100 protein-coding genes (2 of these 100 cut by a window edge) are annotated in these 115343 nt (G+C 34.4%); 37 read left to right on the top strand and 63 right to left on the bottom strand.

The features are described 5' to 3' along the window. Positions 1 to 396, bottom strand: partial view of a tRNA dihydrouridine synthase DusB gene (gene dusB, locus BMW63_RS01925; protein WP_074720677.1) — the 5' end (the start) only. 597 nt of this gene lie to the left of the window's left edge; only the first 396 of its 993 coding nucleotides appear in the window; it begins with the start codon at positions 394 to 396; its stop codon lies beyond the left edge, outside the window. A 361-nt stretch (positions 397 to 757) separates the two neighbouring features. Between dusB and lepA the strand changes: the two genes are divergently transcribed. After that, positions 758 to 2554, top strand: a complete 1797-nt coding sequence (gene lepA, locus BMW63_RS01920) for a translation elongation factor 4 (protein WP_074721142.1) — start codon at positions 758 to 760, stop codon at positions 2552 to 2554. A 116-nt stretch (positions 2555 to 2670) separates the two neighbouring features. Here lepA and BMW63_RS01915 read toward each other — a convergent pair whose 3' ends face one another. Beyond that, positions 2671 to 3603, bottom strand: a complete 933-nt coding sequence (locus BMW63_RS01915) for a 1-phosphofructokinase family hexose kinase (protein WP_074720675.1) — start codon at positions 3601 to 3603, stop codon at positions 2671 to 2673. 171 nt (positions 3604 to 3774) lie between these two features. Here BMW63_RS01915 and thiL point away from each other — a divergent pair, with 171 nt between their 5' ends. Continuing rightward, on the top strand, positions 3775 to 4821 hold the full coding sequence (gene thiL / locus BMW63_RS01910) for a thiamine-phosphate kinase (RefSeq protein ID WP_074720673.1): 1047 nt from the start codon (positions 3775 to 3777) through the stop codon (positions 4819 to 4821). Between the two features lie 58 nt (positions 4822 to 4879). On the opposite strand, the gene BMW63_RS01905 is transcribed toward thiL, so the two are convergent. The 5 genes from BMW63_RS01905 to BMW63_RS01885 all read right to left on the bottom strand — a co-directional run bounded on the left by BMW63_RS01905 (position 4880) and on the right by BMW63_RS01885 (position 10878). After that, positions 4880 to 5572, bottom strand: coding sequence for a response regulator (locus BMW63_RS01905; protein WP_074720671.1), 693 nt, complete (start codon positions 5570 to 5572; stop codon positions 4880 to 4882). Continuing rightward, on the bottom strand, positions 5562 to 7622 hold the full coding sequence (locus BMW63_RS01900; protein ID WP_083380329.1) for a tetratricopeptide repeat-containing sensor histidine kinase: 2061 nt from the start codon (positions 7620 to 7622) through the stop codon (positions 5562 to 5564). The genes BMW63_RS01905 and BMW63_RS01900 overlap by 11 nt, the downstream gene beginning before the upstream one ends. 107 nt (positions 7623 to 7729) lie before the next feature. Further along, a complete protein-coding gene (locus BMW63_RS01895; protein ID WP_074720667.1) occupies positions 7730 to 7999 on the bottom strand; it encodes a 3-oxoacyl-ACP reductase in 270 nt (89 codons plus the stop codon). A gap of 181 nt (positions 8000 to 8180) precedes the next feature. Further along, complete coding sequence (locus BMW63_RS01890) at positions 8181 to 8993, bottom strand: LytR/AlgR family response regulator transcription factor (RefSeq protein ID WP_074720665.1); 813 nt, start codon at positions 8991 to 8993, stop codon at positions 8181 to 8183. Positions 8994 to 9336: 343 nt separating this feature from the next. Then, on the bottom strand, positions 9337 to 10878 hold the full coding sequence (locus BMW63_RS01885) for a glycine--tRNA ligase (protein ID WP_074720663.1): 1542 nt from the start codon (positions 10876 to 10878) through the stop codon (positions 9337 to 9339). Between the two features lie 157 nt (positions 10879 to 11035). Between BMW63_RS01885 and BMW63_RS01880 the strand changes: the two genes are divergently transcribed. Continuing rightward, positions 11036 to 11656 carry a ComF family protein gene (locus BMW63_RS01880; RefSeq protein WP_083380328.1) on the top strand — a complete coding sequence of 207 codons (621 nt, stop codon included), beginning with the start codon at positions 11036 to 11038 and terminating at the stop codon, positions 11654 to 11656. A gap of 306 nt (positions 11657 to 11962) precedes the next feature. Then, positions 11963 to 12571, top strand: coding sequence for a superoxide dismutase (locus BMW63_RS01875; RefSeq protein WP_074720659.1), 609 nt, complete (start codon positions 11963 to 11965; stop codon positions 12569 to 12571). Between the two features lie 873 nt (positions 12572 to 13444). Here the strand turns inward: BMW63_RS01875 and BMW63_RS01870 are convergent. From BMW63_RS01870 to purN, 4 genes are all read right to left on the bottom strand, one after another. Then, entirely contained in the window at positions 13445 to 15343 is a 1899-nt protein-coding gene (locus BMW63_RS01870; RefSeq protein WP_074720657.1) for an amidophosphoribosyltransferase, read from the bottom strand. A gap of 101 nt (positions 15344 to 15444) precedes the next feature. Next, positions 15445 to 16368: a PfkB family carbohydrate kinase gene (locus BMW63_RS01865; RefSeq protein ID WP_074720655.1), complete on the bottom strand. Its 924-nt coding sequence runs from the start codon at positions 16366 to 16368 to the stop codon at positions 15445 to 15447. Between the two features lie 75 nt (positions 16369 to 16443). Next, positions 16444 to 16929, bottom strand: coding sequence for a ribonuclease HI (gene rnhA, locus BMW63_RS01860; protein WP_074720653.1), 486 nt, complete (start codon positions 16927 to 16929; stop codon positions 16444 to 16446). 48 nt (positions 16930 to 16977) lie between these two features. Continuing rightward, complete coding sequence (gene purN / locus BMW63_RS01855) at positions 16978 to 17538, bottom strand: phosphoribosylglycinamide formyltransferase (protein ID WP_074720651.1); 561 nt, start codon at positions 17536 to 17538, stop codon at positions 16978 to 16980. A gap of 176 nt (positions 17539 to 17714) precedes the next feature. On the opposite strand from purN, the gene BMW63_RS01850 reads away from it, so the two are divergent. From BMW63_RS01850 to BMW63_RS01825, 6 genes are all read left to right on the top strand, one after another. Beyond that, entirely contained in the window at positions 17715 to 17951 is a 237-nt protein-coding gene (locus tag BMW63_RS01850; RefSeq protein WP_007137004.1) for an acyl carrier protein, read from the top strand. 187 nt (positions 17952 to 18138) lie between these two features. Next, positions 18139 to 19392, top strand: a complete 1254-nt coding sequence (gene fabF, locus BMW63_RS01845) for a beta-ketoacyl-ACP synthase II (protein ID WP_074720649.1) — start codon at positions 18139 to 18141, stop codon at positions 19390 to 19392. A gap of 5 nt (positions 19393 to 19397) precedes the next feature. Beyond that, entirely contained in the window at positions 19398 to 20138 is a 741-nt protein-coding gene (locus BMW63_RS01840; protein WP_074720647.1) for a ribonuclease III family protein, read from the top strand. Between the two features lie 114 nt (positions 20139 to 20252). After that, entirely contained in the window at positions 20253 to 20741 is a 489-nt protein-coding gene (locus tag BMW63_RS01835; RefSeq protein ID WP_074720645.1) for an IPExxxVDY family protein, read from the top strand. 5 nt (positions 20742 to 20746) lie between these two features. After that, positions 20747 to 22177: a pyruvate kinase gene (gene pyk / locus BMW63_RS01830; RefSeq protein WP_074720643.1), complete on the top strand. Its 1431-nt coding sequence runs from the start codon at positions 20747 to 20749 to the stop codon at positions 22175 to 22177. Between the two features lie 108 nt (positions 22178 to 22285). Continuing rightward, positions 22286 to 23059, top strand: a complete 774-nt coding sequence (locus BMW63_RS01825; protein WP_074720641.1) for a Bax inhibitor-1/YccA family protein — start codon at positions 22286 to 22288, stop codon at positions 23057 to 23059. Between the two features lie 54 nt (positions 23060 to 23113). Here the strand turns inward: BMW63_RS01825 and BMW63_RS01820 are convergent, their stop codons facing one another. Together BMW63_RS01820 and dinB are read right to left on the bottom strand one after the other, a co-directional pair. Beyond that, complete coding sequence (locus tag BMW63_RS01820; RefSeq protein ID WP_074720639.1) at positions 23114 to 23629, bottom strand: PAS domain-containing protein; 516 nt, start codon at positions 23627 to 23629, stop codon at positions 23114 to 23116. Between the two features lie 92 nt (positions 23630 to 23721). After that, positions 23722 to 24804, bottom strand: coding sequence for a DNA polymerase IV (dinB, locus tag BMW63_RS01815; protein WP_074720637.1), 1083 nt, complete (start codon positions 24802 to 24804; stop codon positions 23722 to 23724). Positions 24805 to 25007: 203 nt separating this feature from the next. On the opposite strand from dinB, the gene BMW63_RS01810 reads away from it, so the two are divergent. Continuing rightward, entirely contained in the window at positions 25008 to 25475 is a 468-nt protein-coding gene (locus BMW63_RS01810) for a CYTH domain-containing protein (RefSeq protein WP_074720635.1), read from the top strand. Between the two features lie 3 nt (positions 25476 to 25478). On the opposite strand, the gene BMW63_RS01805 is transcribed toward BMW63_RS01810, so the two are convergent. The 13 genes from BMW63_RS01805 to uvrC all read right to left on the bottom strand — a co-directional run bounded on the left by BMW63_RS01805 (position 25479) and on the right by uvrC (position 46729). Continuing rightward, a complete protein-coding gene (locus BMW63_RS01805; protein ID WP_074720633.1) occupies positions 25479 to 25976 on the bottom strand; it encodes a septal ring lytic transglycosylase RlpA family protein in 498 nt (165 codons plus the stop codon). An 84-nt stretch (positions 25977 to 26060) separates the two neighbouring features. Then, positions 26061 to 26483, bottom strand: a complete 423-nt coding sequence (locus BMW63_RS01800; protein WP_074720631.1) for a hypothetical protein — start codon at positions 26481 to 26483, stop codon at positions 26061 to 26063. 154 nt (positions 26484 to 26637) lie between these two features. Continuing rightward, the gene (locus BMW63_RS01795) at positions 26638 to 27666 is read right to left on the bottom strand and encodes a fasciclin domain-containing protein (protein WP_083380327.1); all 1029 of its coding nucleotides are present in this window, start codon (positions 27664 to 27666) and stop codon (positions 26638 to 26640) included. Positions 27667 to 27718: 52 nt separating this feature from the next. Beyond that, the gene (locus BMW63_RS01790; protein WP_074720629.1) at positions 27719 to 31066 is read right to left on the bottom strand and encodes a TonB-dependent receptor; all 3348 of its coding nucleotides are present in this window, start codon (positions 31064 to 31066) and stop codon (positions 27719 to 27721) included. Positions 31067 to 31556: 490 nt separating this feature from the next. Next, on the bottom strand, positions 31557 to 34121 hold the full coding sequence (locus BMW63_RS01785; RefSeq protein ID WP_317040256.1) for a TonB-dependent receptor: 2565 nt from the start codon (positions 34119 to 34121) through the stop codon (positions 31557 to 31559). Positions 34122 to 34753: 632 nt separating this feature from the next. Beyond that, positions 34754 to 36406, bottom strand: coding sequence for a glucose-6-phosphate isomerase (gene pgi, locus BMW63_RS01775; RefSeq protein WP_074720623.1), 1653 nt, complete (start codon positions 36404 to 36406; stop codon positions 34754 to 34756). A gap of 209 nt (positions 36407 to 36615) precedes the next feature. After that, a complete protein-coding gene (locus tag BMW63_RS01770) occupies positions 36616 to 37848 on the bottom strand; it encodes a peptidoglycan DD-metalloendopeptidase family protein (protein ID WP_074720621.1) in 1233 nt (410 codons plus the stop codon). 25 nt (positions 37849 to 37873) lie between these two features. After that, positions 37874 to 38809 carry a tryptophan 2,3-dioxygenase family protein gene (locus tag BMW63_RS01765; RefSeq protein WP_074720619.1) on the bottom strand — a complete coding sequence of 312 codons (936 nt, stop codon included), beginning with the start codon at positions 38807 to 38809 and terminating at the stop codon, positions 37874 to 37876. After that, positions 38809 to 39579 (bottom strand): DUF3108 domain-containing protein, encoded by a 771-nt coding sequence (locus BMW63_RS01760; RefSeq protein WP_074720617.1) that lies wholly within the window; start codon positions 39577 to 39579, stop codon positions 38809 to 38811. The genes BMW63_RS01765 and BMW63_RS01760 overlap by 1 nt, the downstream gene beginning before the upstream one ends. Positions 39580 to 39869: 290 nt before the next feature. Continuing rightward, positions 39870 to 41030: a 4-hydroxyphenylpyruvate dioxygenase gene (gene hppD, locus BMW63_RS01755; protein WP_074721138.1), complete on the bottom strand. Its 1161-nt coding sequence runs from the start codon at positions 41028 to 41030 to the stop codon at positions 39870 to 39872. 191 nt (positions 41031 to 41221) lie between these two features. Continuing rightward, positions 41222 to 42379, bottom strand: coding sequence for a homogentisate 1,2-dioxygenase (locus tag BMW63_RS01750; RefSeq protein WP_074720615.1), 1158 nt, complete (start codon positions 42377 to 42379; stop codon positions 41222 to 41224). A 290-nt stretch (positions 42380 to 42669) separates the two neighbouring features. Then, complete coding sequence (locus BMW63_RS01745; protein ID WP_074720613.1) at positions 42670 to 44871, bottom strand: patatin-like phospholipase family protein; 2202 nt, start codon at positions 44869 to 44871, stop codon at positions 42670 to 42672. Positions 44872 to 44929: 58 nt separating this feature from the next. Further along, positions 44930 to 46729 (bottom strand): excinuclease ABC subunit UvrC, encoded by a 1800-nt coding sequence (uvrC, locus tag BMW63_RS01740; RefSeq protein WP_074720611.1) that lies wholly within the window; start codon positions 46727 to 46729, stop codon positions 44930 to 44932. A gap of 138 nt (positions 46730 to 46867) precedes the next feature. On the opposite strand from uvrC, the gene BMW63_RS01735 reads away from it, so the two are divergent. Genes BMW63_RS01735 through BMW63_RS01720 form a run of 4 tightly spaced genes read left to right on the top strand, consistent with a single transcriptional unit; the run spans position 46868 to position 49927 of the window. After that, the gene (locus BMW63_RS01735) at positions 46868 to 47836 is read left to right on the top strand and encodes a succinylglutamate desuccinylase/aspartoacylase family protein (protein WP_074720609.1); all 969 of its coding nucleotides are present in this window, start codon (positions 46868 to 46870) and stop codon (positions 47834 to 47836) included. Positions 47837 to 47892: 56 nt separating this feature from the next. Next, positions 47893 to 49155: a pyridoxal phosphate-dependent decarboxylase family protein gene (locus BMW63_RS01730; protein ID WP_074720607.1), complete on the top strand. Its 1263-nt coding sequence runs from the start codon at positions 47893 to 47895 to the stop codon at positions 49153 to 49155. Then, positions 49124 to 49693 (top strand): 5-formyltetrahydrofolate cyclo-ligase, encoded by a 570-nt coding sequence (locus tag BMW63_RS01725; RefSeq protein WP_074720605.1) that lies wholly within the window; start codon positions 49124 to 49126, stop codon positions 49691 to 49693. The genes BMW63_RS01730 and BMW63_RS01725 overlap by 32 nt, the downstream gene beginning before the upstream one ends. A gap of 36 nt (positions 49694 to 49729) precedes the next feature. Continuing rightward, the gene (locus BMW63_RS01720; RefSeq protein WP_074720603.1) at positions 49730 to 49927 is read left to right on the top strand and encodes a hypothetical protein; all 198 of its coding nucleotides are present in this window, start codon (positions 49730 to 49732) and stop codon (positions 49925 to 49927) included. A gap of 53 nt (positions 49928 to 49980) precedes the next feature. Here the strand turns inward: BMW63_RS01720 and BMW63_RS01715 are convergent, their stop codons facing one another. The 10 genes from BMW63_RS01715 to gdhA form a co-directional block, all read right to left on the bottom strand. Then, positions 49981 to 50580, bottom strand: a complete 600-nt coding sequence (locus BMW63_RS01715; protein WP_074720601.1) for a lipoprotein signal peptidase — start codon at positions 50578 to 50580, stop codon at positions 49981 to 49983. Positions 50581 to 50697: 117 nt separating this feature from the next. Beyond that, positions 50698 to 51078 carry a TraR/DksA family transcriptional regulator gene (locus tag BMW63_RS01710; protein ID WP_074720599.1) on the bottom strand — a complete coding sequence of 127 codons (381 nt, stop codon included), beginning with the start codon at positions 51076 to 51078 and terminating at the stop codon, positions 50698 to 50700. 3 nt (positions 51079 to 51081) lie between these two features. After that, positions 51082 to 54543: an isoleucine--tRNA ligase gene (ileS, locus tag BMW63_RS01705; RefSeq protein ID WP_074720597.1), complete on the bottom strand. Its 3462-nt coding sequence runs from the start codon at positions 54541 to 54543 to the stop codon at positions 51082 to 51084. A gap of 138 nt (positions 54544 to 54681) precedes the next feature. Then, entirely contained in the window at positions 54682 to 54885 is a 204-nt protein-coding gene (locus tag BMW63_RS01700) for a helix-turn-helix transcriptional regulator (RefSeq protein ID WP_074720595.1), read from the bottom strand. Continuing rightward, positions 54875 to 55336: a hypothetical protein gene (locus BMW63_RS01695; RefSeq protein ID WP_074720593.1), complete on the bottom strand. Its 462-nt coding sequence runs from the start codon at positions 55334 to 55336 to the stop codon at positions 54875 to 54877. Before BMW63_RS01695 ends, BMW63_RS01700 begins: the two co-directional genes overlap by 11 nt. A 179-nt stretch (positions 55337 to 55515) precedes the next feature. Continuing rightward, positions 55516 to 57411 carry a hypothetical protein gene (locus BMW63_RS01690; protein WP_074721136.1) on the bottom strand — a complete coding sequence of 632 codons (1896 nt, stop codon included), beginning with the start codon at positions 57409 to 57411 and terminating at the stop codon, positions 55516 to 55518. Positions 57412 to 57468: 57 nt separating this feature from the next. Continuing rightward, complete coding sequence (locus BMW63_RS01685) at positions 57469 to 59367, bottom strand: outer membrane protein assembly factor BamB family protein (RefSeq protein ID WP_074720591.1); 1899 nt, start codon at positions 59365 to 59367, stop codon at positions 57469 to 57471. Positions 59368 to 59494: 127 nt separating this feature from the next. Further along, entirely contained in the window at positions 59495 to 60208 is a 714-nt protein-coding gene (gene recO / locus BMW63_RS01680; protein ID WP_074720590.1) for a DNA repair protein RecO, read from the bottom strand. Between the two features lie 13 nt (positions 60209 to 60221). Further along, the gene (porZ, locus tag BMW63_RS01675) at positions 60222 to 62510 is read right to left on the bottom strand and encodes a type IX secretion system anionic LPS delivery protein PorZ (RefSeq protein ID WP_074720588.1); all 2289 of its coding nucleotides are present in this window, start codon (positions 62508 to 62510) and stop codon (positions 60222 to 60224) included. A 136-nt stretch (positions 62511 to 62646) separates the two neighbouring features. Beyond that, complete coding sequence (gene gdhA / locus BMW63_RS01670; protein ID WP_074720585.1) at positions 62647 to 63990, bottom strand: NADP-specific glutamate dehydrogenase; 1344 nt, start codon at positions 63988 to 63990, stop codon at positions 62647 to 62649. Between the two features lie 277 nt (positions 63991 to 64267). Between gdhA and BMW63_RS01665 the strand changes: the two genes are divergently transcribed. Then, the gene (locus BMW63_RS01665) at positions 64268 to 65074 is read left to right on the top strand and encodes a THC0290_0291 family protein (protein WP_074720583.1); all 807 of its coding nucleotides are present in this window, start codon (positions 64268 to 64270) and stop codon (positions 65072 to 65074) included. Positions 65075 to 65163: 89 nt separating this feature from the next. Here the strand turns inward: BMW63_RS01665 and BMW63_RS01660 are convergent, their stop codons facing one another. Beyond that, on the bottom strand, positions 65164 to 66306 hold the full coding sequence (locus BMW63_RS01660) for a cystathionine gamma-synthase (RefSeq protein WP_074720581.1): 1143 nt from the start codon (positions 66304 to 66306) through the stop codon (positions 65164 to 65166). 103 nt (positions 66307 to 66409) lie between these two features. Between BMW63_RS01660 and BMW63_RS01655 the strand changes: the two genes are divergently transcribed. Beyond that, the gene (locus BMW63_RS01655; RefSeq protein WP_074720579.1) at positions 66410 to 67153 is read left to right on the top strand and encodes a DUF3298 and DUF4163 domain-containing protein; all 744 of its coding nucleotides are present in this window, start codon (positions 66410 to 66412) and stop codon (positions 67151 to 67153) included. A 177-nt stretch (positions 67154 to 67330) separates the two neighbouring features. Here BMW63_RS01655 and BMW63_RS01650 read toward each other — a convergent pair whose 3' ends face one another. After that, positions 67331 to 67786 carry a DinB family protein gene (locus BMW63_RS01650; protein WP_074721134.1) on the bottom strand — a complete coding sequence of 152 codons (456 nt, stop codon included), beginning with the start codon at positions 67784 to 67786 and terminating at the stop codon, positions 67331 to 67333. Between the two features lie 77 nt (positions 67787 to 67863). Here BMW63_RS01650 and BMW63_RS01645 point away from each other — a divergent pair, with 77 nt between their 5' ends. From BMW63_RS01645 to nadD, 5 genes are all read left to right on the top strand, one after another. Further along, positions 67864 to 68220 carry an arsenate reductase family protein gene (locus BMW63_RS01645; protein WP_074720577.1) on the top strand — a complete coding sequence of 119 codons (357 nt, stop codon included), beginning with the start codon at positions 67864 to 67866 and terminating at the stop codon, positions 68218 to 68220. Beyond that, positions 68213 to 69130, top strand: a complete 918-nt coding sequence (locus BMW63_RS01640) for a DMT family transporter (protein WP_074720575.1) — start codon at positions 68213 to 68215, stop codon at positions 69128 to 69130. The genes BMW63_RS01645 and BMW63_RS01640 overlap by 8 nt, the downstream gene beginning before the upstream one ends. Before the next feature lie 133 nt (positions 69131 to 69263). Beyond that, positions 69264 to 70124 (top strand): YicC/YloC family endoribonuclease, encoded by an 861-nt coding sequence (locus tag BMW63_RS01635; RefSeq protein WP_074720573.1) that lies wholly within the window; start codon positions 69264 to 69266, stop codon positions 70122 to 70124. Between the two features lie 39 nt (positions 70125 to 70163). Beyond that, positions 70164 to 70736, top strand: coding sequence for a guanylate kinase (gmk, locus tag BMW63_RS01630; protein WP_074720571.1), 573 nt, complete (start codon positions 70164 to 70166; stop codon positions 70734 to 70736). Positions 70737 to 70846: 110 nt separating this feature from the next. Next, complete coding sequence (nadD, locus tag BMW63_RS01625; RefSeq protein WP_074720569.1) at positions 70847 to 71428, top strand: nicotinate (nicotinamide) nucleotide adenylyltransferase; 582 nt, start codon at positions 70847 to 70849, stop codon at positions 71426 to 71428. On the opposite strand, the gene BMW63_RS01620 is transcribed toward nadD, so the two are convergent. After that, positions 71429 to 72325: a LysR family transcriptional regulator gene (locus BMW63_RS01620; RefSeq protein WP_074721132.1), complete on the bottom strand. Its 897-nt coding sequence runs from the start codon at positions 72323 to 72325 to the stop codon at positions 71429 to 71431. 87 nt (positions 72326 to 72412) lie between these two features. On the opposite strand from BMW63_RS01620, the gene BMW63_RS01615 reads away from it, so the two are divergent. The 3 genes from BMW63_RS01615 to BMW63_RS01605 all read left to right on the top strand — a co-directional run bounded on the left by BMW63_RS01615 (position 72413) and on the right by BMW63_RS01605 (position 75721). After that, positions 72413 to 73183 carry a type 1 glutamine amidotransferase domain-containing protein gene (locus BMW63_RS01615; protein ID WP_074720567.1) on the top strand — a complete coding sequence of 257 codons (771 nt, stop codon included), beginning with the start codon at positions 72413 to 72415 and terminating at the stop codon, positions 73181 to 73183. 89 nt (positions 73184 to 73272) lie between these two features. Further along, a complete protein-coding gene (locus BMW63_RS01610) occupies positions 73273 to 74430 on the top strand; it encodes an iron-containing alcohol dehydrogenase (RefSeq protein ID WP_074720565.1) in 1158 nt (385 codons plus the stop codon). 295 nt (positions 74431 to 74725) lie between these two features. After that, a complete protein-coding gene (locus BMW63_RS01605; protein ID WP_074720563.1) occupies positions 74726 to 75721 on the top strand; it encodes an NAD(P)H-dependent glycerol-3-phosphate dehydrogenase in 996 nt (331 codons plus the stop codon). Positions 75722 to 75839: 118 nt separating this feature from the next. On the opposite strand, the gene BMW63_RS01600 is transcribed toward BMW63_RS01605, so the two are convergent. The 3 genes from BMW63_RS01600 to BMW63_RS01590 form a co-directional block, all read right to left on the bottom strand. After that, positions 75840 to 76247: a hypothetical protein gene (locus BMW63_RS01600; protein ID WP_074720561.1), complete on the bottom strand. Its 408-nt coding sequence runs from the start codon at positions 76245 to 76247 to the stop codon at positions 75840 to 75842. Positions 76248 to 76394: 147 nt separating this feature from the next. Continuing rightward, on the bottom strand, positions 76395 to 77414 hold the full coding sequence (gene pheS, locus BMW63_RS01595; RefSeq protein ID WP_074721130.1) for a phenylalanine--tRNA ligase subunit alpha: 1020 nt from the start codon (positions 77412 to 77414) through the stop codon (positions 76395 to 76397). Between the two features lie 113 nt (positions 77415 to 77527). Beyond that, a complete protein-coding gene (locus tag BMW63_RS01590) occupies positions 77528 to 77884 on the bottom strand; it encodes a hypothetical protein (protein WP_074720559.1) in 357 nt (118 codons plus the stop codon). Positions 77885 to 78095: 211 nt separating this feature from the next. On the opposite strand from BMW63_RS01590, the gene BMW63_RS01585 reads away from it, so the two are divergent. Further along, on the top strand, positions 78096 to 78611 hold the full coding sequence (locus BMW63_RS01585) for a CvpA family protein (RefSeq protein ID WP_074720557.1): 516 nt from the start codon (positions 78096 to 78098) through the stop codon (positions 78609 to 78611). Positions 78612 to 78662: 51 nt separating this feature from the next. On the opposite strand, the gene BMW63_RS01580 is transcribed toward BMW63_RS01585, so the two are convergent. The 9 genes from BMW63_RS01580 to BMW63_RS01540 form a co-directional block, all read right to left on the bottom strand. Next, positions 78663 to 79406: a tetratricopeptide repeat protein gene (locus BMW63_RS01580; RefSeq protein WP_074720555.1), complete on the bottom strand. Its 744-nt coding sequence runs from the start codon at positions 79404 to 79406 to the stop codon at positions 78663 to 78665. A 39-nt stretch (positions 79407 to 79445) separates the two neighbouring features. Continuing rightward, positions 79446 to 81194, bottom strand: coding sequence for a BatD family protein (locus tag BMW63_RS01575; protein WP_074720553.1), 1749 nt, complete (start codon positions 81192 to 81194; stop codon positions 79446 to 79448). Positions 81195 to 81282: 88 nt separating this feature from the next. Next, positions 81283 to 82053 (bottom strand): tetratricopeptide repeat protein, encoded by a 771-nt coding sequence (locus BMW63_RS01570; RefSeq protein WP_074721128.1) that lies wholly within the window; start codon positions 82051 to 82053, stop codon positions 81283 to 81285. 53 nt (positions 82054 to 82106) lie between these two features. Next, positions 82107 to 83141, bottom strand: a complete 1035-nt coding sequence (locus tag BMW63_RS01565) for a VWA domain-containing protein (RefSeq protein ID WP_074720551.1) — start codon at positions 83139 to 83141, stop codon at positions 82107 to 82109. A 177-nt stretch (positions 83142 to 83318) separates the two neighbouring features. After that, positions 83319 to 84320: a vWA domain-containing protein gene (locus BMW63_RS01560; RefSeq protein WP_074720549.1), complete on the bottom strand. Its 1002-nt coding sequence runs from the start codon at positions 84318 to 84320 to the stop codon at positions 83319 to 83321. Next, positions 84320 to 85948 carry a BatD family protein gene (locus tag BMW63_RS01555; RefSeq protein ID WP_074720547.1) on the bottom strand — a complete coding sequence of 543 codons (1629 nt, stop codon included), beginning with the start codon at positions 85946 to 85948 and terminating at the stop codon, positions 84320 to 84322. Before BMW63_RS01555 ends, BMW63_RS01560 begins: the two co-directional genes overlap by 1 nt. A gap of 124 nt (positions 85949 to 86072) precedes the next feature. Beyond that, positions 86073 to 86447, bottom strand: a complete 375-nt coding sequence (locus tag BMW63_RS01550; RefSeq protein WP_074720545.1) for a four helix bundle protein — start codon at positions 86445 to 86447, stop codon at positions 86073 to 86075. Positions 86448 to 86505: 58 nt separating this feature from the next. Beyond that, a complete protein-coding gene (locus BMW63_RS01545) occupies positions 86506 to 87369 on the bottom strand; it encodes a DUF58 domain-containing protein (RefSeq protein WP_074720543.1) in 864 nt (287 codons plus the stop codon). Positions 87370 to 87458: 89 nt separating this feature from the next. After that, positions 87459 to 88463 (bottom strand): AAA family ATPase, encoded by a 1005-nt coding sequence (locus tag BMW63_RS01540; protein ID WP_074720541.1) that lies wholly within the window; start codon positions 88461 to 88463, stop codon positions 87459 to 87461. Between the two features lie 212 nt (positions 88464 to 88675). Here BMW63_RS01540 and BMW63_RS01535 point away from each other — a divergent pair, with 212 nt between their 5' ends. The 5 genes from BMW63_RS01535 (at position 88676) to BMW63_RS01515 (ending at position 93730) form a co-directional block, all read left to right on the top strand. After that, the gene (locus BMW63_RS01535) at positions 88676 to 89548 is read left to right on the top strand and encodes an aldo/keto reductase (protein WP_074720539.1); all 873 of its coding nucleotides are present in this window, start codon (positions 88676 to 88678) and stop codon (positions 89546 to 89548) included. Positions 89549 to 89623: 75 nt separating this feature from the next. Then, a complete protein-coding gene (locus BMW63_RS01530) occupies positions 89624 to 90376 on the top strand; it encodes an SDR family NAD(P)-dependent oxidoreductase (protein WP_074720537.1) in 753 nt (250 codons plus the stop codon). Between the two features lie 213 nt (positions 90377 to 90589). Next, positions 90590 to 91729 carry an ATP-binding protein gene (locus BMW63_RS01525; protein ID WP_074720535.1) on the top strand — a complete coding sequence of 380 codons (1140 nt, stop codon included), beginning with the start codon at positions 90590 to 90592 and terminating at the stop codon, positions 91727 to 91729. Positions 91730 to 92459: 730 nt separating this feature from the next. Further along, positions 92460 to 93185, top strand: coding sequence for a metallophosphoesterase (locus BMW63_RS01520; protein WP_074720533.1), 726 nt, complete (start codon positions 92460 to 92462; stop codon positions 93183 to 93185). 47 nt (positions 93186 to 93232) lie between these two features. Further along, a complete protein-coding gene (locus BMW63_RS01515; RefSeq protein ID WP_074720531.1) occupies positions 93233 to 93730 on the top strand; it encodes a DUF6646 family protein in 498 nt (165 codons plus the stop codon). 172 nt (positions 93731 to 93902) lie between these two features. On the opposite strand, the gene BMW63_RS01510 is transcribed toward BMW63_RS01515, so the two are convergent. From BMW63_RS01510 to BMW63_RS01490, 5 genes are all read right to left on the bottom strand, one after another. Continuing rightward, a complete protein-coding gene (locus BMW63_RS01510) occupies positions 93903 to 94556 on the bottom strand; it encodes an HIRAN domain-containing protein (RefSeq protein WP_074720529.1) in 654 nt (217 codons plus the stop codon). Next, the gene (locus tag BMW63_RS01505) at positions 94553 to 95635 is read right to left on the bottom strand and encodes a HipA domain-containing protein (RefSeq protein ID WP_074720527.1); all 1083 of its coding nucleotides are present in this window, start codon (positions 95633 to 95635) and stop codon (positions 94553 to 94555) included. The genes BMW63_RS01510 and BMW63_RS01505 overlap by 4 nt, the downstream gene beginning before the upstream one ends. Positions 95636 to 95714: 79 nt before the next feature. After that, positions 95715 to 97268: an L-piperidine-6-carboxylate dehydrogenase gene (amaB, locus tag BMW63_RS01500; protein WP_074720525.1), complete on the bottom strand. Its 1554-nt coding sequence runs from the start codon at positions 97266 to 97268 to the stop codon at positions 95715 to 95717. Between the two features lie 293 nt (positions 97269 to 97561). Continuing rightward, positions 97562 to 98101, bottom strand: a complete 540-nt coding sequence (locus BMW63_RS01495; RefSeq protein ID WP_074720523.1) for a 3-hydroxyanthranilate 3,4-dioxygenase — start codon at positions 98099 to 98101, stop codon at positions 97562 to 97564. Positions 98102 to 98279: 178 nt separating this feature from the next. Beyond that, on the bottom strand, positions 98280 to 99389 hold the full coding sequence (locus BMW63_RS01490; RefSeq protein ID WP_074720521.1) for an endonuclease/exonuclease/phosphatase family protein: 1110 nt from the start codon (positions 99387 to 99389) through the stop codon (positions 98280 to 98282). Positions 99390 to 99661: 272 nt separating this feature from the next. Between BMW63_RS01490 and BMW63_RS01485 the strand changes: the two genes are divergently transcribed. The 3 genes from BMW63_RS01485 (at position 99662) to BMW63_RS01475 (ending at position 101823) form a co-directional block, all read left to right on the top strand. Beyond that, positions 99662 to 100558 carry a S66 peptidase family protein gene (locus BMW63_RS01485; RefSeq protein WP_083380338.1) on the top strand — a complete coding sequence of 299 codons (897 nt, stop codon included), beginning with the start codon at positions 99662 to 99664 and terminating at the stop codon, positions 100556 to 100558. Between the two features lie 156 nt (positions 100559 to 100714). Continuing rightward, positions 100715 to 101074 (top strand): YraN family protein, encoded by a 360-nt coding sequence (locus tag BMW63_RS01480; protein ID WP_074720517.1) that lies wholly within the window; start codon positions 100715 to 100717, stop codon positions 101072 to 101074. Positions 101075 to 101166: 92 nt separating this feature from the next. Continuing rightward, complete coding sequence (locus BMW63_RS01475) at positions 101167 to 101823, top strand: aspartate kinase (RefSeq protein WP_074720515.1); 657 nt, start codon at positions 101167 to 101169, stop codon at positions 101821 to 101823. A gap of 59 nt (positions 101824 to 101882) precedes the next feature. Here the strand turns inward: BMW63_RS01475 and mfd are convergent, their stop codons facing one another. Next, on the bottom strand, positions 101883 to 105257 hold the full coding sequence (gene mfd, locus BMW63_RS01470; RefSeq protein ID WP_074720513.1) for a transcription-repair coupling factor: 3375 nt from the start codon (positions 105255 to 105257) through the stop codon (positions 101883 to 101885). Next, entirely contained in the window at positions 105250 to 105861 is a 612-nt protein-coding gene (locus BMW63_RS01465) for a DUF3450 domain-containing protein (RefSeq protein WP_074720512.1), read from the bottom strand. Before BMW63_RS01465 ends, mfd begins: the two co-directional genes overlap by 8 nt. Before the next feature lie 225 nt (positions 105862 to 106086). Between BMW63_RS01465 and BMW63_RS01460 the strand changes: the two genes are divergently transcribed. Continuing rightward, positions 106087 to 107025 carry an L-threonine 3-dehydrogenase gene (locus BMW63_RS01460; RefSeq protein WP_074720509.1) on the top strand — a complete coding sequence of 313 codons (939 nt, stop codon included), beginning with the start codon at positions 106087 to 106089 and terminating at the stop codon, positions 107023 to 107025. A gap of 69 nt (positions 107026 to 107094) precedes the next feature. Here BMW63_RS01460 and BMW63_RS18520 read toward each other — a convergent pair whose 3' ends face one another. Further along, positions 107095 to 107223 (bottom strand): hypothetical protein, encoded by a 129-nt coding sequence (locus BMW63_RS18520; RefSeq protein WP_262488705.1) that lies wholly within the window; start codon positions 107221 to 107223, stop codon positions 107095 to 107097. A gap of 168 nt (positions 107224 to 107391) precedes the next feature. On the opposite strand from BMW63_RS18520, the gene BMW63_RS01455 reads away from it, so the two are divergent. After that, positions 107392 to 107769 carry a hypothetical protein gene (locus BMW63_RS01455; protein WP_074720507.1) on the top strand — a complete coding sequence of 126 codons (378 nt, stop codon included), beginning with the start codon at positions 107392 to 107394 and terminating at the stop codon, positions 107767 to 107769. 181 nt (positions 107770 to 107950) lie between these two features. Here BMW63_RS01455 and BMW63_RS01450 read toward each other — a convergent pair whose 3' ends face one another. The 4 genes from BMW63_RS01450 to BMW63_RS01435 all read right to left on the bottom strand — a co-directional run bounded on the left by BMW63_RS01450 (position 107951) and on the right by BMW63_RS01435 (position 113308). Beyond that, on the bottom strand, positions 107951 to 109204 hold the full coding sequence (locus BMW63_RS01450) for an NAD(P)/FAD-dependent oxidoreductase (protein WP_074720505.1): 1254 nt from the start codon (positions 109202 to 109204) through the stop codon (positions 107951 to 107953). A gap of 120 nt (positions 109205 to 109324) precedes the next feature. Continuing rightward, a complete protein-coding gene (locus tag BMW63_RS01445) occupies positions 109325 to 109720 on the bottom strand; it encodes a hypothetical protein (protein WP_074720503.1) in 396 nt (131 codons plus the stop codon). A gap of 29 nt (positions 109721 to 109749) precedes the next feature. Then, the gene (locus BMW63_RS01440; RefSeq protein WP_074720501.1) at positions 109750 to 111621 is read right to left on the bottom strand and encodes a M1 family metallopeptidase; all 1872 of its coding nucleotides are present in this window, start codon (positions 111619 to 111621) and stop codon (positions 109750 to 109752) included. Between the two features lie 61 nt (positions 111622 to 111682). Further along, positions 111683 to 113308, bottom strand: a complete 1626-nt coding sequence (locus tag BMW63_RS01435) for a S8 family peptidase (RefSeq protein WP_074720499.1) — start codon at positions 113306 to 113308, stop codon at positions 111683 to 111685. 358 nt (positions 113309 to 113666) lie between these two features. Here BMW63_RS01435 and BMW63_RS01430 point away from each other — a divergent pair, with 358 nt between their 5' ends. Continuing rightward, positions 113667 to 115343, top strand: partial view of a T9SS type A sorting domain-containing protein gene (locus BMW63_RS01430; RefSeq protein WP_074720497.1) — the 5' portion only. Its footprint extends 318 nt past the window's final position; 1677 of the gene's 1995 nt are visible here — the first part of the coding sequence; the start codon lies at positions 113667 to 113669; the stop codon falls past the right edge of the window.

Raw genomic sequence — 115343 nt, 5'->3', positions numbered from 1 at the left:
ATCGATAACAGCTTGAGTCAATCGAATCATTAAATCGACATCTTTTAATACTCCGGCACCAGCACCTTTGCAAACTACTTTTTTTACAGGACAACCAAAGTTAATATCAATAATATCTGGATTTACCGTAGAAACGATTTTAGAAGACAACGCCATAGCTTCTTCATCACCTCCAAAAATCTGAATACCAACAGGTCTTTCATAATCGAAGATATCTAATTTCATTCGGCTTTTTATAGCGTCACGAATTAGCCCTTCGGAGGAAATAAATTCTGAGTACATCATATCGGCACCGTGCATCTTACACAACCTGCGAAAAGGTGGGTCGCTCACATCCTCCATAGGAGCAAGAAGTAAAGGAAAATCCGGTAATTCTATGTTGCCAATCTTAATCATCTGCTTCAATTTTGTGCAAAATTACGCTTTTTTGATCAAAGCATGAAATAGCAACGATGAAAGACTTATTACTTAACTCATTAGTTTGCGATTTGGGACTTTGAAACTGTTGAATTTAAACTATCTTTGCAGATTAATGGTCGCGGTGTACGAATGCGTGAGATTTGAAATTAAAAGGACGACAGCCAGTGGCTGTCAGGTAAATTACCTCAAAGATGAGTTTGAATGCGGGACTTCAGCGAAAACCCTTGTATTTGTGAGATTGTCACGCAAGATTGTAATAAAAAGTCCGTTCGCCACGGTGAACAAGCCCAGAAATAACTTCAGGGTAAGCCAAAAATAAAATTGACAGATGGATAAGATGAAAAAAATAAGGAATTTCTGCATTATTGCACATATTGACCACGGTAAAAGCACGCTTGCTGACCGTTTACTTGGCGCTACGCAAACTGTTACTGCGCGTCAAGAAAAAGCACAATTGCTTGACAACATGGACTTGGAACGCGAACGTGGGATTACAATTAAGAGTCACGCGATTCAAATGGAATACACCTATAAAGGAGAAGAATATATCCTAAACCTTATTGACACTCCTGGTCACGTGGATTTCTCCTATGAAGTTTCTCGATCTATTGCCGCTTGTGAAGGGGCACTTTTGATTGTAGATGCGGCTCAAAGCATTCAAGCACAAACGATCTCTAACTTGTATTTGGCTTTAGAAAATGACTTGGAAATTATTCCGGTTTTAAATAAAGTGGATTTACCGAGTGCTAATCCTGAGGAAGTAAGTGATGATATTATTGATTTACTGGGATGTAAATTAGAAGATATTATTCATGCTTCAGGTAAAACTGGTTTTGGTGTCGAAAATATTTTGGCTGCAATAATCGAAAAAATACCTCCTCCATCAGGAAATATTGATGAACCATTACAGGCTTTGATTTTTGATTCTCACTATAACCCATTCCGTGGAATTGAAGTTATTTTCCGTGTGAAAAACGGGCAGATAAAAAAAGGGCAGAAGATTAAATTCATGGCTACCGGAAATGAATATTTTGCAGATGAAATTGGTACTTTGAAGTTAAACCAAGTTCCAAAGCAAATGATTTCAGCAGGTGATGTTGGATATCTAATTTCAGGAATTAAAGAAGCTAAAGAAGTAAAAGTAGGTGATACGTTGACCGATGCGAAAACACCAACAACAAATATAATTAAGGGTTTTGAAGATGTAAAACCAATGGTTTTTGCAGGAATCTACCCCGTGGATACGGAAGACTATGAGGAATTGAGAAACTCTATGGAAAAACTGCAATTGAACGATGCTTCACTTGTGTTTTTACCGGAAAGTTCAGCAGCATTAGGTTTTGGTTTCCGTTGTGGATTCCTTGGAATGCTGCACATGGAGATTATTCAAGAGCGCCTGGAAAGAGAGTTTAACATGACGGTTATCACAACTGTCCCTAACGTTTCCTACCACGCCTTCACCAAAAAGGATCCAAACACTATTTTGATTGTAAACAACCCTTCAGACTTACCTGAGCCGTCCCGTTTAGACCATGTTGAAGAGCCATTTATTAAAGCAACTATCATTACCAAGTCTGATTATGTTGGGAATGTAATGAGCTTGTGTATCGAAAAACGTGGATTGATTACTAATCAAACCTATTTGACTACAGAAAGAGTTGAATTGACTTTTGACATGCCTTTGGCTGAGATTGTATTTGACTTTTATGACCGTTTGAAAACCGTTTCTAAAGGTTATGCTTCGTTTGATTATACGCCCATTGGAATGAGAACTTCTAGTTTGGTAAAAGTAGATATTTTATTGAATGCTACTATTGTGGATGCTTTGTCATCATTAATGCATACAGATAACGCCTACTCGATAGGTAAAAAGATGTGTGAGAAGTTGAAGGAATTGATTCCAAGACAACAATTTGATATTCCGGTTCAAGCTGCTATTGGTGTGAAAGTAATCTCTCGTGAAACGATAAAAGCGTTACGTAAAGATGTTACTGCCAAATGTTATGGTGGAGATATTTCTCGTAAACGTAAACTATTAGAAAAACAGAAAAAAGGTAAAAAACGTATGAGATTGGTTGGGAATGTTGAAATTCCTCAAGAAGCTTTTATGGCTGTATTGAAATTGAATGATTAAATCCCTCTAGCTCCGCCGCGGCGGAGAATTACAATATTGAGAAACCTGATGATGTAAAAATTGTCAGGTTTTTTTATACTCCTCAACTTTGTTCCCCCTTCGGGGGTTAGGGACTCTTATTTATCCTTTAACCACTCAAACAACCTTTTAGCATCTTCAAATTTAAATAACTGAGTGCCTTCATTCATTGTAGCAGCACTACCGCAGGCAACTCCCCAACGAATTACTTCTTTCAGCGGTTTGTTTTGAGCTAGCGCCCAAGTCATTCCACCCACCATGCTGTCTCCGGCACCTACGGTACTTTTTTTAGCAACATTTGGAGCAGGAACGTAATCATAAGAATCTTTGGTAACTAATACAGCACCTTGAGGCCCCAGAGAAACAACCACAATTTGAGCTCCACCGCTTGCAATGATTTGTTTTGCAGCTGCATTCACCTCCTCCATTTCTAGTTTTTCTACCCCTATTAGCTTGGCTAACTCCCCTACATTAGGTTTAATTAAATAAACTCCTGTTTCTAGTACTTTTTTTAACGCTTCCCCTGAGGTATCTACTATTAGTTTCGAATTTGATTTCTTTGCAATTTTAGCAATTTTTTGATAAAAATCAGTAGACAAACCTTCATTTAAACTACCGCTTGCCACGATAAACCTAGAGTGGATAGTAGAGATCGTTTCTAACAACTTGCTTTCTTCATTTGTTGAGATTTCCCCTCCAGTAAAACCAAATCGGTATTGCGAGTTCGTATTATCATCAACAGCTACAAAGCTTTCTCTGGTCCATGTTTCTACTTCAATCGCATGATAAGCAATAGATTCTTTTTTTACTAAATCTTCAAGAATTTTTCCGGTAGCTCCTCCCGATGTAAAAACAGCTAATGATTCCCCTCCTAATCTAGCGATTGCCTTAGAAACATTTATTCCCCCTCCACCAGCGTCATAACGAGGAGTTGCGCATCTAATCTTTTGCTCTGCAACTAATCCTTTAAAGTGAGTACTTTTATCTAATGCCGGATTTACCGTTATGGTAACAATATCAAATACTTTCATTTTGTTCAATTTTACTACTCTAAAGATGCGAAAAAATATTCAAATCTCATATGTTGGGATCCTACTACTTCTTTTCAGCTGATTAATCCCGAATTAATTAGACAAAACCTTTGTACCTTTGCAAACTCTGGACTGCTTTAGAATCTCGTACAGAAAAACAAACTTAAAAATATGATTGAAGATAAAACCCCACAACGTACTAGTATTGCTCAATTAGGAGAATTCGCATTGATTGATCACCTAACAAAAAACTTTGAAATCATCCAACCTTCGACTTTAAAGGGAATTGGTGATGACGCTGCAGTGCTAGACTTTAAGGACAAGAAAGTCATTATTTCTACAGATATACTGGTAGAAGGCGTTCATTTTGATTTGGCCTATATGCCTTTGAAACATCTAGGTTATAAAGCGGTAACTACCAATATTTCTGATATTTGTGCGATGAATGCAAAGGCTACGCAAATTACAGTTTCAATTGCCGTTTCAAATCGTTTCCCATTGGAAGCACTAGACGAATTATTTGCTGGAATTACACATGCTTGTAATGAATATAAAGTAGATGTTATTGGTGGAGACACTACTTCATCACAAAAAGGATTAATCATCAGCATAACAGTTATTGGCGAAGCAGATGAAGCCGAGGTTGTCTATAGAAATGGCGCCAAACAAACTGACTTATTAGTGGTTACTGGCGACATTGGTGCAGCTTATATGGGACTACAAGTTTTAGAGCGTGAAAAGCAAGTTTTTCAAGTAAACCCAAATTCGCAACCTGATTTAGATGCTTATACTTATTTAATAGAGCGTCAACTGAAGCCAGAAGCTAGAAAAGACGTTCGTACCTTATTGCATGCTTTGGAAATAAAACCAACAGCAATGATTGACATTTCAGATGGATTGTCATCGGAAATTATGCATTTATGCAAGCAGTCCAATGTAGGTTGTAATTTATACGAAGATAAATTACCACTGGACCCACAGTTGATTAATGTTTGTGAAGAATTCGACATCGATTCTACCACAGTAGCGATAAACGGTGGTGAAGATTATGAATTGCTTTTCACCATTGCGATGGAAGATTTTGATAAAATTAAAGGAAACCCTAACTTCTCTATCATTGGTCACATGACGCAGGAAAGCGAAGGAATACATCTAATCACGAGGGCGAATACTAAAATCCCTCTAAAAGCACGTGGCTGGGATGCTATGACTGAATAAAAAACAAAAACGGCATTTATAAATTTATAAATGCCGTTTTTTACTACTTGTCAGACCGTTAAAATAACAATCCTATGTTTCTTGCTTCGCGAACCAAATCGACATCACTTCCTTCAACTACTTTCAACAATTCTTTCAGATTCAACTTTCGTACTTCGATTGCATTTAAAGATATTGGAATATATTGCGGCATGTCTTTGGCTTTTGTTCCTTTAGACAAATGAAATAAAATTTGTTTGTCAAACAAATCAATTTCGATACTATGCTCTTGTGACTCTAACATTTTAATAACGCTTTGACTGTAATACGTTTCGTTTTTTATCACTTTATCGAAGGCAAATAACAGCTCATCAAATGTTAAGTCATTTTTTATAACTAATCCATGAGGATTAATATTCTTTATGATCGTTTTTATCTTTAAAAACTCAGTAAACATGGTAAGCAAGATAATTTTGCAATTTGGCATGAATTCTAAAATCAATTTTGCCAAATCTTCACCTGAATAAATAGCTTTATCCTCATAAGGTGGCATGCTAATGTCTAAAAAAGCAATATCAAAAACTACACTGTCAGGATTTGTAATTACATTGTAAGCTGATTCGCAGTCTTTGGCTTCAGTTATAAAAAACTCATATTTGTTAGGTTTATATCTTGTAATTGCATTCTTATAACCCTGTATGATAAAAGGGTGATCATCGACAATAAGTATATTACTTTTTACAGTCGTTGTAGCAGCTGATTCAATTGTCATTTTTTGTAGGTTTTAAACTTTGTTCTATTGGAATGATAATGGTAATGATTGTACCTTCATCTTTTTTTGAAGTAATATGAAATTCACCGTTGCACTCATTTATTCGAGTAAGCATATTTTGAATCCCAATTCCCTTCTTTTTTATTTTTGTATTGAATCCGACGCCATTATCACTAATCACAAGAGATAAATTGTCATCCTTCTTCTTCAATTCTATCCTAATAGTATTCGCATTGGCATATTTATTAATATTCTGAAGCGATTCCTGCATGATACGGTATAAATTAATCTTGACAGAATTCTCTATCAATTCCCATTTTATAGTCCTATCAATATTTGAAATTAATTTAGAAGGAAACGTTTTCCTTTGTTCTTCAAAGAGATTGTCGACGATGGCAACGAAGTTATTAATTAATTCTGATTTTTCCTTGTTTAAATCATGTGAAATTTCACGAATATCTTGTTCTATATTCTTTAATTCATTTAAATAACTACTCCGTTGATTGATAGCCATTTCGTCCTGAAATCCATTTAAGCCGTCTAAATTCATACGAATACCAAACATCCTCCCTAAAACACCGTCATGTAATTCTTGAGCTACTCTTTTTTTCTCTTCAACTCTACTGGATTCTATGCTGTTTTGCTGAGATATCATTAAATTATAAATATCCTCATTCGCTTTTTGTTGCTGCTGCTTGTATAAAAGAACTCTGTTTCGAGTTTTTTGGTCTTTGATAATATACAGAAATAGACCTAAGATCGTTACAAAACTAAAAATATACACTAAATTCCTATTTTGAAGTTCTAAACTCGAGTTTTGTCCTTTAATTTCATCCGTTTCATATTCAATGCGAGAGAACTTCTCTCCCATTTTACGCTCTTCTTTTTGTAACTCTTCATTAATACGGATATATTCCTTAGAATAGAAAGATGCTTTTTCAGGTTCTATTATAGATAATTGCTTAAGGGCTACTAAAATATCTCGTGAAATATTAGTACGCCTAGCAAGTAAAAGTGCTTCTTTAGAATACTCTACTGCTTTAACTGTATCACTTTTAGAAACAAAATATTCAGACAAATGAATTTTATTGATAAATATTCCCGAAGTCAATTTCAAACTATCCCTAACTTTTAACGATTGATAAAATAATTTAGGTAACACTTCCGATTCATTCAATTTAAATTTAGAATAAGCCAAGTTATCCAATAGCATGGCATATAATCCAGGTTTTTGAATCAATTTTTTTTGCTCTAATCCTTTTTGAAAATATTTCTTTGCCAACGAATATTTTTGTTTATTGAGATACAGAAACCCAATATTGTTATACGTCATGGCTTTAGACTGAAATTCTTCAGGGATTGATTGATCGCCACTAATTAGCAATGCTTTATTATGATATGAAATTGCATTTTCATATTCACCTAGCTCACCATAAATGATTCCTAAAAGATTGTAAGCATCATATAAAATATTATTTACTTGTTTTTCTCCTTTAATTATTCTTAAAACACTGAAAACAGATTTTTCAGATCCTAAAAAATCTCCTGCTTTATATTGTAATGTTGCTTTATGGATTAGGGATTTACCGATGTTAAAATTATCCCCAAGTTTTACAAAAATCTTTTCAGCTTTATAATAAAATAGAAATGCACTGTCTAAAACTCCTTGAGAATCATAATAATCCCCTAAATAGTTATATGCTTTTGTTATATGTAATGTATCTTTTACGTTTTCTGACTTCTCTAAAACTAAATGAACCGTTTTATTAAAATCCTTCAAATTATTAATGTTATAGTATCGATTGGCAACTTTAAATAAATTTACACGGTTTAATGAGTCATTTTCGTGATTTGCAACTATTTCAAAAGCTTTGTGGTTATTTTCTTGTCTATTTTGCAAAGGCTGACTTAAATCATTTGCTAATGAAAAATAAATAGAGAGACTGTCTTCTGATGAAGTAATAGGGATACTTTTTGCTTTTTTTTGGGAGCAACCAAAAATAACAAACGATAAAAGCAATATTAGGAATATGAAGTATTTACTTTTCAATAGTTACATTTGAATTTTATCAAAAATACTAAAATAAAACTATTGACATAAAAAAAGGCTATCAAATAATTGATAGCCTTAATATTATTTATAAAATTAAATTATAATCAGTCTAATTTCATGTTACCAGACGATGTAGCTGTTCCGCCTATTATATCCAATTTCATATTACCAGATGAAGTAGCTGTTCCTCCAATAATGTCTAGTTTCATATTTCCGGATGATGTAGCCGTCCCTCCAATAATATCTAATTTCATATTTCCAGATGACGTAGCTGTCCCTCCAATAATATTTGTATTATTTGTCTCAGGTGTAGTAAAAGATGTTAAAATCATTACTAAAGAGAATAGTCCGATTGTTAAGATTGATTTTTTCATGATTTGGGGATTTTTTTGTTATTTTTTGTTTTAAAACTCCTGTAATAAATTGATTTGTAAGTTATTACAATGTAAAAGTACACAAGGGCTTTCTATTTTTATTACAAAAAAAAGAGTATATTGTAGAGTACCGTTGTTTGATAGTGAGTGACAACCAAATCGTGGTGAATGGCAGTTTTTTTTAAATTTCTAAATAGTTTCCGCTAGAAATTTCAGAGATTATAAGGTCAATATTGACCCTATACGATTTCGAAAAAGGAATTTTCGTTGTCTTGTTTTTAATATAACAAACTGCATTTCCCGTGTGGATTCTAGAAATGTACCGCGAGTTAACAATATAGCTATTATGAATTCGTGCAAATGGGTAAGACAATATGGCTTCAAAATGTTTTAATGTCTTAAAAGCAGTAATCATTTCGCCTCCAGTCAAGTGGATATCTGTAGAATTATTATCCGCTTGCAAGTAACAAATATCTCTAGAGTCAATATATCTGTGATCACCATACGATTTAATGCACAATACCAGAGGTAATTTATTAACGAGAGCTTCATGCTGCGCTGTAAACATAGCTTTATCATCAAGAGTAGCTGGCTCTGCAAAAAAAAGCGCTCGATCAGCTTTCAATTTATTTAACTTTAATATTGACTTTATAAAATCGATACGAGCCACAGGCTTTAAGATATAACCTATAACATCATATTGGATTGCTTCGTAAGCTAAATCCTTCTTGGAAGTGGTAATAATAATTTTAGGGATTACTTTCAGATACCGGTGCAATTCATCGATAAACATCAACGACAACTTACTTTCTTTATCATAAGGATCAATTTCGAGAAAAATCAATTGGGGAATATGTTCTAATATAAGATTTAGGCCTTCTTCATAACTATTTGCCGAAGCTACGAAGTCAAGCTTCGAAAAACGATCAGCCATGGCTTTTGTTTTCAAAACACTTTCTTGATCATCGTCAATAATAATGTACGAATAGTTCATTTATAGCAGTTCCTAAATTGTTAGGCTTATTAATTAGATGCTTACAGCAGCTACTACGTCAAAAAAAATAAAATCTATGGTAGTTTGGGAAAACTAAGTAAATAAAAATTAATTAATTAGTTCCTGTTATTTAACAAAATAAAAATACATGTTTCAGTACGCATTAGCGCATGATGCTAATAAGCTGTTCGTAACGCTTACAAAACACGACGAAATGCAAATAAATCCGATAAAAAACGTGTTTTCGTGACTCGTAATAAACCTCTTTATTAATGAAATATACATTTAAAAACAAAAGGCTTTCCGAATCGGAAAGCCTTTTTATACACTATAAAGCAGTTTGTTACATTTTCATCAACCAATTTTTCATCGACACTTCATTTTCGATAATCGAATTCAAGTCCGAAATTTTAACTCGATCTTGTTTCATCGTATCGCGATGACGAATCGTTACGGTTTGATCTTCTATCGTTTGATGGTCCACTGTAATACAAAATGGAGTTCCTAAAGCATCTTGTCTTCTATATCGACGACCTACCGCATCTTTCTCATCGTATCCTACATTGAAATCCCATTTTAAGTCTTCAACAATTTTATGCGCTATTTCAGGTAAACCATCTTTTTTAACCAATGGTAAAACTACTGCTTTCGTAGGCGCAAGTACTGACGGTAATTTCAAGACTGTTCGTGTTGAACCATCTTCTAAAGTTTCTTCTTTTAAAGAAGTTGCAAAAACAGCCAAGAACATTCTGTCTAAGCCTACCGATGTTTCCACTACATAAGGAACATAATTCTGATTCAATTCAGCATCAAAATATTGTAATTTTCTACCTGAGAATTTCTCGTGTGCTTTTAAATCGAAATCCGTACGAGAGTGAATTCCTTCCAATTCTTTGAATCCAAAAGGAAAATTAAACTCTATATCAGCCGCTGCATTAGCATAATGAGCTAGTTTTTCGTGGTCATGGAAACGGTAATTTTCTTTCCCTAAACCTAGAGACAAATGCCATTTCAATCGCGCTTCTTTCCAGAATTCATAATGTTTCATTTCATCTCCTGGACGAACAAAAAATTGCATTTCCATTTGTTCAAATTCACGCATACGGAAGATAAACTGTCTCGCTACAATTTCATTTCTAAATGCTTTCCCTGTTTGAGCAATTCCAAAAGGAACTTTCATTCTTCCTGATTTTTGCACATTTAGAAAATTGACAAAAATACCTTGAGCAGTTTCAGGACGCAAATACAAATCCATTGCAGTATCTGCTGATGCACCTAATTTTGTTCCAAACATTAGATTAAACTGTCTTACCTCTGTCCAATTACGAGAACCGGTTTCAGGACAAGCTATTTCTAACTCTTCAATTAATGCTTTTACATCCTCTAAATCTTCATTTCCTAATGAACGCCCTAAACGCTCCAGGATTTCTCTTTCTCTAGCTTTATATTCCATCACCCTAGGATTTGTAGTTACAAATTCCTGTTCATTGAAAGCATCACCAAAACGAGTTTTTGCTTTTTCGACTTCTTTGATTGCTTTAATATTAAGCTTTTCAGCATAATCTTCAATCAGAACATCGGCTCTATATCTTCTTTTAGAATCTTTATTGTCAATTAACGGATCATTAAAGGCATCTACGTGGCCAGAAGCTTTCCAAGTTGTCGGATGCATTAATATTGAGGCATCAAGACCTACAATATTCTCATTCAACTGAACCATTGCTTTCCACCAATATTCGCGGATGTTCTTTTTTAACTCTACTCCGTTTTGCGCATAATCATAAACTGCACTTAAACCATCGTATATTTCGCTTGACGGAAAAATAAATCCGTACTCTTTTGCATGCGAAATTACATTCTTAAATATGTCTTCTTGTTTTGCCATACTGCAAAAATATAAAAAGTGAACTTAAAAAAAGAAAAATAGCTGAAGTTTGAAGCATTCATTTTCATATTTTTATAAATAAATTAGCAATTAAATGTTTAAATATCTTCTAAATCTATTCTTTCCCCCCGTATGCAGTGGATGTAACTCGTTTTTAATGACAAATGAAAAAGTAATATGTACGCTTTGTAGACATCATATTCCTTTAACAAACCATCATTTAACTCCTGAAAATGAAGCTTTCAAAAAATTTTATGGCCGAATTCCATTAGAATATGCCTCTGCCTTTCTTTATTTCCATAAGAAAGGAATCGTACAAGAACTGATTCATAAATTAAAATACAAAGGCCATGAAGAAATAGGAACAGTTTTAGGATACTGGTATGTCGGCGATTTAAAAGAAAGCAGCATCCTAAAAACAGCAGATGTCATCATCCCAGTTCCTTTGCATAAGCGGAAATTTAAAGAAAGAGGTTATAATCAGGTAACCACTTTTGGATTGGCACTTTCAGAGCAACTCAATATACCTTACAATCATGACTTATTGTTTCGAACAGTTTATTCTAAAACACAATCGAAAAAAAATCTGTTGGGTCGAACCGAAGGAATTGATACTGTTTTTGATGTTTCATTCAATGAAAAAGATCACGACAAACACTATCTCCTTATTGACGATGTTATCACCACTGGAGCTACATTAGAGGCGTGTTCCAGATCATTATTGAAAATTCCAGGTGCAAGAATTAGTATTGTATGTATGGCGATGGCACAATCCTAATGTTCTGAATTTAATCGAATGCTTGAATCCGTTACGACAAATTATCATTCACAGATTAATTAAACTAAAAATTAATCTGTTTCCAAACGAAGAAATATACGAGTTATCATTGGACCGAAACAACCTTTCTATACCATTCTCATTTTAACATGGCAGGCATTTCAATCTGCTTAAAGACTGATAATCATCGAAAAAAATGACACTATCAATTAAATAAATGTTATAATAGGTAAATAGAATTTCCAATTACAAAGTTAAATGTTTAAATTTGAATAAAATTTTTATAAATCATTAAACAAATATATCATGGCTTTTGAATTACCTCAATTACCTTATGCGTATGACGCATTAGAACCTTATATCGATGCACGTACAATGGAAATTCATCATTCGAAGCATCATAACGCTTATACTACCAATCTTAATACAGCAATCGCAGGTACAGATATGGAAGGTAAGACTATCGAAAACATCTTGATTAACCTCGATATGAAAAATGCTGCCGTTCGTAACAATGGTGGAGGATTTTACAACCACGATCTTTATTGGAATGTAATGACTCCAAATGGAGGCGGACTTCCAAATGGAGATTTACTTACTGCGATTGAAGCGGCTTTTGGTTCTTTTGAAGAATTTAAAGCAAAATTCAGCAAAGCGGGAGCGACTCAGTTTGGTTCAGGTTGGGCTTGGCTATGTGTTCATAAAGGTGGTAAACTAGATGTTTGTGGAACACCTAATCAAGACAATCCACTAATGCCTGGAGTAGGATGTGGTGGAACTCCAATCTTAGGAATGGACGTGTGGGAACATGCTTATTATTTGCATTACCAAAATAGAAGACCTGATTATATTGAAGCTTTCTTTAATGTAATTAACTGGACAGAAGTATCTCGAAGATTTGCATCTGAAAAATAATAAAAAGGTTAGAAGTTAGGATCTACGAATCGCGTAACTGGCTTTAATTAACTTTAGAAATAAAAAAGTCGTATGAACTATATAGTTGATACGACTTTTTTTATGGCTTTTTTACCGCTGCTCTCTAACTTACTATCTCTTGACTTTATTCCAATAAAAAAGGTGGAATCTCTTCCACCCTTTTTGCCCCAAATCTACCATAAACTTAACCTACTAATTTTATGGTGATATAAATTTAAGTCAAAAAAATACTGTCTGCAACTTTTTAAGATGAACAACATATTAAAACGATAAACTACTGATTAATAAGTTTTTAACTTCAATTTTAAAACGAACAACATCCTAAATAGTTAATATTTTGGAATGCCTAAACCAAAACATATAAATCCTGTTATGTCTATTTTTAAATAAAAAAGGTGGAATTGCTTCCACCTTTTTTGCCCCAAATCTACCACAAACTTAACCTACTAATTTTATGGTGATATAAATTTAAGTCAAAAAAACACTGTCCGCAACTTTTTAAGATGAACAACGCATAAAAACGACAAACCGCTGAACACTAAGTTTTTATCTTCAATTATAAAAAGAACAGCGTCCTAAATAGTTAACATTTTGAAATGTCTAAGCCAAAACATATAAATCCTGTTATACTAAATAAAAAAGCAGTTACTTTCCATTTCTGAAATTAACTGCTTTTTTATCTCAATTCTTCTCCAATAAAAAAGGTGGAATTACTTCCACCTTTTTTGCCCCAAATCTACCATAAACTTAACCTACTAATTTTATGGTGAGCCAAATCTAACCCAAATGAAATATTCTGGCAAAAATTTTAGATGAATAACTGATAAAAACGTTTAACTACACTTAATGAAATTAATACGCTCTAGCATCTTTTCCTTCATAGAAATTCATAAAAGCTTTATTCACTACTCGGTTACCACCTGGAGTAGGGTAATCGCCTGTAAAGTACCAATCTCCAAGGTTTTTTGGACAAGCAATATGTAAATCTTCAACTGTTTGAAATATAATTTTCACTTCAGCCTTGATCTCCGCAGAACTTAACATTTCTGCAATTTTATCTGAAACTTCTTGCGGCTGGAATGGTTCATAAATAGCCGTAACGTAATTTACTACGTCATGGTCTTTAAAATTTTCCTGCGCTTTACATTTTAAATAGACTTCATCTACAATATGATGTAAGTTTCTCTCTTTAAGTAATTCTAAAGCTGCTTTAAAAGCTACTAAACCTTCTAGTTTAGCCATATCGATACCGTAACAATCCGGATATCTTATTTGTGGTGCAGAGGAAACGACAACAATACTTTTTGGATTCAAACGATCCATCATTTTGATGATACTCATTTTTAACGTTGTTCCTCTTACGATACTATCATCAATAATTACTAAATTATCTGTTGGTTTAATAACGCCATAGGTCACATCATAAACATGGGCAACTAGATCATCTCTACTACTGTCTTCAGTAATAAACGTTCGTAATTTAGCGTCTTTAATCGCTACTTTCTCAGTACGAATCTTTACTGAAAGCAGCTCTTCTAAAGAATCCTTAGTTAATTTATCTCTATTTTCAAGAATGTAATTTTTCTTTCTTTGATTTAAAAAATCCTGAGCGGCTTCTACTAAACCATAAAATGACGTTTCCGCCGTATTTGGTATGTAGGAAAAGACAGTATTATCAGTATCTTGATCAATTGCTTCAAGAACTGCAGGTAATATCAACCTTCCTAAAGTTTTTCTTTCTTGATATATTTCGGCATCGCTTCCTCTTGAGAAATAGATTCTTTCAAAAGAACAGGCTTTCTTCACTGTTGGAGGAAGAATTTCTTCCATAGAAACAGTCCCATTTTTTTTGATTATTAATGCTTTTCCAGGATCTATTTCATGTACTGCTTCAAAAGGGACATTAAAAACAGTTTGAATAACTGGTCTTTCTGAAGCGACAACAACTACTTCATCATCCTGATAAAAATACGCTGGACGAATTCCTGCCGGATCTCTAAAAACAAAAGCATCACCATGACCCAAAAGTCCCGCCATAGCATATCCTCCATCTAAATTTTTAGAGGCCCTAGTCAATATTTTAGCAACATCTAATTTTTCTGCAATAACTGGAGACGCCTCTCTTTTTGACAAGCCATTGTTTTTGCACTCTTGATACAAATCAGTAACTTCATCATCCAAAAAATGACCTATTTTCTCCATTACAGTAACCGTATCTGCCATCTCTTTTGGATGTTGACCTAATTCAACCAGACTTTGAAAAAGCTCCTTTACATTAGTCATATTGAAATTCCCGGCTAATATCAGGTTTCTATGCATCCAATTGTTCTGACGCAAGAAAGGATGAACACTCTCGATACTATTTTTCCCAAATGTTCCATAACGAACGTGCCCTAAAAATAATTCGCCTATGTATGGAATATTTGCTTTTTGAAGCGCCACATTATCAGCATATTCAGGATGCGCAGCCATTTCTTCGTTTACTCTATCGTTTATTTGAGCAAAAACATCTTGAATGGGTTGAGCATGATTGGATCGCACTCGGCTAATATATCTTTCTCCTGGTTCCACATCAAGTTTAACACTGGCAAAACCAGCACCATCTTGTCCACGGTTGTGTTGCTTTTCCATTAGGAGATACATTTTCTGTATTCCGTAGAAAGCAGTCCCGTATTTCTCTTTATAAAATTCAAGCGGTTTAAGTAGTCTAACTAAGGCTATCCCACATTCATGTTGTAAAGCATCGCTCATCGTATTGTAGTTTGTTGTGTTGTTGTTTCCTAAAATAAATTCTTACAAATAGCATCTGGGACTATTAATCAAAAAAGCCCCGTTTCCGAGGCTTTATGGCATTATAATTCTATATCAAATTGTGTTAAAGATTTGAATTGTTTCAATCTTGACACTACTTCATTCTTTTCCAAGTCAATCATTCTTTCTGTTCCAAATTTCTCTACACAAAAAGAAGCTAAATTTGAGCCATAAATAATGGCGTTTTTCATGTTTTCGAATGACACGTTTTCACTCTGTGTAATAAATCCTGCAAATCCACCTGCAAAAGTATCTCCCGCTCCTGTTGGATCAAAAACTTCTTCTAATGGTAAAGCTGGTGCAAAGAAAACCTGAAGATCATGAAACAATAACGCACCATGTTCTCCTTTTTTAATTACAACATATTTAGGCCCCATAGACTGAATTTTGGCTGCAGCCTTAACAAGAGAGTATTCTCCCGAAAGTTGTCTTGCCTCCTCATCATTAATCGTAATTACGTCAACACGTTTCATCACCTCAAGCAATTCCGGTAATGCACAATCCATCCAAAAATTCATAGTATCTAAAACTACTAATTTTGGCTTGGTTTCCATTTGGTCTAAAACACTGCTTTGTACTAATGGATGCAAGTTTCCTAGCATTACAACATCAGCATTTTTATAGTTTTCAGGAACTTTAGGTTGAAAATCAGCTAAAACATTTAATTGCGTATCTAAAGTGTCTCTTGAATTTAAATCGTTATGGTAACGACCGCTCCAAAAGAAGGTTTTTCCGCCTTTAACTACTTCAAGACCAGAAATATCAATATTCCTCTCCAATAGTAAATCCAAATATTCTTGTGGAAAATCATCTCCAACTACAGAAACTATAGCCGATTGCAAATTAAAAAAAGAAGCCGAAAGTCCTATATAAGTACCTGCTCCACCTAAAATCTTATCTGTCTTGCCAAAAGGAGTTTCAATTGCGTCGAAAGCAACGGTTCCAACAATCAATAATTTGTTCATTTTTTGAGTTTCGAATTAAGGCGCAAAGATAGTTCATAAGTTACAATATTGCAAAGTTTCAAACTCGCAAAGTTTTCATAAAACTTTTCCCTCTTCCTTCTCATAAAAAGCATCTATTGACAAGGGAGTGCTTTGGGTAGCCATAACAGCAAGGGCGTCACAACGTTCATTCTGCGGATGATTATTATGCCCTTTTATCCACTTAAAATCAACTTGGTGTTTTCGATAAATAATCAACAGCCGTTTCCATAAATCAGAATTTTTCCGATCTAAAAATCTTTTTTTCTCCCAACCAAAAACCCATTTCTTCAATACTGAATCCACAACATACTTTGAGTCAGAAACAACAAGCACTTTTGTATTTGGATTTTTTAATTTTTCAAGACCTACTATCACCGCTAACAGCTCCATTCTATTATTAGTAGTTAGCCTAAACCCTTCAAAAAATTCCTTTCTATAGGTTTTACCGTCTTTCACACTTTCCATAACAACGCCATAGCCTCCTTTTCCAGGATTTCCTTTGGCAGCACCATCTGTATATATATGTACGTCGTAATTCATTATAGTTAAAATAGATTTGTGCAATATTAGAAATGAATCTTCAAATAGTTATCTCAATAAGCCAGCGATGACCTGAGGGAAAAATTCCTGCTCTAATTCATGAATTTTTTCAGCCACGTCTTCTGGCGTTTCATTTCCAGTTAAGAATACCTTTTTTTGAAAAATAATCCCTCCTTCATCATAATGCTCATTCACATAATGAATGGTAATACCGGTTTCTTTTTCCCTATTCTCTACAATTGCTTTATGCACATTCATTCCATACATTCCTTTGCCCCCATATTTGGGCAGTAATGCGGGGTGTATATTTATAATTTTATTGGGATAGGTAGCGATAATATTTTGAGGAAATTTCAACAAAAACCCAGCAAGAACAATCAAATCTGGTTCAATTGCATTTAATATACGTAGTACTTTACTTTCAAACAGTTCTTCTTTCGAAAAAACCTCTGTTGGTATTTGATTATTTTTTGCTCGTTCAATTACCTTGGCACTTGCATTGTTTGTAAAAACTGTAACCACCGTTCCGGTTTCACTAGAAGCAAAATACTTTATAATATTTTCAGCATTAGTACCCGATCCAGAAGCAAAAACAACTATTTTTTTCATAATCAACCTCATTTTAATAACGCAAAAAACGGGATAAAAATTGAAAATAAATAACATTAGGAAGTCTTTGTTAAAATTTATTTTATAATTTAGTTGATACATTTATCAACTTATTCGTTGTTTTAAAATAAAGTTTTTTATTTTTGCCAACAAATTAAATTCTAAAATTAAAGATTATGTCAGACATTGCATCAAGAGTAAAAGCGATTATCGTAGACAAATTAGGTGTTGACGAAAACGAAGTTGTAACAGAAGCAAGCTTCACTAATGATTTAGGGGCTGATTCATTAGACACTGTTGAGCTTATTATGGAATTCGAAAAAGAATTTGACATTCAAATTCCAGATGATCAAGCAGAAAACATTGCTACTGTAGGTCAAGCTATTTCTTATATCGAAGAAGCTAAAAAATAATAATTTAAACACCCGCTTACTTACACGTATGCGGGTGTTATTATTTTTTTTAAATTTAAATTCAAGATTGATTTTCAATATTCAATCAAAAAAATATTTATTGTAATACCCATGGCTCTTTTGTAATATTAATACAATGAAGAAAGCATGGGTTTTATTTGTTTAAAGATAACAAAATATAAAAGTTATGGTATTAAGGCGAGTTGTTGTGACAGGTTTAGGTGCTCTTACTCCTATTGGAAATAATGTTAAAGAATATTGGAATGCTCTTATTAACGGTGTTAGTGGAGCCGCCCCAATAACTTATTTTGATCCTACTAAATTTAGAACACATTTTGCATGCGAACTAAAGAACTTTAATGCTGAAGATTTTTTAGATAGAAAGGAAGCCAGAAAAATGGACCGCTATGCACAATATGCTATGGTTGCTTCAGAAGAAGCAGTAACTGATGCCGGTTTCGATTTTGATAAACTGGATAAAGACAGAGCAGGAGTGATTTGGGGATCAGGTATCGGTGGATTGGAAACTTTCCAAATAGAAATGTTGAACTTTGCTGCTGGTGACGGTACGCCAAAATTCAATCCTTTCTTTATTCCAAAAATGATTTCGGATATTGCTTGTGGTCATATTTCAATAAAATACGGCTTTAGAGGCCCTAATTTCGCAACTGTTTCTGCGTGTGCTTCTTCTACAAATGCAATTATTGACGCCTTCAATTATATTAGATTAGGACATGCAGATGTAATGGTAACTGGAGGTTCTGAAGCTGCAGTAACAATAGCAGGTATGGGTGGATTTAATGCGATGCACGCACTATCTACAAGAAATGATGACCCACAAACTGCTTCCAGACCAATGGACAAGGACAGAGATGGCTTTGTTTTAGGGGAAGGTGCAGGAGCATTAATTCTTGAAGAGTATGAACACGCAATCGCTCGTGGCGCAACTATCTACTGCGAGATTGGTGGTGGTGGTATGTCTGCTGATGCGTATCATATTACAGCACCGCACCCTGATGGTTTAGGAGCTAAAAACGTAATGATAAACTGCCTAAGAGACGCAGGGTTAAAACCAACAGATGTTGATGGTGTTAACATGCACGGTACTTCAACTCCGCTGGGAGATTTAGCGGAATCTAAAGCAATCACACATGTTTTTGGCGAACATGCTTACACAATGAATTTAAATTCAACAAAATCCATGACAGGTCATCTTTTAGGCGCTGCTGGGGCTGTTGAAACTATATCCTCAATTCTTTCTATGAAACACGGAATAGTACCTCCAACAATAAATCATTTTACGGATGATGAAAATATTGACCCTAAACTGAACTTCACTTTTAATGTTGCACAAAAAAGAGAAATGAATGTTGTGATGAGCAATACGTTTGGTTTTGGTGGACACAACGCTTGTGTGTTAGTTAAAAAATTAGACTTCTAATTTAAATGAGTATACTAAAAAAAATATTTACAAAATCCCGTTCTCTAGAAGACGGGATTTTTTTTGGTTCTATACAAGTCATTTTAGGTTTTCCTCCAAAAAATCTAGACAACTATAAAAAGGCGTTCACACATCGTTCTTCAAATAAACTTAATTCAGACGGGGTTCCTGTCAATTACGAGCGCTTAGAATTTCTAGGAGATGCCATGTTAAGCTCCGTAATTGCAGCGCATTTATTTAATAAAGCACCACTTGGAGACGAAGGCTACCTTACTAAAATGCGTTCTAAAATTGTTAGTAGAGAACACTTAAATGAATTAGGAAAAGATTTAAATCTAATTCGGTTTATCGAAAGTAAAGTTCCAGTACATCATTTTGGAGAAAACATCCACGGAAACATCTTTGAATCGTTAGTAGGTGCAATTTACCTAGACAGAGGCTATAGCTACTGTGAAAAATTCATTCAGAAAAGAGTGATCATTCCTTATGTGGACATTTCCAGATTAGAAGGAAAAGTAATTAGCTACAAAAGTCTTGTTATCGAATGGTGTCAAAAAGAGAAAAAAATATTTCATTATGATATCTATGAAGACAACGGAATAGACGGAACACGCTTCTTCGGGGTAAAATTAAGTATAGACGGTAAAGTAATTGCAAAGGCAAGAGCTACTTCAAAAAAGAAAGCAGAAGAAAAAGCATCTCAACGTACCTATTTTGCATTACAGGAAAAAATGGATAAAAAATAAAATCTATTTACATAAAGCTATAACGTTTTCGTTAGTAAATTAACCAAAACATCCTGAATTAGTGCATCATAACTTCTTTGGATACACTATATTTACAACTTATTTTATCATCAAATGGCAATTCATAAACTGGATCTTGGCGAATTTGACGAAATAGATTACCATCTTATTGCGATACATACTTCATTAGAGGATTATCGATTAGCCTATTTCATCAACCAAAAGCTTCCCATAAACTTAGGTAAAAGTAAGGATGAAGTTCAAATCAATATAAAAGAAGGAGAGACAAAATTTTCCAGATTTTATTATTATGATTCCGAAAATGCAATTTCCTGGAATTTGATTCAAAATAAAAATGAGGTTACGCAACAAAAAAAAGACGCTATCCAAAATTTATTTTCAAATACAACCCTGGAAATTTCTACAAAAGTGTACTTGCTTCCAGAATTTAAAAAGGCAGATTATTTTCTAAAAATTGAAAATACTGAAGATACGATGAACCTACCTAAAATAAAAACAATATTAAATACCATTGATAGTATATCAGCAATTTATACTGTTGATACTAACCAAATAAAATCAAAAAACAATTTAATTTTTTAATACAAATGATTCCAAGCAAAAAAACCAAAATTGTAGCCACACTAGGACCTGCATGTAGCACAAGAGAGATTATAAAAGATATGATTGACGCAGGCGTAAATGTGTTTAGAGTTAATTTTTCTCATGCCGATTATGCTGATGTCAAAGAAAAAATGAAAATCATTAGAGATCTTAATGAAGAGTATGGATATACTACAGCAATACTTGGCGACTTACAAGGTCCAAAACTTCGTGTAGGAGTAATGAATGAAGGCGTTGTAGTACATGACGGTGACTTAATTACGTTTACGACTGCAGAAGATATTCTTGGAACAGCTCAAAAAGTGTTCATGAAATATAAAAACTTTCCAAATGATGTCAATCCGGGAGAAAGAATTTTATTGGATGACGGAAAACTAATTTTCGAAATTGTAGAAACAGACAAAAATACAGAGGTAGTTGCTAGAGTAATACAAGGTGGTGAATTGAAGTCTAAAAAAGGAGTTAATCTTCCTAACACAAAAATATCTCTTCCTGCAATGACAGAAAAAGATATTGCTGATGCTATTTTTGCTATTGAACAAAAAGTAGACTGGATTGCACTTTCTTTTGTAAAAACACCTCAAGATTTAAAAGATTTACAAAATCTGATCGCTGAACATTCTGATTATAAAATTCCGATTGTTGCCAAAATAGAAATGCCGGAAGCATTAGAAAACATAGACAAGATTGTTGCTTATTGTGATGCCTTAATGGTAGCGCGTGGTGATCTTGGAGTGGAACTTCCTGCACATGAAGTACCATTAGTTCAAAAAGAATTGATTCGTAAAGCCAAAATGGCACGAATCCCAGTTATTGTAGCTACTCAAATGATGGAGACTATGATTACTAGTTTGACTCCTACAAGAGCTGAAGTAAATGATGTTGCTAACTCTGTAATGGACGGTGCAGATGCGGTAATGCTTTCTGGAGAAACTGCTACAGGAAATTACCCAGTACAAGTAATCGAGAAAATGACACAGATTATTAAAGCTGTTGAAAACTCTCCGTTAATTCATGTGCCACAAAATACACCACAAATTAAAACAAAACGTTTTATCACTAAAACAATTTGTCGTCATGCAGCAATTATGGCCGATGCTATTAAAGCGAAAGCAATTTGTACTTTGACAAATAGTGGTTATACAGCATTTCAAATATCTGCTTGGAGACCATCAGCACATATTTTAGTATTCACATCAAACAAACGGATCGTTACACAATTAAGTTTGTTATGGGGGGTAAAATCATATTACTATGACAAAATTGTAAGTACTGATGATACGGTAACTGATGTTAATGAAATTGCAAGAGAAAAAGGATACGTAACTAAAGGAGATTTCCTGATCAACTTAGCCGCAATGCCTATTAAAGAAAAAGGGATGGTAAACACCATGAGAGTTTCAGAAATAGAGTAATTTAAATACTCTTCAATCAAAAACCGTCTTGTTATAAATTAAACGAGACGGTTTTTTTGTGCTTACATTTTTTTTAATTTACCTTTGAAAAAACAAATTTTATTTAACATGAATTTCAAATCAAAAAACCCTTTTTTAACTAATAAATCTTTTTCGGCTACATCAGCATCAGGAAAAGAACAAGTGCATAGAGCTACTGTTATTGATTACGATCAAGAGATGACGTTATCTGGCACAATGAATAAGACATTACTTTTGTTTCTATTACTTATTGCCTCTGCCATCGTGATTTGGTGGATGGCTTTTAATGGCACAAACCCAATAGTACCTGCTATTGGTGGCGCTATAGCCGGATTAGTCCTAGTTGTAATTGCCGCTTTCAAACCGCAATATTCACCCTATTTAGCTCCTGGATACGCGTTATTTGAGGGTCTGTTTATTGGAGGAATTTCTGCTATTTTCGAAGCTAAATATCCTGGAATTGTGATACAGGCAGTTGGAGCCACATTTGTAACTTTTGCAGTATGCTTAGGCCTTTACAGATTCAAAATTGTAAAAGTAACAGAACAATTTAAATCAGTTGTTGTTGCTGCTACACTTGCCATTGCTACTTACTACATTATCTCATGGATTGTTTCTATGTTTACCAGTTTTACTCCGGTTCACTATGGTAATTCGATGATGAGTATTGGTATCAGTGTGTTTGTAATTATTATCGCTGCTTTAAACTTGTTTTTGGACTTTGACAGAATTGAAAAAGGAGTTCAAGAAAAAATGCCTAAATACATGGAGTGGTTTGGCGCGATGGGCTTGATGATTACTCTTGTATGGTTGTACATTGAGTTTTTAAGATTGCTTTCTAAGCTCTCAAGTAAAGATTAATTCTAGATTCTATAAAACGTAAAAAAGCCCTTTTTTAAATAAAAAGGGCTTTTTTTATGCTGCTTTTTCAAAGGCAATAAAATGAGATAATTCCCCTTTTCTATTAAATACTGGAAATCCCTTAATTAGACAAAGATAAGTATCACCATTCTTTTTATAATTCAAAACTGTTTTTTCGAAAGGCTCTTGCAATTGGATTGCTTTTCTAATTTCATTAGAAGTTAGTGAATTCGTTGCTGACCCATGAAACATTTTTGGAGTCCTACCCATAACTTCTTCTTCTCTATAACCATTCATTTTAGTAAGGTTATGTGAAGCAAAAACAATCTCTAATTTAGCGTCAGTAACAATAATCACCTCCTCTTTTAGCTTATTTTTGAAATCCCAATCATCTACTCCCCATTTACTATTACTTGCAATTAGATTTAATTTAATACAGTCAACATAGATGTTTTTTACTTCATCTAAGTATTCACGGTGAAAATTCCATGCCAAAATAGGAACTAACGTCCGATCAAGAGTATCATAACGCCTCGCAAATGCACTATCGTAGTGTTTAAAATCTAACATGACCTGTATTTTTAATCAAATATAAATAAAAATAAAAAAATAAAATGTTTTTCTAAGGGATTTAACTATTGTTGAAGATGCCTAAGCAGGTCTTAAAAACTAAATTTTAGCTGTACCACAACAGCTTTCTTAACTTCCGTATTTAAATTATTCAAGGATATTCCTAATAACCGAACCGAATTTTTCATGCGTTCCTGATATAAAAGCTCCTTTACCGTTTCTAAAATCAATCCTTTGTCAGCAATAAAATAAGGCAATGTTTTACTTCTGGTTTGCTGAGTAAAATCACTGTACTTGATTTTTAAAGTAACTGTCTTCCCAGAAATATTATGTTTTTTGAGCCTTCTCTCTAATGTATTTGCAATGTTTTCCAGTTGCTCAATCATAAAGATCTCCGATGAAAGATTTATGTCAAAAGTATGTTCTGCAGCAACAGATTTAGTGATTCTATCTGATTTGACCTCGCTGTTATGAATTCCCCGCACGACATTATAATAGAAGCCTCCCGCTTTTCCAAAATGTTTCTCCAGGAATTCTAATGACTTGCTTTTTAATTCAACTCCGGTAAAGATTCCCAACTGATACATCTTTTCGGTAGTAACTTTCCCTACTCCATAAAATTTACGAATGGGTAATTCTTCTAAAAAAGTGATCACCTCCTCTGGATTTACTGTCTTTTGTCCATTGGGTTTGTTGTAATCACTAGCGATTTTTGCAACAAACTTGTTGACTGATATTCCTGCTGATGCGGTTAGTCCCACTTCTTTGAATATTCGTAAGCGGATTTCTTCTGCCAATAGACTAGCACTAGGGTTTCCTTTTTTATTTTGAGTAACGTCTAAATAGGCTTCATCAAGTGAAAGCGGCTCCACTAAATCAGTATACTCTCTAAAAATTTTATGAATCTTAGTCGAAATTTCTTTATATCTATCAAATCGCGGACTAACAAAAATAATGTCAGGACAATTTTTCTTTGCCATTACCCCACTAATAGCACTTCTTACTCCAAATTTTCTCGCCTCATAACTTGCAGCCGCTACAACACCCCGATTTTCAGAACCACCCACAGCAACTGGTTTTCCTCGTAGTGAAGGATTATCCATTTGCTCCACAGAAGCGTAGAAAGCGTCCATGTCGATGTGTATGATTTTTCTATTTGGGCTACTTTCGGACATGATACAAATTTAAATAGCTTTTCTATGAAAACATTCTATTAGAGTATAAATATTTGATACATTTGAATTAGGGATAGCCCAGATGGAAATGGCATCCTTTTTAATTTTTCTAGAAACTGAATTTATTTCCGATTCTAGAAAAAACAAAAAGATATAATAAAAAGCTGGAAGAAGCTCTTATTAAAAACCAAATAGACTTTTAAATGATAGAAATAGAACGAAAATTTTTAGTTACATCAGAGGCTTTTAAAAAAGAGGCTTTTGAACAAAATCGAATTAAACAAGGCTATTTAAGCTCCGTCCCAGAACGAACAGTTCGCATTCGAGTAAAAGCAGACAACGCCTATATCACGATAAAAGGAGTGTCAAATGAGACGGGAATGTCTCGTTTTGAGTGGGAAAAAGAAATTCCCGTAGCCGAAGCCGAAAAATTACTATTACTCTGTGAAAAAGGAGCTATTGACAAAACTCGTTTTGAAATAAAAATAGGAAACCACACCTATGAAGTTGACGAGTTTTATGGCGAAAACAAAGGTTTAATTATTGCCGAAATAGAGCTTCACTCTGAAGGTGAAACTTTTGAAAAACCAAGCTGGCTAGGCAAAGAAGTAACGAATGACAACCGGTATTACAACTCTAATTTAAGTATTAATCCTTTTATGAACTGGTAATAATTATTTTTTAAAAGCTTCAATCGTTACAATCATAACTCCAGCGCCTTTGTTTTTTGCTATTTCCATAAAAGCTATTTTAGAAAGGTCAATATCTCTCGATTTTACAAAAGGCCCTCTGTCAGTAACCTCTACAATAACAGATTGTCCATTGGCTTGATTCGTTATTTTTAGCTTAGTTCCAAATGGGAATTTTTTATGAGCTGCTGTATATTTGTGCATGTCAAATAGTGCACCGCTGGCTGTTCTCCTACCGTGAAACTTATCAGCATAATACGAGGCATGGGCATCTTTCTTGTACATGACTAACTGACCCATCTTATCTTCTACCGAATCTTTTTTAATTTCTTGCTGCAGAACTAAGACCTTGGCCTTTTTGATAGTGTCTTTGGCTACTGAAGTTTTTTGAATTGGAGTTTTTTGATTATTGATAATTAAACTTTGACTACTCACCAATGCAACAATGGTAAATAAAAAAAGAGCTGTGATTGATTTTCTCATTATTAACTTTTTAGTTCGACTCTGTTTAAACAAAAACCATACCTTGATAAAAAAAGCCCTATAAATAGGACTTTTTTTGTTTTTTTATAACCACATTGCCCATGGAATTCTACTCAAAATAAGCAACAATCCCAATCCGTAAAAAATAGAAAAAGTCTTAAATTTTGATTCAGACGTTGTCAATTTTTTATGTTTTGTCCATCCAATCGTGATTAACGTGATAGCAATAATGTTAATTAGAGGATGTTCTAAGGAAGTCAATCGCAATGCTTTATCAGACATTTGTCCCAATGAAGCAAAACCAAGTGGACTAACAAAATACAAAATCAATCCAATTAATAACTGAGTATGTGTTCCTATCAAACCAAAAATAGCTATTTTTCGATCCTTAGTCGTAAATTCTTTTTTGGAAAACACTCCAATAAAAGCATTAACTACTGCAACCACTAATAATACAAGAGCTACATAAGCCCAACCAGAATGAAATTCTTTTAAAAATTCGTACATAGAGTAAATGTTATTTTTTTAAAAACAAATATAGACAAAAAAGGCATAAAAAAACCACTTATTGCTAAAAGCTAAAGTGGCTGTACAATTACTATTATAAAATAAACTGCCTAAAATAAATTTTAGGCAGTTTATATAAATTTAGATTATAGTCTTACAAAAATGGTTGCAATACTTTATCTACTATTTGAATTACTCCATTTGTACCTTGAATGTTAAAAGTTTTTACTGTACCATTAGTAGTCCCTACTACATCCTTAATTTTTACAGTACCAGCCAAAATTGTAAATTTGTTAGGTGTATTTAAAGTTGTAATAGCAAGGTCAGAAGATGAGTATGAAGAAGTTGAACTTGGAGCTCTGTTTCCACTCTCTAAATGATATCTTAAGATATTTATAACTTGCGCATCCGTTTTCCCTACTAAATAACCACCCGTAGCAGTTGCAGTAGTAAAAGCACCATTATCTGGAGCATATACTGTAACTGCAGCTGAACCTGTAGCTCCATTCAACGTAGTTAAAACTGAAGCCTGCGGCGCAGAAGTAACAACCGCTAATAAAGAAGACAAGTTAGGGTTAGATTTTATTTGATCGACGATTGTTGGTAATTTCAAAACTGCATCAATAATATGGATGATTCCGTTATTAGCAATTGCAGCATCAGCAGTAGTAACTTTAGCACCACCGTTAGCTATTCCTCCGTTTAAAATTACATCATTGCCTACCATCCTAACAAATACACTTAAGTTAGCACCTGACGTAGAAGTAGAAGATGTCTTTAAGAACCCAAAAGTTTTAAAATAACCTCCTGCAACTAAATCATTAGCTTTAGTTCCTAAACCAATTACGTGGTTTTGCAATACCAATTTTAAATTTGCGATAGCAACGTTATCAGCTGGAGCAACTAACGCATTAATACTTGCGCTTGTAAAACCTGCTGCAGTGAAAGCAGCGTTTGTTGGAGCAAAGACGGTATAAGATCCAGCATTACCCAAAGTACCATCTAAACCCGTTTTTTTCAATGCATCAACTAAGATACTAAAGTTAGCAGGATCAGCTTTTGCAATATCAATAATAGATTTCAAAGGAGTTACCTCTTTTGGTGAATCACTAGTACAAGAAAAAGTCGTAAGAGCAACAGCTACGATTGCTATGAAAGACAGAATTTGATTTTTTATTTTCATGACGTTTAAATTTATTTTTTGAACTTTTTATTTTTAAAATATGTAATGCTAATTAATTTCCGAAAGTATATCTTAGTGTAAATTGCGCTTGCCAAACATCAAATGTCGAGGCGTTTTTTTGGAAAGTGTCCTTCGCCAAAGTCCTTACTCCTTGATTGTCCGTTTGAAATGCTAACGTGTAACCTGGAATAAAATTATTTGAACTACTTGGTGCTTGAGAGACATTTAAAATACTTGCTGCTGTCGCTCTTTGCGAAACTCCCCAACTACGGTTAAGTAAGTTTGTAAAGTTTAAGATATCAGCTCTAAATTGAAAACTATTCTTTTTTCCACCAATTTTAAGAAAGAAATCTTGTGTTACCGATAAATCAACTCTATGTAACATTGGTAAAAGATTCACGTTTCTATCAACATATTGCCCTCTTTTTGTAGAAAGATATGGGTCTTGGTCAATGAATTTATCAAAAGCTTCTTGTTGTTGCGCTTCGGTATACAATACAATTGATGAACCCCCAAAATTTTGAGATATTGGAACAAATCGAAGATCAGTCGCTTTATTAGGAACAAATAATAAATCATTTCCATTAATACGGTCACCGTTTAAATCTCCTCCATAAGTGTAAGAGAAAGAACTCGATTGCTCACCAATATACCCAAGGTTGATAGACGTTGATGCTCCAGTTTTATCTCCATATTCGATTTTGTAACCAAGAATACCCACCATTCTGTGTGGAGTATTATTATTAGACAAACCTAATTTTTGATCGTTATTTCCATTGATTGAACGCACTCCGTTCCAGCTACCTGAAGCAGTTGATCCTGGAGACAACAAGTCATTAGCTTGTGAATGTGTGTAAGCAAATGAACCCCATAGCCCTTTTTTGTAAGGATACTCTAGCTTGAATGTCGTAGAATAAAAATATCCTTTATCTGTATTACTAAGAACAATCGCATTAATAACATTGTTGTTTATTCTTACACCATTATCATTTCCAGCAAATAATGGTCTGTTATCTGGACCATTAATTGTTCCTACTGGATTTTCAAAATTGGCATTAGAATAAGCAGTTTCATTGATATTCTTACTGTAAATTCCCTCTATTGTACCTGTAAAACCGAAAGGTAGTTTTTGGTCTAAGGCAATAGTTGTTTTCCACGTTTGTGGGAATTTATAATTTTTTTCTGTAAATGCTAAATCTATAGAAGAAGGTAAGGTTGGTGTAGAAGGTGTGAAATATTTATTAGGATCAGCTGTAAAACCATATCCACCTGGACCAACATTAGAATCACTTGCATCAATAAATCCAGTAAGAACTCCGTTATTACCTATTGCATTCGATAAAAATACAAGCGGCGGTCTTCCTGAGAATATACCAGAACCTCCTCTAACAATAGTTTTAGCATCACCAGTAACATCTAAATTGAAACCTGCTCTAGGTTCAAAAAGATATTGAGAATTTGGCATATCACCAGTATTGAATTTTTGGCCATTAGCAAAAGTCAAACCATTCACTACAGCGTTTTCAAGTGCCGTATCTACAAATGATACTCTTGAACCTCTTAAACCAAAAGTAACTTTTAACTGATCGTTAACTTTGAATTCATCTTGAAAATAAAGATCAATTTTATCTGATTTTAAAACCTGTAAAGGCTCAACGGCTCCTGGTAAAGCAGAATATCTAAATTGAGTTCTTACTGGTAAATTATTCACTGAAGGAGCTCCACTTAATGCAATAGACTCATTGGCCGCATTATAAAACTCACCTAAAGAGTTAAATATGAAAACTCCATTAGAACCCGAGAAAAATAAATTACTTGATTCAAAATGCTCATAGTTAGCTCCAAATAATAAAGAGTGTTTCCCTATCGTTTTTGTCACATTATCAGTAAAGTGTAGTGTAGAATAAGTCAATTTATTTCCTTGCGTAAAAGGATCCAAACCAGCTGAAATGAAGGTTAAGTTACCTGTTGTAAATCCAGGACCCGTAGCATTTGGCTGCCCATTTTTAATGTCAATAGTTGGGAATAATCCACCACCTTGTAAACCTCTATCCTCAATTTGTTTATCATAACCTCCAATGAAGTTGTTACTCCAAGATTCAGATAATTTACTGTCTAATTGAACAACGATAGATCTTGTATTGTCAAGAATAGTATAACCACTATTTTTGAAAGACATTGAATTTACATTCGTTCTTCTGTTTCCAAATCCTAATGAATTTGAATTAGACGTTAATTCGTCAGAAGAGGAATCATGATGAACGTAACGAATAGAAAATTTATTATTATCATTAATGTTCCAGTCAATTTTAGCAAGATACTTTTTAGAAAGTTTTTTTGCATCATAATTTTCCCATGGACCAGTAGTATATCCCAACTTATCTTGCAAAAAAGTAGAAAGATCCTGCATTTGTTGAAATGTAGGAGCAGATACCTGACCACTTGGAGCAGGAGAACCTGTGGATGTCCATGTTGTAGCCGGACTTGTATTATCAACTGTTTCAAAGTTTCCAAAGAAAAACAATTTATTTTTAATGATTGGCAAACCAATTCTAGCACCTAATATTTTTTCTTCAAAAGTAGCTGGTGCAATTACAGTTTGACCTGCTTTAGTTCCTATGAATTCTTTTTTATTACTTCTGGTAGAAGCATAAACTGAACCTTCAATTTCGTTAGTACCACTTCTAGTAACACCATTGATTCCAGTACCAGTAAAACCTGATTGACGAACATCGAAAGGCGCGATACTTATTTGCAACTGCTCGATTGCATCTAATGAAATAGCAGTAGAACCTGTTCTTCCTCCCGCTTGCGCGTCAGATCCAAGTCCGAAACCATTATTAAATACAGAACCATCGATAGTAAAGTTATTTAATCTTGAATCTTGTCCTCCAAAAGACCCACCGCCACCAGCATTAGCGTTATACTTCGTGATTGAATTGATCGATCTGGCGCCTGTAATAGGAATGGCAGTCAATTCTCTATTAGAAAATTGTTGCGAAGCCCCAGTTTTTCCCTTATTAAAAGCTCCGTTAGATTTAGTCGAGACAACAACTACTTCTTTTAATGTATTAGTTTCTTCTTTTACTATAACATTAACCGTTAAATTACTTCCTAAGGGAGCATTAATTTCTGTGATTTCAGTTGTTTGGTAACCAATATAAGTCACTTTCACAGTGTAAGGCCCACCTGGTCTAAGTCCTTGAACAGCATAACTTCCGTCAAAATCTGTCGTTGAAAAATATTTTGTTCCAGTAGGTTTGTGAACAACTTCTACCGTCGCTCCAGGCAACAACTCACCTGTCGTCGATTTAACCTTTCCAGACATGGCAGAGCTAGTAACCTGCGCATGACCTACAACGGATAAAAACGTAATCAAAATAAAAATAATTCTTTTCATTTCTGTCTTTAGTTTAGTTTATTAATTTTTGGCAAAAATCTAACATTTTTAGCAAATCAATGTTAATTATTTGTTAATAAAACGACACGGAATAGTGAATTTTAACATAGTTTTCCGTTTTAAGCGTTTTTTAGCCTCTTTTCGAATTTATTTTGAATATTTTTCAACTAAAATGTTAAAAAACAGCGTTTTTATAGACTAAGCGAAAAAAGGACAATTTCAAAAACTCAAGACTACTTATAAAATAAAAAGAGCCTTGATTTAAATTTAAATCAAGGCTCTTAGAGCGCTACTTTCCAACAATAAATCCGACTTTTTATGAATCCTACTTGCTGAAACAAAAAAAAGCAGATGATTACTCATCTGCTTTTTTACTTATTTATACTGGATTAATCTTGTAAATGAATTGCCTTATCTTATACTGAGTTACAAACTCATTAGCCAAGACATAGCACTTAATCCAGGAATTAAATTCTATTTTTATGAACTACTAGAAGTTATAACGAACGCTAAAATTCCAAGTTCGTCCGTATCCGTAAAAACCTCTATTATCAGAGTTAAGTCCCCTAACGGTAGTGTCCCCAGGATTTGCAGTGATAGCTGACGCTAATTCAGAAATATATACTTCATCAAAAACATTATTCACGTTCAATCTTAAAAACACAGAGTTTTGTTTATTACTACCTGTTAAAATTTTATAAGATAACCCAGAATCTACCACGTCATAACTTGGTAACTCTAAATTATTTTTAACAGCTCCAACATTTGAATATAATTTACTGTAATTTCTCCAATCAGCATCAACAGAAAATCTTGGAAGTATCTCATATTTAGCACCCAATCCAAGAGTTGTTTGAGCAGCATCTCCAACTTTTCCACCATCTACATCAACGTTAGCGCTACTTAGTATATTTCTATCTTCATCTCTAACTGTGATTACTGAATTTCCAACAAATTGGTAATCTCCAAATGAAGCAAAACCTGTAATATCAAGATTATTCATAAGCTTAGCAACAAAATCTAATTCAATTCCAGTATGCAATTGCTCAACACCTTCATTAGTTTTGTATTGTAAAACACTATTTACTTCGGATGAAGTTGAAGTAACCCTATCTTTCCAAGAAGTTCTAAAAGCATTGATGCTCCCTGAAAGGAATTTAGAACTATAATTGTAACCTAATTCTAAACCTAATATCTTTTCGTTCTTAGTTAATGGATTAACGTCATTACCAAAATTTAAATAAATATTATCATGGTAAGGTTGTCTTGAATAATATCCTGCATTAGCATAAAAAGAACCTACTTGTTCAATTTTATAACTAGCCCCACCTTTAACATTATAACCTACATTGTTCACGTTCTCTGCATCTTGATTACCTGGAACATAACCATATCTGTCTGTACGAGTATGCGCTTGATTTGAGATAGCACCTTGGAAAAAACTAGAAAAATTATCTTTTGCATATTCTATTTGAGAAAAGAATCCGCCGTAAGTAATTGTTTCACTATAATCCCATTGGTACCTGTTTTTTTCATCTGCATAATTCGTTAATACTGAATAGCGATTATTTGTAAATGTTTCAGAGATTTGATTGTTTGGATTGTTAAGGCTGTACTTATCCAAATAATAATCAGCACCAAGTAAGTTAATAATTTGTCTAAAGTGAATTCCTTTATAAGTTCTTAAATCAAGACCCATATTAAAGTCAATATTTTCAGTTAAAGCGGTTCTGAAATTACTTACCAGACCGTACCACTCATGATTATTAACAGAGTTGCGTAAAGCCATAGTTGAAGCACCAGTAGTACTTGCTTCGTTAGCAGCTACAATCGCATCGTAATCAACATGTCCGTCAGCTGTTCTTTTTGGACTTGCTCCCACAGATCCTACACTACCACCTCTTCCCCATGAAGCGTATAATACCGTTGACAAACTAGATTTATCATTAATGTTAAAATCCCAGTTCAAGTTAGCAACAGGTTTATGATAGTAATTACCGGCTGTAGCTACATATTTTCCATTTAAAACACCTCCATTATCATTGTATTTTCTACCATAAGTTTCGTATACACTTAACTTCTTACCATAATTTTGATCGTGTTCTTGTGGAGCACCTGTCAATAGAAAATTAAAATTATGATTTTCGTTAGCTTTGAATCCAACAGAAATAAAATACACTTCACCTTGTCCAGCAGTTCCATCATTATAACCATCACCTTGCCAGTGAGATAACAAAACGCTTGTTCCCCAGCCACTTTTGCTCATTCCTGTGTTATACGCGGCTGTAGTTTTATAATAGTTGTCATTTGCAACACCTACTGAAGCAAAACCACCTTCTTTTTTATCAGTGGCTTTAGTTACAAAATTAACAGTTCCTCCAACAGAAGAAATTGCTAATTTAGAAGAACCTAAACCTCTTTGAATTTGAACTGCATTGGCAACATCAGACATTCCAGACCAGTTAGACCAGTATACTTTACCATCCTCCATTCCATTTATAGGCTGACCGTTTAATAAGAATGCGGTATTGTCTTGCGCGAATCCACGAACGCTAATTCTAGAATCTCCAAATCCACCTGCTTGACCTGCAACGTATACAGAAGGAGTGTTCACAAGAACTTGTGTAATGTCAGAAGTACCAATTTTAGCTTGAATTTCTTCGGCTCTAATAGTCGAAACAGCAATAGGTGTTTTTCTACCTTGAGCGATATCGATAATACCTTTACCAATAACAACAATCTCACTCAATTCATTAGAATTAGCAGTTAAAACGATAGTTCCTAAATCTTTAGTAACACCAGTTGCCACTGAAAATTTGACTGTTTTAGGTTCGAAACCGATAAAAGAAATAACCAATTCTCCAGCATCAACCGTTGTATTAATTGAGAATTTACCATCAAAATCTGCAGAAACGCCGACTTTACTTCCTTTGATAGCAACATTTGCACCAGGTAATGAGCCTTGTCCATCAGTAATCGTTCCCGTAACTTTCCCTTGAGAAAATGCACTAGTAACCATTAAAAACAGTACTCCAGAGAATAACCAATTTTTCATTGTCTTCATTTTTTGTTATTTATTATTTTGAGCAAAATTATAACAATTTTAACTAAAAGAGTTAAGACAATGTTAAGAAAGTAATTTATTCGAATTAAGCGAATTTATTAAATTAATATTTTTTCCTTAAAAAAAAACAAATTAATACACTTTAACATGATTAATTGTTAATATCTATTATTTAATGCAAAAAAAATACAAATGCTTGAAAAATGCTAAAGGCCGAATTTTTAACTAAAATCACATCTTCTTACTGTACTAAAAAAGGGCTTATTTCTCAAAAAAAGGTGCAAAATAAACATCATTGTACTATTTTAAATAACCTATTCTTAAGAACTGTATTTCAAATCAAATTTCCATGTTCTTCTACAGTAAAAATTAATAACGATGGATTTACCAATTCATTTACCATTGAGCGTCGCTATCCATCTGCATAAAAAAGTCATGTTTTTAATGCTTTACGATTATAGTCAAACAAAACTGCAAGAACACCATCTGATTAACAGCTTGTAACTAGGGCGTTACAAATAAAAAGCCCTTATTTTAAAAAAAACAAGGGCTTTAAATAATATCGGTTTCAATGAAAAACTCACAGAAACAACCCTCAGAATCGTTTCTTTAATCTCTCAATTCTACTTATTCTTCAAGTAATAATCCAATAGGAACGCAGTTGAACAGTCATGCTTTTTAATTTCTTTCGAATTAAGCTCGTCCAGAATGGAATTAGCTAATTGTTTTCCTAGCTCCACTCCCCATTGGTCAAAACTAAAAATATTCCAAATTACTCCTTGCACAAAGATTTTATGTTCGTATAGTGCAATCAACGACCCTAATGATTTAGGAGTTAATTTTTCTATTAAAATCGTATTCGTAGGCTTATTACCTGCAAAAACTTTAAAAGGCAATAAAAACTTTGCTCTCTCAGCATCAAGTCCTTGGACATCAAATTCAGACTGTACCTTTTCTACTGTTTTTCCATGCATTAACGCTTCCGTTTGTGCAAAATAGTTAGACATCAGTTTATCATGATGATCTTGATCGCCATACAACGGCTTTACAAAACCAATAAAATCAGAAGGGATTAACTTCGTTCCCTGATGAATTAGTTGAAAAAAAGCATGTTGTGCATTAGTTCCTGGTTCTCCCCAAATAATAGTTCCTGTCTCATAATTAACGGGATTCCCATCTCTACCCACACTTTTACCATTACTTTCCATGGTACCCTGTTGTAAATAAGGAACTAATTTTTGAAGGTATTGTGTATAAGGAATCAAAGCTTCGCTTTCAGCTCCAAAGAAATTATTATACCAGATGCTCAATAAAGCAAGAACAACTGGCATATTTTGATCAAAGTCGGCACTTTCAAAATGGTCGTCCATTTCATTTGCACCACTTAACAACTCATCAAAATTATCAAAACCTACCGCCAAACTGATGGTTAATCCCACGGCGCTCCATAATGAAAAACGCCCACCAACCCAATCCCACATAGGGAAAACATTGTCTGGATTTATTCCAAAGTCAGTCACTTTTTGAATATTGGTGGAAACAGCCACAAAATGTTTGGCTATATCCTCTTGCGTTGTTCCAAACTCTTGAGATAAAAACCATCTTTTTATCGTTTCAGAATTTGTTAATGTCTCTTGTGTAGTAAATGTTTTAGATACAACAACAAAAAGAGTTGTTTCTGGATTTAGCTTTTTTATAATTTCATTTACATGATCTCCATCTATATTAGAAACAAAATGAACATTCAACTGATTTTTATAAAACTGCAATGCCTCAACTACCATTGCTGGGCCTAAATCAGAACCTCCAATACCAATATTTACAATATCAGTAAAAGGTTTTCCTGTATATCCCGTTCTTTCTCCTGCTATTATTTCATTCGAAAAAGCTTTAATCTTTCTTTTTACATCATAAATTTCGGGAACTACATTTTGTCCATTTACATTTATAACCGCAGATTCTTTTGCTCTTAAGGCAGTATGTAGTACTGCTCTGTTTTCGGTTTGATTAATGATCTCTCCTTCAAAATAATCTAAAATTGCCTTTTTTAAACCTACTTCATTAGCCAATTCCAATAAGAGGTCCATAGTATCTTGATTTATAATGTTTTTCGAGTAATCAAGTAGAAAATCATTCCATTTCAAGTTAAACTTTGCTGTTCGAGTATCGTCCATTTGAAACATCTCCTGCATGGTAGCGTTTTGCATTTCGCCAAAGTGACTTTGCAGTTTTTTCCAAGATTCTGTCTGTGTAGGGTTTATTGTGTCTAAAGCCATTTTTTTTAGTTCAAGTATTAATGCTGTTTTGACAAAAATACTGAAATTAGTTTTAATTGATTAGTGCTTTTAATTTATATCACAATTTAACAAAAATCAGAAAGATATCATTACGCTAACAAGAAGGGAGCACAATTATTTACAGTAAATAATTGTGCTCCCTAATAAATTAACCTTCTATAAACTAAATCAAAAAAAAACCTTTTGACCTATAAATTCCCAATACTGTCTAACTCAAATTTCAATGGTGCAATTATCTTTAAATAACGAGCTTTATTTGCACTATTCATCGGTTCTCCTCCTGGCAGCTTTAACTTTAGAGCATCAACTTGCTTTCCATTTTTCCAAAAACGATAACAAACATGTGGCCCTGTCGCTAAACCTGTACTTCCTACTCGACCAATGACGTCTCCTTGATTTACATGTTGGCCACGTCGAACCAAAATTTTTGACATATGTAAGTATTGAGTAGAATACGTACCATTGTGTTTCACCTTTACATAGTTACCATTTCCTGCAGTATACCCTGTTCTTTCAACCGTCCCTGAGGCAGTAGTCGTAATTGGCGTTCCTGTTGGGGCAGCATAATCGGTTCCTTTATGTGCTTTCCATCTGTGTTGTACCGGATGATATCTATTCATTGAAAACCGTGACGTCAATCTGCTGAATTTAATGGGGGCTTTAAGAAAGAAATTCTTTAAGGTTTTTCCTTCCTCATCATAATATCCTACTTTCCCAGAGGCGCCATTTTGAGCGTAAGGGAATGCATAAATAATTTTGCCTTTGTATTCGAAAAAAGAAGCTTCTAGATTTTCTACACCATTGTAAACAGAATCATTTATAAACCTTTCTGTAAAAGTAAGCGCGAACCGGTCCCCTTTCTTCAATTTAAAAAAGTCAATAGACCATGAATATATTTTTGTGATTCTATTTGCTAGAGCAGCCTCTACTCCAGAATTTCCTAAAGTTTCAGACAATGACCCTTTTAATACTCCTCCTATAGTTCTTCTTCTGATTGTAATGGGTCTCGTTTTCTTGTAAGCCACCACCGTAGTATCCCTAAAATCAAACACATAATAACTCAAAGCATCCGGTTGGTACACAAAAACCTGTAGTTTATTTGTTTTATCTTTTGACCTAAGCATCGTGTAAGCCCGGTTAGGTCTAATATAGCGAACATTAAAAGTATCTCTCACACTGTTTACAATATCAAATACTTTACGGTCACCGATGTTTTGTTTACTTATTATTGTACCAAAATTATCTCCCCTTTTAATAGTATCCTGAACGACATTAAATTCAGAATAATTAAATCCAAAATCAGAATTCTCTGCTAGCGGTTTAACGGTTTTAACTTTAGTCTTTACTTCTAGTTTATTATTGGATTTATTGCAGGATAGTATTGATACTAATACTATAAAAATTATTACTACTTGCTTCAAACCGTCTTTTCTTTTTTAATTCAACTTAAATTTCTACACCCCAGTTCGCCAATTCATCAGCGCTCCATAACTCTGGAAAAAATATCCTCCGCTGGTATTTGGGGTGCATGTATTTTTTCCAATCACTTCCTCCCGTTGCCTCTCCAGTACCTTTCCCGCTTTGGTCAATGTATTTAATGGCCACATTCAAATGCTGCATAACCCAAGTAATATTGACAGTATGGTCAAAATGACGCATTGCTTGTATCAACTCAGGATTTTTCTGGTCACTATCTGGAAGTTGTTTGAACTTCTGCCAGATATTAATGGAGTTATACTCCTCCATGTGGTCCAAGAATGTTTTTTTATATTTTTTTTCAAATTCTTCTAACAAGTAGGACTTCTTACCGGTCGCATAGTCTTTACCCGCTGCTTGCCAATATAAATGTTCAAAAGCATGTTCATAAGGCGTATTTCGATCGATAGAACCTCTGTACCTATTGTCAATAAGATTAATCAAATCTGTAGAAGAAAATTCAATTAATCGATACTGAGCGCTTTGAAAACCACTCGCTGGAGTTAAAGTATTTCTAAACTTCATATATTGTTCTACTTCCATACCATTTTCCATAATACTGAAAGAAGTAGTAAGCATATCAAAATAACGACTGATTCTCATTAATCTTTCTGCGAAAAATTCAGTTTTAATATTTTGACAATAGGAAATTTGATTCATCTCCCAAAGAATCATCTTAAAGATCAATTCATTCACTTGATGATACATGATAAAAACCATTTCATCTGGAAGCGTTGTCCTTTGCGTTTGCATATTTAATAAGGCATCGGTCTGGATATAGTCCCAATAGGTAATGGGTTTAGACCAAAGCAATCCTTCTAAGTGCGTTTCTGTTTTTTGGTCGATGGATGCATATTTTTGCTCAATTTTGTTTAAAATAGCTTCTGCATTCTCACTAATGTTCATTATCTTTTTATTTTAAATGGATTGTTTAGTCCTTTAAATGCGTCTAAGTCTGCTTTTATGGATCCCACGGCTAAGTCTGCTTTTATTCGAATAGGCAATCTATTATTATCGTCTGAAATCCAGACCGTTAGGCTCTCTTGTTCTTTAAAAACACGACCTGATTGCACCATAGGTTTAAAGACCATGGATGACACCACGCCAAATTTAGTTGTAATATCTTCACGACCTGCAAACTTTAACTTAAATTTTGTGGTTTCATCATCAATAAACATATTGATGATAACCGACTCCCCAGGGTTGATTTTATCAATATTAGGGTAATTTCTTAAATAGTAGAACGCCGATAAAATGTCTTGAGTATTTTTTGGAGTAACAAAAGTTTTTTCGTTTCTATTTTTATAATCTTTTACCAAAACATTATTAGCTGATTGATTAAAAAACCCTTCTTGACTTTTAATGTATCCTCCTTCATTAATCTTCCTTACATACTGAAGCGGATTACCGGATTCCTTATCGATATAGCTTTCATACAAGTCGTCCACTTTAAAAAAAAAGCGGGACATCCCTGTTGTATAACCTTTACCAATAACATGGAACGTTTTCTTATTGTTTATCACTGCGTCCTTGACTTCTAGCGTTGCATATCCTGCATTTACAAAACCATAATGGATTCGGAATTTAAACCATTCACCCACATCGTAAGCATCTTCTTGAGGAGAATCGAAACTTACTGTTAATATCAATAATAAGAATAGTATAAATTTTTTCATAACGTACTTTGTCTGTTTATTGACTCCAGTTGCAAATTCTGTTCCAAATATATTAAAACAAAAAAACTCAGTCAAATAATGACTGAGTTTTTATGCTATTAACTAACCAAAAAACTATAAATTATGAAATTTATATCAATACGGAAGGAAACCACCCCTTCCATTTTGCGAGTGCAAAGGTAAGCAACAAAACTACATTTTTTATCAAAAAATAAAGTTTAACATATCATTCACAAAATATCATCTAATTCGATAGTTATTTTTTCACATAATGCAAAAAAAATGTGTTTTTACAACGTTCCTCGCAATGCTTGCTCACGCTCTATAGACTCAAATAAAGCTTTAAAGTTACCCGCTCCAAAACCTTTAGCACCCATTCTTTGAATAATTTCAAAAAACAAAGTAGGTCTGTCTTGTACAGGTTTTGTAAATATTTGTAATAAATACCCTTCTTCATCTGCATCTACCATAATGGCTAGCTTCTCTATTTCATTTAAATCCTCTTTCATCATTTTCATGTGGTCTCCCAATCGTTCTGGAATCGCCTGATAATACGTATGAGGAGGGGCAGATAAAAATTCCACACCTCTAGCCTTTAACTCACTCACCGTTTTAATGATATCATCAGTTGCGATAGCTATGTGCTGTATTCCTGGTCCACCATAAAAATCAAGGTATTCCTCGATTTGTGATTTTTTCTTTCCTTCTGCAGGTTCGTTAATTGGAAACTTAATACGTCCATTTCCATTAGACATTACCTTACTCATCAAGGCTGAGTATTCTGTATTAATTTGTTTGTCATCAAAAGAAAGGAAATTTACAAATCCCATTACCTCTTCGTAGAACTTCACCCAGGTATTCATTTCATTCCAACCAACATTCCCTACCATATGGTCAATGTATTTTAACCCGGTTGGTTCCGGATTATAATCTGATTTCCATTCTTTATATCCAGGTAAGAAAACACCTTTGTAATTTTTACGTTCCACAAAAATATGCACGGTTTCTCCGTAGGTATAAATCCCAGAACGCACCACTTCTCCATGCTCATCTTTTTCAACTGTAGGCTCCATAAAAGAACGAGCACCACGCTTCATTGTTTCTTCGTAAGCACTAGTTGCGTCTTCTACCCAAAGAGCTGCTACTTTCACTCCATCGCCATGTTTTCTCAAATGTTCATGTATAGGAGAATCCTGAGTTAAGGGTGTCGTAAGAACAATACGTATCTTATCTTGTTTCAACACATAAGAGGTTCTGTCTCTCACTCCTGTCTCTAAGCCTGCATAAGCTAATGACTGGTATCCAAAAGCCGTTTTATAATAATGTGCTGATTGTTTTGCGTTTCCTACATAGAATTCTACATAATCGGTCCCTAATAAAGGAAGGAAATCTTGTGCTCCTTCAAATATTTTCTCTAATCCGTATTCTACTGATTTTACTTCTTTTGCCATGATGTTTATTTTTTGTCTTTCGGTTTTTTTATGACCGAAAATGTTGTTTATTGTTCTTAAGCCTAGCCCTGATGGAAGCGACATCCTTTATATTTTTTCTTTAAAAAAATAAAGATATAGCGCACAGCAGGAAATTGCTTCTAATTAAATTTAAAATATAGCAAGTGAGATTGCGTCGTTCCTCGCAATGACTATTCTACCCACGACTTGTAATACTCACCATCATCGATTCCCATTGCTTCTTCTGTTACCATAAGCGTTCTAAAAGTATCCACCATTACAGCCAACTCATGTGTTTCCTTATGACCAATGCTTCTTTCCATTGCTCCAGGTGCCGGGCCGTGTGGAATTCCTTTTGGGTGTAATGTAATATGTCCTTGCTCGATATTATTTCTACTCATAAAATCACCGTCGACGTAATACAATACCTCATCGCTATCCACATTACTGTGATTATAGGGAGCAGGAATTGCTTTTGGATGGTAATCGTACAACCTTGGTACAAATGAACAGATCACAAAAGTGGATGTTTCAAATGTTTGGTGTACCGGTGGCGGTTGATGAACGCGTCCTGTTATTGGTTCGAAATTATGAATGCTGAATCCGTACGGAAAATTGTAGCCATCCCAACCCACTACGTCAAAAGGATGCGTGGCATAAACAACTTCATGCATCGTTCCTTCTTTTTTTATTTTGATAAGAAAGTCTCCTTTTTCATCGTGAGTTTCCAATTCATTTGGCAAAATAAAATCGCGTTCACAAAATGGAGAGTGTTCTAGATGCTGACCTGATTCGTTCTTATAACGTTTTGGCGTATAAATTGGGGCAAAAGATTCGACATACAACAAGCGATTTATTGATGTTTCAAAATCAATTTGATAGATAATCCCTCTGGGAATGATCAGGTAATCTCCGTACTCAAATGGGATATTTCCCATCATGGTGCGCAATTTCCCTTTCCCTTTGTGAATGAAAATCATTTCATCAGCATCGGCATTTTTATAAAAATACTGCCGCAATGATTTCTTGGGTGCTGCTAACCCTATCGTGCAATCTTTATTGACAAGCAACGCTTTACGACTATCTAAAAAATCATCTTCGGCTTTTAGATCAAATCCTTTTAACAATAAAGATTTAATGTTTTTACCAATGGCAATCTTAGGCTCGACAGAATAAGACTTAATAATTTCTTTTACTTGTGTAGGTCGGTGAACGTGATACAACAAGGCAGAATTTCCATGAAAACCCTCTGTTCCAAATAGTTGTTCGTAATAAAAACCGCCTTCAGGTTTTTCAAATTGCGTGTGTCTTTTTTGAGGGAAAGTCCCCAATTTGTGATATAACGGCATGATTAATTAAAATTAGAAGATTAGAAAATGAAATAATTAGAAAACGAAACCTCTTTCCTAACTATAACGATAGTACAGATTTAGACAATGACACATTAAGACCATTTTCTCAATTAATAAAATCCAACGAGACAATTTAAATACATTATCTAATTCCTAATTGACCTCATCATCTAAAGTACTTCTTACTCAGGATTTCTCTTGATGAGGAATTGCAGATAATCTAATAAACCTAGCCATTTTGTTTTCATTGTAACAAATATCGGAATTTTTATTGATATACATTAAATTTAAAATAAAAATCCAATACTAAACCACGTGTATCCTTTTTTGGTTTCTGGAGACCAGCTGTGTTTAATTTCTACAGGACCGATGATGGTTTCCAAACCATATCCGAAAGCATAACCTGAATATTTAGGTAGCGAAACCCATCCAACAGATTCAAACATTCTATCTCCCAAGTTCGCGAAATTTGCAGAAAAATTCAAATGATTTTTTTTATAAAACTCATAGTCGATGGTCGCTGTCGACTTGATATAGCTATTTGCTGCTAAACTTAAAAAATCATAACCATAAAAATGCCTGAAATTATTGACTTGATTGTAGCCGTACCCTCCCAAAACAAAATTGAAAAAGGTAACACTTTCATTTCCAAATGAAAAACCGGCTTCTGTTTGAATTTTAACTGTAGCATTTCTAAAGATTTTTGTAGCAAATCCAAAATCAGTTTTTGCAATTGAAAACTGGTTAAACGTATTTGTATAGTCAGATGAAACTACAAAAGATTGTATATCTCCAGAAAAATACCATCCTTTTTTAGGAAAAAACTTGTTATCAAAAGAATCGTAATTCAAATAACCAAAAAGACTTACATAACTACTTTTATCGATTATAGGATTGCTATTAGCCAATGTCCCAGAATTAATTTTTAGAAATTTATATTCTAAACCTCCTCCAATAAGAAATTTTTGAACAAATAAAGATTGAAAATAAACCTGATTTGTCACATCGGAAAAATCCACATTAATTGAATTGACACCCAAAGTTTCAAAGTCTAAATTACTTATTGCCCTGTTTATATTTTTATTGAATTGATTGAAATAAGATTTAAATCCAAAACTAAGATTGTACCCGTTTTCGATATAATAGCCAAAATTATATCTGAAGTTGTCCCCAAGTGCAATATCTAGCGATGCAACATCATTTTTAAACAATGTTTTTTTACGGGTTAAGTTAACCAAGATAGCACTCTTAAACAAACCGTCATAATGCAAGCCGAATTTTAAATAGGATTTTGTTTTATTTTCTTTCAACATAAGATTCAAATCGTCGTCTTGACGGTTTGGCTCCAGCGTATAATTAATAGCCCTGAAATTTTCTGTCGCATTAATATTATTCATCCCTGCTTCTAACTGCTTGTATGAAATTTTAGTTCTGGGTTTAAATCTTAATTTCCCAATCACATAGTCATTGGTATAATTATCTAATTCATCACAATTTATATTTGCTATTTGCAAACTATCTGTTGAAATTCTTAATTTGGGTTTTTGATACTTATTTAAATCCCCTACTAATGCTTCTATTTTTTCATACACTGCAAATGTGGCTTCCTCTCCTTTTATAATAATCTCTTTCCCTTTATCAAATGATATAACTCCATAATCCGTAATGTCGGGTTTAATATAAATATCCGTTTTAGTTATACTTTCCTTCATTTTTTCTATCGAATGAAGATTTGTAATTTGAACCAAAATTTTAGTAGCGTCTTTGAGTGAATTTCGGTCTCTTAAATCATCTTGCACGTCCACACCGATGATTATATCTGCACCCAATTTCCTTACTTCATCAATAGGGTAATTATTAGTCACTCCTCCATCTACGAGGAGCTTCCCATCTATTTCTACTGGAGAAAATAAGGACGGAAATGCGGAGCTGGCGATCATTGCCTGCGCCAGATTCCCTTTATTTAACAAAACTTCTTTCCCTGTTTCAATATCAGTAGCGATGCATAAAAACGGAATTGGCAAATTATTAAAGTCCCTTACATGCCTTACGTGCCTTGTTATCCTACTTAATAAATTAAAATTATACATTCCTTTCGAAAGTGCCTCTGGTATTCCTATTTTAAATTTATTAAATGGTAGCACAAGTGCGTACAATTCATCGTTTTTTTTCTCGTAAAAGTTTTTAGAAGATCTTGGAATGAAATCATTTATCAATTCATCAAAATTGGTTGCTTGAAATATTGAGTCAATTTGAGCTGCGGTATATCCTGAAGCATAGAGACCGCCAACAACCGAACCCATACTGGTACCGCCAATATAATCGATTTTTAACCCTGCTTCTTCCAGCACTTTCAAAACCCCTATATGCGCAAACCCTTTGGCCCCACCGCCACTTAAAACCAAGCCTACTTTTGGTCTGTTCTGCTCTTGTGAAAACAAGCTCAAACAACTAAATAAAACAAAAAGTAAAAGGAGTTGTTTTTTCATAAAAAGCATGGGTTTTTTAATGGTATTCCTGTTTATTTAATTAATATTTAGCTTAACGTCATTCCGTTACCATCTTGTAAAAGTCGACAATTTTTTTGGCTTTTGAAACACCTATAACGTCAGAAATTTCTTTTTCGGTTGCTAATTTCAATCTCTTAACACTTTTAAAATGCTGTATTAAAGACAACATGGTTTTTTCGCCAATTCCAGGAATGGATTCTATCGAAGAATTTAGTGCCGCTTTACTCCTTTGATCTCTGTGATGGGTAATTCCAAATCGATGCGCTTCATTTCGCAATTGCTGAATTACTTTCAAGGTTTCTGATTTTTTATCTAAATATAAAGGAACTGAATCTCCTGGATAAAATAATTCCTCCAACCTCTTGGCTATACCAATTATTGCTATTTTCCCTCTCAACCCTAAATCATCAATGCTTTTTAGCGCCGCAGATAGTTGTCCTTTTCCCCCATCAATAATAATCAACTGTGGCAAAGACTGGTTTTCATCCAATAGCCTTTTATACCTACGATATACTACTTCGGTCATTGACGCAAAATCATCAGGCCCTACAACAGTTTTTATATTAAAATGACGATAGTCTTTCTTACTTGGTTTACCATCCTTAAAAACTACGCAAGCAGCAACTGGATTAGTCCCTTGAATATTGGAGTTATCAAAACATTCAATGTGTCTTGGTTCAAATGACAGTCGCAAATCTTTTTTCATCTGCGCCATAATTCTATTGGTATGCCTATCTGGATCTACAATTTGCAATTGTTTCAATTGTTCGATTCTGTAAAACTTCGCATTTCGAACAGAAAGATCCAAAATTTGTTTTTTATCTCCTAATTGCGGAACTGTTACTTTTAAATTTTCCCCCAAATCTACCGGAAACGGGACAATAACTTCCCGAGATAATAATTGGAAACGCTCTCGGAGTTCTATTATAGCCAATTCTAATAATTCCGCATCCGTTTCCTCTAGTTTTTTCTTGATTTCCATAGTATGCGAGCGAATGATCGAACCGTGTGAAATTTGTAAAAAATTCACATAACCGGCACTTTCGTCAGAAACGATTGAAAAGACATCAATATTAGTAATCTTTGGATTTACGATAGTGGAGCGAGACTGATAATTCTCAAGCACTTCAATTTTCTCCTTTATCTTCTGCGCTTCTTCAAAATGCATATCTTGGGCTAATTCCATCATGACTCTTTTGAAGTCTTTCATGCTTTCTTTGAAATTTCCTTTCAGTATTTCTCGAATGGCATCCACCTGCTTTTGATAATTTTCTAAAGATTCATATCCCTCGCAAGGCCCTTTACAATTCCCAATATGGTATTCGAGGCAAACCTTAAATTTGCCGCTTTCAATATTTGATTTGCTTAGATCATAGTTACACGTCCGTAGTGGATACAGTTCTTTTATTAACTCCAGGATTGTATTCACCGTCTTAAAACTCGTGTAAGGCCCAAAATATTCCGAACCATCCTTTACCATTCTTCTGGTGGCAAAAATTCGAGCAAAAGGTTCTTTTTTTATACACAACCACGGATAGCTTTTATCATCCCGAAGCAATACATTATATCGCGGTTGCAACGTTTTTATAAGATTATTTTCTAACAGTAGTGCATCTGTTTCTGTAGGAACCACGATGTGTTTTATGGTTACAATCTTTTTTACCAATACATTGGTTTTGGCAGTATCATGAATTTTATTGAAATAGGAAGAAACTCTTTTTTTTAGATTCTTGGCTTTCCCAACATACAAGATTTTTCCATCCTTATCATAATATTGATATACGCCGGGACCATCAGGTAAGGTTTGTATTTGAAGTGCTAGAGTTGGGTTTTGCATTATAATTTTATTTCACAAAGATACATCTTGATTCGGCGAGATGGATCTCATTCTTATTACTTTGGAGTTATTTATCTATTTAAGTCCAAATTTACGAATTACAAATAATAATCTCTAATTTTGATTTTTTAAAACATCATGAAAAACAGCAAACCCATAATCATTTTAGGAGAATCTATTTTGCCAGGCGAAAGCAAAACAATTGACATGGAAATTGCTAAACTGCACAACACCGGAGAACTTAAAATACCAATAATAGTTAGACGTTCTAAAATCGACGGCCCTGTTGTCCTTTTTTCAGCGGGAATTCACGGTGATGAAATTAATGGTGTTGAAATTGTACGTCAACTGATCACTAAGAAGATTAACAAACCAAAAATAGGGACTATTATTTGTATTCCCGTAATTAACATGTTTGGCTTTCTTAACAAAAGCAGAAAATTTCCTGATGGCAGGGACTTAAATCGCGTTTTTCCAGGAAGCAAAAGCGGTTCTCTTGCCAGCCGTTTCGCGTATCACATGCTCACTGAAATTATGCCATTAGTTGATTATGCCGTAGATTTTCATGCAGGAGGTGCCAGCAGATTCAATGCCCCTCAAATTAGAATCGCCCCAAACAATCCTGAATTAAAAACTCTGGCCGATGTCTTCAACGCCCCGTTTACTTTATATTCTAAAAATATTGCTGGTTCTTTCAGAAACGCAGGACATAAATTAAATGTACAAATGCTGCTTTTTGAAGGCGGAAAATCCCTTGACATTGACGAATCTGTCTCAGATGCAGGCGTACAAGGTGTAAAACGGCTTTTGACTCATCTTGATATGTTAGATCCAAAACATAGTATTGAGGAACCCGAATCGCAAACTATTTATATTGAAAAATCGTCTTGGATACGAGCACAATGTTCTGGCTTGTTGCACGACAATGGCTGTATTGGTCGTTATGTCCAAAAAGGGACTCTTCTCGCTATCATTACGGATCCTTTTGGAGAGTTTGAACGAAAAGTGAACGCCCCTAATGATGGCTACATAATCAATGCAAACCTTTCTCCTATTGTTTATCAGGGTGACGCTGTTTACCACATCAGCAAGACTTTGAAAACCTAACAATTATCATGTTTTTATTCATGTTGCCTCAGTAGTTTTGGGAAAAAATTACAAGCATGCAATTCTGGAAAAAATTATCGCAAATAGAAAGACAAGAACGCATTCAAAAAGCGTTAGATGAAAATGTGAATTTTGCAAAGGATACTTCCTTGGGATATCCTGCCTCTAAATTAGACGGAAAAGTATTCTATAGCGATGCGCCTTTCTTGAAGGACGCTCCTACATTACAGACTTATGTGGCTAACCCAAATCATATCGGCTGTCATACGCTTGGCACTTCAGAGAAAGCCTTCAAAGGAACTCAAGAAATGGAACGGGAAGTCCTAAATGTTGTTGCCGTAGATATTTTCAAAGCGCAACCCAATTCTTTTGACGGTTACATTGCACCTGGCGGAACGGAAGCAAACATTCAAGCCATCTGGATCTATCGCAATTTTTTTATGCACAAACAAAACGCAAAACTTTCTGAAATTGCCATCATAGCTTCAGAAGATACGCATTATTCGATTCCTAAAGCGGCCAATCTACTAGTGTTAGATTGGTTGAAAATTCCAGTCGATTTTAAAACACGACTTCTTGATGTTTTTGCATTAGAAACCATCATTATCAATGCGAAAGAAAGAGGGAAGAAATATTTTATTATAGTTTCAAATATGGGAACCACCATGTTTGGCGCAGTTGACAACCCAAACGACTATACCCAAATTCTAGAAAAACATCAGCTAAAGTACAAACTGCATATTGATGCTGCTTACGGCGGATTCGTATATCCATTCAGCAATAAAAACAGCGTTATCAATTTTGATAATCCAAAAATCAGCTCCATTACTATTGATGCCCATAAAATGCTTCAGGCGCCTTATGGTACAGGAGTTTTTATTTGCAAAAAAGGATTGATTGAAAATGTGCTGACCAAAGAAGCCGAATATGTTGAAGGAATGGATCTAACTCTTTGCGGAAGCAGATCGGGAGCCAATGCCGTAGCAGTTTGGATGATATTATTCACCTATGGCCATTTTGGATGGTGCGAAAAAATTAGAATCTTGCAAATGCGAACGGAATGGTTATGCGAAAAACTGGATGAATTACAAGTTTCTTATTTTAGAGAACCGTATATGAATATCGTAACCATCCCTGCTCAATACATCACAAAAGCACTAGAAGAAAAATATGATTTAGTTCCTCAAAAACATGGCGATAATAATCAATGGTATAAAATTGTGATTATGGATCATGTTGAAGTAGATCATTTGAGTACTTTTATAGCAGATTTAAAAGAGACCATCCATGCAAAAAAAGGAATTACGCTCGAAGTATAAAGCCTTAAGAAGCCAACTTTCTGACAATGCGATAGAAACCATGAGTTTGCTTATTGCTAATCAGTTGCTTGCACTGCCTATTTGGGACAAGACCTACTTTCATGTTTTTCTACCCATTACAGAACAAAAAGAAGTAGATACAGAATTAATCCTGCACTTGCTTTCTGGAAAAGACAAAGAAATCATCATCTCTAAAGCTGATTTTAAAACTAGAAAGATGACTCATTTCCTTTTAACAGACAATACAAAAATTAAGAAAAACGAGTATCATATTCCGGAGCCTATTGACGGAATCAAAGTTCCTTCGAATAAAATTGAAGTTGTTTTTATACCGTTATTGGCATACGACAAACAAGGGCATCGCGTGGGTTATGGAAAAGGTTTTTATGATCGGTTTTTAGGGGAGTGCAGTCCAGAAACCATTAAGATTGGACTTTCGTTTTTTGAGGCTGAAGAGTCGATTAAGGACACTCATGAAGACGACATCCGGATGGACTATTGTATCAATCCAAAAAACAGCTATAAGTTTAAATTATAATACCTAATTTCGCAGCCTAAAAAATATTTTAAATCTATGAAAGTTATTAAAGCTTCAAAATTTGCCGTGACCCTTCTGGTTATTCTCTTCACTGTATCATTATCAAGTTGCAGTTTTAGAACAACAACACACCGCTCTAATTACAAAGCAAAAAGGATTCCACCAGGACATGCCAAAAAAATCCATGGTGATAAAAGCGCAAAATATTATGCACCGGGGCACAATAAAAGATAAAAAAAAACCAATTCAGCATTTGAATTGGTTTTTTTTTATCTGAGCTTTTAAATCTAACTCTTATGAAAAGCTTTTTTATTGAAAAATATTAAGATCCCCACACCTGTCGAAATAGCCATATCAGCCACATTGAAGATGGCATTGAAGAAAGTAAAATCTTTCCCGCCCCACAGAGGTAACCAATTAGGCAAGGTTCCATGCCAAAATGGAAAATAAAACATATCGACTACTTTACCGTGAAAATAAGTACCATAAGGCTGTTCTGAAAACAACGTAGCCAATTGAGAATGACTATCGTCAAAAATTACACCATAAAAAACGGAGTCAATTATGTTCCCAAAAGCTCCTGCAAGTATTAGTGCGATAGCTACAACCAAGTAGTTTGAACTGTGTTTCTTTTCAATTGAATCCCACAACCAATACCCTATTCCACCAACAGCAACTAGTCTAAATAATGTTAAAATTAATTTCCCGTAAGCCCCAGGGATTTCAGTACCCCATGCCATTCCTTCATTTTCAATGAATAGAATTTTGAACCATCTAAAAACTTCCACTTCTTCCCCTAATACAAAATTAGTTTTGACATATATTTTCGAAACTTGATCAACGATTAATATAATGAAGATAAGTAGATACGCTTTTCGTAATGACATTTTATAAATTTTAAGTGGCGCAAAAGTAGTTAAATTCTAAAAATTAAATTCCAAATCCCAATAATTTTATAAGTTATTATTGGAATTTGGAATTTTACTATTAAAATTTGGAATTTCTTATCGTTGCAAGTTTTTAGCTTCTATACTCATAGTTGCATGAGGAACAATTTTTAGTCGCTCTTTACTAATTAGCTTACCAGTAACTCTACATATTCCATATGTTTTATTCTCTACACGGAACAATGCGTTTTTTAAATCCCGAATAAACTTCTCCTGACGAATCGCTAATTGCGAATTTGCCTCTTTAGACATTGATTCACTACCTTCCTCAAATGCTTTGAATGTAGGCGACGTATCATCGGTACCGTTATTCAAATCATTCATATAAGCACTCTTGATCAAGTCTAAATCCGATTGCGCTTTTTGTATTTTATTCAGGATTATCTCTTTGAACTCTGCCAAATCAGCGTCAGAGTATCTTGTTGGTGCCTCTACCATAATCTAATTATTTGTAATTACTATTTTTGTTTTTATCTCGTCAAATTCTATTTCAATACCCTCATTTATATTATCTACAAAAACCAATTCTTCCGTTAGTGTTTCTGATTTAATATAATCCACATTTCCTTTTACCGCCTCTTCTAAAATGTCATTTTTTTGTAAATGTACTTTTATCTTATCGGTTACTTCAAATCCTGAATCCTTTCTGATATTTTGAATTCTGTTGACTAATTCCCTTGCAATTCCTTCTTTTTTCAATTCCGGAGAAATAACAATATCAAGTGCGACCGTTATTCCGTTAGAGTTAGCAACCAACCATCCTTCAATATCTTGGGATGAAATCTCTACCTCTTCTATTGTTAAAGTTATGCTTTTTCCTCCAATAACAAGCTCTAAGGCTCCATTACTCTCCAATTGATTGATTTTTTCAGCAGAAAAACCTTGTATCTCTTTAGCAATCAGACCCATGTCTTTTCCAAAACGAGGTCCTAGTGTCTTGAAATTTGGCTTAATTTGCTTCACTAAAACTCCAGAGGCATCATCTAAAAATAAGATTTCTTTCACATTTACCTCCGCTTTTATAAGGTCGGAAACTGCTTCAATTTCAAGCCTTTGCTTCTCGTCAAGCACTGGAATCATTATCTTTTGCAAAGGTTGACGTACTTTAATCATTTCCTTTTTTCGAAGTGATAAAACCAATGACGAGATCGTCTGTGCTTTCTGCATTTTACTCTCTAACAATTTATTAACAAAGTTTTCAACGTGTTTTGGAAACTCTGCCAAATGTACACTGTCAAATTTTTCTGACTGTGTTGCTAAAGTTAAGTCTCTGTAAAGCTTATCCATAAAGAAAGGCGCAATAGGCGCTCCTAATTTACTTATTGTCAATAAACAGGTATATAACGTTTGGTAAGCTGCAATTTTATCCTGTGCATATTCCCCTTTCCAGAAACGTCTTCTACACAAACGAACGTACCAGTTACTTAAATTTTCCTGAACGAAATCAGAAATGGCACGAGCTGCTTTTGTAGGCTCATAATCGGCATAAAAACTATCTACATCTTTTATCAATGTATTCAATTCTGAAATAATCCATTGATCAATTTCAGGTCGTTCCTTTAACGGAATTTCAGCTTCCTCATATTTAAATCCGTCGATGTTAGCATACAAACTAAAGAACGAATACGTATTGTATAAGGTTCCAAAGAATTTTCTGCGAACCTCAGCGATTCCCTCAAGATCAAATTTTAAATTGTCCCAAGGATTTGCATTCGATATCATGTACCATCTTGTGGCATCCGGACCATACTCCGCTAACGTATCAAAAGGATCTGCTGCATTTCCTAAACGTTTAGACATTTTCTGTCCGTTTTTATCTAAGACTAATCCATTTGAAACTACATTTTTATAGGCTACTTTATCAAAAACCAAGGTCGCGATTGCATGTAAAGTATAAAACCATCCACGGGTTTGATCCACACCTTCAGCAATGAAATCAGCCGGGAAATCTTTATTCTCGTCAATTTTATCTTTATTTTCAAAAGGATAATGCCATTGTGCATAAGGCATAGATCCACTATCAAACCAAACGTCAATCAAATCCGCTTCGCGCGTCATTGGTTTTCCCGAAGCAGAAACTAAGGTGATTTCATCGACTACATTTTTATGCAAATCAATTAAATCATAATTGCTCTCATCCATGTTTCCAATTTCGAATCCTTTGAAAGGGTTTTCTTTTTGGAATCCAGCCTGGATTGACTTTTCTATTTCGTTATATAGCTCTCCTACTGAACCTATTAGAATTTCTTCCTGTTTGTCTTCTGTTCTCCAGATTGGCAATGGGATTCCCCAGAACCTAGAACGGGATAAATTCCAGTCATTGGCATTTTTTATCCAGTTTCCAAAACGTCCTTCTCCTGTCGATTTAGGCTTCCAGTTAATCGTTTCGTTCAAGTCAAACATTCTGTCTCTTACCTCAGTGATTTTTATAAACCAAGAGTCAAGCGGATAGTATAAAATTGGTTTGTCCGTTCTCCAACAATGCGGATAACTGTGGACATATTTCTCTACTTTAAATGCTTTATTTTCTTGTTTTAAACGAATTGCAAGCTCGACATCAATAGAACGATCTGGCGCTTCACCATCTTCATAATATTCGTTTTTCACATATTTACCAGCATATTCGCCCATGTGTGAAGTGAATTTTCCTTGTAAATCTACTAATGGCACCGGAGTTCCACTTTCGTCCAAAACCAACAATGGCGGAATTTCTGGCGTTGCTTCTTTCGCTACTTTTGCATCATCTGCACCAAAGGTTGGTGCGGTATGTACAATTCCTGTTCCGTCCTCGATGGTAACAAAATCTCCTGAAATCACTCTAAAAGCATTTTCTGGGTTTTGATATGGCAATGCGAATGGCAACAATTGCTCGTAACGAATTCCAACTAAATCAGCCCCTCTACATTCTGCAAGGATTTGGTATGGAATTTTTTTATCTCCTTCTTTGAAATTTTCAAAATCAGCAAGGTCTTGACTTTCATAAAATCCTTTCCCGAATTGTTTTCCAACTAAATTCTTAGCCAAAACAACATTGGTTAATGAAAACGTATATTGATTGAAGGTTTTTACTAAAACGTACTCAATTTTTGGACCTACAGTCAAAGCTGTATTTGATGGTAAAGTCCATGGTGTTGTTGTCCAAGCCAAGAAATAAACCTCATCAAGATCTAAAACTGATAATTTATAATGTTGTAAATTTTTTGAACTGATGTAATCATAAAACTTAGAACATAATAATTCTCTTGATGATTCCAAAACTTTGAACTGCGCCACAACCGTTGTGTCAGTTACATCACGGTAAGAACCTGGCTGATTTACTTCGTGAGAACTTAATCCTGTTCCTGCTTTTGGAGAATAAGGTTGAATGGTGTAGCCTTTGTACATCAAATCTTTATTATAGATTTGTTTAAGCAACCACCAAACCGTTTCCATGTATTTAGGCTTATAAGTTACATATGGATCTTCCATATCTACCCAATAGCCCATTTTTTCGGTCAAATCATTCCATACATCAGTATAACGCATGACGGTTTTTTTACAAGCCTCGTTATATTCTTCGATAGAAATAGACTTTCCAATATCTTCTTTTGTAATCCCTAATTCTTTCTCGGTACCTAATTCCACTGGTAATCCGTGAGTATCCCAGCCGGCTTTACGCTTTACTTGAAATCCTTTTTGTGTTTTATATCTACAAAAAATATCTTTGATCGCGCGTGCCATTACGTGGTGAATTCCCGGTAATCCATTTGCCGAAGGCGGACCTTCAAAAAATACGAAAGGAGGATTCCCCTCACGTGTAGTTACACTTTTCTCAAATATGTTTTCTTTCTTCCAAAAATCTAGTACTTCTGATGCTACAGTTGGTAAGTCAAGTCCTTTGTATTCAGTAAATTTTGTGCTCATTTTATCCTTTTCTTTAATCGTCGTGCGAAAGTAAGGAATTTTGAATTATTGTACACTAATTTCACTAATTTTCACAAATCTTAGTTTTTAAATTACGAGTAATCTCAGTAATTATCTACAAATTTAAAGCTTGAATCTCTATTTTTCTTCTACTTCTAATTCGAAGAAATCATTGACCGATTTTCCAAATAACTTTGATAGTTTAAGCGCTAATACTGTCGATGGTACAAAACGATTGGTTTCAATTGAATTGATTGTTTGCCTAGACACTCCTATTTTCTGCGCAAGTTCCTCTTGGGTAATATTTAAAATGGCGCGTTCTACTTTTAGTCTATTCTTCATTGTAGGCTTTTTTTAATTTCCTAAAAATAAGAATCTGAATCGATAATAAAACACCTAGAATCGTAAAATCACTAGTCATTTCCATTTTTGGTGCTGACGAAAAAATAAAAACAATGCTGTAATTAATAAAGGGCATTATCATAGCAAATAAAACTCCTACTATAAACGCATAACTATAGGATTGCATACGCAGTTTAATAATTAACTCATCTTCAATTTTTTCTTTGGAAATTGAAATTAAAAGCAAGCCAAAAATCACTCCTGTTTTCGCTATTTTTAAAAGCAAATCTTTAAAACCTATTGTTTCAAAAGAGAAATCTATAATTCCGTTTAAAATTAATGAAATGATAAACAATACCAAACCAACAATTTTAAATTTATTAGGTAATAGATAGTTAGTAGTTTTATCAATCTTTTCCATATCTTCTTGTGCTTGTGATTTGAATTCCATTAAGTTAATTAGTTAAAGTTTACTTTCCTTAAAGAATAGTACACTTGATTAAAAGACAAATATACTTTACTTTATGTACAAAAGCATATCCTTTGAAAAAAAATTTACCCCATCAATGAAAATAACCTTAAATAAAAAAGTCCTAATTGCATTTTTACAATTAAGACTTTCTCATTTACTTATTTAAAACCTCCTGCATAAACTTCCTTCATAAATATTCTATTTGAAAAAACAGGATTTACTTCTACTTTATCTCGATCTTCTTGATAAAAGGTATCTCCATAATAATCTTCAAATTCATAGAGAATTCTATGCGGAATTTTACCATTATTTAAAGCTGTTATTTCTCGATAATCTTGATATACTTTTCTTTCAAATGAATTTCTGTTTCCGTTTTCAAATTCTGTTTTTTCTGATGAAACAATGTTGAATTTCTCTTTATCTATAAAAAAATGATATTCGGTTTTTGGAATTACTCTGTTTTTGGCGTTAACTGTTTTCTCCGTATAGCTCAAATGATAACAGAGTCTTCCGTCGGAAGTTTCATCTGGCAGTAATTCTAACTTATTCCATAAATCAAATCGGAAAGAGGTTAACAAATTAATTGGATCTAGATTATTACTAATTTCCCAGTAATCGGAATTATTTAATTTTACCCATTTTTCTCCCACACTTCTATCTTGATAGCTCCAAGCCTCTGGGCCGTTTATTATTTCGTAATAATTATCAGGCATTTTCTTTCGAAGAAGATAATTTGTTGGTGTTGCCCATTTTTCTTCCGTTTGAGGAACATTGCTTTCTTCAAAATTTAATTTAGAAAGTAAATGAACTTTCTGAATGTTTTTTATAGCTTCATTTCCTCCCAAACCTATAATTATTTTAGCTAATAGCTCTGGATTATTCTGAAAAGCGATTGAATCAAGAATGTTGTTTCTTCGATCGTTAATCAACCCTAAATATTTAGTCCTAGTAATTTTCTCTTGTTCCCAATCGACATCTTGTCTTTCTATTTTTTCAAAGAAAGCTAATCTTGCATCTTCTTTATCTTCTTGAATTTTAAATCCTAATTTCTTCAATTCAGCAAAACGATTGGTATGAGTTCTTACTATATTATCAACAAAATTAGCTTTATTTACACGATCTATAATATCTGTACCTCTCGATGTTTGTTGATCATTTTGAATTAATAAATTAGCATAATAGATCGCCTTCTCTTTGTTTTCTATAAGCAAATAAGCGTACGCCAAATTATTGGTTAAAATAAATCTAATATTTGAATTTGCTTCAGACTGCGGATACTTAACAACTAAGCTTTCAAGATACGCTAAATGAGGCGCTAGTAACTTTGCGTCAAATCCTTTTTCAACTGTTATCTGTTCTAACTGAGTGGTGATTTCATTTTGAAAACTAAGCATTTTTGCATATTCTGAATGTTCTTTTGAGGTCATAAATTCAAATTTCTCCTTCGACTCTGTTGTACTATAACTCAATTTATAGTTCAAAAGATATTGAATACGATACATAGAAGCTTCTAAAACTCTCTCTAAGCCCAAATTTTCATCTACATTGCTTTCCCTAATTGTTCTATCCGTATCTTCAATTGCTTTTGTAAGTTGCGATTTTTGAAGATTACCGCTTACCCTGTCAATTTCAGAATTATCAAAATCCTGCGAAAAAATAATTTGATCAATGCATTTAACTTGTACATTAATATTAACCCGATAATTCGAATAAACACTGTATTTCCATTGCTTATTTTCTTTATCATAGGTACTATCCGCTTGGGTGCGGCTGTACTGTGGAAGCGGAATAGTTACATATATTTTTAACCTTCCTTCAGGTTGTTTTAGATAACCGTCAATATTAAAAAATTTCTTTTTGAATTTTATTTCTTCCCCTTTTAATTCCTTATCCACTTGATAAATGGTAGTTTGTGTCAACACATTATCTAAACATGGATATTGTGAATACGCAATTGCTGGTACATAAAATTTTTTTTTCTTAAAGTTAACTTTTTCTTGTGCATGAGTAATTGAAAGCCCAAAGAAAAGTAAGAATAGTAAAGTTTTCTTCATAATATAAAAAAAAGCCATCAAAAAATGAATTCTGATGGCTTTGTGGGTTATTATTAATTATTTTTTATTGAATATCTGGATAGAGTTATCTAATACATAAAAGATGTTTTGTGTAGCAGGATCTATTTCGTAAATCGGTTTATTATTTTTAAAAATAATTTTATCTACCTCAACACCATCTGATTTTCTGATTTTTACAAGCACTTTTTCACCCGTTTCTGCCTTAGCAAAAATATAAGCGTAATCCCTATTTTGTTTCATTGCATTAAAACGAGAATTAAACTTTTGAGTTACCAGACTCATAGCATTTGCTGCTCCAGCAAGACCTGCAGATGTTGCCATCTTACTTTTATTTTCTTCTCTCAAAACTCCTGTTGACATCTTCCCATTTGAATCTCTATAAGTCATGGTAATTTCACCACCTTGAGCTGCCGAAATGGCCGAAGCTGCTGCGGCAATTTGACTTCCTGCAATAGAAACCCCTTTTAAAAGTCTTCTTCCAGTTTCTCCTGGCTGCTTGTAAAGGTTATGGTATTTTACAGTTCCGTCCAAAGCCACTCCCATAACTTCAACAGGTCCTGAAATTGCAACTCCCCAAGGAAAATTTTCGATACTGTTTAAATCTTGTTCATTTTTGACATTTACCTTTGCAAAAGGCTCCGGTTTGTCATCAATACTTGGGTCAAATTTATAAAGCTCTTCATCGTTGTATACTAAGTAAGAATTAGTAGCTTCATCATATGTAGGTAAAACAGGTCTTTTGTCGTTAAATTTAATATTACGTTTCCATAACTTTACTCCTGTTTTATAATCTACCATGTTACCATAAGTCCCTGTTAGGTACATTACTTTTTCACCTACTCTACCTAGATAAAAAATAGGATCTTCTTTATCATCAGCAATCTCAATGAATTTTTTCCATAGCTTTTGACCATCTTTGTCAATAAGCATCATTTCATTTTCAGCAACATACAAAAAGTCTTGCTCAATAGCAATTACTCTTTTTAAACCATCCCCTCTTGCATCTTTTTTCCAAATTTTATCTCCTGTCTTTAAATCAAAAAAGTTAAAACCACCGTAATGTGCAATCAATAACTTTGTTCCCCAATCTTCTAAATAAACAACTTTTTTTGTTTTTATAGATTCTTCCCAAATACTTTTACCATTTTCAGTGCTTAACACATTTAAATATTCTTTTGAAGACAACATTCCTTTGCTGTTTACAACCACAATGTTTTTATCATTTTGAGTTGGAAAAAACTTAGTATACTCCTCTTCTGCTTTCCAGTTTAAACTTCCAGTTTCTCTATTAAAAGAATATAACTTACCAAATAAAAGATAGTAAATTGTAGATCCATTCACTCTAGCTATATTAGTGTTATTTGCGGTCTTAAAAGAAAGAGAAAAACTAAATAACGATTTTGCCTTATCAACAACCGTATTCCACTTTAATTTTCCAGTTTTCAAATCAACTAAAGCAATAGCCATGTCTCCTCCACTTTTAAGAGTAAGTAAATATTCGTCTGTTTCAGGAAGAAAATCAGATTGTGTTACCCAAAAAGATTCTTTTGAAGAATTGTAAGCAACTTTACCTGTATCTGTATTAATGATCAAAAACTTTGAATTAATATAAGCCTCAACATAAGGACTTCCAGCCACACTTGTTAAATCACTTTTTTCTTTGAATAAACTTCCGAAATCTGGATCTGACAAAATATCTGCCGCTGTAGTTTTTCCAAAATCATCTTTACCCAAGGTCCAGATTATTTTTTTTGTCTCAGGGTCTACTCCTTTAATAGTACCTCCTTCTTTAAAAACAATAACACCCGTTATTTCGTTTTGAACTAAATCTTGTACATTAGATTCTGTGGTGATTATTTCATCATAGTTTCTCTGGGAAAAACCAGAAAAACTAACTAATAAGACCAAAAGGACTGAAAGTGTAATTTTCTTCATAAATAATTTTTTTTGTAATATGGAGTTAGAATAAGTGTACTATTTCTACTTTTTTAATCATTGAGAAAACAATTATTTTTTTAAGAAATAGGATCGCCCAAATATATATATAAAATTTATATTATTATTAAGAAAAAACCTCTTTTAAAACCTCCAGAGATTTTGGTTTCTTGAAGCCATCAAGATGATGCATATAATAATTAATCAGGATTTTCAACACTAACTGTCTTTCAATGACGTGGAAGATTTTTTGCTCGGTATCAAATCGTAAAGCGATGAGTTTTTTAAACAAATTTGTTTCGTGCTCAGTCAAAGAACTAATGGCGTGAAATGGACTAAAAACACCTTCAGTCATTTCGAAAAAAGGCATGTCAATATCAGAGACATCAGGATAAAAACCCAAATATTTTGTAGCTTCTAGCATTAAAATCAAATGAAAATTGGCCATTTCATCGTGGTTATCTAGCCAAAGCAAGGCCGCTTCTAAAAAATCAAAAAGCGACTCGTTTTTTTCTTCTTCATGGATCGAATGGTGCAAAACTTCAGAAATAAACATCACAATGGTACTTTTATAAATATCAGAGTGTATGGTTTGAAAGGGCGTGCTAATTTTTATTTCTTTAAAGGTCTCCAGAGTTCCCTTATTCTTATGTACCGCTTCTATTTCGAGGATAGTTAAAGGTTGGAAATAGGCGATCTTCTGGTTCGATTTTCGCCCCGAAAAAGCATCCCGAACGAAGTAGGACTTTAATCCATGCGATTGAGTAAAGCATTTTACAATCAAGCTTTTTTCCTGGAATTTTATCGACGAAAGAACTATTGCTTTTGTTTTAACCTGCATTGAAATTTGAAATTTAACGAATAATCATTACTTTTTTAACTTTGGTTTCCACGCCGTCTTGCGCCGATATAAAAATCATGTACACCCCAGAAGCCACCTTGTATTTCCCAAAAGCAGTAGTATCCCATTCCATTGTACCACCTTCTGAAATAGCTTCATACACTAAATTACCGGCAATATCTGTGATTTTTATATTCGCTTTATTGATTAACCCAGCAATTTTCACCGTTCCATCATATTCAGGCCGCACTGGATTTGGATATACATAAGCATTATTTAAATCTTCACTGGCTTTTGTTGCAATGCCTTTGAAAGAAATTAACCCTTTGGCTGTCGCTATAAAAACTTCTCCTGTTGCACTGTTTATATCAATATCATTAATAATATTACTAGGCAAAGGAGAATTATTTATCGTAAAATGATATTTCGTTTCCTGACCGTTTGGTGACACCATAAACAAACCGGAATCTGCAGTACCTATCCATTTATTATTTGCACCATCCACTGCAATAGCAGTTATAAATTGCTCATAAAGTAATTCCTGAGCAAGGTTGTCATCTAAAATAATTATAGGATTTGCCGTTAGTTGATCCGCTGTTTGGAAATTCCCCACATTTGACAATACTCGCAGCCCTTTTATAGTCCCTATCCATAGTTGGTTTCTGTTATCTACAGCGACAGCTCTAACATCTGAAGCTGGTAAATTTCCTGTATCAGTACCGATTGTGATTTTTTTGAATGTGTTCGCACTTTCATTAAAACCGACGACACCATCTCTATTTGTTGTCATCCATTTTGTACCGTTTTTATCAATGACCATTCTACCAAAACTATTATCTTCACTAGAATCTAATATATTGTCCATCGAAAAACTCTGCCATTGCCCATTAGTTTTCAAAACTTTTAATCCGTTTTTCACGCGGCTATTCGTCACCCAAAGATCTCCAGATTTATCAAAGGCTGCCCCATTTATTCTAACATCAAAATAATTTAGCCCAGCAAATGTTAATGATTCTAGTCCGCTATTAGTTTGATCATATAAAACAGTAGGTTCGTCCGCTTCTATTTTTAATAATCCCGAAAAGAACGAACTGGCATATACTTCATCCTCTTTATTGGGATTAACAATTATTCTACATATTGATTTAGCTCCTAAAACAGTTTTATACGGGATATTTAGCCATCCTGCCTGGCTAAGCTTACTGATTCCATAACTATCTAAATCATATGGATTATAAGAGACGTCATAATCTCCATAGACTGCCCACAAGGAACTTGAGGTAGTTTGAAAGGCAAATATATTATTTCTGGAAGGCCCCATAGGTGTTGTATTTTCAAAAGAAGCAACCGTGGAGATTGTTGTGGTTAGCAAACCATTTTCTTTTGTTCCAATGTAAATCACATCTTCAATACTTGTGGCACAACTAAAGACAGGATTGTAATCTGGTATTTGATTGTTGTTTATCTGCCGTGTTAAACTCAATTGTTTGTTAAATACATAGACCGAAGTAGCAGTAGTTATAATTAAATACGTATCATTAGCCCTAGTGTCCACCGCAGGCTGTGGTAATACCATTAATCCAATAAAAGAATTTGTACTTGCGTCATATTTATTTACCGCTCCTGAATTGCTAACCGCAATTAGTTCCGTTCCAAAGGCTTCTATACCAGACCAACTTCCGGCTGTAACTAATTCCCATTGCTTATAGTCATTTAAGTTTTTACTTGAAATTGAAGCACGACGAACGCCATTGTTTGTTGCAGCATAAATAAACCCGTTATGAACGGCAGTTTGCTTCACACTTATTTCTGCACCAGCATCACCAATGAAGTAGGTGTCGCCAAAAAGCATACTGTTTAAATTAAATTGCACAATACCAAAATCACAAGAAATATAGACTATCCCCTCAAACTCCATGAAAAGATTCACTTTTTTCATGTTTGCAGGAAGCTGTTTGCTAATAATATCAACTACATTCAGCATTGTACCATCAGCTTCATTAATCACGATCATTAGTCCGTTTTCATAACCAACAAGTGTTTTGTTAAAAACAGTACTGTAATAGATGGAACTTATCGTTTGGCCCGAAAGCCCATCGACTGTATTCGTTGTTTTGATTTGGTTATCAATTGTGTTTTTAGAAAACAAAGCGTTTTCTGAGGCAGCATAAATTGTGGTGGGAGAGACAGAAATATCCTTAATCTCATTGTATGAAAAATAGCCTTGCCACAACAAATTGTTTTGGGAAAAACCTATTTGTGTCAGTAGAAAAATCAGAAAGCTAAAAAATATTTTTTTCATTATAGAGGATACTTATACTTCACAAATATAGCACAAACGAAAGTATTCGGTTTTTGTTTGAATCAAAAAAAATGCCTCCTACCCAATCCCGAAGTATCGAGATGGCAGAAGGCATTTAATTTATTTAAAAAAAGATTTATACCACTCCTTGAGCAAGCATAGCGTCAGCTACTTTTACAAATCCAGCAATGTTAGCTCCTTTTACGTAGTCAACATATCCATCTTTATCAGAACCATATTTCACACATGAAGCGTGAATAGCAAGCATAATTCCTTTTAATTTTTCATCTACTTCCTCAGAAGTCCAACTCAATCTTAACGAGTTTTGAGACATTTCTAAACCTGAAGTAGCAACTCCTCCTGCATTAGATGCTTTTCCTGGAGCAAATAACAATTTAGCCTTTTGAAACACTAAAACAGCCTCTGGTGTTGTAGGCATATTAGCTCCTTCAGCCACACAAATACATCCGTTAGCTACTAAAGATTTAGCCTCCTCTTCGTTCAATTCGTTTTGAGTCGCACAAGGTAATGCAATATCACATTTTACTTCCCAAGGACGTTTCCCTGCGAAATACTTAGCGTTTGGATATTTAGTAACATAATCACTAATTCTTCCTCTCAATTCATTTTTAATCTCCATTACGTGTGCTAGTTTCTCCCCATCGATACCGTCAACATCGTAGATGTATCCAGCCGAATCCGACATAGTTACTACTTTACCACCTAATTGAGTTGCTTTTTCAGTAGCATATTGCGCAACGTTTCCAGAACCAGAAACAACAACTGTTTTACCTGCAAAACTATTTCCTTTAGTTTCTAACATACTTTGTGCAAAATAAACTGCTCCGTATCCTGTAGCTTCAGGTCTGATTAATGAACCTCCGAAAGAAATTCCTTTACCAGTTAAAACCCCTGTAAATTCATTTCTTAGTCTTTTATATTGACCAAACATAAATCCAACTTCTCTTCCTCCAACACCGATATCCCCAGCAGGTACATCTGTGTTTGCTCCAATATGTTTAGACAATTCAGTCATGAAACTTTGGCAAAAACGCATTACTTCATTATCTGATTTTCCTTTTGGATCAAAATCAGCACCACCTTTTCCACCACCCATTGGCAATGTAGTTAAGCTGTTTTTAAAAGTTTGTTCGAAAGCCAAGAACTTCAAGATACTTAAATTCACAGAAGGGTGAAAACGAAGACCTCCCTTATATGGTCCGATAGCAGAGTTCATTTGAATACGATATCCTCTGTTTACTTGAGTAGCTCCTTTATCATCAATCCAAGCTACACGAAACATAATAATTCGGTCAGACTCAACCATTCTTTCCAAAAGCATTTTGTTTTGGTATTTTTTATTTTCTTCAATGAAAGGAATTACTGTTTCAGCAACTTCTAAAACTGCCTGCAAAAATTCTGGCTCGTTTGGGTTTTTTTTAGTAACCTCTTCAATAAAAGTAGTAATACTTTGTGACATGATTCTTAGATTATTAACGTTTAAGAAAACGTTTTCGTTAGTGCGTACAAAGATACGAGTTCTGAGAATATTTCTTAATAATATTTAACTATATCTTGGCGAATTATCTTTTTACCAATCATTCCTTAAAAAATTAGGATTTGACGTTGTGCTTTATTGAAAAACGTTGTGCTTTTCTTAAGCATTTCAGCTTTTAATTATTTATTTTAAAATTTATTTTAAATGGATGAATGATGTTTTTTATATATTTGTCAGTACTTGAAATTTCAACAAAAAAATGCTCAAACACCTCGCTATCTTTTTATTTGTTTTATTTGGCTTGTCATTTAATGCAAATGCACAATCACAATATGGTCTTGCGCATGAAATTGGTATTATAGCTGGTCCAGTTGAGTTACGATCTGACTATGGGGCAAGAAATAGTTCTACAAATAACTTTAATAATTCTGGTTTCGGAATTGGAATTGTCCACTTTTTAAACTTCTCATACAACCAAAGAGCCTTTAGTGAAGACACTTATTTCAAAGAGCATTTCAAAGTGCGAACAGAAATATCTTACAGCAAGTCCAATTTAGAAAATAAAGGAAAATATGTTGAAGGTGACCCAAACTCACTTGCTGTTCAACAACTAAAAGGCATGTATGGTTCTACCCAACTTTTAAACTTTGGAATGCAATTAGAATATAACTTAAAAAACATCCATGCTTTTGAAAGAAGCTACAGTAGCTTTTCTCCATTTGTTAGCTTTGGAGGTCAAATTAGTGGCTATACCACCAAAGCAAATTCAACACTTGGAATATTAGGCACAACAGCAGCGACATTTCCTAAATACTTAACCCCATCTGCTGGCCGGCCTTACGGATTTTCTAGCGAAAAAGGAACTACACTCTCTGTAGTAAGCAGTATTGGAACAAGATACAAACTAAGTCCGCTACAAGATTTAATGATTGATTTACGACTTCAATATTTTGATTCCGATTGGATTGACGGTCTTAACCCTAACAGAAAAATATATACTGAAAATAAAACAAATGATTGGTTGCTCTGGCTTAACGTAGGTTATATCTACTACCTTTCTGACTAATTTCTGATTGAAAATAAAAAAAAAGTCCCAAACAAATTGGGACTTTTTTATGCTCTATAAAACCGCTAAATAAAGAAGTCTATTCCTAATTATGCTAATGCTTGTTTTAAGTCTTCGATTAAATCATCTGCATCTTCAATACCTACGCTTAATCGAACTAAATCATCAGTAATCCCAATTTCCTTTCTTTTATCTTCCGGAATCGATGCGTGGGCCATCATTACGGAGTAATTTGCCAGCGATTCTACTCCTCCTAAAGATTCCGCTAAGGTGAATATTTTTATTTTTTCAAGAAAATCAATTGCATCTTCTTTTTTACCGGATACGAAATTGAAAGACACCATTCCGCCAAAACCACGCATTTGCTTTTTGGCAAGCTCATGAAATGGATTAGTTTTTAATCCTGGATAATAAACGGTTTTAACTTTTGGATGATTGTTCAAAAATTCAGCTATTTTTTCTCCATTTTCACAGTGTCTTTGCATTCTTAAATGCAATGTTTTTATTCCTCTCAGCACTAAAAAACTATCCATTGGCCCCAATATCGCTCCAGTAGCAAATTGTTGAAAATGCATTTGTTTGCCTAGTTGTTCCTCTTTCATAATCAAAGCACCTGCCATAACATCAGAATGTCCTGCAAGGTATTTTGTGGCCGAATGCATCACGATATCTGCACCTAAATCCAATGGATTTTGCAAATACGGTGTTGCAAAAGTATTATCAACAGCAAAAATCACTTTATTTTCTTTTGTAATTTTAGCAATTGCTTCGATATCTACCAGTTTCATCATAGGATTCGTTGGTGTTTCGACCCAAACTAATTTGGTGTTTTCATTAATCAATGACTTGAATTTTTCCATATCATTCATATCTACAAAGTGGAATACTATTCCTGAATCTTTATATATTTTTGTAAACAATCTATATGTTCCTCCATACAAATCATCCATAGCAATCACCTCGTCACCTGCTTTCAATCCTCGCATCAAACAATCTGTTGCCGCTAAGCCAGATGAAAAAGCCAATCCTCTTGCACCATTTTCTAAACTCGCCAAAGCATTTTCTAAAGCCGACCTAGTAGGATTTGCAGTTCTACTGTATTCATAATCCCCAATAGGTTGCCCCGGGCTTGTTTGTGCAAACGTCGTCGTTTGATATACCGGTGGCATTACTGCACCTGTACTTGAATCATGATGTTGCCCGCCGTGTATTGTTTTAGTATTGAATTTCATGTCTTTTAATTTTCAATTTTAAAGGTTTTACAAACTTACCCATTAAATTATTTGGAACAAGGCACTAGTTCCTACCTTTGTATTTAATTAACAATTTTTTGAAATGAAAAACTACATCCTTTTTGCATCCGTATTCTTTCTTTTTGCCCGTTGTGAAAAAGAACTGGTTTTTGAAGATCAGACTTTTGAGAAAAAGACGCGTTTAGCCTGCAAAGATAATTGCCCTCATATCAGTGTGCGAATTCCTATTGCCAAAGACGTCCCAATAGTCGCCGACAGCATCAATAAAAAAGTATTCTCTGTTTTAAAACAGATCGTGTACTTTGGAGAAAAGCCCTATACATCGACAGACTACAAAGGATTAGTCAGTTCGTTTATCGATTCGTACGAGCAACTGCAAAAGGATTTTCCAAAAGACTCCTTTGGTTGGGAGGCGAAGATTGATGGCGAAGTAAAATATGTGTCGGAGAACATCATTAATATCGAAATTAAACACTACACCTATACCGGCGGAGCTCATGGCTATCAGGGAATTCGTTCTTTACTGTTTGACCCTAATACCGGGAAAACAATTTTGCAACATCAATTATTCAAGGATCGAAATGCCTTTAGGGCTTTTGCCGAAAAGGAATTCAGAAACAAATATAAAATCCCCGAAAAAGGATCTATTAATCAAACGGGATTACTATTTGAAGACGATACCTTTCATTTGCCTCAAAACCTGTTTTACACCGATAAAGGATTGCTTTTATTTTACAATCCCTATGAAGTGGCCTCTTATGCTGATGGAACAAAAGAATTATTGTTGACGTATAAGGAAGTCAATGACTATTTGTTGATTAAATAGTTATTAGATTTATAGTGAATTTTAGCCCCGATTGAAGTGGAAACCCTCTTGCACTCCACCCTGTTTTTTTCTGGTAGAAAAGAGCGACCAGCGGAGGCTCCTTTTATAGCGTAGAAAAAAGGGTGGAGCATGAGAGGTTGTAATGGAAAGCGGGAGTAGCTCCTGACCCTAATCCTCTTAAATAAATTTACGGATACTCATTATAATTCCAATGTGCAGCCCTTCGTGAAAATTATTGAAAACCATTGCATCAGAAGCGCTTTTTAGCACATTCCCGGCAGATGTTGGGTATTCCTGATAATTTATAAAGATTTTACTTTCTAAATCGGTTTCCGTTTGATTGATGGTTTCCGTAAGTAATGTTTTGATTTCATCGACCTCGGCTTGAGTTGCAATATGTTCTGGTTTGCTTCCTTTTTTATATTTCTCGACCATTTCGTCTGAAATCATCATAGGTATTCCAGATAGTTTGTAAACCAACATCTGTTGAACGACAACGACATGGGCAATATTCCAAATCAAGTTATTGTTGTATCCTTCTGGTATCTTATTCAATTGTTCCAATGTATACCCCGCCAACATTTGAGATAGTATGTTTCTACTTGTTCTGGTAACGTCTAGTGTTTGTTGCATTTTTCTAAATTTTTGATAAAAATAATCATTTTCCGTCTCAAATGAATTTTCTTTGCACAAAGAAAATGCATCTTATTATGAATAAAATATATTACATCGCTTCCTGCGATACTTGTAGAAAAATTATAAAATCGTTACCAAAAGGAAATGACCTTGTGTTTCGTGACATCAAACAAGACCCATTAACAACAGCCGAACTAGAGGAAATGTACCAACTTTCAGGAAGTTACGAAGCGTTGTTTAGCAAAAAAGCCCAGTTGTATAAGTCGATGAATTTGAAAGACAAATCCTTGACTGAAGAGGATTATAAAAAATACATCTTAGAGCATTATACTTTTTTGAGTAGACCCGTTTTTGTTATTAATAATGCGGTTTACGTGGGTGGAACCCAACAAAACATGCTTCAGGTAATGAAAGCGTTGGCTAATGTCTAAAAGGAATGTTGCGCTGTTTGGCGCTACGATTGTTTCCGTAATTTACGGGGTCACCTTTACCATTGCAAAGGACGTAATGCCACAATACATTGATGCTTATGGCTTTATTTTGTTGCGGGTAAGTGGCGCTATGCTTCTATTCTGGCTGTCCTGGCTTTTTATGCCAAAGGAAAAGATAGCCTTTAACGATTTCCCGCGTATTATTGCTGCAGCATTCTTTGGTGTCGCTTTTAACATGCTTACTTTTTTTAAAGGATTAAGCCTAACTTCTCCTATCTCGGCATCTGTGATTATGGTGACCACCCCAATGATTGTATTAGTTCTTTCGGCCATTATCATGAAAGAGCGTATGCGAAAACGTATGGTGATGGGGATTATTTTAGGATTGATAGGAACGGGATCTCTTATATTATACGGCCGTTCCATTGGTAGCGCTACAAATGCAAGCCTTGGTAATATACTGGTTTTTGTAAATGCCGTTTCTTATGGTTTTTACTTGATAATCGTAAAGAAATTAATGGATAAATACAATGCCTTCACCTTTGTGAAATGGATTTATTTATTTGGCTTTTTGATGGTCTTACCTTTTGGCTGGAGCCAATTTGAAGCAACAGACTGGACAGTAGTACCAAATTTGGTGTATTGGAAAATAGTATTTGTAGTGGTGATCTCCACCTTTATTACCTATTTGTTAAACCTGATTACCATGAAAGAATTAAAACCAACAACCGTTGCTGTTTTTATTTATCTCCAACCACTTTTTGCTACAATATTTGCCATTGGTTTAGGCAAAGACGAATTGAGTCTGGTAAAAATAATTTCGGCGCTATTGATATTTGTGGGCGTGTATATGGTGACATCCTCCCCCCAGTCCCCTCAGAAGAAGGGGGAGACTAAACTCGAAAATTAGAACCGAAAATTGGAATCGGAAACCCGCTTGTGAAAATTGAAACGTGAAAACAGTGAGTGTGACCAAGACTGAATGCTAAAAAACGGACCACTGACCACTTTTTTATTACCTTTGAACTCTTTTATACAACTATATGATACAATCAATGACCGGTTTTGGTAAAGCAACTATTCAATTACCAACCAAAAAAATAACAGTAGAAGTAAAATCTTTAAACAGTAAAGGTTTAGATCTAAACGTGAGAATGCCTTCTCTTTACCGCGAAATGGAATTGGGTTTACGTACTCAAATTGCTTCTACGCTTGAAAGAGGAAAAGTAGATTTTTCTATTTTTATCGAAAGTACCGCTGAACAAACAACTACCAAAGTGAATGTGCCAATCGTAAAAGCATATATCAATCAATTGAAAGCCGTTTATGCAGACGCAGATGAAACGGAATTGATGAAAATGGCAGTGAGAATGCCAGATGCTTTAAAAATTGAGCGTGATGAAATTGATGAAAATGACTGGGCACAAATTAAAATCGTAATCGAAGAAAGTTTGAATAATATTAAGACTTTTAGAAGAGACGAAGGGCTTTCACTAGAAAAAGAATTTCAATTGCGCATCGGGAATATTCGTCAGTACATGACTGAAGCTTTAGCATTAGATCCAGAACGCGTACAAGCTATAAAAGATCGTTTACAAACTGCTATTGATGAGTTGAAAGTAAATGTAGATGAAAATCGTTTTGAACAAGAATTAATCTATTATTTAGAGAAACTAGACATAACCGAAGAAAAAGTACGTTTGACCAATCACCTGGATTATTTCTTGGAGACTATTAACGGAACGGAAGCTAACGGTAGAAAACTAGGTTTCATTACTCAAGAAATGGGTCGTGAAATTAATACGATGGGATCTAAATCCAATCATGCACAAATGCAGAAATTAGTCGTTCAAATGAAAGACGAATTAGAAAAAATCAAGGAACAGGTTTTAAACGTGTTGTAATCCCCCTAACCCCAGAAGGGGAATAAAAAAAAATAAAAAATGAACAAAGGAGGAAAATTAATAGTGTTTTCGGCACCTTCAGGGTCCGGAAAAACGACCATCGTCAGACATTTATTAAACCAAGAAGATCTGAATTTAGAATTCTCAATTTCGGCAGCTTCTCGTGATCCTAGAGGCGAGGAAGTAAGTGGAAAAGATTACTACTTCATGTCTACTAAAGAGTTCAAACAACACATCAAGAATGACGACTTTCTGGAATGGGAAGAAGTATACAGAGACAATTTCTACGGAACTTTAAAAAGTGAAGTAGATCGCATCTGGGCCAAAGGAAAAAATGTGATTTTTGATATTGATGTCGTTGGCGGACTTCGTATTAAACATAAATTTCCAGAGGAAACACTAGCGGTATTCGTCAAACCACCTAGCGTAGATGAATTAAAAAGAAGACTAAAAGAACGCTCCACTGAAAGTGAAGATAAAATCAATATGCGAATTGCTAAAGCTTCGGTTGAGTTAGCCACTGCCCCGCAATTTGACACTATTATAAAAAACTATGATTTGGCTATTGCTCTTGAGGAAGCGCATCAATTGGTGAAGGATTTTGTAAAATAAAAACTATTCCGCAGAGGCTCACAAAGAAAAAAAAGAGATACGCTAAATAGCATCAATTACTTTGTGTGTCTTTGCAAATACTTTGCGATTCTCTGCGAAACAAAACATTTATGAAAATAGGATTGTATTTCGGAACATTCAACCCCATCCATGTTGGGCATCTAATCATCGCCAATCATATGGCCGAGAATTCTAACTTGGATCAAGTTTGGATGGTGGTAACCCCGCATAATCCTTTGAAGAAAAAAAGCACCTTGCTTGATGACTACCATAGATTGCAAATGGTGCATCTTGCTACTGAGGATTTTCCTAAATTGAAACCCTCAGATATTGAATTCAAATTGTCGCAGCCTAATTATACGGTAAACACGTTAGTTCACCTAGAAGAGAAATTTCCCTATCATGAATTTTCATTGATCATGGGAGAGGACAACTTAAAGTCCTTGTATAAGTGGAAAAACTACGAGGTCATATTGAAAAATCATGACATCTATGTCTATCCTCGAATTTCAACTGAACCTGAAAACCTAGAACTGAAAAATCACCCAAAAGTACATTTAATTGATGCTCCCATAGTTGAGATTTCTTCTACTTTTATTCGAAACAACAATAAAGAAGGCAAAAATATTCAACCTCTTTTACCCGCTAAGGTTTGGGAATATATTGATCATAATAATTTTTATAAGAAATAATCACTCCAGTGTCTTTTTCAATTCTGCCTCAATCTCTTGAAAAGGGTTAATAAGATTGTCATTTTTACCCGACAGCAAAAAAACTTCTGTAGTAGGCATTTGCTTGCTATCCCATATTATTTGTAATTTTTTATCCTGAATAAATTGCTTGGCATTACAATTCCAGACTACCGCAACCCCTGTGTTTTTTGAAAGTGAGTCCAGCATTTCATATTCAGACGGTATAATAAAATTAGAAATCATGGATGGCCTCTTTTTATTAAAAACGTGCAGCCAAAATAATTTCACATGCGGAATACCCGAATCATGATTGTACCATTTTTGCTTGTTTAACCAATGCTCCACTTCCAAGAGCTCTTTGGCTTTGATTTTGGATTTTACTTCTGAAGCATCAATATTTGAAGACCCAACGATAATTTGTTTTATGTCGCCCACCTTCTTCTGGATGGTATCAAAAGTATCATACTTTTTAGTGATAACCGCAAAATTTAGTTTTTTGGTGTCAACCAATTCAAAAAGCATTTCGTTTTCATGAAAACTAAAATCGATATAATCGAATTTAGAAATTAAAGAACTGCCTATACTACTGAACAGATGCTTAGAAATTCCTACAGATATTAACTGGTTCGTGTTCACCGCTTTAGATCGAAAACCATTCTCAACATTTTCCAATCGGTCTAACGCTTCAATGATTAAATTATTTAGTAACTTAGCGTATTCTGTTGGCTCCACCCCTTTGGATTTTCTGTTAAACAGTTTATAACCAACATGCGCCTCCAGCATCGACATCTGCTGACTTACAGCCGGTTGACTTATAAAAAGCTCTTTGGCGGCAAGTGAAAAATTACCGTTTTTATAAACGGATTTAAACGTTCGGTACCATTCTAAATTAACCATGATATAAATATATTTATCACAAACATAATTTAAATTATTTTTACTAATAACATATTCGCCGTAAATTTGTACAAACATAATAACAAAATGAAAAAAGTCGCATTATTGGCATTAATAGTATTAACAGTAGGTTGCTTTTCGGGAACCGCACAAAAAACAAAAAAAACAAAGATGAAAAAAGTATTATTCGTTCTAACTAGTCACTCAGAATTAGGGAACACTGGAGAAAAAACAGGATTTTGGGTTGAAGAATTTGCAGCACCATATTATGAGTTAGCAGATAAAGGAGTTTTAATAGATATTGCAACACCACTAGGAGGTCAACCACCAATAGATCCAAAAAGTGCTGACGAATCTTCTGCTACAGAAGACACAAAAAGATTTGACAAAGACACGGAATTACAAGCAAAATTAAGCAAAACACACAAATTAGCTGATGTAAATCAAGCTGATTATGACGCTGTATTTTACCCTGGAGGTCACGGACCATTATGGGATTTAGCAACTGACAAAAATTCAATTGCTTTAATCGAAGCTTTTTATACTAATAAAAAACCGGTAGCATTTGTTTGTCATTCACCTGCAGCACTTAAAAATGTAAAAGTGAACGGTGAATTCTTAGTAAAAGGTAAAAAATTAACTGGTTTTTCAAATACTGAAGAAGCGGCAGTAGGCTTAACAGATGTTGTTCCATTTTTATTAGAAGATGCTTTACAAGCAAACGGAGCTACGTATTCAAAAGTAGCAGATTGGAATCCTTATGCTGTTGAAGACGGTTTGTTAATCACAGGACAAAATCCAGCTTCATCCAAATTAGTTGCTGAGAAATTATTGCAACAATTGAACGCAAAAAAATAATTAACAATTAAATTATAAGGCTCTAATTAACCATGATTCTAATTTAGAACGCTGGTTTTAGGGCCTTTTGATTACTTAAAACAAATAAGATGTTAAACTTTGAATTATATAATCCTACCAATTTAGTTTTTGGAAAAGGACAAATAGAAAAATTAGGAGATCTTGTACCTAAAGGAGCTAAAATATTATTGGCTTACGGAGGTGGAAGCATCTTTAAAAACGGAATCCACGAACAAGTAATCAACAACCTTAAAGGACACGAAATTGTAGAGTTTAGCGGAATTGAAGCTAATCCACATTTTGAAACTTTAATGAAAGCAGTTGCTATTGTTAAAGAACAAAAAATCGATTTCTTACTTGCCGTAGGTGGTGGATCTGTTATTGATGGTGTGAAATTTATTTCTGGAGCCGTTAATTATGATGGAGATCCGATCGAGATTTTACAAAAGCGTATCTTAATTAAAGAAAATGCAGTTCCTTTTGGAACAGTATTAACTTTGCCAGCTACAGGAAGCGAAATGAACTCTGGAGCGGTTGTTACAATCGAGGCTACTAAAGAGAAATTAGCTTTTGGTGGTTCTGCTTTGTTTCCAAAATTTTCTATAACTGACCCAACAGTAATTCAATCTTTACCAAAAAGACAATTACAAAACGGTGTCGTTGATGCCTACACTCACGTGATGGAACAATACTTAACGTACCCTCATGACGGTTATTTACAAGACCGAATTGCAGAAGGAATTCTACAAACTTTAATCGAAGTTGGCCCAAAGGTGGTAGAAAATCCAGAAGATTATGCTTTAGCCTCTAACTTTATGTGGAGTTGTACGATGGCGTTAAACGGATTAATCCAAAAAGGAGTTCCTAGCGACTGGGCAACCCACATGATTGGTCATGAATTGACTGCTATGTACGGAATCGACCATGCACGTACCTTGGCTGTAATCGCACCTAGCTTATACAAGGTTATGTTTGAAACCAAAAAAGGGAAATTGGCACAATACGGAAAACGTATTTTCAATTTAACAGGAACTGACGATGAAATAGCAAAGGAGGCAATCAATAAAACAGTTGAATTTTTCCATACTATGGGAATGGATACAAAATTATCTGATTATACAAAAGACTATGCTAAAACCGCTGATTTTATTGTGAATCGTTTTGACGAAAGAGGTTGGAAAGGTTTAGGAGAAAAGCAAAATATCACATTAGAAAAACTAAAATCTATTGTTGAAATGAGTTACTAGTTGAAAAGGATGAAAATCCTGCTTAAAATAAAAAGGCGTTCTTGAATTAAATTCTAGGACGCCTTTTTGATAAAACTAAAACAAAACTAACTAATTCGAATTTCATACATTTCTAAATAACTTAATAAATAGTAAGTTCGAACGTTAAAAAAACAGCTATATTGTATGAAATCATAAATATTTTAATTTTTTTATAATTTTTGCTTTTCTACCTTAATAAAACTTCAAGTATGAATCCTTATTTTTTGTTTAATTAATCCATTTTTAAGTACTTTTGGTTAAATTTAATAAACAGATGAGCGGGAAAATAAAATTTGCAGTAATTGGTGGTGGGAGTTGGGCAACAGCAATAACAAAAATGTTATGTGTTAATCTTTCTGAGGTTTCATGGTATATGCGAAATGAATCGGCGATTGAACATATAAAAACATACAAACACAATCCAAATTATTTAAGTTCCGTTGAATTTGATACAAAAAAATTAAAGCTAACCAGCGATATTAATGAAGCAGTTACCTATGCCGACTATATTATCTTCGCTATACCCTCTGCCTTTTTAAATGGCGAACTGGAAAAGTTAACTGTTTCCCTTGAGAACAAAGTGATTTTCTCTGCGATTAAAGGAATCGTTCCTGAAACAAGTATGATTGTTGGAGAACATTTTCACTTTAAATATGACATCCCTTACCATAACATTGGTGTAATTACTGGGCCATGCCATGCAGAAGAGGTCGCATTAGAGCGTTTATCCTATTTAACCATTGCTTGCGGTGATGCCGAAAAAGCAAAGGTAGTAGCCCAAAATCTATCAGGAAATTATATCAAAACAAAGATTACTGATGATATCATAGGAACTGAATATGCTGCGATGCTTAAAAATATCTATGCGATAGCAGCAGGAATCGCACACGGTTTGGGTTATGGAGATAATTTCCAATCGGTATTAATGAGTAATGGAATACGAGAGATGAAAAAATTCATCAAGAAGGTCCATAAAATGAAACGCAACATTAATGATTCGGCTTATTTAGGTGACTTATTAGTAACTGGATATTCTATTTTTTCAAGAAATAGGATGTTTGGAAATATGATTGGAAAAGGATACACCGTAAAAAGTGCCATGATGGAAATGAGTATGGTTTCTGAAGGTTATTACGCTACTAAAAGCGCTTACAAACTCAATCAAGGCTATGGTGCAAAAACGCCTATTATAGATGCCGTTTATGAGATCTTATATGAAGGAAAAGACGCTAGAACCGTTTTCAAGAAATTGACCGATCAATTGGATTAAAAATAGGTTTACAGTTCAAATGAGACCAAAAAAATAACCGCAGATTCACAGAGATTAAGTTTTATTAAATCTGTGAATCTTCGGTTTCTTTTATAAGTATAAGAACGTTAGAAAGTCATTATCTCACGATAATACCATCCACGAACAAAAGAGGAACTTCTTCCACATCCTTTTCATTAATAGAATCGGCTTTAAAAATGAATTTTTTATCGTGTAATTTATTTCCAATAAAAAAGGTCACCATGAACTCATTGTTGAGCACTAAAACGCTTTTTTCTAACATTTCGATTTTCACCACCGACACCGGAGGAACTTCAACGAAAGCATGACGCAACAATGATGTTTTTTTCATTTCGCCATCGATAGTTCCAAATGCCTTAGAAACAACCATTACAGTTTCGATAAGAAAGTCACTGTCGTTTACTAAATAAGCATACCATACCTTTTCCATAAAGTCGTCACTCCATTCTTGGACTGCGGCTACGAAAACGTTCTCTACTTCGGGGATAATAATGTCTTTTTTCATCGCTAATTTTTTGCATCGCTCTCGAAGCACTTATATTCTATGATTTAGTATTCCTAGCCCAGATAGAAGTGAAAATCCTTTTCTTGTTTTTCTTTAAAACAAGAAAAGGATTTTCACTTCTATCTGGAAATAGCTTCAAATTATTTTTTAAATACTAGCTTTAAATTGCGCTAAGAAACGAACGTCATTTTCATAAAACATACGAATATCACCAATTTGATAGTTCAACATAGCGATTCTTTCAATTCCCATTCCGAAGGCGAAACCAGTGTATTCTTCTGGATCGATACCACAATTTTTAAGGACATTAGGATCTACCATACCACAACCACCAATTTCCAACCAACCGGTTCCTTTGGTAATTCTATAATCAGTTTCCGTTTTTAAACCCCAGTAAATATCAATTTCGGCACTTGGTTCCGTGAACGGAAAATACGACGGACGCAAGCGTATTTTTGATTTCCCAAACATCTCTTTGGTGAAATGCAATAAAGTTTGCTTCAAGTCGGCAAAAGAAACATCTTTATCAATGTACAAGCCTTCTACTTGATGAAATATACAGTGAGAGCGCGATGAAACGGCCTCGTTACGAAAAACTCTTCCCGGAGAAATCGTTCTAATAGGTGGTTTATTCTCCTCCATGTAACGCACTTGTACCGATGAAGTATGCGTACGCAACAAAATATCCGGATCTGTCTGAATGAAAAAAGTGTCTTGCATGTCCCGTGCTGGATGGTATTCCGGAAGGTTTAATGCGGTAAAATTATGCCAGTCATCTTCAATTTCCGGTCCTTCAGAAACATTGAAACCAATATTAGAAAAAATATCTATAATCTGGTTTTTTACCAATGAAATAGGATGACGAGAACCAATTGTTATCGGTTCAGACGAACGTGTTAAATCACCGTAAAAACCCTTAGTTTCTTCTTTGTTTTCGAATGCTTCCTGAATGCTTTTTACTTTTTCTTCTGCTGAAGTTTTAAGTAAATTGATTACCTGCCCAAATTCCTTCTTTTGGTCATTAGGAACATTCTTGAACTCGGCAAAAAGTTCTTTCAAAAGTCCTTTGCTTCCTAGAAATTTAATTCTAAATATCTCTAATTCTGCTTTATCTTGTGTTGAGAATGCTTGCGCTTCCCCAATATATTCTTTTATCTTGTCTATCATTTTCATCCAATAATTGAGAGTGCAAATTTACAAAAATTTGCTTCAGGTTTAAAGTTTAAATTTCAAAGTTTGGCCAATAGCCTACTTATTCATGCTTGTTTATCCAGAAGGGATTATTCAATCAACTCTCTTTCGATAAAATAATTCACAATAGCTTCTTTCATTAACACCGATTGTTCTCCTGCTTTCAGTGTTGGTAATTCCTCTTTAACACGATAATGCGGCCAACCATCTTCATCAAAAAATTCGAATTCATAGAATCCGTAAGGTTCTAATAATCGGCAAATCGCGATATGCATTAGGTTTAATTTTTCATCTTTTTTATATTCACGGTGTACTTTTCCGAGTTCCTGAACCCCAATCAAATAAATGATAGCATCTAAATCTAGGTCTTCGCCTTGTGAAAATTGATTGGAAAGTATATCTACCAGCTGTTCCCAGCGTTCTTTAAGTTGGTTGTCTCTTGACATTTTTTTGACTTATGAATTATGAGTACTAGACTTTAAAATCAGTACTCATAAAATTATTTTTGCAAAGATAGCAACTTGAAAATTGACATTGTATAAAAACCGTCTCCATTATAGATTTGCTTTCATTTAATTACAAATTTCAGTTTTGTCTTATAGTATCCTCAACTATTCCATTATATTTGTTCATCTATAGTTACTTAAAAAAAATAGTATGAGTTTTTTAGATATTGTTTTGGGTGCATTACTTCTTTATGCTTTATTCAAAGGCATGAAAAATGGTCTTTTTATTGAACTGGCTTCCTTGATTTCACTTATTTTAGGAATCTACGTCGCAATAAAATGCTCTTACATGGTAAGAGCGATGCTTGCCAATCATGTTTCTTGGTCTCCAAAATATATTGAGATCATCGCTTTTGGCCTCACTTTTATCGCTGTGGTTGTTACCGTTCATACCTTGGCAAAAGTCCTCACTGGAATTATGGACTTTGCGTTCTTGGGCATATTCAATAAACTAGCTGGAGGTGCCTTTAGTGTTCTAAAAACCATTTTACTTTTAAGCGTTGTAATTAATCTTTTTCAGAAAGTCAATCTAAACAATATGATTGCAAAAGAAGAGACGCTCAATAAATCACTGTTTTACAATCCCATTCAAGAAGTTTCAAAATACATTTATCCTTCCTTAGAAAAGTGGTATACTGATTTTAAAGAAACGAAGAAATCAGCATAGTGTTCGATTTTTAGAGTATTAAACACTTAAAGTATCGGAATAAAATAAAATCTACTTCACTTCCTTTATTGCAGCATTTTGAATCCAACCTTCAGTACCGTCAGTTAACTGGACTTTTTTCCAACTGTCTACTTTTTCTTCAACATAAACTTTCGTCCCTTCATGAAGCACAAAAATAACTGAACCTCCTTTTTGTGGCTCGCTTCTTACCTCTGCACTTTCGGCAAAAACAATTGCTGGTCTTTCATTATCATAATGACTTTTTTCGAAAACAGCAGCTGCAATGACAATGAACATCAATACAATAAGCACAAACATGACAAAAAATGAAATCCTTTTGACGATCGTAGTTTCTGAAAAATAATACCCTAAAAAAGCCAGTAAAAATGCAATTGCTAATCCTACCGCAATCCAGGCCCAAGTATTGTAATGATAAATTCCAGTAAAATCACGAAGCAACTTGGCAAACCCTACTTTAGGAACCACCTTTACTTCATCAATAGTTCGTTTTTGAGCAAATCTAAGGTTGTTTGCTGCCTCACGATTATTTGCATTCAACACTAAGGCTTTCTCGTAGCTATAAATAGCCGGAGCGACTTTATTCAATTTATAATAGCAATTCCCGAGGTTAAAATACAATTCTGAAGAATGCTGTTTTGTTTTCAACACACTCCCATAAGCATCAATAGCTTGCTCGTATTTTCCTGCTTTGTACAGATTATTCCCCGCTTCAAAGCCATTTTGAGCAAAGAAAACTTGGGTTGTTAGTAATAATATAAAAAAAATATTTTTCATTTTTCGATTGGTCAATTACAAATTATTTGTTGTCAATTTTTATATCTGCTTTTCCAAATCAGAAATTATCGACACTGCTTTATCATAATCTTTTTGGATCGTCGCAGTAGATGAAGGGGCATATCTCGCGATTTCACAGTTCTCAGTCAGCGCAATAAAGTCATCTACTGCCGCAGGATTTGCATTTTTTGTCAACAAAAGCTCTTTGATATTATCCTTCCTCATCTCTGAAGTTTCAATATGTAATTTGGCTTTCAAGAAGTTGTGCATTGCTTTTTCAAGAGCAACATAAAACGGCTCTTTATTCTTAATTTGTTTTTTAGCTTCAGATAGATATTTCTTTGCCAGTTTATTATTTCTTCTTATCCTATTTCCTACTACATCACCGTCAATAGCTTCTTTTTTCTTCTTAAGCACTATAATTATCGGAAGCATTAGAAAAGGAAAAAACAATAATCCATAGAACAATTTAGAACCAAAGAAATCATCTTTAGCAACCGCCACCAGATTTGTCTTTAATTTGATAAATTTGAACTGCTCTGTATGTGAAATTTTGTTTTTTCCATTTCCAGAATTCGAAACAGTCGCGTCAGTCGCAGTAGGCCCATCTAAAATAGTAATCATAATCTCCGGAGAGCTTATAGTTTTGTATTTTCCTGATCCAAGATCAAAATAAGAAAACTGCATTGATTTTACAGGGTAGTTTCCTTTATACTGTGGTATAATCGTATAACTATCAGAGATTTTTCCAGACGTTCCTGCCAGTGTAGTGCTTACGTTTTCACTGTGAACCGCATCATACATTTCTAAAGCATTTGGGACGACCGGCTTTGGTAAACTGAATAATTTCATGTTCCCTTTTCCAGTAACACTTACAATCAAGTCAAGGCTTTCCCCATTTTTTAGACTCGTTTTTGTAGGCGTCACTTTGAAATCAAAATTCCCAACAGCACCTGAAAAATCAATTGGCTTTCCTGCTTCAGGAAGTGCTTTTACATTAATTGTTTTAGCACCTGCAGATACTCTTTTACTATCCTCAGCTATGACAACACGGCCAAAAACGTCCCTACGATTCGTGGGCAGCTGCACATCGATATCTAATGATAGTGGCTCGATGGTCAACTTACCTGATTTTTGTGGGTATAAAACTGCTTTTTTAAGGACGATATATCGATAACGTTCTCCTTTGAACATTCCTTCTTCGACAACAGGCTGTTTAATCTCAATATTTTGACTCCAAAAATCATTGTATTTTGGCTTATTGAGTTCTCTAAAATTGCTTATCCCAATATTATTGCTGAAATACAATTTATAAACGACCGTTATAGGCTCATTTACATAAGGGTTTATCTTAGAAATATCGGCGATTAAATACAAATTGTTATCTGCAGAAATACTGCTGTCATTAGGATCTCTTGGCTGTTCAACCGCAGCGGTAACCGTTATTTTTACCGGACTAGTTTTATACGCCTGCCCATTGTATTCAATAGTAGCCTGCTTGATGGTAAGATTTCCTTTTTGATTGGGTTGAAGATAATAAGAGTATACCTTTTCAAAAGTACTTCTTCCGTTAATCCAAGATTGACTCACTTGTTGACTCGGCCCTGCAATAACCCTGAATCCGTCAAAAGAAGGTTCATTAAAATTATCCCCATCGATGTTCATAGCAAAATCAACACGCAGTCTTTCGTTTAGCCCGAGCGTGGTTTTACTCACTTTAGTCTCAAATTGCACTTGAGCCAAAAGTCCTTGAAAACTGAACAGTATTAAAATTAAATATCTTTTCATCTTTTATTCAACCCTTATCTTCCCTTTCGGATTTATTTTATTCTCTATTTTATAATCATCCCTTAATCCTCCCAAAAACAAACCTCAATTACCAATCTTTTTCCGTTTTTGTTGGTTTTCCTTTTACTTTTTGAGCATTTACTTTATCTTGAATTTTCTTTTCTTCATTGTTTACTGCATCCAAAAGATTTTCTAATCGTTGTTTAGAAATTCCGCCAGGTTGTGGTTTTGGTTTGCCCTGATCTTCGGGTTTATCATCCTTATTTTTCCCGTCCTTTTTATCTTTATCTCCGTCTCCTTTATCGTCCTTCTTATCTTTATCTCCGTCTTTTTTATCTTTGTCTTTCTTGTCCTGATCCTTTTTATCTTTGTCCTTCTTGTCCTTGTCTTTTTTGTCCTTGTTATCCTTAGGCGGATTTTCTTTCAACATCTTTTTTGCCAATGCGTAATTGTATCTTGTTTCATCATCAGAAGGATCGTTACGCAGTGCGTTTTTATAGGCTTCAACTGCTTCCGTATAATTCTTTTCTTTCATAAACACATTTCCTAAGTTGTGAAAGGCTTTGTGTTTATCTACTCTTGATTTAGTACTTTTTATTGCTTTGGCGTAAGCAAATTTAGCTTCAGATGCTTGATTTTGCTTATAAATTGAGTTTCCTAAATTATAAGGTGCAGTAGACCTGTTTGGAAATTTTGAATTTGAAATTCTATAATCCGCTTCAGCATCCACGAATTTATTCTCCGCATATTCCGCATTTGCCTTAGCTAAACTTTTGTCTTTCTCTTGTGCCAATACTCCGCTAAGCCCTAAAAAGAGAAGTGAGAAAGTGGTAAATATGTATTTTTTAAAATTCTTCATTTTTATTAAATTATGCAATTCCATACAAGTTCAATCCCTGAAGGAAAAGACATTTATTTTTCTTCGTTAAATAAATTCAACTTCTTCACCCAACTTGTTTTCTTTTCTAACAAAAAGAGATCCAAAAACAACAACACAAATGCGAATCCAAGAAACCACTGAAACTGCGATTGGAAATCGGCCATTTGCGTGGATTCAAATTCGGTTTTTTGAATTTTATCCAAAGTATTCTTAATGTATGCCACCACTTCTTTGGTATTATTACCATTGATATAACCGCCTTTGGTTGATTTAGCAATCGTTTCCAAACTGGCACGATTTAATTTTGTAATAACAACCTCGTCATTGTTGTCTCTTTGATAACTTTCTACGACGCCATTTTTCTTCAGCGGAATAGTGCTTCCTTTTTCGGTTCCTAGCCCGATTGTAATAATTCTCATTCCTTGCTTATTCGCTTCTTCTGCCGCCGCTTGAGCACCTTCAGAATGATCTTCTCCATCAGAAACTAAAATCAACAACTTCGAGGTTTTGCTCTTGTCATCAAAATAGGTTGAAGACAATTTTATCGCTTCATCTAAGGAAGTTCCTTGAGACGAAACCATTTCAGTATTCATGCTTTGCAGAAACATTTTTGCCACACTATAATCTGTAGTGATAGGCAATACTGGAAAAGCGCTACCTGCGTAAGCCACAATCCCAATTCTGTCATTCCCCAATTGATTGATAATTTGTGAAACAAGCTGCTTGCTTTTTTCTAATCGGCTCGGAGCAACATCTTCAGCAAGCATACTTTTGGATACATCCATCGCAAAAACAATATCAATACCTTCTCGCTTTACTGTTTCCATTTTAGTACCAATTTTTGGATTTACTAATCCAAAAATCAATCCCGCCAAAGCCAAAAGAATCACAACTAGTTTAAAAACAGGTTTAAAAACTGAAGATTCTGGACTTAGTTTTTTTATTATTTCTAAATCTCCAAATTCACGTTGCTTTTTTCTTTTCCAATATAAATTGATAAAGAACAATACCACCACTACCGGTAGTAAAAAAAGTAAGTATAAATATTTTATTTCGTCTAATTCCATATTTAGTATTCAGTGTTCAGTGTTCAGTATTCAGTTTGCAGTTGCCAAACAATGGTCATCATTCACCTTTATCTTCTACGCAAAACGGCAATAGTTACTCTTTAATTAAATTCTAGTTTTCACATCCAATTTTCACATCCAGTCACCCCTTCCTTCGGAGAGGGCTGGGGGAGGATCCTATATAAAGCTCTTGTAAACTGTATTTCTTAATCCGATCTCAGCTAATAATAAAAAACCTGCAAGCCAAACAAAAGGCCTGTATTTCTCATCATAATCATAGAATTTTAATTCTTCAATTTCGGTCGTTTCCAGTTTATTGATTTCGCCATAAATTTCAGCCAACTTGTTGTTACTTGTTGCTCTAAAATAACGTCCATCCGTTTTATTGGCGATACTTTTCATCAATTTTTCATCAATTTCGACTTTCATCATTTTGAATAAAAATTGACCGTTTGGTCCCACCGCGTATGGAAATTCAGCCATACCGTTTGTTCCAATACCTATTGTATATACTTTTATACCATATTGTTTCGCAATATCGGCAGCCGTTTCTGGCTCAATAAAACCTGCATTATTGACACCGTCCGTTAAAAGGATAATCACTTTACTCTTGGCTTTACTGTCTTTTAAACGGTTTACCGCTGTAGCTAATCCCATTCCTATTCCAGTACCATCCTGCAAAACATTATCGTATTTTATACTCTTGATAGCCTCCAGAACAACTGCTTTGTCACTAGTTACCGGCGTTTTTGTATAAGCCTCCGAAGCATAAACCACAAGTCCAATTCTGTCATTGGGTCTTTCATCTGCAAAATCAGCGGCTACTCTTTTTAACGCTTCCATTCTGTTCGGCTTCAAATCTTTGGCAAGCATACTCCCTGATACATCGATTGCCATAACGATATCTATTCCCTTTGTTGTTTTCGTTTTATTACTTACATCAACAGTTCTAGGTCTTGCCATAGCGACAATCAAAGAACTCAATGCAACTAATCTTAATACGCTCAAATAAGGCTTTAGCTTTGCTAATAAAGATTCTGAGGATTTGAATCCCTTAATTGAACTTATTTTTAAAGTGGCTGATTGATCGTTTCTCTTCACGAATAACCAAACTATAGCTATTGGAATCAAAAGAAACAACCAGAAAAACTCAGGATTTAAAAATGTGATATTTCCCATTATTTACTTAGTTGTATTAATTCGACAGAGTTCAAAACTCGGTCTGATATTTCATTTGCATACGAATCTCCTTCTTCATGAAAAATCATGATTTGTTGCAATCCCCCTTCTTGGCTGAACAACAGTATTTCATAATACAGTTTTTCACTACTTTTAGAATCCGCATTAAATCTAGAAAATGTTCCGTATGATTTTAAACCCGTTACTCCTTCTTTAGTGTCAAAATCTTCTTGTTTCACAATCATATTTTGTGCCCCTTGAGATTCTAAGGTTTGTAAAGTGACCTCCATCGATTTTTTTAAATCAATTTCTGCATCCTGCTTGTATTTAATGGTTGAAACCATCAAGTAAAAATTATCAATAAAACTACCATAGGCAAAAGACTGCATTTCTTTAACGAGTTGCAAACCGTTTTTAGGAAGCGATTTTGTCAAATCAATTCTTCTAAGCACTTTTGGCGTTTCGATAGTAACTCCGGGATTTCCGTAGGTACTTTTTATCCATTCTCCTTCAAGTAATTCTTTTGTAGGATGTCCAATAATAGTGTCTTTTACGTAAACAAATCCTTTGGTAACAATAAAATAAGTGGTCGTTGCTAGCAATAAGAAAGCAACAGAAGCCACGGAAATAAGAATACGCTTGCTTCTTTGTTTCTTTAATTGAATTTGGATCTGTTTTTGTTTTTGTGCTTCATTCAATAATGAATCTTCTTCTATTTCGATTTCCACCGGAATAGCACTGTCTAGTGTAAGGATTGCTTTTTGTATTTTATTTCTATCCTCGGTAATTTCGTACTCTACTGGCTTAGATTTTGCAAATTTTACTAAATCGGCTTGTTTTAAAACACGCTCCAAGTTCTCTATCGTCTCTTGTGAAAGCGTCATTTTCTTTTTCACAGAAGCTGCTCTAAGACCAATAATCAACTCAGAAGTTGTGCTTTCCATCGCTGGAATATCTATTGCTTCTTCAATATAATTACGGGCAATATCCGTCAATTCACTGTAGTAAGCCTTCACTTCTCCTTTTTGCCAAAGTTCCTTTTGCTCTAAGGTATTAAGTAAGCTAGTTGCTTTTTCTATTGGTGTTTTATATACCTCTTCTTCGATTTTTTTCTTTTGTTGCTTTTTTACAAACCAATACACTAATGCACCAATACCAAATATCATCGCTAGTATCAAAAGGTATTTCCACCAATCGCCCATCGAACTCTTTACGGGAACAATATCTTTGATGTCATACATCTTTTGTTTTAAGGTATCCACCTGAACATTAGCCACCTCAACCGCAATTGAATCGGTCATGTACGGTTTGCTGTTGATGAGAATCTTTATACTAGGAATCGTATATTTTCCAGAATCAAACTGTGTTAACCCATATTTCTTAATTAATTCATACCGATCGTTATTTTTGATCGTGTCTATGGGGTAAGAACGAATTACTTCGAGAGCACCAATATTTTTAAGTTTTGGAAAATCAACTTTAGACAACGTATCCACTGAGGTTTTTACCGTTAATTTAAACTCGGCGCCAATTTTGTTCTTAGTTGTATCTATACTAGTTACCACTCGTTTTTGCTGGGCAAAAATAGCGGTTGAAAAAAGCAATAATAGTAGGTAAACTTTATTCATTTTTTATTTTCAGTTTGAGGCGAATGATATTTGATTAAAGTAATTGATTTTTGATTGAAGATTAACGATTTTTGATTTCAGAATTGAGCTGCAATTGCAATCAAACATCATTTATTCTATACGTTTAATTCGATTTTCCAGTATCAGAACTTGCCTTTGATGTTTTAATACTTGAAACAAAAATCGATATAAGTTCATTTGCTTCTTTTTTTGCTCTTGTCAAATTTTCCAGATCCGCTGTCAAATTTGCTTTCTCAATAATTTTCAAACAAACGAATGACTCCCTTAATTCTTTCAGACAAATTCCCATTTTATGAATAAAATCTTTTTTACTTTCAGCACTTTGGGCTTCTCCATAATTTAAGGCTGGCGATGTTCCTGAGCGAATTATTTGGCCTGCAAGGTGATTTCCCGCATAATTTTTCTCAAAATTAGTAGCAACGTTAATAATTAAAGCTGCGAAATCTATCAATCGGTCTTCTAAAATCTGTTTGTTCATCTTTTATACATTATACTAAATCTTAGATCAAAAATCGTTAATCTTCAATCGTTAATCATTACCTCGATTTAAAATAGCCTAATAATTTAGTCACATAACTTTCGTCGACTCTAGTGTTTACGACTCCTGCACCTGATTTACTGAATGTTTCCTTGAAATAAACTAATTGATCACTATAATATTTCTCGTAGTTGAATCGAACCGTTTTCGAACTCGTGTCAACTAATTGTGTTTCTCCTGTTTCAGCATCAATCATTGGTACCATTCCAATATTCGGCATTTTTTGTTCTCGAATATCATACACTCGAATTCCTGTGATGTCATGTTTTTTAGCTGCAATTTTTAATGTATGCTCATAATTTTCAGACATGAAATCAGAGATAACAAATACAATCGCTTTCTTTTTCTGAGTGCTGGATAAAAACTTTAAGGCTTGAGCAATATCGGTTTTAAGGCTTTTAGGTTCAAACTCGATCAATTCACGAATGATACGCAAAACGTGCGACCTGCCTTTCTTTGGTGGAATATATAATTCAATTTGGTCTGAAAACAAAATCAATCCAATTTTATCATTATTCTGTGTTGCCGAAAATGCCATGGTTGCGGCAATCTCTGTAACAATATCTTTTTTGAATTGATTTTTAGAACCAAAACTTTCCGAGCCTGAGATATCCACCATCAACATCATCGTCAACTCACGCTCTTCTTCAAAGACTTTTACATGCGCTTCATTGTAACGTGCGGTAACATTCCAGTCAATATTACGAATATCATCCCCGTATTGATACTGACGTACTTCACTAAAAGTCATTCCGCGCCCCTTGAATGAGGTATGGTATTCCCCTGAAAAGATATGATCGCTCAATCTTCGGGTTTTAATCTCTATTTTTCGTACTTTTTTTAAAAGCTCTTTTGTATCCATATTTTTTTCAGTGGTCAGTGATCAATTAGCAGTGTTCAGTCATTTAGCAGTCTAAACTGATGACTTAACACTGAATACTGCAAACTAAATTAAGGTACTTCAACTTCATTTATAATTTTATTGATAATATCAACAGAGGTAATGTTTTCCGCTTCAGCTTCATAGGTAACCCCAATTCTATGACGCAATACATCATGAACAACAGCACGAACATCTTCTGGAATTACATAACCACGACGTTTTATAAAAGCATAACATTTGGCCGCATTGGCTAAATTGATACTTCCACGCGGAGAAGCTCCAAAACTGATTAACGGCTTCAAGTCGGCCAATTTATATTTCTCTGGATAGCGCGTAGCGAAAACAATATCAAGAATATATTTCTCGATTTTTTCATCCATATACACTTCGCGAACCGCTTCCTGTGCACGTAGAATTTGTTCTACCGAAACAACTTGGTTTACTTTCTCATAACTACCTTTTAAGTTTTGACGAACGACCATGCGCTCTTCATCCATTTTAGGGTAATCAATAACCGTTTTCAACATAAAACGATCGACTTGTGCTTCCGGAAGTTGGTACGTTCCTTCTTGTTCAATTGGGTTTTGAGTTGCCAAAACCAAGAAAGGTCTGTCTAGTTTAAAAGTAGTGTCACCAATGGTCACTTGCTTTTCCTGCATGGCTTCTAACAATGCCGATTGCACCTTAGCCGGCGCACGGTTTATCTCATCTGCCAAAACGAAATTGGCAAAAATAGGCCCTTTTTTGATAGAGAACTCATTTTGTTTAATGTTGTAAATCATTGTTCCCACAACATCTGCTGGCAATAAATCTGGTGTAAATTGTATTCTGCTGAACGATCCGTGTACCGCTTGGGAAAGTGTATTTATAGCTAGCGTTTTTGCTAAGCCCGGAACACCTTCCAATAAAATATGCCCTTGTCCAAGAAGTCCAATCAATAATCGCTCAATCATGTGCTTTTGACCCACGATCACTTTATTCATTTCCATTGTCAAGAGGTCGATAAATGCGCTCTCTCTTTCGATTTTTTCATTGATTGCTCTAATGTCTAAAGTCGATGTATTTTCTTCCATATCGTTATATTTAAAACCTTGAATTTAATGCCTTCTGTTTGAGAGTGCAAATTGAATTATTTTTTAGAGGTAAGATGTTAAAAAATGGTTAAAACTTCGAATAAAGACCTAATTTTAAGGACGAATTGTGATACAATTTTTATATTTTTAAGAACTTTGAAAAATATACTTTCAATTAAGAAAATTACGCGTTTCAGTAAAAAATAAAAACCATGAGCAAAACGACATTATCACCTATTATTGCAGGTACTATGAATTGGGGAGTTTGGGATAAAAACCTAACTTCAAAGGAAATGGAAAGTATGATCCATGTCTGTTTAGAAAACAAAATTACCACCTTTGACCATGCCGATATTTATGGTGGTTACACCACTGAAGCTGATTTTGGAAAAGCATTTGCTTCGAGTAAAATAGCCAGAGAAAAAATGCAGCTAATTTCCAAATGTGGGATCCAAATGCTAGCTGAAAATCGTGACACTAAAATCAAACATTACGACTACTCTAAGTCGCACATTATCCGGTCAGTTGAACAATCGTTAAAGAATTTACAAACTGATTATTTAGATGTATTTTTGTTGCACAGACCTAGTCCGTTGATGCAAGCAGATGAAATTGCCGAAGCTGTAGAAAAACTAAAATCAGAGGGAAAAATAGTCGACTTTGGACTTTCTAATTTTACCAGTTCTCAAACCGAATTGATTCGTCAAAAAACAGAAATAAGTTACAATCAGGTCCAGTTTTCGGCAACAAATTTTGAGCCTATGATTGACGGAAGTTTTGACTATATGCAGCTACATAATATTCGTCCGATGTCTTGGAATCCATTAGGATTTATTTTCAGAAATGACATTCCGCAAACCCATCGACTGAAAAGAATATTGGCAACAATGGTTTCAAAATACCATTTAGGCGCTGATACGATTTTACTTTCTTGGGTTTTAAAACATCCAGCCAAAGTGATTCCTATTGCAGGAACAGTAAATGTTGCCAGAATACAATCATTGATGAAAGCCGTCGAACTAGATCTTGAAAAAGAAGATTGGTTTTCAATCTGGGCAGAAAGTATGGGGCAAGATGTTCCTTAAGTTGAATGAAGATTGTCCTTTTAAAAAATTAAAAATGAAATCCAATAGTACTGATTTCGACAGAAATAATAAACCATGAGTAAAACAGCCTTAATAACCGGTGCAACCAGCGGAATCGGAAAAGCAACTGCACAAATTTTAGCAAAAAACAATTATAAAATTATCCTTTGCGGAAGACGCGAAGACCGAATGGCGGAGCTTGAAAAAGAACTTTCTAAACTCACAGCGGTACATACTTTACTTTTTGATGTACGCGATAAAAAAGCCGTATCAGAAAGCATCGCTTCCTTACCTGAAGCCTTTTCTACCATCGATATTCTTATTAACAATGCGGGTAACGCCCATGGCTTAGACCCTATTCAAAATGGAGATTTAGACGATTGGGACACTATGATCGACATCAACGTAAAGGGTTTATTGTATGTTTCTAAAGCCATCATCCCCCAAATGATTGAAAGAAAATCAGGTCATATCATTAATATTGGTTCCACTGCCGCAAAGGAAGTGTACCCAAATGGGAATGTATATTGTGCCACAAAACATGCGGTTGACGCCCTAAATCAAGGCATGCGCATGGATTTAAATCCTTTTGGAATACGAGTGGGTGCTATTCACCCCGGAATGGTTCAAACTGAATTTAGCGAAGTGCGTTTTAAAGGAGATACGGATAGAGCCGAAAAAGTGTACCAAGGCTTCACGCCTTTGCAGCCAGAAGATATTGCCGACATTATTCACTTTGTGGTGTCCAGACCCTACCATGTCAATATTGCCGATTTAGTCGTAATGAGTACCGCTCAGGCTTCTTCTACAATTATAAAAAAAGATTAAAGCTACGCATTTAAGGTAATTAGTTTTTTAAACACATAGAAACATAGTTTAGATTTTGTAGACGTTTCACTTTTTTTGAAGTAAAAAACAGCTTTGTGAATAGAGCCCAAAGCTCCTGCAAACTGCGCAGTCCTTCTTATTTATCTGTTTCTATGTGTTTTAATTTTTAAATATTTCACCCAACGGTTTAATAAGCAACAACAAGTATTCTAGATGATTAACAAACGCCTTTTAATTAAAAACCTGCTCGCGCAAAATGATGAGAGTAGCTTTTATGACAAAAAGCGTCAGTTGAACTTGCATACTCGGGAAGGAAAAGCCAAGTTTTTAAAACATATTTGTGCTTTATCCAATTCCAACCCTGCTAATAATTCTTACATTGTGGTAGGAGTCGAAGATCTAGACAATGAAATCGTGGGTGTCGATTTTTTTGATGATAGCCACATTCAAAATTTAGTGAATGCCTATTTAGAACATCCACCCAAAATTCAATATGAAAATGTCCCTTTCCCAAATTTACCAAAAGACAAAGTGGTTGGATTAGTGACCATTAAACCAAAAAACAACACCTCCTATTTTAAAAAAGGAATTTATACTATTCTAGCCAAAAGTGTCTTTATTAGACATGGTAGTAACACAATGCCAACGGCAGAAAAAATTAAAAAGAATTTTCAAAACTCGGAAACCGTAATTGGGATAGAGAATAATGCTCGAAACAACATCAAATATACCTTGGACGGCGTTTTTGATTTTATGAATTTTCGCCACAAAGACATGGCGCCCAAGTACAAAGTCTTCAAAGAGTTATTTGTTATTTGCTGGGCTGGAACTCCAAAAAAAGTACGAGACAAAACGTTTTTGTCACGCGTTGACATTGAACTGATCAATGAGCAAATCAAATTGTTTTATTCCGATCAAGATGTGGTTACCATTACTTATGATGAGGATACTTTTACCATTACTGAATATCTTTCTTTGGGCCTGAACGATAAAACGAGTTATTATCCCTTGGAGAAACAAACCATCTATTTTTATGAAAATGGGTATTACAAAATAGAAAACGAGATGCTTTTCCAACCACCGGAATTCAGCCGGAAAATGCTTTATCACATTTACAATTCCAATCTTGCTTTGCTGGCAAAACTAAAAAAAGGCTTAACATTAACAGCAAGTGAACACAAAGATTTGGAAAACCTACCCTCGACATTCATGATTTGTTACCTCAACGGATTTGATGAGGCCAAAGAAAAACTGGTGGAAGCCAAGCCCCTCTTAAAGCCTTTTCCTCAAATTTATTTGTCTTTTAAAGAAGCGATGCGGATTTTGAGAAAGATGAAATACGACGTACACTAAAAAATTTAAGTCAGCATAAGTGGACCAATGAAGGATACTTTGACTTAAAAACTTGCGCCCAGAATTGGTGAGTCCTAACGAAGCCCGTCGGAATTTGAAAAAAACATAACAAAAACTATAGGAAAACATCAATACTACCGATGTTCCTTTAAAAAGAAGTTCCTTCTATTGCTGTCTGTTAAAAATGACAGGCGGCAACAAAAAGGTCATTGATGAAGCTGGTAATCATTCGAATAATTAAAAGCGATAAGACGATAAGTGTATTCATTGCTTGAAAATTTGTTTTTTGTAAAATTACCGAAAAAAAACAGAGTAAACAATCACTAAAAGTAGTGATATTTCTGTAGTACAAAATTATCCATTATACTTCAAAATCAACACCTTAAAAAATAAATCGATATCATATTCCGCTCGTGCATTCAATCAAACTCACCTCCGATTTCAGGCAGCCTTTTTTTACAAACTAATCTTCTCCGCTTATTGTTTTCTATACGATTTGCCCACGGGAACGACCGATAGGGTTGCGCCGGTTGTGAGCTATTATACTTCACTAAAACACTACAAACACAATCAAAGCTCTTTTACTTCTTATACTATTTTCCGTTCCAATTAATTTTTAAGGTAAAAAATTAATTAAAAATTCTCACTTCCCAACTCTTTTCCTTATTTTTATGGATTAGAAAAACAACACTGTTGCTGTTTTTTGTAATCCCGATTGACAATACACAAAATGAGAACATTAGTTATAGGTGACATACACGGAGGCTTACGTGCACTACACCAAATCATGGAAAGAGCCAAAGTTACTGCAGAAGATACCCTGATTTTTTTAGGGGATTACGTTGATGGCTGGAGTCAATCTCCACAGGTCCTTGATTACTTAATTGAATTGAATACCACAAACAGCTGCGTCTTTATCCGAGGCAATCACGATGAATTATTATTACACTGGTTAAAAGACAGCAAAGACAATCTTATGTGGTACAAGCATGGTGGCGAAGCAACTGTACTTGCTTATGAAAAAGTAGATGCCGTTACAAAACAATTGCATGTTGACTTTTTACTTTCGTTAAAAGATTACTATTTAGATAAAAAAAGCAGGCTTTTTGTTCATGCCGGATTCACGAATATGAATGGGGTTGCTTATGAATTCTTTCCAAAATTATTTTACTGGGACAGAACCTTGTGGGAAACTGCCCTGTCATTAGACCGAAGTATCAAACCCAACGATTTGCTCTATCCGAAACGATTAACTCTGTATGACGAAATCTATATAGGCCACACCCCTGTGACCCGCATCGGTAAAACTGAACCCGTCCAAATGGCTTGTGTCTGGAATATAGATACCGGAGCCGCTTTTAAAGGACCTTTAACCATACTGGATGTGGACACAAAAGAATTCTGGCAAAGCGAACCATTAAACACTTTGTATTTTGATGAAAAGGGTAGAAATTAAAATTTAATAAACTAATTTTGTCGGAATAGTTTTAAATATCTATAAATATGAAAAAAGTAATTACGTTATTATTACTGTCGTCGGTTTGGCTGACAAATGCACAAGCCTTTAAGGGAAATGGAGATGTGAAAGGTCAAGTAGGTCTAAATCTACAAGATGGAGGTTCAGGAGTTTTTATTTCTTCTGATTTTGGTATTGGCGAAAACATGTCCTTAGGACTGACTGCTAACTATTTATTATCGGTTAACGAGGATGAATTGGGAAATATTCCAGATTTTGGTCAACGAGTAGATTTGAAAGCACGGTTTAACGCTAATTTAGGTAATGTATTGAAAATGGAGCCAAACATGGATATTTATCCTGGTTTGGATTTAGGTTTGCATAACTTTGGTGCACATCTTGGTTTCCGTTATTTCTTTACCGATGGTTTTGGATTATTTGGTGAGGCTGGAGTGCCAATCGCTAAATACGACAAAAACATAACTGGATTTGACCATTTGAACAATCAGTTTGTTTTCAATATTGGAGCATCTTTTAATTTGTAGCACTACAAGTACTACATTTTTACAATAAAAAAAGGCAATTTGAAAATTTCAAATTGCCTTTTTTAGTTTATGTATTTTAAGTACTACAAATCAAATTTGATTCCTTGTGCCAAAGGCAAATTTGTAGTTTATTTAACTGTTCGTTTGTTTTTCTACTATTAAACACGCTGACCTAAAGACTCGCATTAACGAATATTCTTTTTAATACTCCATTCTTCTCAATTCCTTGAACAACTAATTTAAATTTTTTTTGAGTTTTATGAAAAACTTTACAATGAATCAATTTAATATGACCTAAATAAAAATCATCTTTAAATACCTTAACAGCTTTTTTATCAAAAGAGTTTTGAGGTTCTAATTCATAATTTAAAATATCTCCTATTGAAACTTTATCTGAAGCTATTTCAGCTTCAGATAAACCAGTTATTTCAGTCACAAATGACAAATTATCTTCTGGGTTAAAATCGGCCAAAAACTCAAAGCTATCAGTCGGCAACATTCCTTGTGTAAAAGCTAACATGTAATATTTATCTTCCTTCTTCTTTAAATCAACACCCCAAAAATCATAAAACTCTTTTAAGTCAGGTCTCTCACTTCGCATTAGTCGTTGACCAAAAATTTCAATTACATTTTCGGTATAAACTTTAGTCGTGTCTGGAAAACCTTCATAATGAATAAACCCTAATTTTTTCGCCTTAACAACTTCGTCTTGATTATATTGAAAGCGGATTCCCTCCGAAGCACTTTTTTTAATTGTGCCAACAGATATTCTACTACTGCCTTTGCCTGGTCGCCAGATAAGGTGTATGTTTCCTAATGCTTTCATAAAAGTTTAATTAATTTTTCTATGCGCAAAGTTACCAATTTAAACATCAACTGCTTTCTCGATTCCGACAATTTAAATTTAATTAAATCTTTAGGAAGATTAACATCAATATTATCAATTATATTTTTTATTGTTTCTGCGTTATATTTCTCTTCCACTCTAGCTATAAATTTTTGTGTCTCAGTTGGATAATGCTCTAACAACAACTTTACTAGTTCAAAATGTTTTCTTTTTTTTTCATTCCCTTCCCAATGAATTTCGGATTCTCCTTTTTTTATATATGCCTCTATCATCTGAGAGTCATTGAGCATTTTAAGAACTTTTTCATCTAAATGCTCTCTCCCTAGACAACAACCACTATCGTAAATTGGAGCTAATTTATGCTTAACTTCGAATTTTACGACAAGACTAGGGTTTTCTAATATTTGTTCAGATTTGATACTATCATCTGTAAAAAACCTTCTACTTAATCTTCTTATTTTCCTATAAATACTTCGTTCCTCTACTTTAGAAACAATATCTTTTTCAAGTTTTTTTTCATGTATTATTTCATGCTTTGTTATTATACCCCAATTCTCTTGATGCCTATCGGAATTCCCAATAATACTATCGAAGATAATAATTTCGACAATATTTTTGATATAGCAATCTAATGAAAAACTTGTTAAAGCATTACAAATAAACTGAAATGTATAATCCTTTTTATCTATATCAGGATTGTACCGAGCATTAAATCCCGTTAAATAAGTCTTCCCTTCTGTTAATTTATTTTTAGACCCCAAAACCATCGATTTTGAAAGACAGCCAATCTCTTGTTTATGCTTACTGTCATATGCTATGTCGTAGTCCAACATTGGAAAACCCAAAAATTGACCAATTTTTGAGGATATAATTTCAGACCAAAATTCAGTTGGGTATCTAATTTCTCCCTTTGGAGTTTCTTTAGATCCTTTAAAAAAATATTCATCATTTGTCTCTGGTTCCAAAGCAATATACTTACTTCTTGTTCCACCTGTGCTATAATGAACATTTTTATGCCAATCGGAAATATCTGTAAATGTTGCTTCAAATTGGTTCATTTGATTAATTTATTTTAATAAAAAACGCTTAATCTAAAGTAGAAAAAGCGTTTGATATAACCATCTATTTTTGATAGTTTTACAAATCAAATTTAATTCCTTGTGCCAAAGGCAAAGAAGTTCCGTAATTGATTGTGTTAGTTTGACGACGCATATACACTTTCCATGCATCTGAACCTGACTCACGTCCACCACCTGTTTCTTTTTCTCCTCCAAAAGCACCACCGATTTCAGCACCTGAAGTTCCGATATTTACATTGGCAATACCACAATCTGATCCAGCAACAGATAAGAAGTGTTCTGCTTCTCTTAAGTTGTTTGTCATAATCGCAGATGATAATCCTTGAGCTACTCCGTTTTGAACGTCAAGCGCATTTTCTACAGTTCCTGAATATTTCAATAAATACAATACTGGAGCAAAAGTTTCGTGTTGTACGATTTCAAATGAATTATCTGCTTCTGCAATTGCAGGTTTCACATAACATCCACTTTCATACCCTTCTCCTGAAAGAACACCACCTTCTACGAGGATTTTACCACCTTGTTCTACTACTTTAGTCAACGCTCTATTGTACATTTCGACAGCATGCGTATCGATTAGCGGTCCAACGTGATTGTTTTCGTCTAATGGATTTCCTATGCTTAGTTGCTTATAAGCAGCCACAACAGCATCTTTTACTGTATCGTAAATACTTTCATGAATAATTAAACGACGTGTTGAAGTACATCTTTGTCCTGCAGTTCCTACAGCTCCAAAAACAGCCCCGATAACAGTCATTTTTATATCAGCATCTGGGGTAACGATGATTGCATTGTTTCCACCTAATTCCAATAATGATCTTCCTAAACGACCTGCTACAGTTTGCGCAACGATTTTCCCCATACGAGTAGAACCTGTTGCCGAAATTAACGGTACACGTTTGTCATTAGTCATCATTTCTCCTACTTTGTAATCTCCGTTGATTAAACAAGAAATTCCTTCTGGAAGATTATTTTCTTTTATTACCTCAGCAATTATGTTTTGACAAGCAATTCCACAAAGAGGTGTTTTCTCAGATGGTTTCCAAACGCAAACATCACCAGCGATCCAAGCCAAAGCGGTATTCCAAGCCCAAACTGCTACTGGAAAGTTAAACGCTGAGATAATCCCTACCACTCCTAATGGGTGATACTGCTCATACATTCTATGTTGCGGACGTTCAGAGTGCATTGTTAATCCGTGTAATTGACGAGAAAGACCTACTGCAAAATCACAGATATCAATCATTTCCTGAACTTCTCCATATCCTTCTTGTAATGATTTCCCCATTTCGTAAGAAACCAATTTACCTAAAGCGTCTTTATTTTTACGTAATTTTTCTCCAAACTGACGCACGATTTCACCACGTTGCGGTGCTGGCATCAATCTGAATGTTTTAAAAGCTTCAGTAGCAGATTGCATTACTTTTTCGTAATCTGCCGCTGTAGAAGTTTTAACTTTCGCTATCAATTGACCATCTACAGGCGAATAACTTTCAAAGATCTCTCCATTTGAAAAATGATTTAATCCTGTTGAAGTTCCTTCATTTATATCTTTTATGCCCAATTGTGCCAAAGCCTCTTTCATTCCGAATTGATTTGCTATTGTTATCATTGTAACTTTTTTGGTTAAAATTGTTATATTATTTTTTTGTAAAGATATTGTTTAAAGACGTATTATACAAAAATCATCTTATAAAATATCCTTACAAATAGACTGCTTCTTACCAAAGCCCTTTTTTCTTATTGCTTTTTTTCTAGATTGAAAAAAATACAGATTTACGTGTGCAATTTCCTAGCCCCGGTAGTAGCGGCATCCTTTTATGGCCTCGTTTTTTAACGAGGCCATAAAAGATATAGCGGATGACGGGAAATAGCTCCTAACTAATACAGCATCCTTTATAAATTTTACTCTTTAGTCATAAATCGAGGGTCAGATTCCATAACTGTTCCACATTTTTCACAGGTTCTCAATGTTAGTGACTTGTAAAAATCTTCAAAATGAGGTAGGAAATCTTTTTCGATATCGTTTAGCTCAAAATATACTTCGTGTAACTTATGATTGCAGCTTTCACAAAACCACAACAAGCCATCTGTATAGCCTTGCCCTTCTCGTTTGCGCTCAATAACAAGTCCAATTGAATCGGGAGAGCGAACTGGAGAATGTGGAACTTTTGCAGGATGCAGGTACATGTCACCGGCATGAAGCTCTAACACATTGCGCTCGCCATCCTCCTGGGTAATAACTTTTATAGAACCCTCCAATTGATAAAACAGCTCTTCAGTTTCATTATAATGAAAATCTTTCCGAGCATTAGGTCCCGCAACAATCATGACAATATAATCACCAGAATCCCTATATAAATTTTTATTTCCAACAGGTGGTTTCAACAATTGACGGTTTTCATCAATCCATTTAGTAAGATTGAAAGGTTTTGAAATTGCCATTTTATTTGAGTTGTTAAATTAATGTTGCGCTAAGTTACTAAAAAGTCTCAAGCGGTAAAGTTTATAAAATCATAAACTATTACTAAGGGTTAGTTATGCATTAGCTATTGGGAGGCGGAACAAAAATGTATTTCTTTCATTTGAGTCAGATCTGTACTACGACCATTAAATAAAGCTTCTATTTTACCTCTTTGATCAGATAGATATAAACTGGAAAATGATCACTGAAACCGACTTCATTCTCCGAATGTCGTTTAGGATATCCTTTATATTGACCAGAAGTTTGTATCAAAAAAGACTTGTTGTATATCCCTGCTTTCCAATAATTAAAAGAGATAAAATTGTTTTGAATCAGCGATTGAGAAACCATAATTTGATCAAAAATGTCCCAGGAGTCTCTGAAAGCTATAGTACCCAAACCTTTTTTGGCCATATCCTCAAAAGGATTGTATATTCCCAACGGGAGTACATCCGCTTTATTGGCTTTAGCGCCAAGGGCAATTTTCACACTTCTATTGTAAGGCCCGTCATTTAAATCTCCCATCGTCAACACTTTTGCATTTGGGTTTATCCGCTGCAAAGAGTCAATTATATTTCTATTTAATTCCCCCGCTGCTTCTCTAAAAGGACTTGATTTTTTCTCGCCGCCCGAGCGTGAGGGCCAGTGATTGACAATAATGTTAATTTCCTCCCCATCCAAAAAACCAGTTACTAAAAGCTGATCTCGGGTAAAGACACGATTATTTTGAGCGCTTGTTTGTAGGGTATCATCCAATTTTTCATCGGCTTCTACTTTAGACTTCACTATTTTTACTGCTTCTTTTCGATAGACGATTAACGGAATGTTGGTATAAGTTGTAGGTCGGAAATATTTTTTTTGATACAATAAAGCCACGTCGATTCCTCTCTTATCTGGCGAATCAAAATGGATGATTCCATACTCTTTATCCGCTATTTTTGACTCTTTGATCAAGTCTTCAAGAACCCCTCTATTCTCTATTTCAGAACAGCCAATGAATGTTGGTGAATTTGTGTTTTCAGAGGAACCTATTTCAAGTAAAACCCGGGAAAGATTCTGCAGCTTTTGACGGTATTTTTTTGACGTCCAGTGTTGGTCTCCTTTTGGCGTCCATTCATCGTCATTTGTAGCGGGATCATTTATGGTGTCAAAAAGATTTTCAAAATTATAGAATGCAACGGTATGGATCGCATATTTTTTTTGCTGACCAAATCCATTTACTACTGGTAGAATACAAACCAACATTAAAATCACTCGTAAAATTCTCATATTTGAACTGTAAAAAATTAATTATAATCGGCAATACCAGCAACTCTTGAAGTAAAAATACTTTATTTTGAGAACAAAGTTCCAATTATTTTCGAAATTCATTACCTTTGATTTTTAGTCAAATTCGTTGACTCCTATTATTTTAAATATCCTTGAAAAACAAAAACATGCGTATTACCCGATTTTGGTCTACAAATAGTAGTTTTGATTTTTATAAAGCCATACTTTTATTTTTAGTTTTACATTCTTTCAACAGTCAAGCCCATACAACAATGACAACACCACCCATTTTACAAAAAGGAGATACCATCGCAATTTTGGCGACAGCCAGAAAAAATATTGACGATAACCTACAACCTGCCATCGATTTATTACACAGCTGGGGATTAGAAGTTGTTATTGGAAACACCATTGGATTAGACAATAATCAATTAGCAGGTACTGATGCACAAAGAGCATCCGATTTTCAGAAACAATTAGATAACCCAAATATCAAAGCGATTTGGTGTGTAAAAGGCGGTTATGGCACAGTCCGAATTATCGATATGTTGGACTTCACCAAATTTAAACAAAGCCCAAAATGGATTGTTGGTTTTAGCGACATTACCGTTTTACACAATCATTTAAATACAATGGGATATAAAACCATTCATGGAATTATGCCCATTACTTATCCGAGAGCAACTACCGAGGCCGTTGAAAGTTTGAAACTGGCATTATTTGGCAATCCTATCCGCTACGAGATTACTCCCGACCCTATGAATCGCTTCGGAACCGCTTCAGGTGAAATCGTAGGTGGAAATTTATCAATTCTCTATAGTTTATTAGGTTCTAATTCCGCTATTGACTGTAAAGACAAAATCTTATTTATTGAAGATTTAGATGAATACCTTTATCATATCGATCGCATGATGATGAATTTAAAACGCAATGGTTGTCTGGAAAGTATAAAAGGTATTATCGTAGGCTCCATGTCTAAAATGAAAGACAACGACATTCCCTGGGGAAAAAACGCCATTGAAATCATTGAAGATATCACTAAACAATACCGCATTCCGGTGGTCTATAATTTCCCAGCGGGACATATCCGCGACAATAGAGCTTTGGTTTTGGGAAGCGTTGTTCACATTGAAGTTACTGCCGAAAAGAGTATTTTACAATTTGAGTAGAATGATCCTCCCCCCGGCCGCCTCCGAAGGAGTGGAATATTGTACGGAAGTAGATTGCGGATAAACTATATCTATTTTCTGAAGCTTAAGGTCACGAAATGCTAAAATGATTGTGGAAGTCTGGAAACTGAACACTGAATACTGTAAACTAAAGAAATGGCTGAACACAATGAATTAGGGAAGCTGGGAGAAGAAATGGCAGTCGAGTTTCTTAGGAAAGACGGCTATACTATTTTAACTACCAATTGGACTTTTCAAAAGGCAGAAATTGATATCATTGCCAAAAAAAACAACATCCTCGCTATTATTGAAGTAAAAACCCGCTCTTCTCTAGAATTTGGTTTGCCCCAAGATTTTGTTAAACCCAAAAAAATTCAACTTCTTGTAAAAGCAGTTGATGCCTATGTTATTGAAAAAGATCTGGATATTGATGTCCGTTTTGACATCATTGCGATACACAAAGAAGGCAAATCTTTTGTTATTGAACACCTTATCGATGCATTTTATCATTTTTAAGTAAATTTTATTGATGTTGTATTTGTAACAAAATGTTTTTTATTTATATTTGCACCGTGTTTTAACACATAAAATGAAAAATATTTAAAATTATGAAAACCGTTTCTTCAATTGTCGAAAATTACATCAAAACAAAGCCTTTTCTTTTAAACGCATTATCTCTCGGGATTATTAATCTGACTTCATTATCGAGAAATATAATGTCAGAATTAGAAAGTGAGTTTGGCAAAGAAGTAAAACAAGGCGCAGTTGTAATGTCGCTAAAGAGACTAACGGAAGAATTGGATTTTAGATTGAATCATAAAATCAATAAGGTAATAAAAAACATAGGTGAAATAACTGTACGTTCCGCTTTGACTGATTATACATTCGCTGTTTCTGAAACAGTTTTAAACAAACAAGCTGATTTAATATCAGACATCAATGCTTTTCCCGATGTGTTTTACACCTCATCCAGAGGAGTAAATGAAATCAATCTTGTTGTGAGCAACAGTGTGAATTATTTGGTTGACAAACATTTTACCAATGAAAAACTGATACAAAAACTAGATAACCTGGCATCCATAACCGTTAAATTACCAAAAGAGAACATTGTCGTTCCCGGTATTTATTATTTCATCTTTCAGCGTTTAGCTTGGGAAGGAATCATCATTAATGAAGTTATATCGACTTCTAATGAGTTCACGATTTTAGTTAGTGAAGAACAAGTAGATGTTGCTTTTAAAGTAATCAAGGATTTGAAGAATTAAAATAAAAAAATACGATTTATATAGCTGAGCTTCCCTCTTTCAAAAGAAGGAAGCTTTTTTTATGCTTCTTTCCCTCCCAACATCTCCATCAACTCCAAAGCTTTTCTTGTTGATTTTGCATTATCGAAAGTGATTAGCAGGCGCAAGCCATTTGGCGTTTGTTTCTCTTTCATTTTACAAAGGTCAGTGTGCTTTTGAACAAACTTTATAACATTCTTAAAACGTTGTGATTGATAATAATCAGATTGTTGATCTGATACAAAATAACAAATCATCTTGCCTTGTTTCATCACTAGTTTCTCAATTCCTACTTGAGTCGCAATCCACTTGATACGAATGCTATTCATTAAAGCTATTGCTCGTGGCGGCATTGGACCAAAACGGTCAATCAATTTAGTTTGGAAAATTTGTAATTCCTCTTCGTTTTTTACAGCCGCTAATTCACTATATAAACTCAACCGCTCGCTAATGTTATTGATGTATTCATCGGAGAACAACAACTCAAAATCGGTATCGATTTGCAGGTCTTTTACGTACTCCTTCGTTTCTAAATTATTCTCTGTAGGATACAAATCCTTGAACTCATTTTCCTTTAATTCCTCGATGGCTTCATTCATGATTTTCTGATAGGTATCAAAACCTATTTCGTTTATAAAACCAGATTGTTCACCTCCTAGTAAATCTCCAGCACCACGAATCTCCAAATCTTTCATCGCGATATTAAAACCGCTTCCCAGATCACTGAATTGTTCCAAGGCCTGAATTCTCTTTCTAGCGTCATCTGTCATGGCTGAATACGGCGGACAAATAAAATAACAAAATGCTTTTTTATTGCTTCGCCCTACACGTCCACGCATCTGATGCAAATCAGACAAACCAAAATTATTGGCGTTATTGATAAAAATCGTATTGGCGTTAGGAACGTCTAATCCACTTTCGATAATTGTTGTGGCTACCAAAACATCAAATTCTCCGTTCATGAAAGCCAACATCAATTCTTCCAGTTTTTTCCCTTCCATTTGCCCGTGACCAATTCCTACTCTGGCATTCGGTACCAAGCGCTGAATCATTCCGGCGACTTCTTTTATATTTTCAATTCGGTTATTGATAAAAAATACTTGTCCATTGCGTTGAATTTCATACGAAATTGCATCCCGAATCATCTCTTCGCTAAAACCAACAACATTAGTTTCAATAGGATATCGATTGGGTGGCGGAGTCGTAATTACTGATAAATCACGTGCCGCCATCAAGGAGAACTGCAAGGTTCTCGGTATTGGCGTGGCGGTCAATGTGAGTGTATCTACGTTAGCCGCAATAGTTTTTAATTTGTCTTTTACGTTTACCCCAAACTTTTGTTCCTCATCAACAATCAGCAATCCTAAATCTTTAAAAACTACATTTTTATTCACCAATTGATGCGTTCCTATAACGATATCTAGTTTTCCTTCCGCTAAATCTTTTAAAGTTTCTGCTTTTTGTTTAGCAGTTCTAAATCGGTTTAAATACCCAATGGTAACTGGCATGTCTTTTAATCGTTCCGTAAAAGTTCTATAGTGCTGATACGCTAAAATAGTCGTTGGAACCAGAATAGCGACCTGCTTGCTGTTGTCTACGGCCTTGAAAGCGGCGCGAATTGCCACCTCAGTTTTACCAAAACCTACATCACCGCAGACCAATCGATCCATAGGGCGATCACTTTCCATATCGGCTTTTACTTCCTGAGTAGATTTGGTTTGATCCGGAGTATCCTCATAAATAAAGGAACTTTCTAATTCATTTTGCAAATAACTGTCTGGCGCAAACTGGAATCCTTTGTCCAATCGTCTTTTGGCATACAGCTGAATCAAATTAAATGCGATGTGTTTGACTCTTGCCTTGGTTTTTTGTTTTAGAACTTTCCAAGCATTCGATCCCAACTTATAAATTTTGGGCGGTGTCCCGTCTTTACCCGTATATTTTGAGATTTTGTGCAGCGAATGAATACTCACATACACAATATCATTATCAGCATAAACCAGTTTTATAGCTTCCTGTGTTTTGTTCTCGACTTGTATTTTTTGTAAACCTCCAAAACGTCCTATTCCGTGATCGATATGTGTTACATAATCTCCAACGGACAGCGTTGTCAATTCTTTTAAGGTGATGTTTTGTTTTTTCGAATAGCTGCTCTTAATGTTGAATTTATGATAGCGTTCAAAAATCTGGTGGTCCGTATAGCAGGTAATTTGGTTTTCCTCGTCAATAAAACCTTGGTACAAAGGCAAAACAATCGTATTGTATTGTTTTCGGATATTCTCGGCGTTAGATTCGTCTAAACTTGCAAAAATATCATGAAATCGTTTTGCTTGTCCTTCATTCGAACAAAACAAATAATTCTTGTAACCGTTAAACTGGTTTTCACTCAGGTTGTTCAACAACAAATCAAATTGCTTGTTGAATGACGGTTGTGGCTGAATGTGAAATTCGAATTTATTGGCGATTTTAAAAATCGGTTTAGGACTCAATTCCACGATCGAAAAGTCTAAGGCTCTTTTTATAAAAGTCTTTTGGTTTAAAAACAATTGCTCCGGTGCGGCATGTTTGATGTCTTTTGACAATTTTTCAAAAGCTTCTTCTGCTCTTGCAAATTGCTTGTCTAATTGTGAAAAAAGGTCTTCGGTGTTTTGAATAAACAGCACTGTTTTCTCTGAAATATAATCCAAGAAGCTTTCTCTGTTTTCCTGAAAAACCTTGTTCTCTACATTTGGGATTATCGTAATTTTCTTTTGTTTTTCTATTGACAATTGCGTCGCCACATCAAAACTACGGATGCTCTCGACTTCGTCACCAAAAAACTCGACTCGGTACGGATTATCATTCGAAAAAGAAAACACATCGACGATACCTCCACGAACAGAAAACTCTCCCGGTTCTGTAATAAAATCGACTCTTTTAAATTCATATTCGAATAAAACCTCATTGATAAAATCAATTGAAATCTTATCTCCTACGGACACTTTTAAGGTGTTTTTTTCCAAATCTCTACGAGTTACTACTTTTTCAAATAGTGCTTCGGGATAGCTAACAATAACAGCCGGTTTCTTGCGGGAATTAATTCGGTTCAGTACTTCGGCACGAAGCAAAACATTAGCATTATCCGTATCTTCTATTTGATATGGACGGCGATAAGAGCCCGGATAAAACAGTACATCTTGCTCACCAATCATTTGTTCGAGATCATTCAAATAATAGGCCGCTTCCTCTTTATTGTTTAAAACAATCAGGAACGGAGCATCTGCTTTTTTAAATAACGCTCGTATGATAAAAGAGGCAGCTGATCCCAGCAAGCCATCAAGATGTAATTTTGGTTGATTATTTTCCTGCAAACGGGCAACAATTTGTTGAACTTTAGGAGAACTATCATAGATGTTATATAGGGCAGTTTTACTCAACTTTAGGGGTATTTGGATCAATCATTGTCGGACTACTATTTGGAATTGCTCTGGAGGCATCCATCATTTTCTTTAATTCAGACTCCCCTTCTTCAACGGGAATTTTACTTTTTTCAACAATTTTATCCATTTGTCGCTGTAACGAAGCTAACTCGTTGTTGATTTCAGCAATCAAATGAATCACCTTTTTATCTGGAATAGCATCCAAATGAATGTACAAATCCAGTAGTCTCACTTTAGTAATTAAGGTTGATATTCTGCTTTTAATTTGTGGTTTATCAAATTGAATCGGCAAGTTCTCATTCAGTGCCATTGCTTTTTTAGAAATGGCAGTGGCTTTTTGTTGAAAAGCGCCAATTGTCTTTTTCGGTTTTTGCGCCAGTTCAGCTAAAAACAGACGCAGCTCATTCCACGTAGCCACACTTTCTTCGGCAGTAGTATTTATAGGTGAGTCATAAAAAACCCAGCCTTTATTTATATTCGAAAAAATAACTTCCTTTTTTTTGGCGTCTTTTTCGTTTTCTGCGATCCTTTTTTTGTTGTCATCCTTACAGGAAGAAAAGATAATAAAAAAGAAAAGTAAGTATGATAATTTGAATTTCATTGTGTTTTCATTAAAGCACAAAGTTACAAAGTAAATTTATAAATACAGATTTCAAAATGTGAATTACAAATCAGTTCAAAATACTGTGTTTTTAACATTATTAATGCCAAAAAAGCAGACAAAAAATAACGATTTTAAGTTTTTGCTTGTACAATTAGCAAACTCCTTTTGAAGTGTTTTAGATAAATACGAAAACGTTATCTTAGCTGCTTAAAATTCGATAAAATGAGTACGAAAATATTAATTATAGGCGCTTGTGGACAAATAGGTACCGAATTAACCCATTCTCTGAGAAAAATATATGGAACTGATAATGTAATCGCTTCCGATATTCGAAAACTAAATAACGATGTTGTTAATTCAGGGCCATTTGAAGTAATCAATGCTTTAGATTTCAATCAGATTGAGCATCTTGTGGAAGTTCATAAAATCGATGAAATCTATTTGATGGCGGCATTACTATCAGCAACAGCTGAGAAAAACCCTGCTTTTGCCTGGGATTTAAATATGAATTCTTTATTCCACGTTTTGAATTTGGCTAAAGCCAAAAAGATAAAAAAAATATTCTGGCCATCGAGCATTGCTGTTTTTGGCCCAACAACGCCAAAAGAAAATACGCCACAATATACCATCATGGAACCCTCAACGGTTTACGGAATCAGCAAGCAGTCTGGTGAAAGATGGTGTGAATACTACCATAATATCTTTGGTGTGGATGTAAGAAGCATCCGTTACCCGGGATTAATAAGCTATTCTTCTCCTCCTGGTGGTGGAACGACGGATTATGCTGTGGATATTTTTCACAAAGCATTGACCGATAAAAAATACGAGTGCTTTTTATCTTCAGAAACTAAAATGCCCATGATGTATATGGATGATGCTATTGCTGCAACAATCCAGATTATGCAAGCGCCGGCAGAACAGATTAAAATCCGTTCTTCGTACAATTTAGCGGCAATGAGCTTTACGCCAACAGAAATCGCAGCGGAGATCAAAAAACACATTCCTGAATTTACGATTACTTATGAACCAGACTTCCGTCAAAAAATTGCTGATAGCTGGCCCGCGAGTATTGATGATGATTTTGCCAGAAAGGACTGGAATTGGAAACATAAATATGACTTGGAATCCATGACAGTGGATATGCTGGAGCATTTAAAATAGTCCGAAAACATAAGAACCTAAAAAAAGTCTAGTTTTAAGAACTAGACTTTTTTTAGGTTTATAAATTATTTACTTCCCTTCATACGTATTATTAGCCGCTTTTACGTCAGCCATGAATTCGCTCGGATCGATGGTAATTTTCTTAATTGTACTTTTTGCTTTAATAATGGTAAAGTCATGTGTTGCGGAATTATGCATTAATCTCTTTTCAACCAATTGTTTTTCTGTGAATTCATTTAAAATTCAGTTGCTCTTCGATTTTATTGTGCCCCTTATTTTTAAAATTTGCTTTTAAGCCTAAATCATAATCTTAACCCAAAAAATAACATTAGCTGCCTATTAAGGTTATCTTTAAAGAAAAATATTATGTCAGAAAAAAATAAAAAGCAGTTTGGTGTATGGATGGATACTAATCATGCAACCATTGTGGGAAGAGAAAATGTTGACAATGGGGATTTCGTAGTTTTGGGACATGTAGAGACTGAAGATGCAGGGCACAATTCAAGTGAAAAAACAGCTAACAATCAAGAAATTGGCTTAACGCAAAAGTTTTTCAAGGAGATCGCCAGCAAGATGCCAAATGTTGATGAAATTCATCTAACAGGAACTGGCCAGATTCAAGAACAATTTACTAAGTTTCTAGCTGAAACTCCTCAGTATAAAAATGCTGTATCAACTGACAGTACATCCAATAAAATGAGTGATGAGAACCTAGTTACTTTTATTGCGAATTATTTTGAATAGTTAAATCCAGAAATTGAAAATAAAACCCCTCGAATACTTTTGTCTTCGGGGGGTTTTACTTTGAAAATAATGCGAGTTGTGAAATTGGAAAAACTCAAACTGCTACTTGTTTGCAACGAGTATAAGCTTATAATAAAAAAGAAATTCTTGCGCTTTAAATACTGTCCTACTGCTAGAGCATTTAGTTTTTTTGGTGCTCTGAAATTATCAAGTCGGCTACCAAGCGCCCCGATTTCATAGCTGCGTTTATAGAGCCGTTTAACAAATGGTCGCCACAGCAATATAAATTGTCTTTGATTTTCATGTCATCAATTGTCAAATCATCTTTAAGAACTTTGAGATTTGGTAATGCATATTTAACTTTATAAGTCTTCAAGTGTGACCAATCTTCTACTTTTTTTCCAAACCAAGGCTCTAGTTCCTCTTTGATTTTTTCAGCTAATTCCTGTTCGTCCAAATCTAAAATACCATTGCAAGACACCGAAATTAAAACTTTCCCTGCGGGTGCATAAGCTTTACTGACGTTTGTCATTACCGTCAAGTTGTTTACCACTTTTTTATTTTTCGAGGCGTTTAGAATGACAACTGCTTTGTTTGAAGGTGCAATAGTAGCTTGAAAGTACACATTAGTAACAGAATGATGTTGGGTCTCAACATTTTTTTTTAATTTCGAAATAAGATCATTCGCCTCGGTCGCAACTATAATAATATCCGATTTTATTTCAGTACCTGAGCTGGTAAAAATGGTATTTTCACGAATGTCAGTGACTTTTGTATTATACAAAAAAGAATCGAGAGGCAATTGACTTGCTAGTTGCTTTGGAATTTCTTCCATACCTAATGCGGGAACGGCAGCGTCACCCTCGGAAAACATTTTCATTACGAAATCAAACATCCTGTTAGGCGTTGTTAAATTGTTTTCGAGAAAAATTCCTGAAAAAAAAGGTTTAAAAAAACGGTTAATCATTTTAGAACTGAATCCGTAATTTTTCAATTGCTCTAAGCTTGACTTTTGCTCTTGCAAAAAGATCGCTTTGATTGATTTATTGATTAATTTTTGCTTCAATAAAAAAGTATTGAATTTATCTTTCAAGGATCCAACCGGTGCAAACGCAGTAGCTAGCAAAGCGGAAGGCCTTCTAAACGGATCAGCGATTTCAAATTGACCACCATCATAAAGTACAGTTGCTCCTGGCAAAAATATTTTTAGTTGTAATGCCTCATAATCCAATAGCATTTTCGCTTCTGGATAGGAAGTAAGCAAAACCTGAAAACCGCGATCAAGCTTAAATCCATCGATACTATCTGTCTTTATTCTCCCGCCTGCCCTATCACTAGCTTCTATAATTTTTACAGAAAAACCTTGACGATGCAAGTGCAATCCTGCTGAAAGCCCCGAAATTCCTGCGCCAATAATTGTTATAGTTGGATTCATATCTTATTTATAAAATCGTTTGTTACAAATTTAGTGTTTCCTTTTGTCGAACACAATACTCTCTTTTTCCTAAACATAAAAAAGGCCGCAAAATATATATTTTGCGACCTTTTGCTTTTACTATAGAATTCTGTTTTTTGTAAACATCGTGCGCAATTTGGTAAATTCTGATTCTGATTTTACTTCTAATAAATCACGGGTTTTTCCGTTCTTTAATTCTATAAAATATTTTTTTCTTCCTAAAAAAATCCGCTGATTCAATCCTTTTATTTGATCGATAGGTATTTTTTCTCTTGTTGATTTTTTAAAAATAGAATTATAAAGTATCACAATTGAAACAACTCCTAATACCAACCATATTATTTTCATGAAACCAAAGCTTGCTTTAATATCTGATAAATTTAGAATCGCATTCAGTAGATTTAAAACCATCAGAAAGTTAAGTAAGAAGACATAGTTTTTAAGTCCGTCCTTAATCTCGATGGATTTATTAGATTCGTTATAGTTAATATTCATGAACCACTACTTAAATTCAGTACTACTATTTATTGTTTGAAAACGTTATTTTCTTGTTTCACATCAGCCATTAATCCACTCGGATCGATAGTGATTTTCTTTACCGTACTTTTTGCTTTATCAATAGTAAAATCGTAATTAGATGCTGCCCAAGTCCAGTCGTTCAATACCGTTCTTTTTACTGCAGGATTTGGATTTTCTTTCTCGAAACTCATCAAACGTAAAGGAACATAAAAACTTTCAGTAGTTCCATCAGTATACTCTACTAATAAGTCGATTGGCATTGGCATTCTACCAATTCTTTCTAAACTAACTGTAGTTTTGTCGCCGTTATCCGTTACCGCTTTGATACCATAATCAATCGTGTTCAACGTTTGTGTCCAGTCTAGTAAATACCAATCTAAATTAGCGCCTGAAACACGTTCAGCAGTTCTTTTGATATCATTAGGTGTAGGATGTTTGAATTTAAAATCATGAAAATACCTTTTGATGGTTTCTGCTAATTTATCTTTTCCAATCACATAATTTAATTGTGACAAAAAGATACTTCCTTTTACATAAGAAGAAATACTATAGGGTCTGTTTTCATCATAACGATCTCCATGAGTCGTTTGTGGTTGCTCTTTCCCTGAATTCACTAAACTATAATAAGCCTTGTAATTTCCTTCAAAAGGGTTTTCCACTTTTTTATCAGAGAATTCATTTTCCGCTAAATCTGAAACATAGGTTGTAAACCCTTCGTCCATCCATGGATGCTTAGACTCATTTGAAGCCAAAACGTGTTGGAACCAAGAATGTCCCATTTCATGCGTAGCCGTTCCAAAAACCCCTTCAAGAGTTCCATTTCCTAGCATCAAAGTACACATCGCATATTCCATTCCGCCATCACCACCTTGGATAAATGAATATTGTTTGTACGGATAGTTCCCAATATTTTTATTGAAAAAATCCATTACATTGACCATCATAGGCTGCAATTTTTTCCAATTTTCAATAGTCTTTGGATAGTTTTTATAAAGGAAGTGTAAGTCAACATCATTTGGTCCTTTTACGATGTCGTGCATGTAGTTTTTGTCAGCAGCCCAAGCAAAATCATGAACCATTGGCGCTACAAAATGCCAAGTCAACATTTTTAGTTTCTTAGGATAGTTTACGTTAACACCCGCGTCTTCGTATCCGTGTCCAATTTCGTTTTGGTTTTGTAAATACCCTGAACCTCCCAAAGTATAGTCTTTGTCAATTGTAATATTAACATCAAAATCTCCCCAAACACCGTGAAATTCTCTAGCGATATAAGGATCAGCATGCCAACCTTCAAAATCAAATTCGGCCATTTTTGGATACCATTGTGCCATTGATAACTCAACTCCTTCTGAATTATTTCTACCAGAACGACGAATTTGTACAGGAACCTGTCCGTCAAAATCTAAGGTAAAAGTAGTTTTGCTATTTGGCAGAATTGGCTTAGCCAAAGTAACTTCAAGAATAGTACTTACTGTTTTTGTTTCAGCGGCAACACCATCTTGCTTAAAATTAGAAATTTTTAAATACCCAATTTCATCTGGCTTTAACCCTTCGATACGACTTACTTTAACCTCTTTACCATCTACTTTTACTTTGTTTACCATTCTCCCATCAGGATCTTTGATGCTATGTAATCGTGCATCCATCTCGCTTCCTGGTTGAAAAGCATTATTGAATAAATGATAATACACTTTTCTCAAAGTGTCTGGCGAATTATTAGTGTAAACTAATTCTTGCTTCCCTTTGTATTGATAGTTTTTAACGTCCATCGCAACGTCCATCTTGTAGTCAACATGTTGTTGCCAATAAACCGTGCTTTGCGCAGAGACGGCTCCTAAATTGAAAGTAATAAAAGAAATTAAAAGTAGTTTTTTCATGGTATTTAAATAAAAAAATGGAAGGACAATTGTCCTTCCATTGGATTTGTAACTATTCTATTTATTTTTTTGACATTTTATCCGCCATTAACAAGGCGTTGTATGCATTTACTATTTTTCCTGATTTAGACAAAGTAGTAAAAGAACGGCTGTCTTTTGGATTTCCTCCTACAACAACCTCTTCAGTAATCGCTACACCTGAATCCATCAAAATGTGTTTTACTTGCGATGCCGTTAAGCTTGGATAATAAGAACGAATTATAGCAGCAACCCCAGCAACGTTTGGCGATGCCATTGATGTTCCTTGCAAGTATTTGTAAGTGTCGTTTGGCGTTGTAGCATATATTTTTACACCTGGTGCAAAAACATCAACATTCACTTTCCCAATGTTAGAGAAACGCGCCACCACTTTATCACCATACTCAAAATTCAAAGCACCGATGGTAATCATATTGTCCGCAAATTCTGTTTTTTTATCATCAGAATCATTAGGAAAATTATCATTACTGTCAATATCTTTTGCGTCATTCCCAGCAGCGTGTACAATTAGAACGTCTTTCTTTTCAGCATATTTAATGGCATCATAGACCCATTGTTTGTGAGGAGAAAAACTTTTTCCGAAACTTCCGTTGATTACTTTCGCTCCGTTATCAACTGCGTAACGAATTCCAAGTGCGATATCTTTATCATATTCGTCTCCGTCTGGCACAGCACGAACTGTCAAAATTTCAACATTATTTGCAATTCCGTCACCCCCAATAGTGTTATTTCTAACTTGAGCAACGATTCCTGCAACGTGAGTTCCGTGAAGGATTTTTTCCTTGTCTGGTCCCATTACGTTATTATTCCCGTATTTTGTGTCCGATAAATCGTTTGGGTTATCACCAACAATGTCTCTGTAATTTTGTTTTAGATTATCTCCATTAAGAAGGGCAGACATTTCATCAATATCACCTTGAATTGCTTTTTCTAGATCAACTATACTCATTCCATAAGAAAGCATTCTTTGCATTGTTACTTTACTTTCTAATACTGAAGTGTCTTTCGAATCAATTGCATTTACTTCGTCAATAGTATAAACACGCTTCGCTAAATGCTTTTCGATAACAGCATCAGCACTTGCTGTAGTAGTTAGCAGTCCCTCTAAACGCGTCTTCCCTGCTTGTGCTTTGGCTATTTTTTCATCATTGATTTTCTTCGCTTCTTGATACGTTACTTCATCTACCAAGTTTTTGTCCTTGATGATTCTTTCGTATTCTAGATTTTCTTTAGTGATGTCTCCAAGAAAATTCCAACCATGAATATCATCTACATAACCGTTATTGTCATCATCAATTCCGTTACCCGCAATTTCTTTTGAGTTGGTCCAAATTACTGATTTTAGATCTTCATGTTCAATATCAACACCTGAATCTACAATTCCAACAATAACTTTTACTCCCTTTTTATCTTTTAGAAGTTCCGCATAAGCCCTGTCCACACTCATTCCCGGAATTGTATCATTTACGATGTCTAAATGACTCCAACGTTTTAATTCATTTTCTTTTAAAGCGGCGTTCTTTTTAACATTTAAAGGGGCAGTAATTGCCGTTAAAGAACTAAAACTTGAAACTTGTTTTTGAGCTCCACATCCAGCCAAAACCAACACGGCAAAGGCAGAAAGGCAAATCGGTTTAATACTATTCATCTATCTAATTATTTATTTGAATTTGAAATATTGGTCTAAAATAAAATATTTCTCTGAATTACGGACTATGTTAACATGAATTTAGTGATTTTGTCACCTGCTTACCCTACTCAACAAAAACAAAAAACAGCCTGATTTACAATTTAAAACTTTAAATAATTAGGTCCACTTAACACTTTATTTCTTTGCTTTTTTTATCGAAAAAAACTTTAAACGGAACTATTTCCGTCATTAAAAATATTGAATTTGAAGAGTCAACATCAAAAACAGCACAATCATTATTTTCTTGTTAAAAAAACAAGGGAAATCTTTTTTTAAACCCCGCAAAATCAGTAGTTTCGCGCAAAAAATATAAACTATGAGAAAAGCTCTACTTTTATTATGCGCATTGCTGTCGCTCAATGCATTTTCACAAACCAATCTAGTACCCAATGGGAATTTTGAAAATTGGTCTTCTTCCTCTCAGCCTGATAGTTGGTATGGTTATTTTAGCGGTATTCTTTCACAAAGCTCTATAGCTCAAAATGGGAGTTCTAGTACAAATATGAAAATCGCTACTGGTACACTTAATTTTATGAATAGTGAATTTTTTCCTGTCACAATTAACAAAACATACAGAATCACACTTTATCATAAATTAGTTTCTGGAACTTTTTCTGCTATCGATTTAAGTTTGTACCACAAACCAGGTACATTTAAATCTGAAATCATCAAAAAAACAGATGCCACATTTTCTAGCAGCGAATGGCGCAAAATAGAATTTGAATACACTGCAACTGTTAGTGAAAATATCGAAGTAGATGTATGGACAACGGGAACGGAAAATTCAGAGATTTTAGTAGATAATGTTTCTGTGGTTGATGTAGCCGATGTTCCTGTGCAATACACGCTAATTCCTGATGCCAAATTCGAAGCTAAATTAATCGCATTGGGTATTGATTCTGGCATAGCTGATGGAAAAGTGTTGACTTCTAAAATTAACACCGTAGCTTCCTTAGACGTTTCTAATAGTACCATTTCAGATTTAACAGGAATTCAGGATTTTGTGGCTTTGTCAAATTTAGATTGTTCTAAGAATTCATTAACCGTTCTTGATGTTTCAAAAAATATTTCTTTGTTTGGTTTAAATTGTTTTGCTAATAAATTAACAACTATTGATGTTACACATAATATCAAATTAGCTGTTTTAAACTTGGGAGGAACAACGTATGGTAGATATACAAATCTAAATAATATAGCAACTTTTGACATTTCGCACAATTTGGAGCTTGAGTACTTAAACTGTACCGGGATTAACCTCCAAAGCATCAATGTTAGTTTGAACAAAAAATTAACGCATCTTATACTTTCATCAAATCAATTATCAACTTTAGAAGTAAATAGTAATACTGCTTTGATCCAATTTTATTGTGATTCAAATCAATTGTTAACTTTAGACGTAACTAAAAATACAGCTTTAACTTCACTGTACTGCTCTAAAAATCTATTAACAACTTTGAATATTTCTCAAAATTTGCAGTTAGATAAATTATATACAAATAACAATCAATTAACGAGTTTAGATGTTTCAAAAAACTTAAATCTGACGGTAATAAATTGCGGAAGCAATGAAATTTCAAGTTTAGATATTTATGATAATTTACTTTTAACAATGTTAAATTGTGGAAATAATAATCTAACAAGTTTAAACACTTCAAAAAACACTGCCTTAATAAATTTTTACTGCCATTATAATTCGATAACAGCATTAAACATTACAACTAACGTCAATTTAGTTGGCTTTATGTGTCATTTCAACAAATTATCTGAAATTGATGTCTCTAAAAACTCCAAGCTAGAAATGTTTGACTGTCTTGACAATCAACTTGTTTCTCTTGACATATCCAATAACCCAAAAGTAACAGAATTAGCTTGTGAGAATAACAAATTAAGATATCTAAATCTAAAAAATGGCGCAAATACAATTTTAGATCTCACCTTTTCTAATTTTATAAACAACCCTAACCTAACCTGCATACAGGTCGATGATGTTGAT

Source organism: Flavobacterium frigoris (genome assembly GCF_900111075.1).
In the GTDB taxonomy this organism is placed as follows: Bacteria; Bacteroidota; Bacteroidia; order Flavobacteriales; family Flavobacteriaceae; genus Flavobacterium; species Flavobacterium frigoris.
This window is presented reverse-complemented; position numbering and strand designations above follow the sequence as displayed.

What these genes read in the sequence shown, in the direction of transcription:
- BMW63_RS01850 (WP_007137004.1), top strand. Translation starts at nt 17,715, where the DNA reads ATGTCAGACATTGCATCAAGAGTAAAAGCGATTATCGTAGACAAATTA.
- BMW63_RS01440 (WP_074720501.1), bottom strand. Translation starts at nt 111,621, where the DNA reads ATGAAAAAACTACTTTTAATTTCTTTTATTACTTTCAATTTAGGAGCC.
- nadD (WP_074720569.1), top strand. Translation starts at nt 70,847, where the DNA reads ATGAAAATAGGATTGTATTTCGGAACATTCAACCCCATCCATGTTGGG.
- BMW63_RS01800 (WP_074720631.1), bottom strand. Translation starts at nt 26,483, where the DNA reads ATGTACGAATTTTTAAAAGAATTTCATTCTGGTTGGGCTTATGTAGCT.
- dinB (WP_074720637.1), bottom strand. Translation starts at nt 24,804, where the DNA reads ATGTCCGAAAGTAGCCCAAATAGAAAAATCATACACATCGACATGGAC.
- BMW63_RS01620 (WP_074721132.1), bottom strand. Translation starts at nt 72,325, where the DNA reads ATGGTTAATTTAGAATGGTACCGAACGTTTAAATCCGTTTATAAAAAC.
- BMW63_RS01530 (WP_074720537.1), top strand. Translation starts at nt 89,624, where the DNA reads ATGAGTAAAACAGCCTTAATAACCGGTGCAACCAGCGGAATCGGAAAA.
- BMW63_RS01515 (WP_074720531.1), top strand. Translation starts at nt 93,233, where the DNA reads ATGAAAAAAGTAATTACGTTATTATTACTGTCGTCGGTTTGGCTGACA.
- BMW63_RS01895 (WP_074720667.1), bottom strand. Translation starts at nt 7,999, where the DNA reads ATGAAAAAATCAATCTTAACAATCGGACTATTCTCTTTAGTAATGATT.
- BMW63_RS01640 (WP_074720575.1), top strand. Translation starts at nt 68,213, where the DNA reads ATGTCTAAAAGGAATGTTGCGCTGTTTGGCGCTACGATTGTTTCCGTA.
- hppD (WP_074721138.1), bottom strand. Translation starts at nt 41,030, where the DNA reads ATGGCAAAAGAAGTAAAATCAGTAGAATACGGATTAGAGAAAATATTT.
- BMW63_RS01655 (WP_074720579.1), top strand. Translation starts at nt 66,410, where the DNA reads ATGAAAAACTACATCCTTTTTGCATCCGTATTCTTTCTTTTTGCCCGT.
- BMW63_RS01735 (WP_074720609.1), top strand. Translation starts at nt 46,868, where the DNA reads ATGAAAAACAGCAAACCCATAATCATTTTAGGAGAATCTATTTTGCCA.
- BMW63_RS01875 (WP_074720659.1), top strand. Translation starts at nt 11,963, where the DNA reads ATGGCTTTTGAATTACCTCAATTACCTTATGCGTATGACGCATTAGAA.
- BMW63_RS01525 (WP_074720535.1), top strand. Translation starts at nt 90,590, where the DNA reads ATGATTAACAAACGCCTTTTAATTAAAAACCTGCTCGCGCAAAATGAT.
- BMW63_RS01585 (WP_074720557.1), top strand. Translation starts at nt 78,096, where the DNA reads ATGAGTTTTTTAGATATTGTTTTGGGTGCATTACTTCTTTATGCTTTA.
- pheS (WP_074721130.1), bottom strand. Translation starts at nt 77,414, where the DNA reads ATGATAGACAAGATAAAAGAATATATTGGGGAAGCGCAAGCATTCTCA.
- BMW63_RS01915 (WP_074720675.1), bottom strand. Translation starts at nt 3,603, where the DNA reads ATGAAAGTATTTGATATTGTTACCATAACGGTAAATCCGGCATTAGAT.
- BMW63_RS01795 (WP_083380327.1), bottom strand. Translation starts at nt 27,666, where the DNA reads ATGAAAATAAAAAATCAAATTCTGTCTTTCATAGCAATCGTAGCTGTT.
- BMW63_RS01580 (WP_074720555.1), bottom strand. Translation starts at nt 79,406, where the DNA reads ATGAAAAATATTTTTTTTATATTATTACTAACAACCCAAGTTTTCTTT.
- purN (WP_074720651.1), bottom strand. Translation starts at nt 17,538, where the DNA reads ATGAAAAAAATAGTTGTTTTTGCTTCTGGATCGGGTACTAATGCTGAA.
- BMW63_RS01555 (WP_074720547.1), bottom strand. Translation starts at nt 85,948, where the DNA reads ATGAATAAAGTTTACCTACTATTATTGCTTTTTTCAACCGCTATTTTT.
- BMW63_RS01840 (WP_074720647.1), top strand. Translation starts at nt 19,398, where the DNA reads ATGAGTATACTAAAAAAAATATTTACAAAATCCCGTTCTCTAGAAGAC.
- BMW63_RS01880 (WP_083380328.1), top strand. Translation starts at nt 11,036, where the DNA reads ATGACAAATGAAAAAGTAATATGTACGCTTTGTAGACATCATATTCCT.
- pyk (WP_074720643.1), top strand. Translation starts at nt 20,747, where the DNA reads ATGATTCCAAGCAAAAAAACCAAAATTGTAGCCACACTAGGACCTGCA.
- BMW63_RS01835 (WP_074720645.1), top strand. Translation starts at nt 20,253, where the DNA reads ATGGCAATTCATAAACTGGATCTTGGCGAATTTGACGAAATAGATTAC.
- gmk (WP_074720571.1), top strand. Translation starts at nt 70,164, where the DNA reads ATGAACAAAGGAGGAAAATTAATAGTGTTTTCGGCACCTTCAGGGTCC.
- BMW63_RS01610 (WP_074720565.1), top strand. Translation starts at nt 73,273, where the DNA reads ATGTTAAACTTTGAATTATATAATCCTACCAATTTAGTTTTTGGAAAA.
- BMW63_RS01600 (WP_074720561.1), bottom strand. Translation starts at nt 76,247, where the DNA reads ATGAAAAAAGACATTATTATCCCCGAAGTAGAGAACGTTTTCGTAGCC.
- BMW63_RS01475 (WP_074720515.1), top strand. Translation starts at nt 101,167, where the DNA reads ATGAAAACCGTTTCTTCAATTGTCGAAAATTACATCAAAACAAAGCCT.
- BMW63_RS01750 (WP_074720615.1), bottom strand. Translation starts at nt 42,379, where the DNA reads ATGCCGTTATATCACAAATTGGGGACTTTCCCTCAAAAAAGACACACG.
- lepA (WP_074721142.1), top strand. Translation starts at nt 758, where the DNA reads ATGAAAAAAATAAGGAATTTCTGCATTATTGCACATATTGACCACGGT.
- BMW63_RS01490 (WP_074720521.1), bottom strand. Translation starts at nt 99,389, where the DNA reads ATGAGAATTTTACGAGTGATTTTAATGTTGGTTTGTATTCTACCAGTA.
- BMW63_RS01495 (WP_074720523.1), bottom strand. Translation starts at nt 98,101, where the DNA reads ATGGCAATTTCAAAACCTTTCAATCTTACTAAATGGATTGATGAAAAC.
- rnhA (WP_074720653.1), bottom strand. Translation starts at nt 16,929, where the DNA reads ATGAATTACGACGTACATATATATACAGATGGTGCTGCCAAAGGAAAT.
- BMW63_RS01445 (WP_074720503.1), bottom strand. Translation starts at nt 109,720, where the DNA reads ATGAATATTAACTATAACGAATCTAATAAATCCATCGAGATTAAGGAC.
- BMW63_RS01450 (WP_074720505.1), bottom strand. Translation starts at nt 109,204, where the DNA reads ATGAATCCAACTATAACAATTATTGGCGCAGGAATTTCGGGGCTTTCA.
- BMW63_RS01765 (WP_074720619.1), bottom strand. Translation starts at nt 38,809, where the DNA reads ATGAACATTAGTGAGAATGCAGAAGCTATTTTAAACAAAATTGAGCAA.
- BMW63_RS01885 (WP_074720663.1), bottom strand. Translation starts at nt 10,878, where the DNA reads ATGGCAAAACAAGAAGACATATTTAAGAATGTAATTTCGCATGCAAAA.
- ileS (WP_074720597.1), bottom strand. Translation starts at nt 54,543, where the DNA reads ATGAGCACAAAATTTACTGAATACAAAGGACTTGACTTACCAACTGTA.
- BMW63_RS01820 (WP_074720639.1), bottom strand. Translation starts at nt 23,629, where the DNA reads ATGTTAGATTTTAAACACTACGATAGTGCATTTGCGAGGCGTTATGAT.
- BMW63_RS18520 (WP_262488705.1), bottom strand. Translation starts at nt 107,223, where the DNA reads ATGCATAATTCCGCAACACATGACTTTACCATTATTAAAGCAAAAAGT.
- BMW63_RS01650 (WP_074721134.1), bottom strand. Translation starts at nt 67,786, where the DNA reads ATGCAACAAACACTAGACGTTACCAGAACAAGTAGAAACATACTATCT.
- BMW63_RS01480 (WP_074720517.1), top strand. Translation starts at nt 100,715, where the DNA reads ATGGCTGAACACAATGAATTAGGGAAGCTGGGAGAAGAAATGGCAGTC.
- recO (WP_074720590.1), bottom strand. Translation starts at nt 60,208, where the DNA reads ATGCAGGTTAAAACAAAAGCAATAGTTCTTTCGTCGATAAAATTCCAG.
- BMW63_RS01590 (WP_074720559.1), bottom strand. Translation starts at nt 77,884, where the DNA reads ATGTCAAGAGACAACCAACTTAAAGAACGCTGGGAACAGCTGGTAGAT.
- BMW63_RS01545 (WP_074720543.1), bottom strand. Translation starts at nt 87,369, where the DNA reads ATGGATACAAAAGAGCTTTTAAAAAAAGTACGAAAAATAGAGATTAAA.
- BMW63_RS01905 (WP_074720671.1), bottom strand. Translation starts at nt 5,572, where the DNA reads ATGACAATTGAATCAGCTGCTACAACGACTGTAAAAAGTAATATACTT.
- BMW63_RS01485 (WP_083380338.1), top strand. Translation starts at nt 99,662, where the DNA reads ATGACAACACCACCCATTTTACAAAAAGGAGATACCATCGCAATTTTG.
- BMW63_RS01540 (WP_074720541.1), bottom strand. Translation starts at nt 88,463, where the DNA reads ATGGAAGAAAATACATCGACTTTAGACATTAGAGCAATCAATGAAAAA.
- BMW63_RS01570 (WP_074721128.1), bottom strand. Translation starts at nt 82,053, where the DNA reads ATGAAGAATTTTAAAAAATACATATTTACCACTTTCTCACTTCTCTTT.
- BMW63_RS01825 (WP_074720641.1), top strand. Translation starts at nt 22,286, where the DNA reads ATGAATTTCAAATCAAAAAACCCTTTTTTAACTAATAAATCTTTTTCG.
- BMW63_RS01865 (WP_074720655.1), bottom strand. Translation starts at nt 16,368, where the DNA reads ATGAACAAATTATTGATTGTTGGAACCGTTGCTTTCGACGCAATTGAA.
- uvrC (WP_074720611.1), bottom strand. Translation starts at nt 46,729, where the DNA reads ATGCAAAACCCAACTCTAGCACTTCAAATACAAACCTTACCTGATGGT.
- BMW63_RS01635 (WP_074720573.1), top strand. Translation starts at nt 69,264, where the DNA reads ATGATACAATCAATGACCGGTTTTGGTAAAGCAACTATTCAATTACCA.
- BMW63_RS01660 (WP_074720581.1), bottom strand. Translation starts at nt 66,306, where the DNA reads ATGAAATTCAATACTAAAACAATACACGGCGGGCAACATCATGATTCA.
- BMW63_RS01535 (WP_074720539.1), top strand. Translation starts at nt 88,676, where the DNA reads ATGAGCAAAACGACATTATCACCTATTATTGCAGGTACTATGAATTGG.
- amaB (WP_074720525.1), bottom strand. Translation starts at nt 97,268, where the DNA reads ATGATAACAATAGCAAATCAATTCGGAATGAAAGAGGCTTTGGCACAA.
- BMW63_RS01720 (WP_074720603.1), top strand. Translation starts at nt 49,730, where the DNA reads ATGAAAGTTATTAAAGCTTCAAAATTTGCCGTGACCCTTCTGGTTATT.
- BMW63_RS01435 (WP_074720499.1), bottom strand. Translation starts at nt 113,308, where the DNA reads ATGAATAGTATTAAACCGATTTGCCTTTCTGCCTTTGCCGTGTTGGTT.
- gdhA (WP_074720585.1), bottom strand. Translation starts at nt 63,990, where the DNA reads ATGTCACAAAGTATTACTACTTTTATTGAAGAGGTTACTAAAAAAAAC.
- BMW63_RS01785 (WP_317040256.1), bottom strand. Translation starts at nt 34,121, where the DNA reads ATGAAAAATTGGTTATTCTCTGGAGTACTGTTTTTAATGGTTACTAGT.
- BMW63_RS01460 (WP_074720509.1), top strand. Translation starts at nt 106,087, where the DNA reads ATGAGTACGAAAATATTAATTATAGGCGCTTGTGGACAAATAGGTACC.
- BMW63_RS01560 (WP_074720549.1), bottom strand. Translation starts at nt 84,320, where the DNA reads ATGGGAAATATCACATTTTTAAATCCTGAGTTTTTCTGGTTGTTTCTT.
- BMW63_RS01690 (WP_074721136.1), bottom strand. Translation starts at nt 57,411, where the DNA reads ATGAAGAAAACTTTACTATTCTTACTTTTCTTTGGGCTTTCAATTACT.
- BMW63_RS01665 (WP_074720583.1), top strand. Translation starts at nt 64,268, where the DNA reads ATGCTCAAACACCTCGCTATCTTTTTATTTGTTTTATTTGGCTTGTCA.
- BMW63_RS01520 (WP_074720533.1), top strand. Translation starts at nt 92,460, where the DNA reads ATGAGAACATTAGTTATAGGTGACATACACGGAGGCTTACGTGCACTA.
- BMW63_RS01700 (WP_074720595.1), bottom strand. Translation starts at nt 54,885, where the DNA reads ATGAAGAATAGACTAAAAGTAGAACGCGCCATTTTAAATATTACCCAA.
- BMW63_RS01550 (WP_074720545.1), bottom strand. Translation starts at nt 86,447, where the DNA reads ATGAACAAACAGATTTTAGAAGACCGATTGATAGATTTCGCAGCTTTA.
- BMW63_RS01760 (WP_074720617.1), bottom strand. Translation starts at nt 39,579, where the DNA reads ATGAAAAAATTTATACTATTCTTATTATTGATATTAACAGTAAGTTTC.
- BMW63_RS01790 (WP_074720629.1), bottom strand. Translation starts at nt 31,066, where the DNA reads ATGAAAAGAATTATTTTTATTTTGATTACGTTTTTATCCGTTGTAGGT.
- BMW63_RS01510 (WP_074720529.1), bottom strand. Translation starts at nt 94,556, where the DNA reads ATGAAAGCATTAGGAAACATACACCTTATCTGGCGACCAGGCAAAGGC.
- BMW63_RS01685 (WP_074720591.1), bottom strand. Translation starts at nt 59,367, where the DNA reads ATGAAGAAAATTACACTTTCAGTCCTTTTGGTCTTATTAGTTAGTTTT.
- BMW63_RS01805 (WP_074720633.1), bottom strand. Translation starts at nt 25,976, where the DNA reads ATGAGAAAATCAATCACAGCTCTTTTTTTATTTACCATTGTTGCATTG.
- BMW63_RS01505 (WP_074720527.1), bottom strand. Translation starts at nt 95,635, where the DNA reads ATGAACCAATTTGAAGCAACATTTACAGATATTTCCGATTGGCATAAA.
- BMW63_RS01465 (WP_074720512.1), bottom strand. Translation starts at nt 105,861, where the DNA reads ATGAAATTCAAATTATCATACTTACTTTTCTTTTTTATTATCTTTTCT.
- BMW63_RS01455 (WP_074720507.1), top strand. Translation starts at nt 107,392, where the DNA reads ATGTCAGAAAAAAATAAAAAGCAGTTTGGTGTATGGATGGATACTAAT.
- thiL (WP_074720673.1), top strand. Translation starts at nt 3,775, where the DNA reads ATGATTGAAGATAAAACCCCACAACGTACTAGTATTGCTCAATTAGGA.
- BMW63_RS01710 (WP_074720599.1), bottom strand. Translation starts at nt 51,078, where the DNA reads ATGGTAGAGGCACCAACAAGATACTCTGACGCTGATTTGGCAGAGTTC.
- fabF (WP_074720649.1), top strand. Translation starts at nt 18,139, where the DNA reads ATGGTATTAAGGCGAGTTGTTGTGACAGGTTTAGGTGCTCTTACTCCT.
- BMW63_RS01565 (WP_074720551.1), bottom strand. Translation starts at nt 83,141, where the DNA reads ATGGAATTAGACGAAATAAAATATTTATACTTACTTTTTTTACTACCG.
- BMW63_RS01890 (WP_074720665.1), bottom strand. Translation starts at nt 8,993, where the DNA reads ATGAACTATTCGTACATTATTATTGACGATGATCAAGAAAGTGTTTTG.
- BMW63_RS01695 (WP_074720593.1), bottom strand. Translation starts at nt 55,336, where the DNA reads ATGGAATTCAAATCACAAGCACAAGAAGATATGGAAAAGATTGATAAA.
- BMW63_RS01645 (WP_074720577.1), top strand. Translation starts at nt 67,864, where the DNA reads ATGAATAAAATATATTACATCGCTTCCTGCGATACTTGTAGAAAAATT.
- BMW63_RS01730 (WP_074720607.1), top strand. Translation starts at nt 47,893, where the DNA reads ATGCAATTCTGGAAAAAATTATCGCAAATAGAAAGACAAGAACGCATT.
- pgi (WP_074720623.1), bottom strand. Translation starts at nt 36,406, where the DNA reads ATGGCTTTAGACACAATAAACCCTACACAGACAGAATCTTGGAAAAAA.
- BMW63_RS01575 (WP_074720553.1), bottom strand. Translation starts at nt 81,194, where the DNA reads ATGAAAAGATATTTAATTTTAATACTGTTCAGTTTTCAAGGACTTTTG.
- BMW63_RS01745 (WP_074720613.1), bottom strand. Translation starts at nt 44,871, where the DNA reads ATGAAAAAACAACTCCTTTTACTTTTTGTTTTATTTAGTTGTTTGAGC.
- BMW63_RS01810 (WP_074720635.1), top strand. Translation starts at nt 25,008, where the DNA reads ATGATAGAAATAGAACGAAAATTTTTAGTTACATCAGAGGCTTTTAAA.
- BMW63_RS01605 (WP_074720563.1), top strand. Translation starts at nt 74,726, where the DNA reads ATGAGCGGGAAAATAAAATTTGCAGTAATTGGTGGTGGGAGTTGGGCA.
- BMW63_RS01725 (WP_074720605.1), top strand. Translation starts at nt 49,124, where the DNA reads ATGCAAAAAAAGGAATTACGCTCGAAGTATAAAGCCTTAAGAAGCCAA.
- BMW63_RS01715 (WP_074720601.1), bottom strand. Translation starts at nt 50,580, where the DNA reads ATGTCATTACGAAAAGCGTATCTACTTATCTTCATTATATTAATCGTT.
- BMW63_RS01870 (WP_074720657.1), bottom strand. Translation starts at nt 15,343, where the DNA reads ATGAGCGATGCTTTACAACATGAATGTGGGATAGCCTTAGTTAGACTA.
- porZ (WP_074720588.1), bottom strand. Translation starts at nt 62,510, where the DNA reads ATGAAAAAAATATTTTTTAGCTTTCTGATTTTTCTACTGACACAAATA.
- BMW63_RS01615 (WP_074720567.1), top strand. Translation starts at nt 72,413, where the DNA reads ATGAAAAAAGTCGCATTATTGGCATTAATAGTATTAACAGTAGGTTGC.